The sequence below is a fragment of the Bradyrhizobium sp. 25ACV genome (genome assembly GCF_054863005.1).
In genome coordinates this window covers 1-111,657 of the sequence record NZ_JAVAYO010000018.1, presented here as the reverse complement: position 1 = coordinate 111,657, position 111,657 = coordinate 1, and the positions used below count along the sequence as shown (strand labels likewise).

General features: G+C 64.5%; 110 protein-coding genes, 5 tRNA genes and 3 pseudogenes (1 of these 118 only partly in view). 73 read left to right on the top strand and 45 right to left on the bottom strand.

All coding sequences use genetic code 11. The annotated features are described in order from the left end of the window. On the bottom strand, positions 1-511 hold the start of the coding sequence (locus tag RAD04_RS32235) for a M23 family peptidase (protein WP_461627010.1). Its footprint begins 1,112 nt before the window's first position; the window shows 511 of its 1,623 coding nt (coding positions 1-511); the start codon lies at positions 509-511; its stop codon lies off the left edge, out of view. A gap of 21 nt (positions 512-532) precedes the next feature. Then, positions 533-1,099 carry an elongation factor P gene (gene efp / locus RAD04_RS32230; protein WP_018323088.1) on the bottom strand — a complete coding sequence of 189 codons (567 nt, stop codon included), beginning with the start codon at positions 1,097-1,099 and terminating at the stop codon, positions 533-535. 162 nt (positions 1,100-1,261) lie between these two features. Between efp and epmA the strand changes: the two genes are divergently transcribed. From epmA to RAD04_RS32215, 3 genes are read left to right on the top strand one after another with little or no spacing between them, the layout of a single operon-like run. Beyond that, on the top strand, positions 1,262-2,326 hold the full coding sequence (gene epmA / locus RAD04_RS32225; RefSeq protein WP_461627009.1) for an EF-P lysine aminoacylase EpmA: 1,065 nt from the start codon (positions 1,262-1,264) through the stop codon (positions 2,324-2,326). Beyond that, positions 2,323-3,417 carry a lysine-2,3-aminomutase-like protein gene (locus RAD04_RS32220; protein WP_461627008.1) on the top strand — a complete coding sequence of 365 codons (1,095 nt, stop codon included), beginning with the start codon at positions 2,323-2,325 and terminating at the stop codon, positions 3,415-3,417. Before epmA ends, RAD04_RS32220 begins: the two co-directional genes overlap by 4 nt. A gap of 43 nt (positions 3,418-3,460) precedes the next feature. Next, on the top strand, positions 3,461-3,718 hold the full coding sequence (locus tag RAD04_RS32215; protein WP_461618633.1) for a hypothetical protein: 258 nt from the start codon (positions 3,461-3,463) through the stop codon (positions 3,716-3,718). Between the two features lie 59 nt (positions 3,719-3,777). On the opposite strand, the gene RAD04_RS32210 is transcribed toward RAD04_RS32215, so the two are convergent. The 9 genes from RAD04_RS32210 to RAD04_RS32170 form a co-directional block, all read right to left on the bottom strand. Next, positions 3,778-4,863 (bottom strand): 3-deoxy-7-phosphoheptulonate synthase, encoded by a 1,086-nt coding sequence (locus RAD04_RS32210; RefSeq protein WP_461627007.1) that lies wholly within the window; start codon positions 4,861-4,863, stop codon positions 3,778-3,780. Between the two features lie 233 nt (positions 4,864-5,096). Then, positions 5,097-5,675: an HdeD family acid-resistance protein gene (locus RAD04_RS32205; RefSeq protein ID WP_461618914.1), complete on the bottom strand. Its 579-nt coding sequence runs from the start codon at positions 5,673-5,675 to the stop codon at positions 5,097-5,099. Between the two features lie 69 nt (positions 5,676-5,744). Next, complete coding sequence (locus tag RAD04_RS32200) at positions 5,745-6,785, bottom strand: PrsW family glutamic-type intramembrane protease (protein WP_461627006.1); 1,041 nt, start codon at positions 6,783-6,785, stop codon at positions 5,745-5,747. A 284-nt stretch (positions 6,786-7,069) separates the two neighbouring features. Next, positions 7,070-7,225, bottom strand: a complete 156-nt coding sequence (locus tag RAD04_RS32195; protein WP_461627005.1) for a hypothetical protein — start codon at positions 7,223-7,225, stop codon at positions 7,070-7,072. A gap of 59 nt (positions 7,226-7,284) precedes the next feature. Beyond that, a complete protein-coding gene (locus RAD04_RS32190) occupies positions 7,285-7,527 on the bottom strand; it encodes a hypothetical protein (protein ID WP_461627004.1) in 243 nt (80 codons plus the stop codon). Between the two features lie 137 nt (positions 7,528-7,664). After that, a complete protein-coding gene (locus tag RAD04_RS32185) occupies positions 7,665-8,672 on the bottom strand; it encodes an acyl-CoA desaturase (RefSeq protein ID WP_461627003.1) in 1,008 nt (335 codons plus the stop codon). Positions 8,673-8,794: 122 nt separating this feature from the next. Then, a complete protein-coding gene (locus RAD04_RS32180; RefSeq protein ID WP_038946697.1) occupies positions 8,795-9,421 on the bottom strand; it encodes a PilZ domain-containing protein in 627 nt (208 codons plus the stop codon). Between the two features lie 215 nt (positions 9,422-9,636). After that, positions 9,637-10,452, bottom strand: a complete 816-nt coding sequence (locus tag RAD04_RS32175; RefSeq protein WP_461627002.1) for a hypothetical protein — start codon at positions 10,450-10,452, stop codon at positions 9,637-9,639. Next, positions 10,453-10,527: transfer RNA gene (locus RAD04_RS32170), tRNA-Glu, on the bottom strand. 226 nt (positions 10,528-10,753) lie between these two features. On the opposite strand from RAD04_RS32170, the gene RAD04_RS32165 reads away from it, so the two are divergent. From RAD04_RS32165 to RAD04_RS32155, 3 genes are read left to right on the top strand one after another with little or no spacing between them, the layout of a single operon-like run. After that, on the top strand, positions 10,754-11,008 hold the full coding sequence (locus RAD04_RS32165; RefSeq protein ID WP_018323099.1) for a PilZ domain-containing protein: 255 nt from the start codon (positions 10,754-10,756) through the stop codon (positions 11,006-11,008). 56 nt (positions 11,009-11,064) lie between these two features. Continuing rightward, positions 11,065-11,310 (top strand): hypothetical protein, encoded by a 246-nt coding sequence (locus RAD04_RS32160; protein WP_461627001.1) that lies wholly within the window; start codon positions 11,065-11,067, stop codon positions 11,308-11,310. 6 nt (positions 11,311-11,316) lie between these two features. After that, complete coding sequence (locus RAD04_RS32155; RefSeq protein WP_179730540.1) at positions 11,317-11,484, top strand: hypothetical protein; 168 nt, start codon at positions 11,317-11,319, stop codon at positions 11,482-11,484. Between the two features lie 126 nt (positions 11,485-11,610). Here RAD04_RS32155 and RAD04_RS32150 read toward each other — a convergent pair whose 3' ends face one another. Together RAD04_RS32150 and RAD04_RS32145 are read right to left on the bottom strand one after the other, a co-directional pair. Next, positions 11,611-12,249 (bottom strand): glutathione S-transferase family protein, encoded by a 639-nt coding sequence (locus RAD04_RS32150; RefSeq protein ID WP_461627000.1) that lies wholly within the window; start codon positions 12,247-12,249, stop codon positions 11,611-11,613. A gap of 302 nt (positions 12,250-12,551) precedes the next feature. Beyond that, entirely contained in the window at positions 12,552-13,004 is a 453-nt protein-coding gene (locus RAD04_RS32145) for a VOC family protein (protein WP_018323103.1), read from the bottom strand. Positions 13,005-13,457: 453 nt separating this feature from the next. On the opposite strand from RAD04_RS32145, the gene RAD04_RS32140 reads away from it, so the two are divergent. Next, a complete protein-coding gene (locus tag RAD04_RS32140) occupies positions 13,458-13,838 on the top strand; it encodes a hypothetical protein (RefSeq protein WP_461626999.1) in 381 nt (126 codons plus the stop codon). A gap of 115 nt (positions 13,839-13,953) precedes the next feature. On the opposite strand, the gene RAD04_RS32135 is transcribed toward RAD04_RS32140, so the two are convergent. From RAD04_RS32135 to RAD04_RS32125, 3 genes are all read right to left on the bottom strand, one after another. Then, complete coding sequence (locus tag RAD04_RS32135) at positions 13,954-14,220, bottom strand: hypothetical protein (protein WP_461626998.1); 267 nt, start codon at positions 14,218-14,220, stop codon at positions 13,954-13,956. 185 nt (positions 14,221-14,405) lie between these two features. Continuing rightward, a complete protein-coding gene (locus RAD04_RS32130; RefSeq protein ID WP_018323106.1) occupies positions 14,406-14,708 on the bottom strand; it encodes a hypothetical protein in 303 nt (100 codons plus the stop codon). A 113-nt stretch (positions 14,709-14,821) separates the two neighbouring features. Next, the gene (locus RAD04_RS32125) at positions 14,822-15,313 is read right to left on the bottom strand and encodes a hypothetical protein (RefSeq protein ID WP_461626997.1); all 492 of its coding nucleotides are present in this window, start codon (positions 15,311-15,313) and stop codon (positions 14,822-14,824) included. Between the two features lie 345 nt (positions 15,314-15,658). Here RAD04_RS32125 and RAD04_RS32120 point away from each other — a divergent pair, with 345 nt between their 5' ends. The 6 genes from RAD04_RS32120 to RAD04_RS32095 all read left to right on the top strand — a co-directional run bounded on the left by RAD04_RS32120 (position 15,659) and on the right by RAD04_RS32095 (position 17,994). Next, positions 15,659-15,955 (top strand): HU family DNA-binding protein, encoded by a 297-nt coding sequence (locus RAD04_RS32120; RefSeq protein WP_018323108.1) that lies wholly within the window; start codon positions 15,659-15,661, stop codon positions 15,953-15,955. 44 nt (positions 15,956-15,999) lie between these two features. Further along, positions 16,000-16,494 carry a hypothetical protein gene (locus RAD04_RS32115; protein ID WP_461626996.1) on the top strand — a complete coding sequence of 165 codons (495 nt, stop codon included), beginning with the start codon at positions 16,000-16,002 and terminating at the stop codon, positions 16,492-16,494. Between the two features lie 139 nt (positions 16,495-16,633). Next, complete coding sequence (locus tag RAD04_RS32110; protein ID WP_461626995.1) at positions 16,634-16,771, top strand: hypothetical protein; 138 nt, start codon at positions 16,634-16,636, stop codon at positions 16,769-16,771. 212 nt (positions 16,772-16,983) lie between these two features. Continuing rightward, the gene (locus RAD04_RS32105; protein ID WP_461626994.1) at positions 16,984-17,139 is read left to right on the top strand and encodes a hypothetical protein; all 156 of its coding nucleotides are present in this window, start codon (positions 16,984-16,986) and stop codon (positions 17,137-17,139) included. 183 nt (positions 17,140-17,322) lie between these two features. After that, complete coding sequence (locus RAD04_RS32100) at positions 17,323-17,469, top strand: hypothetical protein (RefSeq protein WP_461626993.1); 147 nt, start codon at positions 17,323-17,325, stop codon at positions 17,467-17,469. 327 nt (positions 17,470-17,796) lie between these two features. After that, positions 17,797-17,994, top strand: a complete 198-nt coding sequence (locus RAD04_RS32095; RefSeq protein WP_018323112.1) for a hypothetical protein — start codon at positions 17,797-17,799, stop codon at positions 17,992-17,994. A gap of 8 nt (positions 17,995-18,002) precedes the next feature. Here the strand turns inward: RAD04_RS32095 and RAD04_RS32090 are convergent, their stop codons facing one another. Further along, the gene (locus RAD04_RS32090; RefSeq protein ID WP_104461433.1) at positions 18,003-18,128 is read right to left on the bottom strand and encodes a hypothetical protein; all 126 of its coding nucleotides are present in this window, start codon (positions 18,126-18,128) and stop codon (positions 18,003-18,005) included. 86 nt (positions 18,129-18,214) lie between these two features. After that, positions 18,215-18,445, bottom strand: coding sequence for a hypothetical protein (locus tag RAD04_RS32085; RefSeq protein ID WP_461627049.1), 231 nt, complete (start codon positions 18,443-18,445; stop codon positions 18,215-18,217). 280 nt (positions 18,446-18,725) lie between these two features. Here RAD04_RS32085 and RAD04_RS32080 point away from each other — a divergent pair, with 280 nt between their 5' ends. Beyond that, complete coding sequence (locus RAD04_RS32080; protein ID WP_091956770.1) at positions 18,726-19,016, top strand: hypothetical protein; 291 nt, start codon at positions 18,726-18,728, stop codon at positions 19,014-19,016. 68 nt (positions 19,017-19,084) lie between these two features. Here the strand turns inward: RAD04_RS32080 and RAD04_RS32075 are convergent, their stop codons facing one another. Beyond that, on the bottom strand, positions 19,085-19,249 hold the full coding sequence (locus tag RAD04_RS32075; RefSeq protein ID WP_162832225.1) for a hypothetical protein: 165 nt from the start codon (positions 19,247-19,249) through the stop codon (positions 19,085-19,087). Between the two features lie 238 nt (positions 19,250-19,487). Here RAD04_RS32075 and RAD04_RS32070 point away from each other — a divergent pair, with 238 nt between their 5' ends. The 5 genes from RAD04_RS32070 to RAD04_RS32050 all read left to right on the top strand — a co-directional run bounded on the left by RAD04_RS32070 (position 19,488) and on the right by RAD04_RS32050 (position 22,908). Further along, positions 19,488-20,249, top strand: a complete 762-nt coding sequence (locus RAD04_RS32070) for an SIR2 family NAD-dependent protein deacylase (protein ID WP_461626992.1) — start codon at positions 19,488-19,490, stop codon at positions 20,247-20,249. A gap of 197 nt (positions 20,250-20,446) precedes the next feature. Continuing rightward, positions 20,447-21,109 (top strand): cold-shock protein, encoded by a 663-nt coding sequence (locus RAD04_RS32065; protein ID WP_026202878.1) that lies wholly within the window; start codon positions 20,447-20,449, stop codon positions 21,107-21,109. Between the two features lie 169 nt (positions 21,110-21,278). Next, positions 21,279-21,764, top strand: coding sequence for a DUF192 domain-containing protein (locus tag RAD04_RS32060; protein WP_461626991.1), 486 nt, complete (start codon positions 21,279-21,281; stop codon positions 21,762-21,764). A gap of 122 nt (positions 21,765-21,886) precedes the next feature. Then, a tRNA-Pro gene (locus tag RAD04_RS32055) sits at positions 21,887-21,963 on the top strand. 750 nt (positions 21,964-22,713) lie between these two features. After that, positions 22,714-22,908 carry a hypothetical protein gene (locus tag RAD04_RS32050; protein ID WP_461626990.1) on the top strand — a complete coding sequence of 65 codons (195 nt, stop codon included), beginning with the start codon at positions 22,714-22,716 and terminating at the stop codon, positions 22,906-22,908. A 101-nt stretch (positions 22,909-23,009) separates the two neighbouring features. Here RAD04_RS32050 and RAD04_RS32045 read toward each other — a convergent pair whose 3' ends face one another. After that, positions 23,010-24,185 (bottom strand): OpgC domain-containing protein, encoded by a 1,176-nt coding sequence (locus RAD04_RS32045; RefSeq protein ID WP_461626989.1) that lies wholly within the window; start codon positions 24,183-24,185, stop codon positions 23,010-23,012. 252 nt (positions 24,186-24,437) lie between these two features. Here RAD04_RS32045 and RAD04_RS32040 point away from each other — a divergent pair, with 252 nt between their 5' ends. Both RAD04_RS32040 and RAD04_RS32035 read left to right on the top strand, forming a co-directional pair. Beyond that, positions 24,438-24,743, top strand: coding sequence for an ETC complex I subunit (locus RAD04_RS32040; RefSeq protein WP_028144749.1), 306 nt, complete (start codon positions 24,438-24,440; stop codon positions 24,741-24,743). Positions 24,744-24,876: 133 nt separating this feature from the next. Further along, positions 24,877-25,722: pseudogene (locus tag RAD04_RS32035) on the top strand (caspase family protein); the annotation flags it as partial. Positions 25,723-26,002: 280 nt separating this feature from the next. Here RAD04_RS32035 and RAD04_RS32030 read toward each other — a convergent pair. Beyond that, positions 26,003-27,049 carry an IS110 family RNA-guided transposase gene (locus RAD04_RS32030; protein ID WP_461626988.1) on the bottom strand — a complete coding sequence of 349 codons (1,047 nt, stop codon included), beginning with the start codon at positions 27,047-27,049 and terminating at the stop codon, positions 26,003-26,005. Between the two features lie 76 nt (positions 27,050-27,125). On the opposite strand from RAD04_RS32030, the pseudogene RAD04_RS32025 reads away from it, so the two are divergent. The 3 genes and pseudogenes from RAD04_RS32025 to RAD04_RS32015 form a co-directional block, all read left to right on the top strand. Next, positions 27,126-28,169 (top strand): annotated as a pseudogene (locus RAD04_RS32025) (caspase family protein); the annotation flags it as partial. Between the two features lie 159 nt (positions 28,170-28,328). Next, a complete protein-coding gene (locus tag RAD04_RS32020) occupies positions 28,329-28,820 on the top strand; it encodes an Lrp/AsnC family transcriptional regulator (protein ID WP_461618672.1) in 492 nt (163 codons plus the stop codon). Positions 28,821-29,059: 239 nt separating this feature from the next. Then, positions 29,060-29,347 (top strand): DUF3551 domain-containing protein, encoded by a 288-nt coding sequence (locus RAD04_RS32015; RefSeq protein ID WP_461626987.1) that lies wholly within the window; start codon positions 29,060-29,062, stop codon positions 29,345-29,347. A gap of 89 nt (positions 29,348-29,436) precedes the next feature. On the opposite strand, the gene RAD04_RS32010 is transcribed toward RAD04_RS32015, so the two are convergent. Then, complete coding sequence (locus RAD04_RS32010) at positions 29,437-30,465, bottom strand: AraC family transcriptional regulator (protein WP_461626986.1); 1,029 nt, start codon at positions 30,463-30,465, stop codon at positions 29,437-29,439. A 167-nt stretch (positions 30,466-30,632) separates the two neighbouring features. Here RAD04_RS32010 and RAD04_RS32005 point away from each other — a divergent pair, with 167 nt between their 5' ends. The 4 genes from RAD04_RS32005 to RAD04_RS31990 are packed head-to-tail and all read left to right on the top strand — an operon-like array spanning position 30,633 to position 36,311. Beyond that, the gene (locus RAD04_RS32005; RefSeq protein ID WP_461618915.1) at positions 30,633-31,760 is read left to right on the top strand and encodes an isovaleryl-CoA dehydrogenase; all 1,128 of its coding nucleotides are present in this window, start codon (positions 30,633-30,635) and stop codon (positions 31,758-31,760) included. 25 nt (positions 31,761-31,785) lie between these two features. Further along, positions 31,786-33,390 carry a carboxyl transferase domain-containing protein gene (locus RAD04_RS32000; RefSeq protein WP_461626985.1) on the top strand — a complete coding sequence of 535 codons (1,605 nt, stop codon included), beginning with the start codon at positions 31,786-31,788 and terminating at the stop codon, positions 33,388-33,390. 4 nt (positions 33,391-33,394) lie between these two features. Beyond that, complete coding sequence (locus RAD04_RS31995; protein ID WP_461626984.1) at positions 33,395-35,398, top strand: acetyl/propionyl/methylcrotonyl-CoA carboxylase subunit alpha; 2,004 nt, start codon at positions 33,395-33,397, stop codon at positions 35,396-35,398. 1 nt (position 35,399) lies between these two features. Next, the gene (locus RAD04_RS31990; RefSeq protein WP_461626983.1) at positions 35,400-36,311 is read left to right on the top strand and encodes a hydroxymethylglutaryl-CoA lyase; all 912 of its coding nucleotides are present in this window, start codon (positions 35,400-35,402) and stop codon (positions 36,309-36,311) included. A 161-nt stretch (positions 36,312-36,472) separates the two neighbouring features. Here the strand turns inward: RAD04_RS31990 and RAD04_RS31985 are convergent, their stop codons facing one another. From RAD04_RS31985 to RAD04_RS31970, 4 genes are all read right to left on the bottom strand, one after another. Beyond that, positions 36,473-37,399, bottom strand: a complete 927-nt coding sequence (locus RAD04_RS31985; protein WP_461626982.1) for a dihydrodipicolinate synthase family protein — start codon at positions 37,397-37,399, stop codon at positions 36,473-36,475. Positions 37,400-37,473: 74 nt separating this feature from the next. Further along, entirely contained in the window at positions 37,474-38,457 is a 984-nt protein-coding gene (locus tag RAD04_RS31980) for a TRAP transporter substrate-binding protein (protein WP_461626981.1), read from the bottom strand. Positions 38,458-38,481: 24 nt separating this feature from the next. Next, a complete protein-coding gene (locus RAD04_RS31975) occupies positions 38,482-39,747 on the bottom strand; it encodes a TRAP transporter large permease (RefSeq protein ID WP_461626980.1) in 1,266 nt (421 codons plus the stop codon). Further along, a complete protein-coding gene (locus tag RAD04_RS31970; RefSeq protein ID WP_461626979.1) occupies positions 39,747-40,370 on the bottom strand; it encodes a TRAP transporter small permease in 624 nt (207 codons plus the stop codon). Before RAD04_RS31970 ends, RAD04_RS31975 begins: the two co-directional genes overlap by 1 nt. Before the next feature lie 216 nt (positions 40,371-40,586). Between RAD04_RS31970 and RAD04_RS31965 the strand changes: the two genes are divergently transcribed. Then, positions 40,587-41,279, top strand: a complete 693-nt coding sequence (locus tag RAD04_RS31965; protein ID WP_461626978.1) for a GntR family transcriptional regulator — start codon at positions 40,587-40,589, stop codon at positions 41,277-41,279. An 89-nt stretch (positions 41,280-41,368) separates the two neighbouring features. Here RAD04_RS31965 and RAD04_RS31960 read toward each other — a convergent pair whose 3' ends face one another. From RAD04_RS31960 to RAD04_RS31950, 3 genes are read right to left on the bottom strand one after another with little or no spacing between them, the layout of a single operon-like run. Next, complete coding sequence (locus tag RAD04_RS31960) at positions 41,369-42,727, bottom strand: TRAP transporter large permease (RefSeq protein WP_018323135.1); 1,359 nt, start codon at positions 42,725-42,727, stop codon at positions 41,369-41,371. After that, on the bottom strand, positions 42,724-43,278 hold the full coding sequence (locus tag RAD04_RS31955; RefSeq protein WP_461626977.1) for a TRAP transporter small permease: 555 nt from the start codon (positions 43,276-43,278) through the stop codon (positions 42,724-42,726). The genes RAD04_RS31960 and RAD04_RS31955 overlap by 4 nt, the downstream gene beginning before the upstream one ends. Next, complete coding sequence (locus RAD04_RS31950; protein WP_461626976.1) at positions 43,275-44,297, bottom strand: TRAP transporter substrate-binding protein; 1,023 nt, start codon at positions 44,295-44,297, stop codon at positions 43,275-43,277. Before RAD04_RS31950 ends, RAD04_RS31955 begins: the two co-directional genes overlap by 4 nt. 333 nt (positions 44,298-44,630) lie before the next feature. Here RAD04_RS31950 and RAD04_RS31945 point away from each other — a divergent pair, with 333 nt between their 5' ends. Beyond that, positions 44,631-44,876 (top strand): pentapeptide MXKDX repeat protein, encoded by a 246-nt coding sequence (locus RAD04_RS31945; protein WP_018323138.1) that lies wholly within the window; start codon positions 44,631-44,633, stop codon positions 44,874-44,876. A 108-nt stretch (positions 44,877-44,984) separates the two neighbouring features. Here RAD04_RS31945 and RAD04_RS31940 read toward each other — a convergent pair whose 3' ends face one another. Next, positions 44,985-45,332 carry a DUF6481 family protein gene (locus tag RAD04_RS31940; RefSeq protein ID WP_028144734.1) on the bottom strand — a complete coding sequence of 116 codons (348 nt, stop codon included), beginning with the start codon at positions 45,330-45,332 and terminating at the stop codon, positions 44,985-44,987. A 250-nt stretch (positions 45,333-45,582) separates the two neighbouring features. Here RAD04_RS31940 and RAD04_RS31935 point away from each other — a divergent pair, with 250 nt between their 5' ends. The 4 genes from RAD04_RS31935 (at position 45,583) to RAD04_RS31920 (ending at position 47,393) form a co-directional block, all read left to right on the top strand. Next, positions 45,583-45,819 carry a hypothetical protein gene (locus RAD04_RS31935; RefSeq protein WP_028144733.1) on the top strand — a complete coding sequence of 79 codons (237 nt, stop codon included), beginning with the start codon at positions 45,583-45,585 and terminating at the stop codon, positions 45,817-45,819. A gap of 77 nt (positions 45,820-45,896) precedes the next feature. Further along, positions 45,897-46,127: a hypothetical protein gene (locus tag RAD04_RS31930; protein ID WP_461626975.1), complete on the top strand. Its 231-nt coding sequence runs from the start codon at positions 45,897-45,899 to the stop codon at positions 46,125-46,127. A gap of 175 nt (positions 46,128-46,302) precedes the next feature. Continuing rightward, positions 46,303-47,091 carry a hypothetical protein gene (locus RAD04_RS31925; protein WP_461626974.1) on the top strand — a complete coding sequence of 263 codons (789 nt, stop codon included), beginning with the start codon at positions 46,303-46,305 and terminating at the stop codon, positions 47,089-47,091. Beyond that, positions 47,082-47,393, top strand: coding sequence for a hypothetical protein (locus RAD04_RS31920; RefSeq protein ID WP_461626973.1), 312 nt, complete (start codon positions 47,082-47,084; stop codon positions 47,391-47,393). Before RAD04_RS31925 ends, RAD04_RS31920 begins: the two co-directional genes overlap by 10 nt. 52 nt (positions 47,394-47,445) lie before the next feature. Here the strand turns inward: RAD04_RS31920 and RAD04_RS31915 are convergent, their stop codons facing one another. Then, positions 47,446-47,619 (bottom strand): hypothetical protein, encoded by a 174-nt coding sequence (locus RAD04_RS31915; protein WP_461626972.1) that lies wholly within the window; start codon positions 47,617-47,619, stop codon positions 47,446-47,448. A 245-nt stretch (positions 47,620-47,864) separates the two neighbouring features. Here RAD04_RS31915 and RAD04_RS31910 point away from each other — a divergent pair, with 245 nt between their 5' ends. Together RAD04_RS31910 and RAD04_RS31905 are read left to right on the top strand one after the other, a co-directional pair. Beyond that, positions 47,865-48,014: a hypothetical protein gene (locus tag RAD04_RS31910; protein WP_461626971.1), complete on the top strand. Its 150-nt coding sequence runs from the start codon at positions 47,865-47,867 to the stop codon at positions 48,012-48,014. Positions 48,015-48,309: 295 nt separating this feature from the next. Beyond that, positions 48,310-48,528 (top strand): hypothetical protein, encoded by a 219-nt coding sequence (locus tag RAD04_RS31905; RefSeq protein ID WP_018323145.1) that lies wholly within the window; start codon positions 48,310-48,312, stop codon positions 48,526-48,528. Positions 48,529-48,667: 139 nt separating this feature from the next. Here RAD04_RS31905 and RAD04_RS31900 read toward each other — a convergent pair whose 3' ends face one another. Then, complete coding sequence (locus RAD04_RS31900) at positions 48,668-48,895, bottom strand: DUF2171 domain-containing protein (protein ID WP_461626970.1); 228 nt, start codon at positions 48,893-48,895, stop codon at positions 48,668-48,670. Positions 48,896-49,011: 116 nt separating this feature from the next. Here RAD04_RS31900 and RAD04_RS31895 point away from each other — a divergent pair, with 116 nt between their 5' ends. Beyond that, positions 49,012-50,298 carry a hypothetical protein gene (locus RAD04_RS31895; protein ID WP_461626969.1) on the top strand — a complete coding sequence of 429 codons (1,287 nt, stop codon included), beginning with the start codon at positions 49,012-49,014 and terminating at the stop codon, positions 50,296-50,298. Positions 50,299-50,331: 33 nt separating this feature from the next. Here the strand turns inward: RAD04_RS31895 and RAD04_RS31890 are convergent, their stop codons facing one another. Next, a complete protein-coding gene (locus tag RAD04_RS31890; protein WP_461626968.1) occupies positions 50,332-50,559 on the bottom strand; it encodes a hypothetical protein in 228 nt (75 codons plus the stop codon). Positions 50,560-50,702: 143 nt separating this feature from the next. Beyond that, positions 50,703-50,779, bottom strand: a tRNA-Arg gene (locus tag RAD04_RS31885). A gap of 409 nt (positions 50,780-51,188) precedes the next feature. Between RAD04_RS31885 and RAD04_RS31880 the strand changes: the two genes are divergently transcribed. The 6 genes from RAD04_RS31880 (at position 51,189) to RAD04_RS31855 (ending at position 62,404) form a co-directional block, all read left to right on the top strand. After that, a complete protein-coding gene (locus RAD04_RS31880) occupies positions 51,189-56,393 on the top strand; it encodes an alpha-2-macroglobulin family protein (protein WP_461626967.1) in 5,205 nt (1,734 codons plus the stop codon). An 80-nt stretch (positions 56,394-56,473) separates the two neighbouring features. Then, positions 56,474-58,624: a penicillin-binding protein 1C gene (gene pbpC / locus RAD04_RS31875; protein WP_461626966.1), complete on the top strand. Its 2,151-nt coding sequence runs from the start codon at positions 56,474-56,476 to the stop codon at positions 58,622-58,624. Positions 58,625-58,674: 50 nt separating this feature from the next. Then, positions 58,675-60,417 carry an ArnT family glycosyltransferase gene (locus RAD04_RS31870; protein ID WP_461626965.1) on the top strand — a complete coding sequence of 581 codons (1,743 nt, stop codon included), beginning with the start codon at positions 58,675-58,677 and terminating at the stop codon, positions 60,415-60,417. A gap of 1 nt (position 60,418) precedes the next feature. Further along, a complete protein-coding gene (locus RAD04_RS31865) occupies positions 60,419-61,264 on the top strand; it encodes a phosphatase PAP2 family protein (RefSeq protein ID WP_461626964.1) in 846 nt (281 codons plus the stop codon). A gap of 67 nt (positions 61,265-61,331) precedes the next feature. Beyond that, positions 61,332-62,069: a glycosyltransferase family 2 protein gene (locus RAD04_RS31860; protein WP_461626963.1), complete on the top strand. Its 738-nt coding sequence runs from the start codon at positions 61,332-61,334 to the stop codon at positions 62,067-62,069. After that, positions 62,066-62,404, top strand: a complete 339-nt coding sequence (locus tag RAD04_RS31855) for a lipid-A-disaccharide synthase N-terminal domain-containing protein (protein ID WP_461626962.1) — start codon at positions 62,066-62,068, stop codon at positions 62,402-62,404. The genes RAD04_RS31860 and RAD04_RS31855 overlap by 4 nt, the downstream gene beginning before the upstream one ends. 9 nt (positions 62,405-62,413) lie before the next feature. Here the strand turns inward: RAD04_RS31855 and RAD04_RS31850 are convergent, their stop codons facing one another. Both RAD04_RS31850 and metC read right to left on the bottom strand, forming a co-directional pair. Further along, entirely contained in the window at positions 62,414-64,105 is a 1,692-nt protein-coding gene (locus RAD04_RS31850; protein ID WP_461626961.1) for a Na/Pi cotransporter family protein, read from the bottom strand. Positions 64,106-64,281: 176 nt separating this feature from the next. Beyond that, the gene (gene metC / locus RAD04_RS31845) at positions 64,282-65,466 is read right to left on the bottom strand and encodes a cystathionine beta-lyase (RefSeq protein ID WP_461626960.1); all 1,185 of its coding nucleotides are present in this window, start codon (positions 65,464-65,466) and stop codon (positions 64,282-64,284) included. A gap of 389 nt (positions 65,467-65,855) precedes the next feature. On the opposite strand from metC, the gene RAD04_RS31840 reads away from it, so the two are divergent. The 7 genes from RAD04_RS31840 to RAD04_RS31810 all read left to right on the top strand — a co-directional run bounded on the left by RAD04_RS31840 (position 65,856) and on the right by RAD04_RS31810 (position 77,420). Next, positions 65,856-66,872, top strand: a complete 1,017-nt coding sequence (locus RAD04_RS31840) for an amino acid ABC transporter substrate-binding protein (RefSeq protein ID WP_461626959.1) — start codon at positions 65,856-65,858, stop codon at positions 66,870-66,872. A gap of 24 nt (positions 66,873-66,896) precedes the next feature. Next, positions 66,897-68,102 carry an amino acid ABC transporter permease gene (locus RAD04_RS31835; RefSeq protein ID WP_461626958.1) on the top strand — a complete coding sequence of 402 codons (1,206 nt, stop codon included), beginning with the start codon at positions 66,897-66,899 and terminating at the stop codon, positions 68,100-68,102. After that, positions 68,099-69,619 (top strand): amino acid ABC transporter permease, encoded by a 1,521-nt coding sequence (locus tag RAD04_RS31830; protein WP_461626957.1) that lies wholly within the window; start codon positions 68,099-68,101, stop codon positions 69,617-69,619. Before RAD04_RS31835 ends, RAD04_RS31830 begins: the two co-directional genes overlap by 4 nt. An 11-nt stretch (positions 69,620-69,630) precedes the next feature. Continuing rightward, the gene (locus tag RAD04_RS31825; RefSeq protein ID WP_183234228.1) at positions 69,631-70,368 is read left to right on the top strand and encodes an amino acid ABC transporter ATP-binding protein; all 738 of its coding nucleotides are present in this window, start codon (positions 69,631-69,633) and stop codon (positions 70,366-70,368) included. Between the two features lie 101 nt (positions 70,369-70,469). Further along, positions 70,470-72,710, top strand: coding sequence for an O-linked N-acetylglucosamine transferase, SPINDLY family protein (locus tag RAD04_RS31820; RefSeq protein ID WP_461626956.1), 2,241 nt, complete (start codon positions 70,470-70,472; stop codon positions 72,708-72,710). A gap of 113 nt (positions 72,711-72,823) precedes the next feature. Then, positions 72,824-75,097 (top strand): O-linked N-acetylglucosamine transferase, SPINDLY family protein, encoded by a 2,274-nt coding sequence (locus tag RAD04_RS31815; RefSeq protein WP_461626955.1) that lies wholly within the window; start codon positions 72,824-72,826, stop codon positions 75,095-75,097. Positions 75,098-75,179: 82 nt separating this feature from the next. Further along, positions 75,180-77,420: an O-linked N-acetylglucosamine transferase, SPINDLY family protein gene (locus tag RAD04_RS31810; RefSeq protein ID WP_461626954.1), complete on the top strand. Its 2,241-nt coding sequence runs from the start codon at positions 75,180-75,182 to the stop codon at positions 77,418-77,420. A gap of 60 nt (positions 77,421-77,480) precedes the next feature. Here RAD04_RS31810 and RAD04_RS31805 read toward each other — a convergent pair whose 3' ends face one another. After that, entirely contained in the window at positions 77,481-78,515 is a 1,035-nt protein-coding gene (locus tag RAD04_RS31805; RefSeq protein WP_461626953.1) for a cysteine synthase A, read from the bottom strand. Between the two features lie 701 nt (positions 78,516-79,216). On the opposite strand from RAD04_RS31805, the gene RAD04_RS31800 reads away from it, so the two are divergent. The 9 genes and pseudogenes from RAD04_RS31800 to RAD04_RS31760 all read left to right on the top strand — a co-directional run bounded on the left by RAD04_RS31800 (position 79,217) and on the right by RAD04_RS31760 (position 91,363). Next, positions 79,217-80,701 carry an efflux transporter outer membrane subunit gene (locus RAD04_RS31800; RefSeq protein ID WP_461626952.1) on the top strand — a complete coding sequence of 495 codons (1,485 nt, stop codon included), beginning with the start codon at positions 79,217-79,219 and terminating at the stop codon, positions 80,699-80,701. Further along, a complete protein-coding gene (locus RAD04_RS31795; RefSeq protein ID WP_461626951.1) occupies positions 80,691-82,094 on the top strand; it encodes an efflux RND transporter periplasmic adaptor subunit in 1,404 nt (467 codons plus the stop codon). The genes RAD04_RS31800 and RAD04_RS31795 overlap by 11 nt, the downstream gene beginning before the upstream one ends. Before the next feature lie 37 nt (positions 82,095-82,131). Further along, the gene (locus RAD04_RS31790; protein WP_461626950.1) at positions 82,132-85,281 is read left to right on the top strand and encodes an efflux RND transporter permease subunit; all 3,150 of its coding nucleotides are present in this window, start codon (positions 82,132-82,134) and stop codon (positions 85,279-85,281) included. Next, positions 85,281-88,385, top strand: coding sequence for an efflux RND transporter permease subunit (locus RAD04_RS31785; RefSeq protein ID WP_461626949.1), 3,105 nt, complete (start codon positions 85,281-85,283; stop codon positions 88,383-88,385). The genes RAD04_RS31790 and RAD04_RS31785 overlap by 1 nt, the downstream gene beginning before the upstream one ends. A 37-nt stretch (positions 88,386-88,422) precedes the next feature. Further along, positions 88,423-89,160 (top strand): tRNA-uridine aminocarboxypropyltransferase, encoded by a 738-nt coding sequence (locus tag RAD04_RS31780; protein WP_461626948.1) that lies wholly within the window; start codon positions 88,423-88,425, stop codon positions 89,158-89,160. Positions 89,161-89,197: 37 nt separating this feature from the next. After that, positions 89,198-90,076, top strand: coding sequence for an ABC transporter permease (locus RAD04_RS31775; RefSeq protein ID WP_461626947.1), 879 nt, complete (start codon positions 89,198-89,200; stop codon positions 90,074-90,076). Between the two features lie 163 nt (positions 90,077-90,239). Beyond that, a pseudogene (locus RAD04_RS31770) lies at positions 90,240-90,845 on the top strand (ABC transporter ATP-binding protein); the annotation flags it as partial. Between the two features lie 97 nt (positions 90,846-90,942). Then, a tRNA-Cys gene (locus RAD04_RS31765) sits at positions 90,943-91,016 on the top strand. A gap of 200 nt (positions 91,017-91,216) precedes the next feature. Further along, positions 91,217-91,363, top strand: coding sequence for a hypothetical protein (locus RAD04_RS31760; protein WP_461626946.1), 147 nt, complete (start codon positions 91,217-91,219; stop codon positions 91,361-91,363). A gap of 72 nt (positions 91,364-91,435) precedes the next feature. Here the strand turns inward: RAD04_RS31760 and RAD04_RS31755 are convergent, their stop codons facing one another. Then, positions 91,436-91,633: a hypothetical protein gene (locus RAD04_RS31755; RefSeq protein WP_018320410.1), complete on the bottom strand. Its 198-nt coding sequence runs from the start codon at positions 91,631-91,633 to the stop codon at positions 91,436-91,438. A 264-nt stretch (positions 91,634-91,897) separates the two neighbouring features. On the opposite strand from RAD04_RS31755, the gene RAD04_RS31750 reads away from it, so the two are divergent. From RAD04_RS31750 to RAD04_RS31700, 11 genes are all read left to right on the top strand, one after another. Then, complete coding sequence (locus tag RAD04_RS31750) at positions 91,898-92,158, top strand: hypothetical protein (RefSeq protein ID WP_461626945.1); 261 nt, start codon at positions 91,898-91,900, stop codon at positions 92,156-92,158. Between the two features lie 556 nt (positions 92,159-92,714). Continuing rightward, entirely contained in the window at positions 92,715-93,878 is a 1,164-nt protein-coding gene (locus tag RAD04_RS31745) for a PspA/IM30 family protein (protein ID WP_461626944.1), read from the top strand. A 10-nt stretch (positions 93,879-93,888) separates the two neighbouring features. Next, complete coding sequence (locus RAD04_RS31740) at positions 93,889-94,548, top strand: OB-fold-containig protein (protein ID WP_461626943.1); 660 nt, start codon at positions 93,889-93,891, stop codon at positions 94,546-94,548. 22 nt (positions 94,549-94,570) lie between these two features. Then, positions 94,571-96,265, top strand: a complete 1,695-nt coding sequence (locus RAD04_RS31735) for a flotillin family protein (protein ID WP_461626942.1) — start codon at positions 94,571-94,573, stop codon at positions 96,263-96,265. Positions 96,266-96,656: 391 nt separating this feature from the next. Further along, on the top strand, positions 96,657-96,845 hold the full coding sequence (locus RAD04_RS31730; protein WP_461626941.1) for a hypothetical protein: 189 nt from the start codon (positions 96,657-96,659) through the stop codon (positions 96,843-96,845). Between the two features lie 136 nt (positions 96,846-96,981). Continuing rightward, a tRNA-Asn gene (locus RAD04_RS31725) sits at positions 96,982-97,056 on the top strand. Positions 97,057-97,272: 216 nt separating this feature from the next. Continuing rightward, entirely contained in the window at positions 97,273-97,446 is a 174-nt protein-coding gene (locus RAD04_RS31720; protein ID WP_018320416.1) for a hypothetical protein, read from the top strand. Between the two features lie 137 nt (positions 97,447-97,583). Beyond that, on the top strand, positions 97,584-98,237 hold the full coding sequence (locus RAD04_RS31715) for a protein-L-isoaspartate O-methyltransferase family protein (RefSeq protein WP_461626940.1): 654 nt from the start codon (positions 97,584-97,586) through the stop codon (positions 98,235-98,237). A gap of 204 nt (positions 98,238-98,441) precedes the next feature. Then, positions 98,442-99,827, top strand: coding sequence for a TolC family outer membrane protein (locus RAD04_RS31710; protein ID WP_104463725.1), 1,386 nt, complete (start codon positions 98,442-98,444; stop codon positions 99,825-99,827). A gap of 303 nt (positions 99,828-100,130) precedes the next feature. Then, positions 100,131-100,895, top strand: coding sequence for a PopZ family protein (locus tag RAD04_RS31705; RefSeq protein WP_165637336.1), 765 nt, complete (start codon positions 100,131-100,133; stop codon positions 100,893-100,895). 126 nt (positions 100,896-101,021) lie between these two features. Then, the gene (locus RAD04_RS31700) at positions 101,022-103,898 is read left to right on the top strand and encodes a valine--tRNA ligase (RefSeq protein ID WP_461626939.1); all 2,877 of its coding nucleotides are present in this window, start codon (positions 101,022-101,024) and stop codon (positions 103,896-103,898) included. Positions 103,899-103,900: 2 nt separating this feature from the next. On the opposite strand, the gene RAD04_RS31695 is transcribed toward RAD04_RS31700, so the two are convergent. Continuing rightward, positions 103,901-104,503 (bottom strand): DNA-3-methyladenine glycosylase, encoded by a 603-nt coding sequence (locus tag RAD04_RS31695; protein WP_461626938.1) that lies wholly within the window; start codon positions 104,501-104,503, stop codon positions 103,901-103,903. A 130-nt stretch (positions 104,504-104,633) separates the two neighbouring features. Between RAD04_RS31695 and lipA the strand changes: the two genes are divergently transcribed. Then, the gene (gene lipA / locus RAD04_RS31690) at positions 104,634-105,590 is read left to right on the top strand and encodes a lipoyl synthase (protein ID WP_461626937.1); all 957 of its coding nucleotides are present in this window, start codon (positions 104,634-104,636) and stop codon (positions 105,588-105,590) included. A 6-nt stretch (positions 105,591-105,596) separates the two neighbouring features. Next, on the top strand, positions 105,597-106,064 hold the full coding sequence (locus tag RAD04_RS31685; RefSeq protein ID WP_461626936.1) for a type II toxin-antitoxin system RatA family toxin: 468 nt from the start codon (positions 105,597-105,599) through the stop codon (positions 106,062-106,064). A 110-nt stretch (positions 106,065-106,174) separates the two neighbouring features. On the opposite strand, the gene RAD04_RS31680 is transcribed toward RAD04_RS31685, so the two are convergent. Genes RAD04_RS31680 through RAD04_RS31655 form a run of 6 tightly spaced genes read right to left on the bottom strand, consistent with a single transcriptional unit; the run spans position 106,175 to position 111,318 of the window. Beyond that, on the bottom strand, positions 106,175-106,990 hold the full coding sequence (locus RAD04_RS31680) for a c-type cytochrome (protein ID WP_461626935.1): 816 nt from the start codon (positions 106,988-106,990) through the stop codon (positions 106,175-106,177). Next, a complete protein-coding gene (locus tag RAD04_RS31675) occupies positions 106,990-108,612 on the bottom strand; it encodes a b(o/a)3-type cytochrome-c oxidase subunit 1 (protein ID WP_461626934.1) in 1,623 nt (540 codons plus the stop codon). The genes RAD04_RS31680 and RAD04_RS31675 overlap by 1 nt, the downstream gene beginning before the upstream one ends. Then, positions 108,599-109,165 carry a cytochrome C oxidase subunit II gene (locus tag RAD04_RS31670; protein ID WP_461618717.1) on the bottom strand — a complete coding sequence of 189 codons (567 nt, stop codon included), beginning with the start codon at positions 109,163-109,165 and terminating at the stop codon, positions 108,599-108,601. Before RAD04_RS31670 ends, RAD04_RS31675 begins: the two co-directional genes overlap by 14 nt. Then, the gene (locus RAD04_RS31665) at positions 109,162-109,338 is read right to left on the bottom strand and encodes a hypothetical protein (RefSeq protein ID WP_018320427.1); all 177 of its coding nucleotides are present in this window, start codon (positions 109,336-109,338) and stop codon (positions 109,162-109,164) included. Before RAD04_RS31665 ends, RAD04_RS31670 begins: the two co-directional genes overlap by 4 nt. 7 nt (positions 109,339-109,345) lie before the next feature. Further along, a complete protein-coding gene (locus RAD04_RS31660; protein WP_461626933.1) occupies positions 109,346-110,602 on the bottom strand; it encodes a c-type cytochrome in 1,257 nt (418 codons plus the stop codon). Between the two features lie 8 nt (positions 110,603-110,610). Beyond that, positions 110,611-111,318 (bottom strand): c-type cytochrome, encoded by a 708-nt coding sequence (locus RAD04_RS31655; protein WP_038970296.1) that lies wholly within the window; start codon positions 111,316-111,318, stop codon positions 110,611-110,613. Between the two features lie 100 nt (positions 111,319-111,418). Between RAD04_RS31655 and RAD04_RS31650 the strand changes: the two genes are divergently transcribed. Then, positions 111,419-111,657, top strand: a 239-nt coding sequence (locus tag RAD04_RS31650; protein ID WP_461626932.1) for a hypothetical protein, incomplete at its 3' end; no start/stop codon positions are given.

The following is a 111,657-nucleotide window of genomic DNA, read 5'->3' as shown; positions in this document are numbered from 1 at the left end:
ACACCCGGCCGGGCATTCCCTCACCGGCGCCGGGCTCGAGCGAGAAGGTCGCGCTGTAACCGGCGGGGCCGGCATCGAACATGTCGACGGGATTGAAGTCCGCCTGATAGCGCGACAGCGCGAGCGTCGCCGTCGCGCCGCTGCGCTGCGCCTCGAGGTAAGCGGCGGCGTCGAACGGCAGCAGCACCGGCACGGGACTGCGGGTGATGCCGGTGAAGAATCGCGAGGAAACCGCGTTGAGCTGCACCAGGGCGGGCATCGCGCGCGGATCGTAGCGCGGCACCGAACGGCGAGGTGCGAAGATGAAATCGTCCGCGACGCGGGGGCGGCTGTTGATCTCGGTGCGGAGCTGGTCGAGCGCTGCGCGCCAGTCGACGCGCAGGGCCGTGAGCGAGGGGCTGCGGAATTCATCCGCAGCGAGCGGAGCGGCAATGAGGAGCGAAAGCGACGCCAAAAGAAGCGAGACGAAGCGGAAACCCTTCCCAACCACTGTCTCGCCCCCCGGCGGCACCTGCGATCGCTCTGTTCCCCGTCAGTCCTTGGCGCGTTCGGAGTAGGAGCCGTCCTCGGTCATGACCACGATGCGGGTACCGACCGCGATGTGCGGCGGCACGGTGGTGCGCACGCCGTTGGAAAGCACCGCCGGCTTGTAGGAGGACGAGGCGGTCTGGCCCTTGGTCACCGGCTCGGTTTCGACCACTTCCAGCGTCACGCGCTGCGGCAGCGCGAGCGAGACCACGTTGACGTCGTGGGTCGACAGCTTGACGGTCATGTCCGGCTGAAGATAGGAGGCCGCGTCGCCGACGACGTCCTTGGAAACCTGGACCTGGTCGTAGGTCTCCGGGTTCATGAAGTGGAAGCCGTCGCCATCTTCATACAGGAACGTGTAGTTGCGCTCTTCAATGGTGGCCTTTTCGACCTGGTCGGTGGTCTTGTAGCGCTCGGAGATCTTTACCCCGTCCGAGATTCGGCGCATTTCGATCTGGCTGACCGGGGTACCCTTGCCGGGGTGGATGTTTTCGGCGCTGACGACGACATAGAGCTTGCCGTCTTGCTCGATCACGTTGCCTTTGCGAATAGAACTGGCGATGACTCTCAAAGCTATATTTCCTGCTTGCTTGGCCCGGCAACGGCCAGGACGTGATCAATTCGATGGGGGACTTGGGGCCTCAAATCGGACCTCGGCGCCCGTTTCGGGCCGCAACATACTGATTTTGCCGTTAGATGCCAGCGTTTTGCTCGGGTCTGGGGCGCTCGGGTAATGGCTGGGGACAAGCCCATCTCACCGTTCTGGTCGCCCGGGCGGCACCTGGACCGTCGGCCGTTCCTCCAGGCCAGGGGGGCCATTACCGGCTCTCTACGGGGCTTTTTCGCCGAGCAGGGGTTCGTGGAGGTCGAAACCTCCGTCCTCCAGGTCTCTCCGGGCAATGAGACCCATCTGCACGCCCCCCGGACCGAGATCATGCGGCCGGACGGCAGCCGAGCCCTCCGGTATCTTCGCACTTCGCCCGAATTCGCCTGCAAGAAGCTGCTGGCGGCGGGCGAGACGCGGATTTTCGAGCTCGCCCGGGTGTTCCGGGACCGTGAGCGCGGCGACCTGCATCTGCCCGAATTCACCATGCTGGAATGGTATCGGGCTGGCGCCTCCTATGATGCCATCATGGCCGATTGCGTCGTCGTCATCGCCCGTGCGGCGCAGGCGACCGGCATCGGGACCTTCTCGTTCCGGGGCCGGACCGCCGATCCCTTCGCCGAGCCCGAGCTCCTGACGGTCGCGGGCGGCTTCGAACGGTTCGCCGGCATCGACCTGCTGTCGACAATCACGGACGGCGAGGCTAACCGTGCCGCGTTGGCCGAGGCGGCCAGTGGCAAGGTCCGTGTGGCCGAGGACGACACCTGGTCCGACATCTTCAGCAAGGTGCTGGTCGAGCACGTCGAGCCGCATCTGGGGCAGGGGCGTTTGACCATTTTATTCGAATACCCATCTCCAGAGGCGGCGCTGGCACGGGTGAAGACGGACGATCCCAGGGTTGCCGAGCGGTTCGAGGTCTACGCCTGCGGCGTCGAGCTCGCCAACGGCTTTGGGGAACTGACCGATGCCGAGGAGCAGCGAAAGCGCTTCACGGAATCGATGACGGAGAAGCAGCGCCGCTACGGCGAAGCCTATCCGCTCGACGAGGACTTTTTGGCTGCGGTCGCCGCAATGCCGGAGGCGAGCGGCGTCGCGCTCGGCCTCGACCGGCTGGTGATGCTGGCAAGCGGCGCATCGCGGATCGATCAGGTGGTTTGGACGCCACCTGCAAATGAAGCGTCTAGTGAGACATGACCAAAACGAACCTTGCACGCACTCTGCGCGAGCCGGCTGAGCTCGTCGCCGAAGGTCTGGCGCCCGCAGCAGCGCTGCCGGCGCTCGAACGCGTTGCCGCACGCTATGCGGTGGCGATCACGCCAGCGCTGGTCGAACTGATCGATCCGTCCGACCCCGACGATCCCATCGCACGGCAATTCGTTCCGAGCGCCGCGGAGCTTGCGATGCAGCCGGGCGAGGACGCCGATCCGATCGGCGATCATCCGCACTCGCCGGTATCAGGGATCGTGCACCGTTATCCCGATCGCGTGCTGTTCAAGCTCGTTCACGTCTGCGCGGTCTATTGCCGCTTCTGCTTCCGCCGCGAGATGGTGGGCCCGGGCAAGGAGAATGCGCTGTCGGAGACCGCCTATCGCGCGGCGATCGATTACATCCGTTCGCATCACGAGATCTGGGAAGTGATCCTGACCGGCGGCGATCCGCTGATGCTGTCGCCGCGCCGGATGGGCGAGATCATGGCCGAGCTCGCGGCAATCGATCACGTCAAGATCATCCGCCTTCACACCCGCGTGCCCGTGGCCGATCCCGCGCGCATCAGCGACGAGTTGGTTGCGGCGCTCAAGGTCGAGGGCGCGACCACCTGGGTGGCGCTGCATGCCAACCATGCGCGCGAACTGACGGGACCGGTGCGCGCCGCCTGCGCGCGGCTCGTCGATTCCGGAATTCCCCTGGTCAGCCAGTCCGTGCTGTTGCGCGGGGTCAATGACAACATCGCCGCTCTGTCGGATTTGATGCGAGCTTTCGTCGAATGCCGGATCAAGCCCTACTATCTGCATCACGGCGACCTCGCGCCGGGCACCGCGCATCTTCGCGCGACCCTTGCCGAAGGACAGGATTTGATGCGGCAGTTGCGCGGGCGGGTGTCAGGGCTTTGTCAGCCGGACTATGTCATCGACATTCCCGGCGGCGCCGGCAAATCCCCGGTGGGGCCGAGCTACGTCCTGGCGCCGCAAAATACCGCACCCCATGCGGGTGATGCGAAAGCCGAAACGCGCTATCGTATCGTGGACTATTGCGGTGACGTTCATCTCTATCCGCCCGAGACGTGAGCGGGGTTGGAGAGCGCGCCGGTTCGAGAACGGAGAAGCAAGAATGAAGAAGATCATGGTGGCAGCATCGCTCGTGGTCTTGCTTGGCGGCGCAGCGGCAGCACAGACCGGCGGTTCCAAGGGATCGACATCCGGCGGCAGCGGCGGAACCTCTGGGGTGTTGCCGGCGCCGGTCGGTCACCGCCAGCCGCGCGCGGCTGACGTGCCGAGCGAGAAGAATTTGAGCAATCCGAACACCCCCGCGAACAAGGAAGATGCGGAGCTCGATCGGAAGATCAAGAGCATCTGCCGCGGCTGCTGATCCTTTCACCTCTCCCCGCCGGGGAGAGGTGAGGAGAGCGAACGCGAGTTCGCCATGAGCTAGGCCGAGCGCTCCTGCAGTCCGGCGCGCCGGGCGTTGCGGCGGATTTCCACCGCGTCGGCGAGCCGCTCGAGCGCGGTCGCCGTAGTCGGCCAATCGATGCAGCCGTCGGTGATGCTCTGGCCGTAGGTGAGCGGCTTGCCCGGCACGACGTCCTGACGGCCGGCAACGAGATTGCTCTCGATCATCACGCCCATGATGCGGCCTTCGCCGCCTGAGATCTGGCCGGCGATGTCGGCCGCCACCTGCGGCTGGTTCTCGGGCTTCTTGCTCGAATTGGCGTGGCTGGCATCCACCATCACCAGCGGCGCGACACCGGATTTGGTCAGCTCGTTGCAGGCGGCCGCGACGCTTGCCGCATCATAGTTCGGCTTGCTGCCGCCACGCAGGATGATGTGGCAGTCCTCGTTGCCCGCGGTCGAGGCGATCGCCGAGCGGCCGAGCTTCGTCACCGCCATGAAGTGATGCGGATGCGAGGCCGACTTCACGGCGTCCGCCGCGATCCGCACATTGCCATCGGTGCCGTTCTTGAAGCCGACCGGGCAGGACAGCCCCGAGGCCAGCTCGCGATGGATCTGGCTCTCGGTCGTGCGCGCACCGATCGCGGCCCAGGACACCAAATCGGCGATGTATTGCGGCGTCGTCATGTCGAGGAATTCCGTGCCGGCGGGCAGGCCGAGATTGTTCACTGCCGACAGCACGTTGCGCGCCAGCCGCAGGCCCTTGTTGATGTCGAAGCTGCCGTCCAGATCGGGATCGTTGATCAGGCCCTTCCAGCCGACCGTGGTGCGCGGTTTCTCGAAATAGACCCGCATCACGATTTCGAGCTGGTCGGCGAGCTCTTCGCGCAAGCTCGCGAGGCGCTCGGCATATTCGAGCGCGGCCTTGGGGTCATGCACCGAGCAGGGGCCGACCACGACCAGCAGGCGGTCGTCCTGGCCATTGAGGATGGCGTGGATGGCGTTGCGCGCCGCCATCACCACACGCGTCGCGGTGAGCGTGCGCGGGACTTCCCGCATCACCTCATCGGGCGTGCTCAGCTCTTTCAATTCGCGGATACGAAGATCGTCGGTCGTGCTCAGCACGGCGGGCTCCTGTTTGTTTCGAACCTGCCGGCCAATAAAAAAGCCGCCAGGTCTGGCGGCTTGTTCGGACGTTTGCTTCAATATTCAGATTGAGCGCGATCCTCCTGCCGCCAGCGAGCTGTCGTAGCTAAAGTACCAAAAATAGCTGGTGGCGACGGTGATCATGGAGGGGCATATAGCGCGCCATCGGCGGATTGTCACCCCCCAATCGGCGCGGCAGGTGACGAGGCAGGTCAGGTGTTGCTGTTGCGCGCCGCCAGCGCCAGGCCGATCAGGCTGGCGCCGCCGAACAGGAGATTGATACCGACGAGGACGCCGATGGCCCATTCCGCCGAGCTCGGCAGTCCCGTGATCACCATGAAGGAGATCGCGATGTCGACGAGGCCCGAGATCAGCAGCCACGACCAGCGGCCGCTGAGTTCGCGGCGGTGCTCCAGTGCGTACATGATGGTGGCGACGCCCTCGGCCAGGAAGTAGGCGCCGACCACGATGGTCAGCGTCAGCACGGCCTGCATCGGCCGGGCCAGCAGCAGCATGCCGGCGAGCACGGCGAGCGCAGCCGAGATCAGCGACCACCAGAATCCCGGCGTGCTGCGCGCCCAATAGGTCACGATCAGCCCGCCAATGCCGCTGATCAGGAACATCCAGCCGAGGAAGATCGCGATAGCAAGGCTTGCGAGCGGCGGCAGGATCAGCGCCGCGACGCCGAGAATTGCGAGCAGGATGCCCTCGAACAGGAAGGCCTTCCAATGGGCCTTGACCGTCTGGCTCATCATGGATTGAAGCCGCGAAAAATCCTCGGGCGACGTCATCGGCAGGCTCCAGATCGAAAGGTCAGCGCTCAATCTAGTATGCGCGCAGCGCGCTCGCCATCCCGCGGCTCACCCGCCGCCAGGCGCCGAGGAAAAACCCTCCGCGCTGGTGCGGATGCGGTTGCGGCCGAGAACATAGATCGCCGTTGTGACAATCAGAAGCGCCAGGCCGAGCAGGATCGAGACGAAACCGATCGGGATCAGGGCCAGCGTCAGATTGCGCTCGGGGTTGATGAGCCAGTGATGGATCGAGGTCAGCACGAAGGCGAGCCCGAGAAAGCCGACGCCGCCGCCGGCGAGCAGCAGCGCCCACATCCGGCGGAGCTGGCTGAGCCGCTCCCGCGCGACATCGGTCCGGGGGGCGTGATGGCGGGCGACGCGCCGGACCAGGCGGATGGCGAAGGCGATCGAGCTGAAGCCGATCAAGAGGCTGGAGGCGCCGAGCCACATCCGCAGCGTCGGATCGAGCTCGGGCATTCTTTGCAGGGTCAGCAGCGGAAAGTCGAAGGCGGAATGCAGCGCAAGCGGGCCGGCCAGCATCAGGAGCCGGCTGGAGAGGCGGGCCCAGTCGCGATGGTGCCGGTTCGCACCCAGCGCCGTGCCGGCGCGCGCGATCGTCAGATAAGCGCCCGCGATGATGCCGAGCGCGCCGTGGAACGGCACGGTCAACACGCTGCGCAAGGCGGCCAGCGAGCGCCACATCTCGGCGTGCTGGACCAGATAAGCCAGGTTCTCGTAAGCGGCGAAGCCGAGGCCGACCGCGGCGCCATAGACCACGGTGTCCATCGGATTGGCAAAGGTCCGCCGCTTGGTCGAGGAGATCGCCACGATGGCGATCACCTTGACGGCTTCCTCAGGCAGCGCGACGCCGAAGATCGAATGCATCGCCAGCGCCGCCCAGGGGTCGTCGGGCGCCGCGACCATCTTGGCGAAGGGGGCGCGGGCGAGGCCCAGCAGCGAGATACTGGCCGCGCCTAACAGGAACGCGGTCCAGACCTGGGCCGGCGGTCCCGGACGCTCCTCGGCGGCGATGACAAGCCACAGCATCAGCAGCGCCGGGGCGATGGCGGCCGTTCCGATGACGGTGGGCAATGCTTCAATCAGGTACATCGGCGCCGAAAATAGGTTCCCTTGATCCGCTTATCTACATTCACCGATGCGACCATGTGTCATGCGCTTGCTGTCGGCTCGCTTAACGAGTGCATTAGCTTCCGTTCATCTGCCGCGGCTCGTGGCGGTGTAAAATACACGCGCAATCAATTGCATGACAGCACCTGTTCGTCATCCACAGCAACGATTGCCTCGACCAAGGTCGGGGCGCGATTGGCAAGTCAGATCAAGGAAGTGCGCAGGTTTCTTCGATTCACGGCGTAGCCGTGCGCAGGGCAGGCCAGCTAGCTGCGCTTCGTTGGGCCCTTGCGGGGCGGCGAGCCGATCCGGCGCGTCCGCGCCTGCTCCAGCTCCCAGAAGGCGCGGACGAGGCAGGTGCCGAGGCAGAACACGATAAGCACCAGCAGGAAGGCCTGGTCGACGGCGGGGATGTGTATCATGGCGATGATAAAGCAACGCCCATGCCATGCGTTCCCGCACCGGCCGGCCTTTCTGCCCTTCAGTGCGTGGTGAACGGCGGCGGCGCCCCGGGAGCGACGTCGAAGGCGCCGAGATGGAATTCCTCGCCGAGGGATGTGTCGGCTTCGCCCGGTTGCGCCAGCAGCGTGAACGCGGCCTGGGGGTAGAGCTTCCAGATCTCCAGATCGCCGGCGGTGATGGTGAGCCAGCCGAACGTGTACATGTAGCGTCCGGGCTCAGTGACCCGGCCCACCCTGTCCCAGGTGATTTTGTTGACTGCCATACGGTCCCCCGATCGCAAGTCCGCAAATGACGCCCGGCCTGGAGGCACGGACGATCAAAAGCTGATCCCGCAATGGGGCCGCGATAGGGCGGCGATGCGGAGGCAAGACGGCCCGGCGATGGCCGCTGCCTGCCGATTCAGCGCGCCGTCGAGGCCGCCTCTGCTTCGGCCGCCCGCTCCAGCTGACGGTGCGAGGCGTGGAAGACGTCGTGGACGAGACCGATCTTTTCCAGGCCCAGGATGATCAGGCCGTTGAGATCGATCTCCCACCAGGCGTGCGAGATGTAGGCGTCCCGCGGGAAGCGGTGATGGTTGTTGTGCAGGCCCTCGCCGAAGGTGAGGATCGTGGTCACGAACTCGTTGGTCGAGGCGTCGTCGACCTCGAAGCGGCGATAGCCGTAGGCGTGGCAGACCGAGCCGGTGAGCTGGCTGGTGAGGATCAGCAGATAGGCGCGGAGCAGGCCGGAGAACAGCACGCAGCCGATCATGGCGTGCACGCCGCCGAAGGTGTAGCCGATCACGCCGGGGATGAAGACTGCCGACATCCCGTACCAGACCCAGCGCGTGCGCACGAAGAACATCGCGATCGGATCGGCGAGGATGTCCTTGGCATAGTATTCGTTGTCGGTGGTCGCCTGGTCGAACACCCAGCTGCCCTGGGCGTGCAGGAAGCCCTTGAGCGCGCTGACATAGCGATTGCCGAAGCCGTCGAATTGCGGGCTGTGGGGATCGCCGACGTCATCGGCGTAGAGATGGTGGCGGCGGTGGTTGGCGACCCATTTGGCGATCGAGCCCTGCACAGCCATCTGGGCGATGGCGCAGAAGAAGACACGCATGATCGGGCCGGTACGGAAGCTGCGATGGACGAACAGGCGGTGCATGCCGGCACCGATGCCGAACGTCGTCAGCGCGAACATCCAGGCGAACGTGAACAGCTCGACCTTGCCGACGCCTTGCGTCACGGCCCAGATGATGCCGGCGACCGCGCCGACATAGAGGATGCCGAGCAGGAGATAGCTCTCGCGCAGCTTGGCCTGGACCAGCGGCCCTTCGGTGACGACGCCGGGTGGAAGCTGCGGCTTGGGCGCGACGGGCGTGTTCGGCGCGATCTCTGCCGGGGCGAACTCGGCGTCGGCGATGGACATTCCGGGGCTTCCAATACTCGAGGCCCGCAGTGATTGCGGACGCACCGGGGCACACCCTACCGCGCAGGGGTCGCCATCTCCAGTATTTAGTTAAGAGAGAGTTAAGATTGATCGGGCCGGCTTCAGGCCGACTGCAGCAAGGGCGTGCGGACGATCAGGCGGACGAGATCGTCCCGCGACTGCTTTTCGGCGAATTTGACCGCAAACCCATGCTCGAACTTGCGGATCACGCGCCCGACGCAAGCACCGACCGCAAGCGGGGTTCCGAGCGGCGGATCGTATTCGCAGGAGATCGCGACGCCAGCCGTGGAAACGTCGATGATGAAGCACGGATGGCTGCTGCCGTTGGCGAGCGTCAGGAAGGTGTGCGAGACCTGCGGTACGAAACGCGCGTCATTCCGCAGCTCCTGGACGCTGGCGTCCTTCTGTTTCTTCTCGAGCCAGGTCAGCTTTTCCGACATCCAGGCGCGCCGCGCCCGCGTCATGTCGAGCTCCATCAGGAAACCCGACTTCAGCGTCGCGCTGATCGTGCACTGGAATTCGCCGAAATCCTGGAAGTAGGAGGTGAGGCGCTCGCCGACCTTGCCGACGACGGGCACGTCCACGATCATGCGGAAGGGCGAGACGCGCTTGGTGCGGCAGGCAAAGCTGCGCAGCTTGCCCTCGCAATCGTACCAGCGGGGCAGCGAGTAGCTGCCGCTGACCGTGACGTCCACTGCACGCTGCCTGAGGAACTCTGCGACGGACATGAGGTGCCAATGATGTTCGGGATTGCTTCCGTAATTCCACGGTAGCTGTCAAATTCTAAGCAAATGATACCAGCGCACATGAGCAGGGGTAAATTTCCGGTAAATGGGCGCCTCGCTCGCCCGGCTGAAAGCGCGGCATAAGGACCCGTTATGCTGCAGGCCGCCTCACAACATCGTCATCGAGGGCGCGGTGAAGCAACGACGCGCTGTGGCGCCTAGAGTGATCCGAACAGCACCAGCAAAGCCAGCGAGCCCATGGCCATCGCGAACTGGATCGTCGTCCATATCAGGCCGTTCGGGCTGATCTGCAATCCCAACGGCGGCAACGCGCGCCGCATCGCCAGCGCCGTGAAGGCTTCGGCAATGGCGAGCAGGAGGGCGATGCCGGCGATGAAAGACCATGACTCGGTCGGAGGCATCCATGGTGCGAGCCAGGCAGGGACGGAGCCCTTCAAGGCGGCGAGCAACGCGAACCAGCCGAACCAGAATGCCGAGCGCTTGACGATGTCGGGGCCGATCGTTTCGGGCTCGAGGCGGATACCGATGGTTGCCAGCGCGCTTTCGATGCGCTCGCCGTCGGTCAGGACAACGAACGCGCCGAGATAGAGCGGAATGCGCGACTGGAAGAGCAGGGCGAGGACACCGAACAGGATAACGTGGCCGATGACGTCGCCGAGAATATCGCTGATTGCGTTCTTGGCGCTGCTGCCTGACGGCACGAGCGCGGCCGGCGCGGAATCTGCCTGACGCTGCGGAAGTGATCTGGTGCGCGCCATGTGCTCCAGCATTTTGGCGCGTCGGTCCGATGGATGCTGGAGGGGATGGCCCAGCCATGGCGGAAGGCCCGGCCTCGCTGTGGGTGCGCCTGACGAACCTTCAATCTCGGGGTTACATTGCGCCATGGGCCTGGACCGGTTCCAACTGACATTGGTCGGTAGTGGGCAGCGGGGAGGTTCACGCGAAGCGGCGGAATTTGCAGCCGGGCTGTCGTAGGGGCTCAGTGCGGCGCCATCTATCGCCGCCGCGTGCACTGGCGCTCCCTAGCGGAATCGAACCGCTCTCTCCACCGTGAAAGGGTGGCGTCCTAACCGATAGACGAAGGGAGCAAACGCAGGGCCCTGCCGTTGTTCCCGGCACGGCCGCTGGCCGGCCGAGTCGGGCCCGGCGGCTTGCAGCGGGCGAACGTATAGTGGCCTTTCCGGCTCCGGGCAAGCCGTCCGGGACCGGTCTTTTGGCCCCGGTGGACAGCGCAGGCCCCGGGGTGATCCGGAGGCGATTTCAACGGATTCTTAGGGTTCCCTGAGTAGCGCTGGAACGGGAGATCTTTCGCCAATGCCACCGCCGAAAAAGCGCGCAGCCCGCAAGCTGCTGTCGCAGCATGCCTGGATCACGCTCGACGGTGGCTTCGCCGCGCGGCATTGCCTGGTCCAGGACATCTCGGATTCCGGCGCCAAAATCACGCTGGACGAGGATGCGAGCCAGCTCCCGGGTGTGATCCGGCTCGCCTTCGCACGCGATGCGCGCACCGGGCGGAGCTGCCAGGTGGTCTGGCGCCGCGGCAAATCAGCCGGCATCAAGTTCATCTGATCGCGGCCGCGGCCGCCCCGATGGCGCATGGCGCCCGTCCGGGCTAGAACGCCGCCATGCGCGCGCCGCTCCTCATCCTGATCTCGTTGCTCGCCACATCCGCCGCCGCAGCGGAGGCCTTGCGTCTGCCGCCAGCGGAGCGGCCGCAGGCCGGCAAGGCCCTGCCGCTGAAAGGCGCGGCCGGGAAGGCACGGGCGGGCTCCTGCGCCACTTACGGCCCGCGCTTCGTCATGGTCGAGGGCACCGGGACTTGCGTGAAGATCGGCGGCTCGATCAGCATCGACACCACCGTGAGGCGCTAGAGGCCCATGCCGGTGGATCTGCTTCGCCTCGACCTCATCGTGCCCGTCTTGATGTACTGCGCGCTGCTGTGGTGGGTCGGCCGCGGCCTGAGCTGGACGGCGCGGCTGGCGACCGCGGCGGTGACCCTGGTGCTGATCGTCTGCGTGCTGATGGTCGAGCGCGGCTGGCGGTAAAGCCAAAACTAAAAACGCGAAAACAACCCCATGCACAGTAGCGTCAAGTGCTGAGTTGACGCCGCTGGATTGCGCCGAAACGCGGATTCATCGCGCTCTCGCCGCAGCTTGCGCCGCGCTGCCGGCTCACGACATCGGCGGTGCGACATGCTGTGCAAAACCGGGCCGTTTGCCGAGCTCGGCGAGCCAGCGCGTCAGATGCGGCTGCGCCGGCCGGGCGATGCCCTCGACGCCGAGCCATCGGCGGGCATAGGAGCCGAGCGCGATGTCCGCGAGCGTGAACGCATCGCCCTCGATGAAGCGGCGCGACGAGAGCAGGCGGTCGGCGATGGCCCAGACCTCGGCGGCGGCATCGGCATCGCGCTGCACCTGGATCATGTCGCGCTCGGCGGGCGCCGTGCGCACGATGCCCCAGAACACCGGGCGGTCGACCGGCTGCACCGTCGACAGCGTCCAGTCGAGCCAGCGGTCGACCGATGCGCGGCTCTTCGGCGCCTCCGGGTAGATTGGCGTGCCGCTTCCATGCGCGAGGCAGAGATAGCGCATGATCGAGTTGGACTCCCACAGCACGAAGTCGTCCTCGACTAGTGTGGGGATCCGCGCATTGGGGTTCATCGCGAGATAGTCGGCCTCGCGGGTCCGGCCGTAACTCATGCCGGCGTCGATACGTTCATAGGGCAAAGCGAGCTCAGTGAGGCACCACAGCACCTTCTGCACGTTGACCGAATTGGCGCGGCCCCAGATCGTCAGCTTGGTGTCAGGCATGAGGCGTCTCCCGCGGCGTTGTCGCTTGCCGCGGGTGATAGCGGAATTCGCCGTTCGGAGCGATGCGCGATTGCGGCGCGCCTCTCATGCAAAAAGCTCCGCCCGAGGCGAAGCTTTCGTTGCAAAACAACTCGCAAACTTGAACCCGTCGATCAGCGGCCGAAGAACAGCCACAACAGAATGATCACCGGGATCGGCACGCCAAGCATCCACAGCAACAGCCCTCTCGCCATCACATCCTCCTCCAATCGGCTTCGTTGAAGAGAGAACGTCGGGCGCGAAAGCTTGTTCCTGCCGGCGCGTTACCAATGGCCGGTATTGGGCATCGATGCCCAGGGCTCCTGCGGCGGCTTCGGCTCGCCCTTCTGCAGCAGCTCGATCGAGTGCAGGTCCGGCGAGCGGACGAAGGCCATGTTGCCGTCGCGCGGGGGACGGTTGATGGTGACGCCGGCCTTCATCAACTGCGCGCAGGTGGCGTAGATGTCGTCGACCTCATAGGCGAGATGGCCGAAGAAGCGATCCTCGCCATATTTTTCCTCGTCCCAATTCCAGGTGAGCTCGACCAGCGGCGCGCCGCGCGTCTGCGGCTGCTTCTTCAGCGCCTCGAGATCGTCCGCCGAGCACAAGAACACCAGCGTGAACCGCCCCTTGTCGTTCTCGATCCGCCGCACCTCCTTCAACCCGAAAGCATCAACATAGAATTTCAGCGCGACGTCGAGATTGCGCACGCGCAGCATGGTGTGGAGGTATCGCATGGTTGTTGCTCCCTTTGGACAGACGGAGTTTTGCTTTGGGCCGGGGGCGGCGGGGTAGGAGATAGCAGGAAAGTGGGAGGAGGGGCAGGGGGCGGGGCAAATGAGTGTGAAGGGAAAGGGTTGGTGAAGCGAGCCAGCCGAGCATGGACTGGAGCCGCGGAGTAGGCAGGCTAGCGATGGCAAATGACCTGAGCAGCCCTGTCGCCGCCAAGGTCCCTCTGAACTGCTCTTGCGACGGTTGCGGTGAACCCCAACTCCGCCGGCGCGACCCATCCATATGCTCCAAGCTGTGCTCAGCGCGATGGTGGATATTCTCCTGTTGGCCGCATGGAGCCGTGGTCAGGTTCTTCGGCCTGAAAAACGCCGTCGAGATCGCCACGGCCGTCTTCGGCCTCGGCTGTATCGTGATCGGCTCTGTGGTGTTGGCGATGGGGCACTGACAAGGGAAGCATCGTGAAGACGATTACACTACTTGCCGTGGCGGCGATGTTGCTGCTGGAGGTCTTCGGCCCGACGTCGAGCGTCGGTGGCTCGATGGGCTTCATGCTGGTCTTTGTCGCCGTGATGCTGGCGGTCGCGATCTACGAGGCCTGGTCGAACAGGCGCGGAGCGATCGGATGGACCGTGAATGTTTTCGCGTCGGTCGTTGGCGGTCTAACGGCAATTGCCCTCATCGGAATGGCCATGGATACGATCCTCCCGTATCTCCACCTCGAAGGCTCGCTCGCATCGTCGCAGCATCCTCTGAAGTATGTCGTGGTCACAGTGATTGCGATCTTGATGGTGCTGGGATCATGGATCCCGCTCCGGATCGTCAACCGGCTGCGCGATTAGCTGAAGGATGGAGGCTGTCGCCTGAGGGGGCGAGGCGGCCTGAACACGAGATGGCCGCGCCGCTTCGTGGGGAAGCGACGCGGGCCGCAAAATGAGCCCTGCAGAAAAGCCTGGCTTACTTCATGTTGCTGCGGGTCTTCGTGCCGCCCTGGTCGCTACCGGGGCCGGAGCCGCCCTGGCCGGAGGCGTCGGGCTTCACCATTCCACCCTTGCTCATGCCGTCCTTGCTCATCCCGGTCGTGTCCTTGGTCATCGAGCCCTTGTTCGGGTTTTTCATGCCGGGCTTCTGCATGTTGTCGGACTGCGGGGCGGGGCCGGTCTGGGCAAAGGCGGAGCCGCACATGAGACCGAGTGCGGCGGTCGCGATCATGAACTTTTTCATCGCAAGCTCCTCGTTGGTTGCATGGGCCAACGGGAACGCGGAAGCCATGTTCCTCGGCTTGACGTTCAGGAGGAAAGAATTCTCCGACGCCGGAAGTCGCCGCCCGCGATTTATGTCAGCAGGCGTGCGTTCTCGCGCGGGGGCGAGCTGCCTGGGGTCGACGCCGACGTCGTCGCCGCCTGCAACTAGGCCGCAATCCGTTGTTCGACCGGGGCCGTCAGCAGCTTGAGCGCTTGTGCATGTTGCAGGTCGGGGACCGCGATCGCCGTGTGGCTGTAGATCGCATGGCTCCGTGATTTTGCAATCTTGTCCAGGATCTGGCTGCCCTTGATGACATGAAGGCCCATGCCCTCGTCGGTGGGGAAGATCGCCAGCACCACGTCATAGGCCGCGATGACGGCCCTGAGTGCTTCAGCCTTGTCCTCGGCGACGTCGACAAAAACACGAACATCAGCCGCGAGTTCACGCAGCTCGTCAAAATCCAGCACTGTGGGGTTACTCCAAACGCAACGAGACTGAATGGAGCTTGGCGGCGTTGGGTTACTGAAGTGTCAACAAGGCGTGCCGAGCCACAAGTTTCACGGCGAGGTGACTTCACGCTCTAGCGCTTTGCTTCCTCCTTGCGAAGCCGGGCCTCAGCGGCCTCGTCCACGAGGTCTAGGGCGTGGCCGTCATAACTCAGCTTGAGCCCACGGCCGACGATCCATGTCCATCCCTCTCGCTCCTTGATGGGTTGCGCGTTGAACTGGTCGGAGATCGATTTGACGGCAGCGTCCTGCGCCCCCGGATTGTTCAACTCCGCCTTGACGCGCCAGATCGGGTGCCTGGCGTCGGCCTCCTCGCTGTCGACCGTGACCTTGGCGCCGTTGATGTCGCATTCGAAGGTGTAGGAGTCGCGGCTCCGGCGGCAGAGATAGCGGCGTTGACTGACGAGCTTGCTAGTCTCGTCGAATGTCATCCCCGGCGAGAAGCCGAAGATGTCGGACTTCTTCACGAGGGCGAGGGACGCAGGCTTCAGGAAGCTCGGCTGGATCGCGACGAGGGTTGCGACGGCGACAACGATCAAGCCTGCGATGACGATAGCGACCTTCATGAGCACCCCACGAGCAACCTTCAGACCATTATAGGCAGCCGGGCCGTTGTACCATGCCTCAAAAGCGAAAACCCCGCCTGGGGGAAGCGGGGCTCTCTGTGGGGTGAAGCTTAGGGACTTCAATGATATGACGCGCCAACCGCAAAATGGTTCAAACGGAAATCGGAAGGTCCTGCGGCATCTTCACAGGAAGTAGGGAACCCCGCAGAACCCCTGCTTGCGTTTTCGGCCTCGATGGGTTCTAAGCCCCGTCACTTCATGACCTCTGGCATGAAATCAGCGCGCCCCCGCGCTTCAGGCCGCGTCCCCAGCAGAGTTGCTCGCGCGCACAAAAGGAATTCAGACATGGCGAAGATGACGAAGACTCAATTGATTGATGCAATTGCCGAGGGCACGCAGCTTTCGAAGAACGACGTGAAGTCGGTGATCGAGTACATGGCGACGGTCGGCTACAAGGAGCTCAACGAGTCCGGCGAGTTCGTCATTCCCGGCTTCGTGAAGATGTCGGTCGTGAACAAGCCGGCGACCGAAGCCCGCATGGGCGTCAATCCCTTCACCAAGGAGCCGATGCAGTTCGCGGCCAAGCCGGCGAGCAAGTCGGTCAAGGCCTCGCCGCTGAAGGTGGCCAAGGACGCCGTCTAAGGCGCTGGTGATGTCGTTGCGGCGGGGCGATGCCGCAACGATCAATGGCTGAAGACAAGGTGGTGCTCGGCGACGGCGATGCCGAACATCACCACGACAATCAGGACGAACCACAGAGCGCGCCGGTCGGTTTGTCCCGGCGCGCTCTGCGGTTTCTGGCAAGCCGGGCAGACCGAAAGTCCGATCGGGATCTCGGTCTCACAGAACTCGCAGTTCATCGGCGCCTCGATCATGAAGGGCGCGGGGCATCGGCTCCGGGACCGGACGCGGAAACGCGGGAGGCCGCCTCATTCGGCCGGTCAATGCGAATGTTGGAAGATTCGTTCCCGTTACGACCTGCTGCACCTTGGCAGGCAGCCGTTGCCTTAAAGAAAAACCCCGCGCTTTCGCACGGGGCTCTTCTGGCTGACGGCGTTGGGATTTCAGCGCCTGGCCGCCAGCCGTATTTCGAACTTAAAGTTGAAAATCCAAAAAGCAACAGCGCCGCGATGACGGAATATGTTCGTTCACCGCAGCGCTGCCATATGACTGGGCGCTGAAATCCCCAGCTTCCATGGGTCCACGCGGCGTTGAAAAGGTTCAACGCGACATGCCGGGAAATCGGGCGCGAGGGACTGGACTTTCTGTTCTCATTTTGTTCTAGTGAGCCGCCTTAAGGACCGCTTTGGAGGTGGACTCATGACCGTCGAGAAACAGCGCGAAGTGATCAGGCTCTGGAACGAGCTCAGGAAGCTCGAGGGCCCGGCCGCGGAAGAGCTTCGCATCCAGATCCTGGAATGCTTCTCGGAGCAGGAGAAAGTGAAGCGGGCGGCTTGATCCGCTCCGGCGGACGCCGAGCATTCGGGATCCGGCAAGCGCAGTCTGGTCTGACGGCTCGCGCTTATCGGGTGGCTTTCGCAAGGGCGACGAGGCGACCAACTTGAAGTTCGTTGTGATTGCCGCCGCGAGCATTCGTCGCTGATGCTTCAGGAACGAACATGTGCCGTCAGCGTTCGGCCTGCATGACATGCCCGCGATGCGCCAAGCCGATGATGGCGACTTCCGCCACCAGCTTTCGATGCGAACCTTGCCGCGAGATCGTCATCGTGTTCGCGGTCGTCTCGAAATTCCTGCCGCCGGAGATTGTGCCGACGGCGAGCTACGTCGCTGAAGAGGTTGCGTCGGGCGCTTTCATCGATCGTTAGGAATCGCTTCGCACTGATTTTTCCGACTCCGATTCGTTCTTCGAGAACGAAATGGAGTCGGATGCAGAACATGTTGCGCATGCCGGCGGCGATGCGGCCAGACGCCTCAAAACGAGACAGCGTGATGCTTCGCACAGTCCCGTCCGCGCCTTCTCCGTAAGGAGTGAGGCGAGGGAGAGCGACATGGATGCGTGCTGGTTTCTCGCCGAGATCGCGAAAGTGTTCTGGTACGATCGGCACCCGCGCTTGCGCAAAGGCAAACCGTCAGTGCCGCAAGTGCCGCCGCCGGGATCGAAATCTCCCGAGGCCTCGTCTCCCGATGCGACGTGAGCCGATCGTCGTGCCTGCGCGCACGTTTTGTTAAGAGTTGCTCCGCGCCGATTTCTTCGATTCCGATTCGTTCTTCGAGAACGAAATGGTGTCGAAGCTGGAACAAAGCCGGTCGGCAGGCTGCGGTCGCTTCGGCTTCCTGCGATATGGCAAGCGGCTCGCTGGAAATCGCAGGCACTCCGCAAACTCCTAACGATCATTTGCGCGGAAGCCGATAACCCTATTCGGTTAGGTTAAAAGCCTAATCGCGTTGCGATTGGCGCTCGTTGCGGTAGGTGTCTGGCAAGGACAAGCAAGAAACGACCTTTGCCAAGAAGCATTTTTATCATGACACCTTTTTCAGAGCCGTCCTTTTACCAGGGCGACCGACAGACCTACCGGCGCGTCGCCATCGTCGGCGCGCTGTTCTGTCTCGCTTTCGTGGTGATCAGCTTCTCGCTGCGGCCGCAGCTCGAGGACACGCGCGTCGCGGTCAAGGCCGACCGGCTGGTGCGCACGGCGGGCCAGGCGGCGCACGCCAATTAAAGGCGGCGCTAGCGATCGTCGCTGTAGACGCGATCGTCGGCCGGCACCTGCGGGCCCGCGGTGCCGCGCGAGGCGAGCGCCACGAAACCGGCATAGCCGGACAGATTGAGCAAAACTTCGAGCCACGCGGGCATGTCGGGCCTCTTCCGCTCTCCGAAGAGGGATTCAACGTCCGCGCGCATTCCTGGTTCCCTGCTCCCGGGAAGGAACTCGAAGGAACTCAGAGCGGAGAAGAGGGGTCGAGCCGGCGGCCGAGGGTCGCGACGGATTCGCTCGACGGCTGCTCTTTCAGGAACTCGGCGATCGCCCGCGCCAGCTCGCCGTCGCTCATCGGCGTCGGCGGCGGGTGCAGCGCGCCGACACCGAAGCTGCGAACGATCTCGTCGTAGTGCTGATCGTCGGATCGGGGAACCAGCCTGCGGATACGGGCCAGCAAAGCAGATAACGGCAAACTCTCCTCCTCGATCGTTCGCCCCGCTGGCAGCAATCCTCGTCTGCTGCCATCTGCTCCCGTGAAACTGAAAACCCCGCCAGCATCGCGGAGATGCTGACGGGGCTTCGTGCTGTTGCCTCTACCCGGATGGCGGAGGCTCCCGCACTTGAGGAGGCAATCCCCGGCCGGCGATTTCGTTCCGCCCGCATCGGCTTTTTTTGCCCGCCCGGTTCCGCGCCCTGCGCGCAACCATCGCTGGCGCTCGTCGTTATCTCCGCGAGACGCGAAGGAGGAGAGCATGAAGAAAACACTGGCAGTTCTGGCCACCGTCGCAGCCGTTGGCGTGACCGCGGTTGCGGCCCCTGCGCCTGCCGAGGCGCGCGGGCGCGGCATCGGCCCGGGCCTCGCATTCGGCCTCGCCGCCGGCGCGATCACCGCGGGTGCGGTCGCAGCGTCCCATCCCTACGGCTATTACGGCCCGCGCTACGGCTATTATGACGGCCCCGACTATTATTACGGGCCGGGCTCCTACGCCTATTACGGCGGCGGACCGTACTACCGGCGCCATCACCACTGGCGCCATTGGTAGCCACTCTCAAGCGAAAAGCCCGGAGCGATGCTCCGGGCTTTTTTCACGTGCATTGATCGGGACGTGAACTACGGCCAAAGCGAGGGCCGTTCGACCTTGCGGGCGTTCTCCAGGGTCGACACGAAATATTCTTCGCGCTCGCGCTTGAATTTTTCCTGCGTGGCACGGAAGGCGGCGACACGGGCTGCGATTTCATCGCGCTCACGAGCTTTGCGTTCTTCGTCTTCGGTCATGACCATCCCCTCGGGTTTACTTAACTCAAGCACTGCCGCCGCATCATCTTGAGTCGCATTGACACATCCATTGGGGCTCCTGAATGGGGCGTCAATGGGGAGGAGGCATTGCAGGATTGTGATATGCGAAGGTCGGAAGAAATTGCCGAGCGCTTCGCGTTAGCGCTTGATAAGAGCGTCAACAATCTTGCCGCTTGCGCATGATGCTGTCAGGCAAAGACGAATCGGGAGGCCGCGATTGATTGCATCGGATCTTCAGAGCGGCGTTGAGCGGCTCGGCGACATGATCGCCGAGGCAAGGGTCATCGTGCCGTTCACCGGCGCCGGCATCTCGACCGAATGCGGCATTCCCGACTTCCGCTCGCCGGGCGGAATTTGGACGCGCAACCGTCCGATCCCGTTTGACGAATTCGTCGCGAGCCAGTCAGCGCGGGACGAATCCTGGCGCCGCCGTTTTGCGATGGAGGAGGTCTTCGCGGCGGCAAAGCCCGGCCGCGGCCATCTGGCGCTGGCCTCGCTCTATCGCGCCGGCAAGGTTCCCGCCGTCATCACCCAGAACATCGACAATCTGCACCAGGCCTCCGGTTTCGCCGGCGAGCACGTGATTGAACTTCACGGCAATACCACTTATGCGCGCTGCATCGGATGCGGGCAGGCCTATCCGCTCGATTGGGTGAGGCGTCGCTTCGACGACGACGGCCTCGCGCCCAACTGCACCGCGTGCGACGAGCCGGTGAAAACCGCCACGATCTCCTTCGGCCAGATGATGCCCGATGATGAAATGCAGCGCGCGACCGCATTGTCGCAGGCCTGCGACCTCTTCATCGCGATCGGTTCCTCGCTCGTTGTGTGGCCCGCGGCGGGCTTTCCGATGATGGCGAAGAACGCCGGTGCACGTCTGGTGATCATCAACCGCGAGCCGACCGAACAGGACGACATTGCCGATCTCGTCATCCACCACGACATCGGCGAAGCGCTCGGGCCCTTTGTCGCCAATTGAGGCATCAATTTGATTCGCGGCTGTGCAAGCTGTTCATAGGTTCCGCCGAATCTCTTTTTTATCTATGCCTCGCAACCGGGAGTGTTATCTTTTGAGTCGAAAGATTCGCGTCGCGTCCAGTTGAGAAGGTTCTCGAAAGACGCGTGATTCGATGCCGCTGCTGAGGCGGGTCGCATGACAGTGTGGGGTCCGGGGTTATGGGGTCGTCGGACGGATTTGAGTCCAAGAAGCTCGGGGTTCCCGGGCAGGGGGCATCGCCCGGGCGGATCACGCCGGGCGAGCATGGCAGTGCCGGTCGCGAGAGCGGGCTCAGTCCGTTCAGCGGGCTCGGCGAGACCAGCGCCAATCTCGTCGAAGTCCATGGCGTCATCAAATGGTTCGACGCATCCAAGGGCTACGGCTTCATCGTTCCCGACAACGGCTGGCCGGACGTGCTGCTGCACGTAACCGTGCTTAGGCGCGACGGCTTCCAGACCGCCTATGAAGGCGCCCGCATCGTCGTCGAGTGCATCCAGCGCGCCAAGGGTTACCAGGCGTTCCGCGTGGTCTCGATGGACGAGTCGACCGCGATCCATCCGGCGCAGATGCTGCCGCCGCGCACCCATGTCACGGTCACCGCGACCAGCGGGCTGGAACGGGCCCAGGTCAAATGGTTCAACCGGCTGCGCGGCTTCGGCTTCCTGACCTGCGGCGAGGGCACGCCCGACATCTTCGTGCACATGGAGACGCTGCGCCGCTTCGGCATGACCGAGCTGAGGCCCGGCCAGTATGTCCTGGTCCGCTTCGGGCCCGGCTCCAAGGGCATGATGGCGGCCGAGATCCATCCCGAGACCGGATCGCCGGGATTGCAGTCGCACTAAGCGCGAGGAGACTCGCGCTCTAGCTTCCAAGTCCCTGCAAGCTTTCAAATCCCCCAAGCTTCATTTCCCGCAATCGTGAGCAGAGCCGCGTCGGCAGACCGGTGCGCCTCTGGCTTTTCCGGCGACCGCCGCGTAAGGACTGGTCCAGTCCCACGCCTCGAGTGCCCCCATGAATCCTGATCGAAAGGCTGTCTGGTCCGTTCTGAAGGGCTGGCTTGCCGCCGTCCTCGTCATCGCCGGCTGTGCCGTTGCCACCGCGCCCGCCGGCGCCGCCAGCTTCCAGCCGCTCGAGATCGTCACCAAGAACGGCGTGCAGGTGTTCTCGGTGGAAGTGGCGACGACCGAGGAGGAGAAGCAGACCGGCCTGATGTACCGCAAGGAGCTGGCGGACGGCAAAGGCATGCTGTTCGACTTCAATCCCGAGCAGGAGGTGTCGATGTGGATGAAGAACACCTATGTCTCGCTCGACATGATCTTCATCCGCGCCGACGGCCGCATCCTGCGCATCGCCGAGAATACCGAGCCGATGTCGACCAAGATCATCTCGTCCCGGGGGCCCGCCCGGGCCGTGCTGGAGGTGGTGGCGGGAACGGCGCAGAAATACGGCATCCGTCCCGGCGACCGCGTCGGCCATCCGCTGTTCGGCAGCAAATAGCGCGGGCAGGCGGGCGCCTGCCGGACCCTGGAAGCTTGCTGGCGCTTTGGAAGCCTTGCTGGCGCCTTGGAAGCCTTGCTGGCGCCTTGGGAAGCGTGTATCGACGGGGCTCGCTGGACATTCGGGGTATAGCGCAGCCTGGTAGCGCGGCAGTTTTGGGTACTGCAGGTCGTTGGTTCGAATCCAGCTGCCCCGACCAGTCCCGAGGTTGAATCTCCGGGACTTTTTCCCTGTCACCTCCGACGTGATCTGACTGCCGTCGTTCCGCGACTTCTGCGCGATGTTTCAAGCGGTTGCGGAGCGCTGACCGGGACAGAATTGGCGGCCCCGCATCGAACCTTTTGGCTGTCGTCATAGACATATGTGTGTTGAGGATTTCAGCGCCCAATGTCTAAACGGACGCCGCCAAGCGATGATATTCCGCTTGCGCGGCGTTGCGCTTTTCAGGTGTCGCTTTTCAGATCCGGCCGATCAGCTCGAGGCGTACCAGCCGAACGGAAACGGCAGCAGCGGCCATATGCCGTGATTGTCGTTGGCGGCTTTCGGCAGTTCTTGCGCCGGCGTCCTTGCGATTGGCGTAGGAGACGACGATCGGAGCGCCAGGCGCAGACGTTCACATTGCAAAATCATTGTGGTCGCCCTGACGAGATTTTCGAAATTCAATCTACAAAATTGGACGTCAGCTCAATCAAATCGCCACGCACCCAAGATGGCGCGGTCATTCTCAAATCGTGCGCGTATTGTAGATAAATCGGCGCCGGCTTTCAACCGATCTCGGCCCCTGGCCGGGAGAAGTAAGGTTGACCGGTTAGGTTAAGGATGAGCGGTTGTTGCGGCCGCTTCGGCGATCGTTATCAGATCGATTCCGGCTCGCGATGGGCTGCCTGCAATTCGTGCTCACACAAGGTCACGGTTCGTCGCAGCGCGCGTATCCTGTGAGTTCTGCGTCATGTCTTTCGATCGCAACTTCAAAACCGCCGCTCCGCAATCGAGCTGGAGCGAGATCTGGCACCTCTGGACCGTGATCGTGCCCCGCCGCTCGATCAACGGGCAGCTCGTGGTCGGCAAGGTCTGGCGCCGCCATGACGGCCGCGACTGGATCTACAAGAAATTCACCGAGTTCGACGGCGAAGAAGCCGCCTGAAGCGCGACGAACCATCGTCGCGCCTTGGGCCATTGCTGAGGCCATCGAGCTTGGCCCATGGCGGTTGAAGGCCGCGCTTCAACCGCCAGGCGTTTCCCGGATCAGGCCGCCTTCGCCGCGCTTGCCGCCGGCTTGGGTGGCGGTGGCTTCAGCGGCTTGTCCTGCTTCTTCGACCACGAAATGTAATAGGCCACCGTCGTCATGATCGCGATGCCGGCGACGCTGACGAAGATCTGTGCGAGCAGCGAGCCCGAGCTCATCGACAGCTCGAAATGGCCGACGAACGACAGGAACACGCCGACGCAGAACACGGCGAGCGACTGCTGGCCGCAGACGATCAGGGGATCGAACACCTTCCATTCCAGCCCCGGCCATTCCTTCGGCACGAAGCGGATCACCAGGATCACGATCACGACGAAGTGGATGAAGCGGTAGGGCGCGAGGTTGGTCTTGTCGTTCGGATTGAAGGCCGAGAACAGCCACTCCGGGAACATGCCGCCGAACGTGGGGAAGCGGCCGGCCATGGTCATGACCAGCGCGAACAAGAGATAGCCGAGACAGAGATAGAGCGTGATCGGCGCGTTGATCAGCGTCATCGAGCGCCGTGCGCCACCCATCGCGCACCAGGCGCCGAACACGAACAGCACCTGCCAGCAATACGGGTTGAAGTACCACTGGCCGGCCGGATAGGCATTCAGATTCCAGCCGAAGTGGCGCGCCGCCAGCCACAGCACGATCGCCAGCACCATCGTCAAATCGGGCTTGCGCAGCATGAACCACAGCACCGGCGGGAACAGGCCCATCAGCACGATGTAGAGCGGCAGCACGTCGAGATTGAGCGGCTTGAAGCGCAGGAACAGACCCTGGCGCAGCGTCTCGGTGGCGTTGTCGACGAGGCCGGCGACGTTGAACTCGTTGATCATCTCGCTATCGCCGAAGCGCAACGCCAGATAGCTGATCGAGGCGATATAGATCACGAACAGGATGATGTGGGCGACATAGAGCTGCCAGACCCGCTTGGTCAGCCGGGTGGCGCCGACCAGGAAGCCGCGCTCCAGCATCATCCGTGCATAGACGAACGAGGCGGTATAGCCGGAGATGAACACGAACAGGTCGGCGGCGTCGGAAAAGCCGTAATTGCGCGTTGTGATCCAGTTCACGACGTTGTCGGGGATGTGGTCGAGGAAGATCGCCCAGTTCGCGACCCCGCGAAACAGGTCGAGCCTGAGGTCGCGGCCTTTTTCAGGGAGCGTGGCGTTGATGTTCAGGAAGGCCATGCGACGGGAGCTTTCGGGAGGGGCGGTTACGCTGATGTCGTCGAAGCAGTGCCGCCGGGCGGGCCCCCAGCGCGAAAGGCGGTACGCAATTGTCACGGTGCAGCATAATGACTATACCGGTGGTGAGGGTGCCCGGGGCCGGAATCACCGATCAGTTCCCGATCGGTGTCTGTATACTATCCCTGAGGTTTCCACCAACTGCTACCGTGACGCATCGAAATCGAACGAAAAGACGAAGAGGCCGGACCGCCAATGACCGCACGCATTTTCAAGCCCGCCAAGAACGCGATGCAATCCGGCCGGTCCAAGACGAAGGAATGGCAGCTCGACTACGAGCCCGAGCAACCGCGTTCGGTCGAGCCGCTGATGGGCTGGACCTCGTCCGGCGACATGAAGCAGCAGATCACGCTGCGCTTCCATAGCAAGGAAGAGGCGATCGCCTATTGCGAGCGCAAGGGCATCGCCTACCAGGTGATCGAGCCACAGGATTCGATCCGCCGCCCGGCCGCCTATGCTGATAATTTCTCGTTCCGCCGCGGCGAGCCCTGGACGCATTGAGGGGCGGGCCCCACCGGCCGTCATCTTTGCCTCCGGGAAAGCGTGAAGCGCACAGTGCATTGTGATTGACGTCACGGAGCCGATATTTGCGTATTTGTAGGCTCATCGTAAGCTGCGCACAGGTGGGGCACGGATGGGCGCGTTTCGCTGGTTTTCATTGTTCTTCTTAATCAGCCTCGCCTGCGGCTCGGCTCATGCCGAGCGCCGGGTCGCGCTGGTGCTTGGCAACTCCGCTTACAAAAGCGTACCCAGGCTGGCCAACCCGGCGAATGATGCCGCCCTGGTTGGCGGCATGTTCAGGAAAGCCGGGTTCGACTCGGTCGATATCAAGACCGACCTCAACGCCGCCGAGATGCGCAAGGCTTTACGCGAGTTTGGCGGGCGAGCACGAGATGCCGAGGTGGCCGTTATCTATTATGCAGGTCACGGCATCGAGCTTGACGGGGCAAATTACCTGATCCCGACAGATGCAGCCCTCGAAACCGATAGCGATGTTCTCGACGAGACCGTGGCGCTTGACCGTGCGCTGTTCGCTGTTGAGCCCGCGAAGCAGCTTCGGCTTGTTATTCTGGACGCCTGCCGCGACAATCCCTTTGCCAAAAATATGAAGCGCACCGTCGCCTCCCGCGCTATTGGGCGCGGTCTTGCCAAGGTCGAGCCGACAAGCGTGAATACGATGATCGCTTTCGCCGCGAAGGCGGGATCGACGGCTTCGGATGGCGATTCCAAAAACAGCCCCTTCGCGACCGCACTCGTCGAGCGCCTGCCGACGCCCGGTCTCGACCTGCGTAAGGCGTTTGGCTTCGTCCGGGACGACGTCTTGAAGAACACGAGCTACAGGCAAGAGCCCTACGTCTACGGCTCCCTTGGCGGCGAGGATGTCGCGCTGGTCCCGGCAAAACCAGCCATGACGGGACCGCAGGCCAATCGGCAGGATGCCGTCCGCCGGGACTACGAACTGGCGCTCCAGCTCGGCTCATATGTGGACGGCCCCCGACTTGCAAGGATTGGCTTGGGCAGCATGCTCGGATCGCTTGCGCTCATATGTCCGGCCTACGATTGGGTCTGCGACCACTGGCCAAGATGGGCTTCGCGAACAGTGAGATCCAAACACGAGAACGGCATTTGCTGCCGGTGAACCGAGCGGAAACTCTCCCTGTTCGGCTTGCGCCGATCACACCACCTCTTCCTATCCTGCAAGTTCCGGCCTCAGCGTCAGTCCTGCGGGGCTGACGCCAAACTCTGCATTTCGTTTATGCCTATATCGGTGTCGCCATTGGAACTGCGTTGCCAATGGGTCGATAGCGTTCCCCGCTGATCATCAATTTCCAAGCGATCCGCGCCATCTTATTGGCCAATGCTATCGCAACGAGCTTTGGTGGCTTCCGCGCGATTAAAGCTTTTAGCCATGGCCACACCCGACTGTCGCCCCGGCGTAGGTCGCCGATGACCGCGGTAGCGCCTGCGACTAAGACGCTTCGCAACATCTCATCACCGGCGCGCGTGATAACGCCGAGCCGGTTCTTGCCTGCCGTCGAGTGGTTTTTCGGCGTCAGGCCAAGCCAGGCCGCAAAGTTTCTCGCCGACTTGAAGCCGCGCGCATCCACGACCTTGATTGACAGCAGCGTCGCGCCGATCGGACCAACCCCTGGAATGGTCGCCAGTCGCCGGCTCATCTCGTTACCCCGATGGAGTTGCATAAGCTTCTTGTCGAGCTTGGCGATCTGATCATCAACGCGCGCCATTTCTGTCGCCAACGCTTCCACCAACTCCATTGCCAAGTCGGGAACTGTCGCGTCGGCCCGCATATCGATCAGCAATTGCTGAAGCCGCGAAAGCCCCTTGGGCGCGGTAAAGCCGAACTCCGCGGCGTAGCCGCGGATCGAATTGGCGAGCTGGGTGCGCCTGCCGATGAACTGGGTGCGCACACGCGTCAGCATCTGCGCGCCCTGCTGCTCAGGACTTTTGATCGGCACAAAGTTCTTGCGCAGTTTCGGCCGACTCGCCGCCTCGCAAATCGCTTCGGCGTCCGCAGCGTCGGATTTCCCGCGTTGCACGTAGGGTTTGACATATTGCGGCGGGATCATCGCCACTTCATGCCCCAGCGATCGCAGCTCCCGCGCCCAATAGTGCGATGCTCCGCAAGCTTCCATCGCGACAAACGCAGGCGGCAAACGACCGAAGAAGGCCAGAACCTGGCCGCGTCTCAACTTACGTTGCAAGACCGGCTGCTCCATCCCGTCAACGCCATGCAACTGAAATACGCTCTTTGACGTGTCCAAACCGATGCGAACGATCGTTTCCACGGGCGGCTCCTTCGTTTGAGGTCATCGACGACCCCATCCTGCCACGCAGACCGGCGGAAGGGGGCCGTCCACCCCAACACGTGAGGTCTGGACCGCATTCCTCGCGCAATATCCTGAGGGCTTTTACGCCAGTCTCGCCAAGGTGCAATTGAGCCGGGTCGCAGCCGAAGAGGCGCGTGCTGCCGCCGCGGAGAAGGCCCGGGAGGCCGAGGACGAAAAGGCCCGCCTCGCGGCCGACCGAGCCAAGAAGGCCGAGCGGGACAAGGCCGCTGCCGCGGCCAAGGCCGCCGAGGACGCCCGTCTTGCCGCCGAAAAGGCAAAGCAGATCGAAGAGGCGCGCGCAGTCGCTGCAGAGCAGCGGCGAAAGGAGGCAGAGGCTGCCGCAGCGAAGGCAATTGCTGAAAAGCAGGCGGCAGAAAAGATTGTCTCCGAACGGATTGCCAATGAGAAAGCGGCTGCGGAGTTGGCGGCGAAGCAGGCTGCGGAGAGGAAAGCTGCCGAGATCAAGGCGAAGGAGGAGGGCGAGCAGAAAATCGCTGCTATCGCTCCGACGTCACCGCAACCGAGCCTCTCGCCACAGGAGACAGCGAAGCTGGTCCAATTGGAGCTGCGCCGTGTCGGGTGTCTGAAAGGCACCAGCGACGGCGAGTGGAACGCGCAGTCGCAGCGCTCGCTGACGCTGTTCAACAAACATGCCGGCACGACGTTCGAGCCGAAGCTCGCGAGCCTCGACGCGCTCGATGCGATCAAGTCGAAGCAAGGTCGCGTCTGCCCCCTGATTTGCGACCGCGGCTACAAGGCCAGCGGAGACGCTTGTGAAAAGATCACCTGTCGCTCCGGCTACCGCGTCAACGACGACAATGAATGCGAGAAGCTGCAGGAGAAAAAGCCCGTGGCTGCGCGCGACGACCAAAGGTCGCGCGATGCCGAGCGAAAGCAGATTGAGCAATCTCCGTCAAAGCCTCAAGCATCCGGCCAGATCATCTGCGGTCAAACCGGCTGTCGCCCGGTCCAGAAGGGATGCAGGCTGGAACGCGCTAGCGCAGCCTCCGGATCGGGAAGCGTCGGCTCTGCATACGCGGGAAACGGTATGGGTGGTCTAGTTGAGATCTGCAGGTAGCGAAGCATCGCATGAATGCTGATGCGGAGTCGGAGCCCGCCCACGATAAGAGATGCGGCGTCCGCTTGATGTTGTTGAAATACAATTGATAGAGCCCTTGGCAGTGATTGTGCTCCGTGCTTCGCTGGCCTACCTGACGGGATATGACGGGGTAGGGCTATGGCGGGGCGTGACCAGCTCGACGGCGTCGATCTGAAAATATTGTCCGAGCTGCAGCAGGACGGGCGTATCCGCAACAACGAGCTGGCGCTGCGCGTCGGCGTGTCCGCGCCGAACTGCCTGCGGCGGCTGAAATCGCTGTTCAGCCGTGGCGTGATCCGGGCGGTGCGGGCCGTCATCGACGAGCGGCGGCTCGGCTATGAGGTGGTCTCGTTCGTCTCGATCCAGCTCGGCAGCCAGGCCCAGCCGGTATTGGAGGCGTTCGAGAGCTCGATCGCCGCGATCCCGCGCATCCAGCAGTGCTGGCGGATCTCGGGCGACACCGACTATCTCCTGAGATGCGTGGCGCCGAGCGTGGAGAGCATGCGCCAGCAACTTCTGCATTTCGCAGCAATGCCTGACGTGAAGAACGTCCGCAGCTTCCCGGTGCTGGGGGTCGCCAAGGATGTGCCGCTGCCGTTGCAGGAGGTCGTTGCGGTATCGGCGGGATAGGGGAAGTTCCCAGGCGCTGTTATTCCAAGATCATGAAAATCCGAAGGGCAACGCTCGTCGATTTCAGCACTGTAATACTGATTAACTCACATAACTGTGACATGTGATTTCGGAAGTCCTGCGATGCGCTGAGACGTGATTGCCGGTCCCGGTGCGCCGCCTAGATGCAAGGGGTGAACCTCAGCCTGCGCCGCATCCTGAGGACTCTTTTGTGGGACCCTGAAGCTGGAAAAGACACCATGACCTCGAAGACGATTGTCGCATCCGCTGTGACGCTGTTTGCATCGGCGTTTCTCATGATGACCGCCCCCGCCGCGCAGGCGGAAGAGTACTGCATCACCAACGGCGCCCAGGCCGCTCATGGCTGCGGCTATCCGACGATGGAAGCCTGCCGGGCTGCGGCGGGTGGGATCGGCGGCACCTGCTCGCAGAGCGGCGGTGCGAAGACCTCGAACGACGCGCTGGCCTATCAGCCGAAGCAGTCGCGCACCAAGCTTCGCCCGGGCGCGCAGACCAACTCGAATTAACGCCTGAATACGGGTTTCGAGAGTGCGGCCTCCGAGAGTTCATCTCGGGGGCCGTAAATTCATGACAGTAAGGCGACAGCGGGCGTGTCTCAGCGATACCGGCCGCGAAACTCGCGCGGCGAGGCACCGGTCCAGGTGCGGAACGCGCGGGAAAAGCTCTTCTCGTTGCGGAAGCCCGCGATCTCCGCGATGCGTTTGATCGGCGTGCGGCCTCGCATCAGCTCCTGTTTTGCCAGTTCGAACTTTGCCTCTTCCTTGAGGTCGCGCAACGAGGTGGCCTCCTCGCGCAGGCGCCGATGCATGGTGCGGGTGGAGAGCGCAAGTTCGCTCGCGACATCCTCGGCACCGAGACTGCGTCCGCGCGCATTGCGGAGCACGCGGCGGACACGCTCGACCAGAAGCCGGTCGCGCCGATAGGGCAGCACGGTCAACCGCAGCGCGCCCTTGAGCATGTTGTCGAGATCGGCCGGACTGCGCGTCAGCGGCAGCGAGAGATAATGCTTGTCGAAGACGATCCGAGCGCAGTCCGCGTCGAAGCGGACGCTCTTGCAGAAGATGGTCGGATAGACCGAAACGTGTCCCGGCTCAGGATAAGGGAATTCCGCCGCGCGTAGCGCAATCGCGGAATCGACCGCCCAGCAGGAGAAGCCGAGGGCGTAGCGGAGCAGGGTGACGAGGCAGAATTCGCGCAAGGGCCCGAGGTCGCGCAGTTCCCGGATCGAGACGACCGCGGTCTCCTCACTGAGCTCGAGATCGAGCAGCACGTCCTCGGTGAGCAGACGATGATGCCGGCACCAGCGCTTGAGCGCGACCTCCAGCGTCGGCGCCGTGATCGAGGCGCGGCACAGCATGCCGTAGGTGCCAAAGGGCAGCCGCCGCGAGAACCAGCCGAGCGCCTCGTCGTCGAGCTCCCGCATGGCATGGCCCGCCAACGCCTCGAACTGGGCGGCGGTGATCCGGCCATCCGGAGAATTGACAAGGTCCGGCGCTACCTGACCGCGGCTCAGCGCCTCCGCCGGGTCGCGGCCATATCGTTCATAGGCGGCGACCACGCCGCGGACGAAGGCGGTGGGGGTCACGGCGCGGCGCGAGGTCGCGGTGGCGGCTTGAAAAGGCATTGCGAACCTTTGGGAATTCCTCTCGAAAATCCTCGCCAAGTTTGGCGGAAAATGCAACCTTTTCGACCGCAAGAGGGCTTCGATCCCGCTAGGTTCGAAGGTCAAAATACGGAGGAATCGCCTTGAACATCCCGAGCATCGACTTCGATCTGGGCGAAGACGTCGGCATGCTGCGCGACACGCTTCGCGCCTTCGTGGAGGCGGAGATCACCCCGCGCGCGGCCGACATCGAGAAGGCCAATCTGTTCCCCGCAGACCTCTGGAAGCGCTTCGGCGACCTTGGCCTGCTCGGCATGACCGCACCGGAGCAATATGGCGGCTCGAACATGGGCTACCTCGCCCATATCGTCGCCATGGAGGAGATTTCGCGCGGTTCCGCGGCCGTGGGTCTGTCCTACGGCGCCCATTCCAACCTCTGCGTCAACCAGATCCGCCGCAACGGCAATGACGCGCAGCGCCAGCGCTATTTGCCGAAGCTGATCTCCGGCGACTATGTCGGCGCGCTCGCGATGTCCGAGCCAGGCGCCGGCTCCGACGTCGTTTCGATGAAGCTGCGCGCCGACAAGCGCGGCGACCGCTACGTGCTCAACGGCTCGAAGATGTGGATCACCAATGGCGGCGACGCCGACGTGCTGGTGGTCTACGCCAAGACCGATCCGGCGGCCGGCCCGCGTGGCATGACCGCCTTCTTGATCGAGAAGGGCTTCAAGGGGTTCACCCATGGGCAGCATCTCGACAAGCTCGGCATGCGCGGCTCCAACACCTATCCCTTGTTCTTCGACGAGTGCGAGGTGCCGGAGGAGAACGTGATGGGCAAGGTGGGCGAGGGCGTCAAGGTGCTGATGTCCGGCCTCGACTATGAGCGCACGGTGCTGTCGGGCGGCCCGCTCGGGATCATGGCGGCCTGCATGGACGCGGTCGTGCCCTACATGCACGAGCGCAAGCAGTTCGGCCAGCCGATCGGCGATTTCCAGCTGATGCAGGGCAAGCTCGCCGACATGTACGCGACCTGGCAGGCCACGCGCGCCTATGTCTATGCGGTGGGACGCGCTTGCGACCGCGCCGACCACGCCCGCAGCTTGCGCAAGGATGCGGCGGCGGCGATCCTCTATTCCGCGGAGAAGGCAACGTGGATGGCCGGCGAGGCGATCCAGGCGCTCGGCGGGGTCGGCTATACCAGTGAATTCCCTGTGGGTCGTCTGTGGCGTGACGCCAAGCTCTACGAGATCGGCGCGGGGACGTCCGAAGTTCGCCGCATGCTGATCGGCCGCGAACTGATGTCCGAGACGGCTTAAAAACCTTCACCTCATTGGAATCAACATGCCGCTCCATTCCAGCATCGATCCGTCTTCATCCGACTTTGCGCGCAATTCCGAGGCCATGCGCACCCTGGTCGCGGACTTGCGTGAAAAACTGAGCCAGGTCGCCGGCGGTGGCGGCGAGGCCTCGCGCAACCGCCACACCTCGCGCGGCAAGATGCTGGCACGCGAGCGCGTCGACCTCCTGGTCGATCCCGGCACCTCGTTCCTGGAACTGTCACCGCTCGCGGCCTATGGCCTCTATGGGGGCGACGTGCATTCGGCGAGCGTCGTGACGGGAGTGGGGCGCATTTCGGGGCGCGAATGCATGATCGTCGCCAACGACGCCACCATCAAGGGCGGCACTTACTACCCCATGACGGTGAAGAAGCATCTGCGCGCGCAGGACGTGGCGCGGCAGAACAATCTGCCCTGCGTCTACATGGTCGATTCCGGCGGCGCCTTCCTGCCGCTGCAGGACGAGATCTTTCCGGACGAGCGGCATTTCGGCCGCATCTTCTATAACCAGGCGCAGATGTCCTCGCAGGGCATTCCGCAGATCGCGATCGTGATGGGCTCCTGCACCGCCGGCGGAGCCTATGTCCCCGCGATGTCGGACGAGAGCATCATCGTGCGCAATCAAGGCACCATCTTCCTCGGCGGCCCGCCGCTGGTGAAGGCTGCGACCGGCGAGGTCGTCAGCGCGGAGGAGCTCGGCGGCGCCGATGTGCATTCGCGCCAGTCGGGAGTCACGGATCACTACGCACAGAACGATGCCCATGCGATCGGCATCGCGCGGCGTATCGTCGGCACGCTGAAGCCGTCGGTGCGGCCGAACCTCAACATGCACACGCCGCGCGATCCGTTGTTCGCGGCGGAGGAGATCTACGGCGTGGTGCCGGTCGACGGCCGCAAGCCGTTCGACGTGCGCGACATCATCGCCCGCGTCGTCGATGGCTCCGAATTCGACGAGTTCAAGAAACTCTACGGCACGACGCTGGTCTGCGGCTTCGCCCATGTCTGGGGCTATCCGGTCGGCATCATCGCGAACAACGGCATTCTCTTCAGTGAGAGCTCACTGAAGGGCGCCCATTTCATCGAGCTGTGCTGCCAGCGCGGCATTCCGCTGGTGTTCCTGCAGAACATCACCGGCTTCATGGTCGGCAAGAAATACGAGGCCGGCGGCATTGCGCGCGATGGTGCGAAGCTGGTGACGGCGGTTGCGACCGCCTCGGTGCCGAAATTCACCGTGGTGATCGGCGGCTCCTACGGCGCCGGCAATTACGGCATGTGCGGCCGCGCCTACTCGCCGCGCTTCCTGTGGATGTGGCCGAACGCGCGCATCTCGGTGATGGGCGGCGAACAGGCCTCGATGGTGCTGAGCCAGGTCCGCCGCGACAATATCGAGGCCAAGGGCGATAGCTGGTCGAAGGAGGAGGAAGACAAATTCCGCGAGCCTATCCGCGCCCAGTATGAGAGCCAGGGACATCCATATTACGCGACCGCGCGCCTGTGGGACGACGGCGTGATCGACCCCGCTGACACGCGTCTCGTGCTCGGCCTAGGCCTTTCGGCGGCGTCGAATGCGCCGATCGAACCGACGAAATTCGGCCTGTTCAGGATGTGATGCGATGGACCACTCAAAGCTCTACCGCCGTTTTCGCACGCTCCTGATCGCCAACCGCGGTGAGATCGCCTGCCGCGTCATCCGCACCGCGCGCGCCATGGGGCTGCGCACGGTCGCGGTCTATTCCGAGGCCGACCGCGATGCGATGCATGTCGCGCTCGCGGATGAAGCCGTGCTGCTCGGGCCCGCACGTGCCCGCGACAGCTATCTCAATGTCGAGCGGCTGATCGAGGCCGCGCGCAAGACCGGCGCCGAGGCCGTGCATCCCGGCTACGGCTTCCTGTCGGAGAATGCCGAATTCGCACGGGCCTGTTTCGATGCCGGGCTGGTCTTCGTCGGCCCGACCGCCGGGATGATGACGGCGATGGGCTCGAAGTCCGGCTCGAAAGAGCTGATGGAGAAGGCCGGCGTGCCGCTGGTGCCGGGCTATCACGGCGAAGCCCAGGACGAGGCGACACTTTCGAAGGCGGCTGACAAGATCGGCTTTCCCATCCTGGTGAAGGCGTCCGCCGGTGGCGGCGGCCGCGGGATGCGGATCGTGCGTTCGGCCGACGAGCTCGCGCCCGCGATCGTCAGCGCCAAGCGCGAGGCCAAGGCCGCGTTCGGCGACGACCGCATGCTGATCGAGAAATATGTCGACAATCCCCGGCATATCGAGGTGCAGATCATCGGCGACAGCCATGGCAATCTATTGTCGCTGTTCGAGCGCGAATGTACGCTGCAGCGCCGGCACCAGAAGGTGATCGAGGAAGCGCCGTCGCCGACGCTCAATCCAGCCCAGCGCCAGGCGGTCTGCGCCGCCGCGCGAAAAGCGGCCGGAGCGGTGAACTATGTCGGTGCCGGCACCATCGAGTTCGTCTCCGACGGCAAGGACGTGTTCTTCATCGAGATGAACACGCGCCTCCAGGTTGAGCATCCGGTGACTGAGCTGATCACCGGGATCGACCTCGTCGAATGGCAGCTGCGCGTCGCCTTCGGCGAGGCGCTGCCGCTGAAGCAGGACGAGATCAAGCTCCACGGCCACGCCGTCGAGGCGCGCGTCTACGCGGAAAATCCGACCAAGAACTTCATGCCGTCGGTCGGCAGGATCTCGACCTGGCGGCTGCCCGCCGAGACCGGTGGCCTGCGCATCGACGCCGGCTACCGCGAGGATGATACGGTCTCGCCTTACTATGACGCCATGCTCGCAAAGATGATCGCATGGGCGCCAACGCGGGACGTTGCGATCGAGCGGCTGAACCGCGGGCTGGAAGAGTCCGATGTCCGCGGCATCATCACCAACATCCCGTTCCTGTCGGCGCTGATGACGCATCCAAAGGTGCGGACCAATGCGATCGACACCGGCTTCATCGAGCGCGAGCTGGCAGTGCTGACACAGGCCGCGCCGGCGCCGGGTGAGCTCGAACTGTGCGCCGCGGTTGCCGCGATCGTCACTGACGAGCGGCAAGCCGCGCATGAGGGCGCGAACTCGCCCTGGCAAACCTTTGGCTGGCAGCCGGTCGGCCGCCGGCAGCGCAGCTTTGCCTTTCGCGTCGGTCACGGCCCCGAGCAGAAGATCGTGCTGAACTACGGCAGCGGCCCGTCCACGCTTGACATCGGCGAACGCGAATTGGCGTTCGCAATCGCGCCACGCGACGGCGGCTTCGATCTGACGCTTGACGGCGTCAAATCGTCGGTCGCGGCCGTCATCGACGGCCATGAGCTCTACTTGCGCACGCGCAACGGCCGCTTCGACCTGCACTGGGTCGATCCGTTCGGCGGCGAGAGCGAGGAGCATATCGGCGAGGACAAGATCGCAGCGCCGTTGCCGGGCACCGTTGTCGCCGTGCTCGCCGAGGAGGGGGCCAAGCTCGAGAAGGGCGCGCCGATCCTGACGCTGGAAGTGATGAAGATGGAGCAGACGCTGCGCGCGCCCTATGCCGGCGTCTTGAAGTCCATCAAGTGCAAGGTCGGCGACATCGTGCAGGAGGGCGTCGAGCTCGCGGTGGTCGATCCTGCGGGAGAGTGACATGAGCGACCCCGTCCGCATCATCGAAATGGGGCCGCGCGACGGCCTCCAGAACGAGAAGACGCCCGTCAGCGTCGAAGCCCGTATCGCCTTCGTCGAGGCGCTGGTCGCGGCCGGCCTCGACACGGTCGAGGTCGGGGCGTTCGTCTCACCCAAGGCGATCCCGCAAATGGCGAGCTCGGATGCCGTGCTGCGCGGCGTGAACCACATCAAGGGCGCCGAATTCCACGTGCTGGTGCCCAACGAGAAGGGCTATGACGCAGCGCGCGCCGCGGGCGCGAAAGTGGTCTCCGTATTCGCCGCGGCCTCCGAGGGCTTTTCCCGCGCCAACATCAATTGCACGGTTGCCGAGTCCATCGAGCGGTTCAAGCCGGTGCTGGCGCGCGCGAGGGACGACGGTGTCAAGGTGCGCGGCTATATCTCCTGCGTGCTCGGCTGTCCGTTCGACGGTGAGATAAAGCCGAAGGCCGTCGCCGACCTTGCGAGCACGTTGTGGGAGCTCGGCTGTTACGAGATCTCGCTCGGCGACACTATCGGTGTCGGCACGCCTGATAAGGCTAAGGCGATGTTGCGCGCGGTTGCCGCCAACATTCCCGCCGCCAAGCTTGCAATGCATTTCCACGACACCTACGGCCAGGCGCTCGCCAATCTCTATGCCGGGCTGGAGGAGGGCGTCCGCGTCATCGACGCCGCCGCCGGCGGCCTCGGTGGCTGCCCCTATGCGCCGGGAGCGACCGGCAACGTCGCGACCGAGGATGTCGTCTACATGCTCGAGGGCATGGGGATAAGGACCGGCGTCGATATGGACAAGCTGCTGGCGGCCACGAACGAGATGAGTGGTGTGCTGGGCAAGGCGCCCGTGAGCCGGGTGGCGTCCGCGCTGAATGCGAAGAAGAAGCGGGCGGCTTCGTAGGTCTTCGGGATTGTAAGCGCAGGTGCCGTAGGGTGGGCAAAGGCGCGTAGCGCCGTGCCCACCATCTTTTTTATGATCGAGACAGGTGGTGGGCACGCTTCCGCCTTCGCTCTTCGAGCTACGGCGGACAAGTCGCTTTGCCCATCCTACGAGACCTGCGCTCAGGCGGCCTTCAGGCCCACATCTGGCAAACGCGGCCGGCTCTTCAGCGCCTTGGCCATCATCGCCTCGACCTCGGCCTTCTCCTGCGGCAGCAGGGCGAGGCGCGGCGGGCGGGTCAGCGCGGTGCCGCGGCCCATGATGTGTTCGCACAGCTTGATGCACTGGACGAGGTCGGGGCGCGCATCGAGATGCAAGAGCGGCATGAACCATTCGTAGATCGGCATCGCCTCGGCGAGGCGGCCGGCCTTGGCCAAACGAAACAGCGTCTCGCCCTCGCGCGGGAAGGCGTTCGACATGCCGGAGACCCAGCCCACGGCGCCCATGGCGATGCTCTCGACGATGACGTCGTCGAGGCCTGCGAACAGCACGAAGCGGTCGCCCACCATGTTCCTGGTGTCGATGAAGCGCCGCGTGTCTCCGGACGAATCCTTGAAGCAGACCACGGTCTCAACGTCGGCGAGCGTGGCGAGAATGTCCGGGGTGACGTCGTTCTTGTAGATCGGCGGATTGTTGTAGAGCATCACGGGCAGGTCGGTCGCGGAGGCTACGGCACGGAAATGCGCGGCGGTCTCGTGCGGCTTGGACGAATAGACCAGCGCGGGCATCACCATCACGCCGTCGCTGCCGACGCGCGCGGCTTCCTTTGCCGTCTCGACCGCAAACGCCGTGGTGAATTCGGCAATGCCGCACAATACGGGCACGCGGCCGGCGGCGACCGACTTCGCCGTCTCCATGATCGCGACCTTCTCCTTGCGCTCCAGCGAGGTGTTCTCGCCGACCGAGCCGCAGACGATCAGGCCCGAGACGCCGTCGCGGATCAGACCGTCCATGACCTTCGCGGTTGCATCGATGTCGAGCGAGAGATCGTCGTGGAATTGGGTGGTGACGGCCGGGAAGACGCCTTCCCAGGAAACGCGGCGGCTCATTGATTTGACTCCAAGTAAGATTGCCGGCGGGGGGCTGGATCCGCCGGGCGTGGTGAAGAGGATGGCGGGTGGGATCAGAGCGTCGCGCCGACCTTGCGCAGCTCGGCAAGAACCGGTGCCTTGGGCAGCCAGATCTTGTCGAACTCGGCAATGACGGCTTCGGTGTCGCCGGCCGGAACCTGGCGGATCGGAATCGGCGCGTTCTTGAAGTTCTCGATCAGCGCGGGCTCGTTGCCGGCGAGTTCGTCGATCTGCGCATCCAGCGTCGCCTTCACCGTCTTGGCGATCAGCTCGCGGTCCGCGGCGGGGAGCGACTGCCAGACCCGTCCGGAGACGACGGCCGCCATCGGCATGAAGACGGCGTTCATCTGCAGGATCACCTTCGACACCTTGTCGAAGCGTTGGTTCCAGGAGAATTCGAGATCGGCCTCGAGGCCGTCGACCTGTCCGTTGGCCATGGCATCGAATACCTGCGGCGTCGGGATCGGCGTCGGCGCTGCGCCGAGGGACGAGTAGAAGTCGCGATAGACCGGCGTCGGGTTGATGCGCAGCTTCATGCCCTTGATGTCGGCGAGCGTCGTCAAGTCCTTCGACGAGAACACCGCGCGCATGCCGGTGATGCCCCAGCCAAGCCCGATCGTTCCGGTTTCCTGCGGCAGCACGTCGAACAGTTTGACGGCCGCCGGATGCCTCACGAATTTCGCCACCGCCGGCGTCGAGCGCACGATGTAAGGCGCGTTGATCGCGGCGATGTGCGGCACGCGCGAGCCGAGCTCGGCGGCCTGGATGAAGCCCATGTCGAGCGCGCCGGACTGCAATTGCTGCATCATCGCGGGCTCGTTGCCGAGCTGGCCGGAGTGGAACACGGTCAGGGTCAGGCGGCCGTTCGTTGCAGCTTTGAGTTCGTCTCCGAATTTCAACGCGGCCTTGTTCCAGGAATGGCCGTTCGGCGTGATCAGGCCGAGGCGGAATTCCTTGGCCTGGGCGAGCGCCAGCGAGGGCGCAAACACCGATGTGGCGGCACTGGCGGCGAGAAAGCGGCGGCGTGTAAGCGGCATGGTCGGGCTTCCTTTTGAACGGGCCTATTTGATGAGGATCAGCGAGAGCGACGGGTAGAGCGAGAGCAGCACGAGGAGGACGCAGGAGATGACGAAGAAGGGCAGCGTCACCATGAACATCTTGCCGGGCTTGGCGCCGGTGACGGCGGCCGCGACGAAGAAGCAGAGCCCGACCGGCGGCGACAGCAGGCCGAGCACGAGATTGATCACCACCACGACGCCGAAATGCCGGGGATCGATGTGATAGACCTCGGTTGCAACAGGCAGCAGGATCGGCACCGTCATGATCAGGCCGGGAATGCCGTCGATGACCGTGCCGATCACCAGCAGGATCACGTTGCAGATCTGCATGAAGCTGACCGGGTCCTTGGCCGCCGTCTGGATCCAGGCCGCCGTCTCTTGCGGCACCTTGCCGAAGATCAGGACCCATGAGAACACGGCGGCGGCCGCGACCAGGAACAGCACGATCGCCGAATAGATCGCGCTGCGCAGCATCATCTGCGGCAGCTGCGCGAACTCGAACTCCCTGGTCCAGTATTTTCCGACGAGTGCGGCAGCCACCGCGCCGACCGCGGCGGACTCCGTCGCATTGGCGAGGCCGCTCAGAATCGTGCCGACGATCACGACCGGGATCAGCAGCGTCGGCGACGTCCGCAGGATCGTCATGACGCGCTGGCGCGGCGTCTGATAATCCGCGCGCGGATAATTGTAGACATAGCCCATCAGGGCAATGACGAGGCAGAACATCACGGTGAGGATGACGCCCGGCACGATGCCGGCGATCAGCATGTCGCTGACCGAGACCTGCGCGAGCACGCTGTAGACCACGAACATCACCGAGGGCGGGATGATCGGTCCGAGCATGCCGCCATAGGCGGTCAGGCCCGCCGCAAACGTCTTGTCGTAACCCTTCTTCTCCATCTCCGGCACCATGATCTGGGCCATGATCGCGACCTGCGCGGTCGCCGATCCCAGGATCGAGGAGATGAACATGTTGGCGAGGATGTTGACGTAGGCGAGCCCGCCTTTGAGCGAGCCGACGAAGGCCATCGCCATGTCGACGATGCGCCTCGTGATGCCGCCGCCGTTCATGATCTCGCCGATCAGAATGAAGAGGGGAATCGCGATCAGGCCGTAGCTGTCGACGCCGCCGAACAGCTGAAGCGGATAGGACTGGAACAGCACGGGATTGCCGGATGCCGCGATGTAGACGAGGCCGGCGAGGCACAGGCAGAGGCCGATCGGCACGCCGACCAGCATGAAAACCATAAAAGCGGCTGACGTGATCATCAGTTGACCCCGTCGAGCTCGGAGAGCTGGAAGCCCTTTGGCGGCACGCGCGGCACCAGCCCCAGATCTTCCAGCAAATTGGCGAGGCCGTGAACGGTCATCGAGACCGCGAAGATCGGCAGCGTCAGGTAGAGCACCCAGGTCGGCCAGTTCAGCGTCTGGGTGTGCTCGGTGTAGAGGAAGTTGAAGGTTTCGGCCGCGAGCTTGCGCCCGTCGAAGCCGGCGCGGGCGAGGCCAACCGGATCCATCCAGAGCACACAGGTGACGATCAGGGCGGCGCCGAACACGACCACGAGGCCGGTCGAGATCACCTTCGCGATCTTCTGGTGCTGCGGCGAAAGACGTTCCGTCAGCATGGTCACCGCGAAGTCGAGCCGCAGCCGCGTCATCGCGGAGGCGCCCATGAAGGTCAGCCAGACCACGCAATAGACAGCGGATTCGTCGATCCAGTAGATCGGAAAGCGCGCGTAGCGGGTGACGACGTTCACCAGGATCAGGCCGGTCAGCACGTACATCAGGCCCATCAGCGCAAGGCGCTCCACGGCGAGCAGGGCGCTGGAGGCGCGAATGACCATCCGTCGAACGCTGAACGCGCGGTTGGCCGGGATCGTCTGCTCGATCATGAAAGAGGCCCCACACCCCGAAAATTGTCGTGCTATCGACAAATGTATAATTTATACAATTTGGGTGTCAAACGGAGATTGGGGTCATTTCTGCGGCAGGCCGCGCTTTTGCTGGGCACGCTGCTTTGCGGGGCACCCGGCTTTTGCTGGAGCGCCCGACATGCAAGAGAGAGACCGCTTCGGCCGGACGAGTCGGGAAGGACAACAGAAGGTCAGATGAAACAGCCTCTGAAGCATCGCACCCTGTCGGCCGCGATCGTCGACCAGCTCAGGCAGGCGATTCTCGACGGTACTTATCCGGCCGGATCACAGTTGCGGCAGGATGCGCTTGGCGAGGCCTATGGCGTCAGCCGCATTCCGGTCCGCGAGGCGCTATTTCAGCTCGAGGCCGAAGGCCTCGTGCGGATCGTGCCGCAGAAGGGTGCCATCGTCTCGGAGCTGTCGCTGGACGAGATCAACGACGTGTTCGATCTGCGCTGCATCCTGGAGCCGCGGCTGCTGGCGCAGTCGGCGCCGCGTTTCAGCGCTGACGATTTCGACGGGCTCGACGACATCCACAAGCGCTTCGAGAAGGCGATCAAGGCGAAGAACGTCAGCGAATGGGGACAGCTCAACGCCGACTTCCACATGGCGCTTTACGTTCACGCCCCGCAGCCGCGCACGCGGGCGATCGTGCTGTCGCTGCTCCAGACCAGCGACCGCTACACTCGGCTGCAGCTCTCCAACACCAAAGCGATGGGGACGGCCGAAAAGGAGCACGCCCATATGATCGCGCTCTGCCGCGCACAGAAGGTCGAGGAAGCCTGCCGCTTCCTGGAGCGGCACATCGAAGCCGTGCGCAAAGATCTATTGCAGGTGGTGGCCGGCAGCGTGGTCGCGCCGAAGGTGCGACGGAAAGAGCAGTCGTAGGGTAGGCAAAGGCGCATAGCGCCGTGCCCACCATCTCTCCGTGACCGCAATCGCGAATGGTGGGCACGCTTCGCTTTGCCCACTTGCCGTTACCTGCTCCCGTCCGGCCCCATCACCAGATCCGGCAGCCCGGTCGAAATCGCCGGGAAGAAGCACAGCAGCAGCACTGCCAGCATCATCAGCAGCACGAACGGCAGCGTGCCCCAGATCACCTCGCGCAAGGGGATGTCCGGCGCGACGTTGCGGATGACGAAGATGTTGAGGCCGACGGGCGGATGGATCAGCCCCATCTCCATCACGATGGTCATGACCACGCCGAACCAGATGATGTCGAAGTTCGCGGCACGCAGTGGCGGCAGGATAATCGGCGCCGTCATCAGGATGATCGAGACCGGCGGCAGGAAGAAGCCGAGCACGACCACCATGACGAGGATCGCGAACAGCAGCTCCCAGCGCGGCAGGTGCATCGCGACGATGGATTCGGCGACCGATTGCGAGATGTGCAGATAGCTCATCACGTAGGAATAGAGCAGCGACATGCCGATGATCATCATCAGCATGGTCGATTCCCGGATCGTCGACTTCATGATCGGCGCGAGGTCGCTCGGCCGCCACACGCTGTAGATCGCCGCGATCAGCGCCAGTGCCAGCAGGCCGCCGAGGCCGGCGGTCTCTGACGGCGTGGCGTACCCGCCATAGAGCGCAATCATGACGCCGGTGAGCAGCAGCACGAACGGGATCACGCGCGGCAGCACGCTGAAGCGTTCGGCGAGCGTGTATTCGTCGCGGGCGAGGATCGCTGCTTCCGGGCCGCCGTTCTTGTAGATCGCTTCTGCGGCGGCATATTCCTGGCGGAAGCGGATCACGGCGTAGGCGCCGAACAGCGAGACCAGCAGCAGGCCGGGGCCGATGCCGGCGAGGAACAGCCGTCCGAGCGATTTTTCGGCTGCGACCGCGAACAGGATCATGGTGATCGAGGGCGGCAGCAGGATGCCGAGCGTGCCGCCGGCGGCGATGATGCCCGCGGCAAAGCCGCCGGAATAGCCGCGCTTGCGCATCTCGGGAATGCCGGCCGAGCCGATCGCCGAGCAGGTCGCAGGCGAGGAGCCCGCCATCGCCGCGAACAGCGCGCAGGCGAACACGTTGGCAACGCCGAGCCCGCCGGGAACGCGATGCAGCCAGGCATGCAGGGCCGAATAGAGATCTTGGCCGGCGCGCGACTTGCCGATCGCGGCGCCCTTCAGGATGAAGAGCGGGATCGACAACAGCGTGATCGAGGCCATTTCCTCGTAGACGTTTTGCGTCACCGTATCGAGGGACGCCGCCGGCATGTAGATGCCCATGAACACGACCGCGACCGCGCCGAGCGCGAACGCAATGGGCATGCCCGAGAACATCACGAGCAGCGTCGCAACACCGTAGGCAACGCCGATACCGAACACGCTCATGGACGCTTGGCTCCGGTAAACGGCAGCGCAAGCTGCACGAGGATCTGGATGCAGAGCAGGCTCATGCCGAATGCCATCAGCGAATAGGGAATGGCGAGCGGCGGCGACCACATCGAGTTCGAGACCTGGCCGTCGACATAGGCCTCGTGGGCCAGTGTCCAGGACTTCCAGGTGAAGAAGGCGCAGAACAGAAACGTGGCGGCATCGACCAGCCAGAGCCTGATCCGGTTCGCGAGCGGCGAGAGCAGGCCGACAAAAGCCTCGATGCCGATATGGCCGCGGTTCTGCTGCACATAGGCGGCCGTCATGAAGGTCGCGCCGACCAGCAGGAACACGGCGGCCTCGTCCTGCCAGTAATTGGCGGCCTTGAACAGCGCGCGGCTGAGCACGCTGTAGCTCAGGATGGCGCAGGCCGCGACCAGGGCGATCGCGGCGAACACGACGATGATGCTGTTGAGGATGGCGAGACCACGATCGATCGCTGCCGCAAGGCCTGTCCTTGCGTCAGCGCTGGTTTGATCGTCACGATCCGGAAGCGGACCGTGGCTCATGCGGCGACGTCGGTGGCGAGCTTGAGCAGGTTCGCCGAGGTCGCGGTCTTGGCGCTGTAGTCCTTCCAGGCGGTGTCGCGGGCGATGTCACGCCACTTGCCGACGGTCGCGGCGTCGAGCACCGAGACCTTGGCGCCGGCCTTCTCGTAGACCTTGGCGACCTCGACGTCGTCGTCCTGCGCGCCCTTGCGGCCAAAGGCCTCGAGCTCGGTGCCGACCGCGAGCAGGATGTCCTGCTGGTTCTTCGGCAGCTTGTCGAAGATCGCCTTCGACATCATCAGCGGCTCGAGCATGAACCAGTAGGAGGCGCCTGCGCCCGAGGTCAGGGACTTGGCGACCTCTTCCAGACGGAACGAGATCAGGCTGGTCGAGGAGGTGATGCCGGCATCGCAGGCGCCGGTCTGCATCGCCGCGTAGATTTCGTTCGAGGGGACCGACAGCACCGAGGCGCCGGCGGTCTGGAGCACCATGTCCATCTCGCGCGAGCCGCCGCGCACCTTCAGGCCCTTGGCGTCTTCCGGCGCGACGATCGGCTTGGAGCGGCTGGCGACGCCGCCGGCCTGCCAGACCCAGGAGAGCAGGATGATGCCCTTGTCGGCGAGGAAGTCGGTCAGCGCCTTGCCGACCGGCTCCTTCTTCCAGCGCAGGCCCTGGTCGTAGGTGGTCACGAGGCCGGGCATCAGGCCGATATTGGTCTCCGGCAGCTCACCTCCGGCGTACGGCATCGGATAGAGGCTGATGTCGAGCGCGCCCTTGCGCATCGCGGAGAACTGCGCGTTGGTCTTGATCAGCGAGGAATTCGGATAGATCTCCGCGGCAATGTCACCGTTGCTGCGCTTACTGACTTCGGCGGCGAACATGCGGCAGAGGCGGTCGCGGAAATCGCCCTTGTCGATGGTGCCACCCGGGAATTGGTGCGAGATCTTCAGCGTGGTCGCGGCATGCGCGGTGCCAATGCCGAAGCGGAGAATGGCGGGTGCGGCGGCGGCTGTCGCGATCAGATGGCGGCGCGTGAGCATGGTGTAATCCCCTTGAACGTTTCTTTGAACGGTTCTTGTTGGTGTGATTTGGGCGGGTCATGTGACCGGCACGTAGGCCCATCCTAGCCGGTCTTTCACCCGATATTCTCTCATCTGATAGTTCGAGACCGAATGCCGCGGCAAGGGGGTGACCGTGCTGCGCTGCACACATCCTCTTCCCGCCGCAGGCCCTGGCCTCCTTCGAACGGCGGATCGCAGCAGGCTCGTCAAAAATTTATCTCGCGGCGGGGTAACAATGTGGGGCGTCCATCCGTCGAGATTGAATAGCGGCGTCCGTCGCTGACAAACACCATCTCGAAGGGAAGATGATCCATGACCATTCGCACCCGTATCGTGCTCGGCGTCTCTGCTGCCGCTCTCTCGCTCGGCCTCGCGCTCGCGCCGGCCGCCTTCGCTCAGGACAAGATGGGCAAGGATGACGGCATGATGAAAAAGGACACGATGTCCAAGGACGGCATGATGAAGAAGGACACCATGTCCAAGGACGACGGCATGAAGAAGGATCACATGTCGAAGGACGGGATGAAGAAGGACGACGGGATGATGAAGAAGAACTGATCTTCGACTGTCGTCCGCCGCAGACGGACGTGCGTCGAAAATCCAGGGGCGGTCACGTGGACCGCCCCGGATAGTCAGTTCAAATTCAGTTGAACGCGACCGGGATTGCTACTTGCGCTTGGCCTTGCGGGCGGCGTAGCGGGCGTCGCGCTTGGCCTTCTGCTCGGCCTCGACTTCAGCCTGCTTGGCGACCGCCTCCTCCGCCTCGCGGGCGATCCGGGCTGCCTCCGCGGCTGCGGCTTCTTCCGCGATACGCTTCTGCTCGGCCTTTTCGGCCTCGCGCGCTGCCTTTGTCTCGGCGCGCTTGGCCGCGAGGGCCTCGCGCTCGGCGCGTCTTGCCGCGACCGCCGGATCGTCGTGACCGGGCTGCGACTTGAATTTGTTCAAAAGATTTTTGCGTGCTTCCTGCGCCGCCTTTTGTCGGTCGGAGAAGCCTGGTTCCCTGAATCCACTCATCGAACGAACCTTGTCTTCCTCACTTTCAGCCCTACATCACTGCGTGTTGGTACGTCGGCTGGGCATAGCGGGCGCCACGCGACGCAGAAGCGTGTACATCGGCGCGCGTCGCGAAGCCACCCATAATCGCAGCCGATCAGGTAGACGAAAAATCGCCGCCCCGACGATCTCGTAGCCCGGAAAAACTGCCGAATTGTGATGTCCCAGGGCGACGCCTAGCGTCCGCCCCGATACGAGACGGAGCACGGGCATGACGATCTTCCGCTTCCGCCAGAAGGCGCTGGCAATCGCCTTGGCCCTTATTGCCGTGGCCGGCGCCGCGCTGCTGCTCGCTCGTCCCCAGCCCATCGAGAGCGCCGTCCTGGGTGCCGACTGGGAATGCACCCAGACCGCGTTCGTGCTGACGACCTGTGCACCGCGGCTCCAGCAGGCGATCCCGGCGGTCGAAACCTCGCGCAAGGATGCGATCCGGGCGACCCGAGGCTGAACCTGACGAGCTGGACCGATCGGAATGTGACGGGACGTCGCAGAGGTGGTAAGCCGGCGCCCGCACGGTAGGTAGCCATGTCCACGTCCAAGCTCGAGTCCAAGCCCCAACCGGGCGAGAAGCCGAAATCCCAGCCGAAGCCTCAATCCGGCGATAACCGCCGCGGCGCGATCGCCGGCTTGATCATCGCGATCCTGATCCTCGGTATCGGCTGGTGGCTCGCGCGGGACCTTACCGCGGCCAGCAAGATGCAGGACTGCCTGATGTCCGGGCGGAGCAATTGCAACGTGATCGAGCCGGCCCGCTAGAAGCATTCCAGCGCGGCCCGTCGAGCCGAAAAATTGCCGTGATCTTAATCATTTGTAACGCGACTTAGCCGAACAAAGCAGGTCAGCTATGTCAGCCGGCATCAAGCCGAGCGCGATCCGAATCGTCTATCGCGCCAGGCACCACGGCATTCGAGAGAGTAGGGGTCAAGCACGCATGAGTGCGTCCAGCCGCATGAAGATCATCATTCCCTTGGTTTCGGCCATGTCGTTGCTCGCGCTTTCGGCGCAGGCCCAGGACGCCGGGCCGTCGAGGGACGCCAGGCCACCAAGGGACGCCGGTCAACCTCCGGCCCGTCCGGGCGCAGGGGCACCGCCTGCGGACAGTCAGAACATACGCAGGGGCCCCCCGCCGCAGCAGGCGGCCAGGCCCGCGCCGCAGCCCGGTGGCCAGCCCCATGCGGGTCCCGGTCCGCACGGCGCCGGCGGCCCGCCGCCAGGACGTTATGTCGCCCGTGGTCCCGCTCCGACGCGCGACTGGGGCGGACATGCCTATCGTGGCAATCGCTCCTGGGACGGCGGGCGCTGGCGCCACGAAGTCCACAACGGCCGCTCCGGCTGGTGGTGGGATGTTGGCGGCGTCTGGTATTATTATCCGCAGCGGATGGCCGGCCCGCCGGCCTACATCTCCGAGGAGTATTACGACGACGTCCCGGTGGCCTATGCCCCGCCGCCGCCTCCGGTCGCCTATGCACCGCCACCTCCGCCGCCGGCTGATCCCGGCGCGAGCGCGCTTGGCGGCGCCATCGTCGGCGGCGTGCTGGGCGGACTGATCTCGGGTAACGCCACAGGGGCCGCCGCGGGCGCGGTTCTCGGCGGCGCGACCGGAGCCATCGCCGGTGCCACCGCCGCATCCCAGCCCGGCTACTACTGGGCGCAGGGCAATTGCTACTATCGCTATCCGGACGGGCAGTACGTGCCGACCGACCCGCGAGCGTGCCGCTAAGGCACTGGTCGCATCCTCATCTGAAAGAGGCGGGCGAAAGCCCGCCTCTTTTTGTTCTGGTGCCGTCAACCGAATGTCTCGATGCGTATCTCGGCGCGACGTTCGGCGGCGCACAACAATTGCCTCAAAATAGCACTGGCTCCCGGTGCCGCTTCACGCGATTCTCAAAAGAAAAAACGTTGAGAAAACGATTCGCGGGGACGTGGGACATGCTCGATGCAATCCAGATCAGCTTGGCGCTTTGGGCCATGATCGTTTGCGGCGGGATCAAGCTGGGGCAGGTGGTGCACTGCCTGTTCTAGCGCACGATCGCGGCCGCGAGCCTTGCTCGCCAGCGCGACGGATCGTCCTGCGTCACACCAGCCAGTTGAAGAACGCAATTGCGCCCCAGACCAGACCGGCGATCCAGGCCAGCATCACGATGCCGATGGTCCCGAGATAGGCGATGCCGAGCAGGTCGGTCCTTTGTCGTTGCGTCGGGACGTTGGCCGGAGCTGCTGCTTCTTGTGTCGTGACGGGAAATACCATCGATGCCTCCGCATGCTGCTGGAGCGTCGAAACATGGTTTAACCGAGATGCAGGTCGCGGACTGTGACACAATTCACAGATCGCCTGGATGAAGCCCAGCCAAATGGCTTCGCAATCAGCGCATGCATGCAGAGAGGCAATCGTGCCGGGGCGTTTGTTCTCAGTCCAGAGACGCGGACTTACCCCGCAATCATACGGACGAAATTGCCATGGGCTTGTCCAGATAGCCCGCTAGAGTCGGTCTCATGTGTACCAAGTACGACCCACAGCACGAAGCGGAGGCCGCGATGAAGCAGGCCGCGGCATCGGAAGGCGCCGACCGGCAACGGCTGATCCAGTTGGCGCTGGCCTGGCACGAGCTGGCCCGCGACCAGCGCGACGAGCGGACGGACTGAGGGCATTCGCAGCGGAATTTCGCGTCAGACGATGACAGGCCGAACTCGGTCAACCGGTTGATCTGCATGAGAAAGCCCCGTGCTCGGGGGACAAGCACGGGGCCCTTCAAAGCCGACCGGGGCTGGCAGGTCGGCACCACTTGATTTCAAGCCATCTAACGTGCCGGTCGTGATCTCGTTCCACGCCGCTGCTCATTTTGTTGTGCCGAGTTCGATACGCCTGGCGTTGCGCAAGGCGACCCGCCTCGCTCGCGCTCAAACAGGAACCTGCGTTCCCCGCCGACGTTGGCCGTCCATGACCGACCCCGAGTTACGCGCCCAGTCCTTCGACATTGCCTGGAAATATCTCGACCGATCCGGGCTGCTCACAGGCGAGCACGAGGATTCCGCCCGCTTCATCCTGAACAGGATCGATAGGTTGATGCTGCGAGGAGAGCGCCGCAGGCTGCTGTTGTCGAACGCTGCGATCGACGCCTACCTGCTGCGGCCGACGCTCGTGCCCATGGCTACGTGATCGATGGCTAGGTGATCGATCCGACGAAACGCGATGTTAAGAAAAGCGCAGCGCCGATTTTGCGATTACGATTCGTACTTTTGGAACGAAGCAGAGTTGGATCGTGAACAAACAAAAAGCCCCCGAAGGGGCTCAATGTTCAGGCGGCTTCCGTCTTCGGTACGGCGTCGGCATTCATTGAAAGCTTGACGACATCGCCTTCGACGGCACCGACATATTTCATGTCGATGTAGTGATGATGGTCCTTGTGACCTTCCGGGCTGTCCTTCCGCGTCAGCTTGATGCGATTGCCCTCGACGCGGTCGACGGTGCCGACATGTGCGCCGTCCTTGCCGACGATTTTCATGTGCTCTCTGATCTCAGACATGTTGTCCTCCTTGCGCCGTCTCAACGGCCAGGATCGATGTTCGTTGCAGCAGGCGTGCGTTGGACCCAAGGCGATTTCCGCACGTTGAGGTCCGATCGGATCTGCCCAAGACGCGCATGGAGACCATTCAGGCCTATCTGGAACGGAAGCACAGGGAACTCGGGCTGTTGAATGATTGCCTGAGCCATCCGCTCGATTTGACGCGTCCGCGATCGGTCGACGAGGTCGTCAGGTCGAAATTCCAGATCACTGCGGCGCTCAGGGCAGAGCACGAGCTGCACGGGTGGAAGGCAACGGAAACAGCCTGGTCGCACAGCGCCGATCCCGTCAGCGGGCCCTTCAAGTTCAGTTACGATTACCAGCGGGCCGATCTTACGGTGCGCGGTCCTTCCTTCTATGAGTTCGAATGCGGCGGCATGAGCGCGGCGATCTATACTGCCTCGGGCATGGCCGCGATCTCCGCCGTCCTGCTGGCCTCCGCGCAAATCGTCGAGAGGGCTGATTTGCTGGTGCTTCCCGGTTCCTATGGCGAGACGCTGGAACTGATCCGGAGCCTTGTTCCTCATTTGCGGCTCGTGGCTTTGAGGCCGCCGTTGGACGATGCGTTTGCTTCGGCGAATTCGCCGAAAATTCTGCTTTTGGATTCCTGCTCCCGCGCCGGCGCTTTTGAGGCGGCGATCCGAAGCGACGGCTCGGGTCTCGATCTCGCGATTTTCGATACGACATGCTTCGCGGGCAGCTCGGGCCGGATCCGGCGCGTCCTGGGCTGGGCCCGGCGATACGGAATTCCACTGGTGCTGGTGCGAAGCCACAACAAACTCGATTCGCTCGGGGCGGAATATGGCCGCCTCGGCTCGGCGGTTTTCGTGCAGGGGAATGATGACCAGCGGCGGGCAGGGCGCCCTGAATGGACACGTCTTGCGGCTGAAACGCGCAACGCGGTGCGATTGCTCGGCGGCGCGGCGTTGCCGGCGCACTTCCCGCCCTTTGTCGGCAGCGCGGCCTACTGGGCCCTCACGAAGCGGCGTGTCGCGGCGATCCTGCGCAACGGCCGAAGCATGGCCCGCCATTTTGCCGCAACACTCCCGGCGCTCTCTGCTGAACTCCATTTCGCCCACGGTCTCTACGTCACCTTGCGGGGCAGGCGCCCTCTCGACGAGGCGAGCGCGCGGCAGGCCGCCGAGGACATGAGCAACGAACTGCGCGCCGAGGGCCTCCCGATTCGCCATGCCGGCAGCTTCGGTTTCGACTTTGCCGCGACCGAGTGGTTTCACGACGCGACCACGGACCGATATAGTGTGCGGGTGGCGGTCTCGGATTTGCCGACGGAGGTCTGGGGCGATCTCACCGCGGCGATTGCGCGATGGTGGCAGGTTCGTCAGTCGACAGGTGGCGGAGGATGAATGTCGTCGCTTGCGCGGAAGAGGGCGCCTCGATCAGTCGACCGCCAGGCAGTGCTCCAAGGCCGGTTTTTCGTTGTTGTCGCGGCTGGGACGCGCCCACTCCTGAACGGCGAAGGAAAGGTGATGCTGGCCCATGGCAGCGCCAATGATCGATGCTTGAGCCACCTTGATGGGCCTGGTGACCACACTGGTGTTCACCACGCCTGCGTCGATTGCCAAAAACGACATCGCGACGATTGCCACCGCAGATGCGATAGCCATTCTCGTCCATTCGGCAGGAAGCATCGGAGTCCTTAACGCGGGCGCAATTCGCCCGCCGCTTACATAGGGCTGATCGGCACGGTTCAAAGGCCCGCGTATGGTTACCCACGCGTTCGTGAAGGGCGGTGGATTTAGAATGAGACTGGCGATCCCAGCAGGACTCGAACCTGCAACCCGCGGAGTAGAAATCCGCTACTCTATCCAGTTGAGCTATGGGACCGTCGCTACGCCAGCCTCCGTTGGGAGGCCGGCTGGTTCATCTACCATGCCAAATATGAAAAATATCGTCTTTCGCCAAGTCTGAACCGAACCCTTTTCCTCAGAGCCGCGACAAAGCGAGACGGTGGCATGTCAGGGTGCCGGGTTGAGCGGCAGCGGACTGGACGATGGATCACATCGCCGGGAATGCTGGGTCCGCTTCCGGGATGTGGCCGCCGGTCGACGGGTCGGGTATTGCTGCGCCATCAGGACGGCGTGTGCGGCGGTATCTTGATCGGTCTCCTCTGGGCTTGCCTTTCCATGGCGAATGCGACGATTTGCACCTTTGGTTCCATCGCCTTGAGTCCGTCACCTTTCCGCGCATTTCATGCTGCCTGCGGGCGGCTGTCCGCGATTTCCGGGAGTCCATCATGATCGGTCTTGTTCGCGCCGTCACAATCTGCGCCACGCTGGCGCTCGGCTTCAGCGCGGCACACGCTGCCGACAAGGCATTCAAGCGCGACGACCTCGCCGATTCCGCCATTAAGCTGGAGGCCCAGATCAAGAGCGAGGCGGGGCCGGTCGGCAAGACCAATGCGACGCTGAAAACGGACGCCGACGCCGCGTTCCGGCGCAATGATTATCGCACCGGCCTGTCCGTGCTCGGCCAGATCGCGGCGACCACGCCGGAAGACGCCGGCAACTGGTTGCGGCTCGCCAAGGTCATCTTCCAGATCTCGCCGAAGAGCTCGAGCGAGCAGACCTTCCTGCTGGAACGTGCCTCGACAGCGGCCTACATCGCCTACCTGCGCGCCGGCAATCCGGGCGAGGAGGCCGACGCGCTTGCGGTGCTCGGCAAGTCGCTGTCGGAGCGCAAGCTATGGCGGCCGGCGCTGGATTCGCTGCGGCTGTCGCTGGACATGCGCGAGGTCGCCGACGTCCGCGGCCAATATGAGAAGATGCGCGACGAGCACGGCTTCCGGCTGCTCGACTACACCGTGGACTCGGATTCGGCGAGCCCGCGCGCCTGCTTCCAGTTCTCCGAGGAATTGGCAAAGCGCACCGACTTCGCGCCGTACCTGGCGCTGGCGGGCCAGGACAAGCCGGCGCTCTCGGCCGAAGGCAAGCAGCTCTGTGTCGACGGGCTGAAGCACGGCGAGCGCTACAACATCAACTTACGCGCCGGCCTGCCGTCCACGGTGAAGGAGGGGCTGCCGAAATCGGCCGAGTTCAACGTGTATGTGCGCGACCGCAAGCCGTTCGTGCGCTTCACCAGCCGGGCCTATGTGCTGCCCCGGACGGGCCAGCGCGGCATTCCCGTGGTCAGCGTCAATACGCCCGCGGTCAACATCAACGTCTTCAGGATAGGCGACCGCAATCTGATCAACACGGTGGTCGACAGCGATTTCCAGAAGACGCTGTCGAAATACCAGCTCTCCGATCTCGGCGACGAGCGGGGCGTGAAGGTCTGGACCGGCGAGCTCGCAACCGCGATGACGCTGAACCAGGACGTCACCACGGCCTTTCCGGTTGACCAGGCACTCGGCGAGCTTCAGCCGGGCGTCTACGTGATGACGGCCGCCGCCAAGGGTCCGGGCTCGGACGACGATTACCAGCTCGCCACGCAATGGTTCATCGTCTCCGATCTCGGGGTAACAGCCTATTCGGGCAATGACGGTATCCATGTCTTCGTGAACTCGTTGGCCTCGACCGATCCGGTCGGCAAGGCCGAGGTGCGGCTGGTTGCCCGCAACAACGAGATCCTGGCGACCCGCAAGACCGACGACAGCGGCCATGTGCTGTTCGAGGCGGGCCTTGCGCGCGGCGAGGGCGGCTTGTCGCCGGCGATGCTGACGGTCACGGGTGAGAAGGCCGATTATGCCTTCCTCAGCCTGAAGTCCTCCGCCTTCGACCTGTCCGATCGCGGCGTCTCCGGCCGCGTGGTGCCCGCAGGCGCCGATGCCTTCGTCTATGCCGAGCGCGGCGTCTATCGCTCCAGCGAGACCGTCTATCTCACCGCGCTGTTGCGCGACGGGCAGGGCAATGCCGTCAGCGGCGGACCGCTGACGCTGGTGATCGAGCGCCCTGATGGCGTCGAATACCGACGTGCCGCGCTCGCCGACCAGGGCGCCGGCGGCCGTACGCTGTCCGTGCCGCTCAACTCGGCCGTTCCGACCGGGACGTGGCGGGTGCGCGCCTTCACCGACCCGAAAGGCTCCTCGGTCGGCGAGACCACTTTCATGGTCGAGGACTACGTTCCTGATCGGATCGAATTCGACTTGTCCGCCAAGGATAAGCTGATCAAAGCTAACGCTCCAGTGGAGCTTAAGGCGGACGGCCATTTTCTCTATGGCGCGCCCGCGTCCGGCCTGCAGCTCGAAGGCGACATGCTGGTCGCGCCTGCAAGCGAACGCCCAGGCTTTGCCGGTTACCAGTTCGGCGTTGCCGACGAGGAGACCAATTCGAACGAACGTACGCCGCTGGAGAACCTGCCCGAAGCCGACGCCAATGGCGTTGCGACCTTCCCGGTGACGCTGGACAAGCAGCCGACCTCGACCCGTCCGCAGGAGGCGCAGATCTTCGTCCGCATGGTCGAGACCGGCGGCCGCGCCGTCGAGCGCAAGATCGTGCTGCCGGTGGCGCCCGCGACCGCCCTGATCGGCGTCAAGCCGCTATTCGGTGATAAGAACGTCGCCGAGGGCGACAAGGCCGAGTTCGACGTCCTGTTCGTCTCGCCCGACGGCGAGAGGCTCCGCCGCGATGGCCTGCGCTACGAGCTCCTGAAGATGGAGTCGCGCTACCAATGGTACCGCCAGAACAATTACTGGGAGTACGAGCCGGTCAAGTCGACCTCGCGCGTTGCCGACGGTGACCTGTCCGTTTCGGCTGACAAGCCGGCGCGGATTTCGCTCAGCCCCCAACCCGGCCGCTACCGGCTCGATGTGAAGTCGAACGACGCCGATGGCCCGGTGACCTCGGTGCAGTTCGACGTCGGCTGGTATTCCGACGGCAGCGCCGACACGCCCGACCTCCTGGAGACCTCGATCGACAAGCCGCAATATTCCTCCGGCGACACCATGACGGTGTCGGTCAATGTCCGCAGTGCTGGCAAGCTCACCATCAACGTGCTCGGCGACCGCCTGCTGACGACGCAGACCATCGACGTCAAGGAAGGCACTGCCCAGGTGAAGCTCCCGGTCGGCAAGGACTGGGGCACCGGCGCTTACGTGGTGGCGACGCTGCGCCGTCCGCTCGATGCTGCTGCCCAGCGCATGCCGGGCCGGGCGATCGGCCTGAAATGGTTCGGCATCGACAAGCAGACCCGCACCCTGCAGGTGAAGCTGTCGCCGCCGGCACTGATCCGGCCCAACGCAACGTTGAAGATCCCGGTCAAGCTCGACGGGCTCAATCCGGGCGAGGACGCCAAGATCGTCATCGCCGCGGTCGATGTCGGCATCCTCAACCTCACCAATTACAAGCCGCCGGCGCCGGACGATTACTATCTCGGCCAGCGCCGCCTGAGCGCCGAGATCCGCGACCTCTACGGGCAGCTGATCGACGGCATGTCGGGCACGCGCGGCCAGATCAAGTCCGGTGGTGACGCCGGCGCTGGCGAACTGCAGGGCTCGCCGCCCGCGCAAAAGCCGCTGGCGCTCTATTCGGGCATCGTCACGGTTGGCTCCGATGGCAGTGCGGAAGTCAGCTTCGACATTCCGGAGTTCGCCGGCACCGCACGCGTGATGGCGGTGGCGTGGACCGCGACCAAGCTTGGCCGCGCCAACACCGACGTCGTGATCCGCGACCCCGTGGTGCTGACCACGACCCTGCCGCGCTTCCTGCTCAATGGCGACCACGGCACGGTCAACCTCGAGATCGACAATGTCGAGGGCCAGGCCGGCGACTACGTGATCAACGTGAAGACCGGCGGCCCGGTGAAGATGACGGGCAATCCCGCCACCTCGGTCAAGCTCGCCGCCAAGCAGCGCAACTCGTTCACGCTCGCGATCGACGCGACCGCGGCCGGGCAGGCGACGCTCGACGTTGACATCAAGGGACCGAACGGGCTGACGCTGGCGCGCCATTACGCGTTCGACGTCAAGGCGGCGACGCAGGTGCTGGCGCGGCGGTCAATCCGGACGCTGGCGAAGGGCGAGAGCCTGACGCTGACCTCGGACATGTTCTCCGACCTGGTGCCGGGTACCGGCAGCGTCTCGGTTTCGGCGAGCCTGTCGACCGCGCTCGATGCCGCCACGATCCTGAAAGCGCTCGACCGCTATCCCTATGGCTGCTCGGAACAGATCACGAGCCGCGCCATGCCGCTGCTCTACGTCAACGACCTCGCTGCCGGCGCGCATCTGGCCATGGACACCGAGGTCGACCAGCGCATCCGCGATGCGATCGAGCGGCTGTTGGCGCGCCAGGGTTCGAACGGCTCGTTCGGCCTGTGGTCGGCCGGCGGCGACGATGCCTGGTTAGATGCCTACGTGACGGACTTCCTGACCCGCGCCCGTGAGAAGGGTTTTGCGGTGCCGGACGTGCTGTTCAAGAACGCGCTCGACCGCATCCGCAACTCCGTCGTTAACGGCAACGAGCCGGAGAAGGATGGCGGGCGCGATCTCGCTTACGGCCTCTATGTGCTCGCCCGCAACGGCGCAGCGCCGATCGGCGATCTCCGCTATCTCGCCGACACCAAGCTCAGCAACCTCGCAACCCCGATCGCGAAGTCGCAGCTCGCAGCGGCGCTCGCTCTCGTCGGCGACCGCAACCGCGCCGAACGCGTGTACGGCGCCGCGCTCGACAGCCTCGCGCCGAAACCGGTGCTCGAGTTCGGCCGCACCGACTACGGCTCGCAGCTTCGCGATGCCGCAGCTTTGGTGTCGCTTGCCAGCGAAGGCAACGCACCGAAGGCGACGCTGACGCAGGCGGTGTCGCGGGTCGAGACCGCGCGCGGGCTGACGCCCTACACCTCCACGCAGGAGAATGCGTGGCTGGTGCTGGCGGCGCGCGCGCTGGCCAAGGAGAACCTGTCCATGGAAGTGGACGGCCAGCCGGTCAAGACCGCGCTCTATCGCAGCTACAAGGCTGCGACGCTGGAGGGCAAGCCACTGAAGATCACCAACACCGGCGATGCGCCGGTGCAGGCGGTGGTCTCGGTGTCGGGCTCGCCGGTGACGCCGGAGCCGGCAGCATCGAACGGCTTCAAGATCGAGCGCAACTACTTCACGCTCGACGGCAAGCCGGCCGATATCAGTAAGTTCAAGCAGAACCAGCGCTTCGCGGTGGTACTGAAGATCACCGAGGCCAAGCCTGAGTACGGCCACATCATGGTGTCCGACTATCTTCCGGCAGGCCTTGAGATCGACAACCCGAAGCTGGTCTCGTCGGGCGACAGCGGCACGCTGGACTGGATCGAAGACGGCGAGGAGCCTGAGGACACCGAGTTCCGCGACGACCGCTTCACGGCGGCGGTCGATCGCGCCTCGGATTCGAAGTCGGTCTTCACCGTCGCCTATATCGTGCGCGTGGTCTCGCCCGGCAAATACGTGCTGCCGCAAGCCTATGTCGAGGACATGTACAATCCCTCGCGCTACGGCCGGACGGGCACGGGAACGGTCGAGGTGCGGGCGGCGAAGTGAGTGCTGATTGAATGAGCGCAGCGGAGCCACATACTCAGTCGTCATGCCCGGGCAAAAGCGCGAAGCGCGTCTTCGCGCAAATGTCCCGGGCATCCATGAACTGTGGCGCGGCGGGCAAGAACGTGGATGGCCTGGACAAGCCCGGCCATGACGCAGCAAGGGGCCGCGGCCTTCGTATCCTCACCGTCCTCGCACTCTCTTTCATCCTCGCCATCGTCGGCTTCGTGACCTGGGTCTACTCGCTCGGCCCGCTTCCGCTCGACGAGGCCCGGCACGTCTCCACCACCATCGTCGACCGCAACGGCAAGCTGCTGCGGGCCTACGCCATGGCCGACGGCCGCTGGCGGTTGCCGGTCGATGCCAAATCCAGCGTCGACCCGACCTATCTGAAGCTGCTGTTCGCCTATGAGGACCAGCGCTTCTACGCCCACAACGGGCTCGACCCGCTCGCACTCGGGCGCGCCGCGCTGCAACTTGCGACGCGCGGCCACATCGTCTCTGGCGGCTCGACCATCAGCATGCAGCTGGCGCGGCTGATGGAGCCGCGGCGGCAGCGCTCGCTCTATGCCAAGCTGCGGCAGATGGTGCGCGCGATCGAGATCGAGCGCAGCATGAGCAAGGAGCAGATCCTCGACCTCTATCTCGCGCTGGCGCCTTATGGCGGCAATCTCGAGGGCATCCGCGCCGCCTCGATCGGCTATCTCGGCAAGGAGCCGAAGCGGTTGTCGCTGGCCGAAGCCGCGCTGCTGGTCGCGCTGCCGCAGTCGCCGGAGACGCGCCGCCTCGATCGCCATCCGGAGGCCGCGCGCAAGGCGCGCGATCGCGTGCTCGACCGCATGGTCGAGGAGCATGTGGTCAGCGTGGACGACGCAAGGCAGGCCAAGGCCGTGCCCGTGCCAAAGCTGCGCAAGCCGATGCCGATCCTGGCGCCGCATGCCTCCGATACCGCGCTGTCGACGGTCAAGGATACGCCGGTCATCAAGCTGACGCTGGATGCGAATTTGCAGAAGGTGCTGGAGCCGCTGGCGCGCGACCGCGCCGTTGCGCTCGGGCCGAATATCTCGGTCGGCATCATCGTGGTCGACAACGAGAGCGGCGACGTGCTGGCCCGCGTCGGTTCAGCCGATTACTTCGACGAGAGCCGGGCAGGGCAGGTCGACATGACCCGCGCGATCCGCTCGCCGGGATCGACGCTAAAACCCTTCATCTACGGGCTCGCCTTCGAGGACGGTTTCGTCCATCCGGAGAGCCTGATCGACGACCGGCCGGTTCGCTTCGGCTCCTACGCGCCGGAAAATTTCGACATGACCTTCCAGGGCACGGTGCCCGTGAGGAAGGCGCTGCAACTCTCGCTGAACGTGCCGGCGATCGTGCTGCTTGACCGCGTCGGATCGAGCCGGCTGGCGTCGCGGCTGCGGCAGGCCGGCGGCAATCTGGTTCTGCCCAAGGACGAAGCGCCGGGGCTCGCCATGGGGCTCGGCGGCGTCGGCGTGACGCTGCAGGATCTTGCCCAGCTCTACACGGGCTTTGCCCGCCTCGGCACCACCAAGCCGCTGCGCGAGGTGATGGCTGACAAGGACGACCGCGAGTCACTCAGGCTGCTGGATCCCGTCGCGGCCTGGCAGGTCGGCAACGTGCTGCTGGGAACGCCGCCGCCGGAGAACGCCGCTCACAACCGCATCGCCTTCAAGACCGGCACCTCCTACGGCTATCGCGACGCCTGGTCGGTCGGGTTCGACGGCCGGATGACCATCGGCGTCTGGGTCGGCCGGCCCGATGGTGCGCCGGTTCCCGGCCTGATCGGGCGCGTCGCCGCCGCGCCCATCCTGTTCGACGCCTTCGCCCGTACCGGCAAAACTCTGGCCGCGCTGCCGAAGCCGCCAAGGGGAACCCTGGTTGCCAGCAACGCCAAGCTGCCGTTGCCGCTGAAGCGGTTCCGGCCGGTGGGGGAACTGGTGCGGACCGGCCGTGAGCAGGCACTGCACATCCAGTTTCCGCTGAACGGCTCACGGATCGATGTCGATCGCTCCGGGGGGCAGGAGAGCGCCGCGATGCCGGTCAAGGTCGCTGGCGGCGTGCTGCCCATGACCGTCATGGTTAACGGTACGGCGCTCGGTGAGATCGACGGCCGCCGCCAGCGCCTGATCGATCCGCCCGGTCCGGGCTTTGCGCGGCTCACCGTGATCGACGCCACGGGCGCCGCGGACACAGTCGTCATTCGAATTCAATGACCCTGCCTCAAGCGGTTGTGGCGATGGCGGTTTCAGCGTAAGCGGAACCAATGGCCGAGACCTATCCTACACCCCGTTTTGGAGCTCCCCGCGAGCCGAAATCGCCCGCGAATCCGGGCAGCGGGCTCGTGCGCATGCTCGATGTCGTCACGGCCAGCCATGCCCGCGCCGTCGCCTTCCTGCTCGTGTGCGCGCTGCTGTTGTTCCTGCCGGGCTTCTTCACGATCCCGCCGATCGATCGCGACGAGGCACGGTTCGCCCAGGCCACCAAGCAAATGGTCGAGAGCGGCGACTATGTCGACATCCGCTTTCAGGAGGACGTCCGCTACAAGAAGCCGGTCGGCATCTACTGGTTGCAATCGGCGACGGTCGAAGCCGCCTCGATGCTCAAGCTGCCGAAGGCCGAATTGCGGATCTGGGTCTACCGGCTGCCGTCGCTGTTCGGGGCGATCGGTGCGGTGCTCATGACCTATTGGGCGGCGCTCGGCTTCGTCACGCGGCGTGCCGCAGTGCTGGCGGCGCTGATGATGTGCGCTTCGGTGCTGCTCGGCGTCGAGGCGCGGCTGGCCAAGACCGACGCGATGCTGCTGTTCTGCGTGACCGCCGCGATGGGGGCGATGGCGCGCGCCTATCTGTCCTGGCAGCGCGCCGAGGACGAGACGCATCCGCCCTGGAGCTGGCCCGCGATCTTCTGGACCGCGCTTGCGGTGGGCATCCTGATCAAGGGTCCGCTGATCCTGATGTTCGCGGCGCTGACCATCGTCGCGCTCGCGATCCAGGACCGCGATGCCTCCTGGCTGTGGAAGCTGCGCCCGGTCTGGGGCCTGATGTGGATGCTGGTGCTGGTGCTGCCCTGGTTCGTCGCGATCTTCTGGCGCGCGGGCGATGCCTTCTTTGCCGATTCCGTCGGCGGCGACATGCTGAGCAAGATCGGCGCCCAGGAATCCCATGGGGCGCCGCCCGGACTTTACCTGGCGCTGTTCTGGATCACGTTCTGGCCGGGCGCACCGCTCGCGGCGATGGCGGCGCCTGCGGTGTGGCGTGCGCGGCGCGAACCCGGCGCGCAGTTTCTGCTGGCCTGGCTGATCCCGTCCTGGATCGTGTTCGAGGCGGTGCTGACCAAGCTGCCGCATTACGTGCTGCCGCTGTATCCGGCGATCGCCATTCTCACCGCCGGCGCGGTGGAACGGCGCGTGCTGTCGCGCTCCTGGCTGATGCGCGGTTCGGCCTGGTGGTTCGCGATCCCCGCGGCCGCCTCGATCATCGCGGTGGTCGGCGCGGTGATGCTGACGCGGCAGCCGGCTTTTGTGGCCTGGCCGTTCATCGCGGCATCGTTGATCTTCGGCCTGTTCGCCTGGTGGCTGTACGACAACAACCGCGCCGAGCGCTCGCTGCTCAACGCGCTGGTCGCGGCCCTGATGCTGGCGGTGGTGGTGTATGGCATCGTGCTGCCGTCGCTGACGCCACTGTTTCCGAGCATCGAGATCGCGCGCGCGCTCCGCAACGTCACCTGCGTCGGGCCGAAGGCGGCGGCTGCCGGCTATCACGAGCCGAGCCTCGTCTTCCTGACGGGCACCCAGACCCTGCTCACGGACGGGTCGGGCGCGGCCGACTTCCTGAGGCAGGGGAGCTGCCGCTTTGCGCTGATCGAGCAGCGTTCGGAGCGGAGCTTCGTGCAGCGCGCCGAGGCGATCGGGCTGCGCTACAAGGTGGGTACCCGCATCGACGGCTATAATTTCTCGCAAGGCCGCGCGATCTCGATCTCGATCTTCCGCTCGGAAGGCACCGAATAGGATGCCTGTTACGACCAGCCCCGCGCCCCGTCCGGGCTATCCCGCGCAATTGCTCGCCGTGTCCCGGCGCGCGCTGGCGCAGCTCGTCCGCACGCCCTCGCATTCGCGCCGCGCAGAGGCCGCGCGAAAACTGGCGCGGCATTCGCTGTGGCTCAGCGCGGCGGGCGCGGCCCTGATCATTGCGCTGATGCTCGCGTTCGACCAGACCGAGATCCAGCTGATGCCGGCGCGCGGCACGCCAAGCCTGTGGCCGATCCGCATCCTCACCGATTTCGGCAAGGACGAGTATCTGCTCTCGGTGCTCGGGGGCTTGCTGGTGGTGTTGGCGTTCGTTGCGGCCGGGCTTCACGGCACAAGCCGCGCGCTGCTCCTCGGTCTCGGCACACGGCTGCAGTTTGTGTTTCTGTCGATTGCCGTGTCGGCATTCGTTGCCGAGGTCCTGAAATATATCATCGGCCGCGGACGTCCGTTTGTCGGCGGCAAGGCCAATCCGTTCAACTTCGTGCCGTTCGAGGGGACGGGGGCTTATGCCAGTCTGCCGTCGGGCCATGCCGTGGCCGCGTTCGCCCTGGCGTTTGCGGTATCGGCATTGTGGCCACGCCTGCGCGTGTTCATGTTCACATACGCAATCGTGATCCTGTTGACGCGGCTGGTGCTGGTCGCCCATCACCCGAGCGACGTCGTGGCCGGCGCCCTGGTCGGCACGGTCGGCGCCATGGCGGTCCGCTATTGGTTCGCGGCCCGGCGTCTGGGCTTTGCTATCCGCGCCGACGGCACCATCGTGCCTCTCCCGGGGGCAGTTTCGGGCCATCTCAAAAGGGTTGCCCGCGGGGCATCCGCCCCATAAAAGCGGCTGCCTGCCGGGACCGCCGGTTCCCAGGGGTCCCAGGCCCACTTCCAACCACGAGCCGCCTTTGTCGACGTCCCAGCCCTCGGTTTCCATCGTCGTTCCCGTGCGCAACGAAGCCGACAACATCGCGCCGCTGATCGCGGAGATCGGCGCGGCGCTCGATGGCCGCTGGGCCTATGAGATCATCTACGTCAACGACGGCTCGACCGACGCGACCGGCGAACGGCTCGCGGCGATCATGGCGCAGCGGAGCAATCTGCGCCAACTGCGCCATGCCAGATCAGGCGGCCAGTCCGCGGCCGTGCGCAGCGGCGTGCGCGCGGCGCGCGGCGCGATCGTGGCGACGCTCGATGGCGACGGCCAAAACAATCCGGCCTTCCTGCCCGACCTGATCGCGGCGGTCCAGAAGGGAGCAGGGCGCGTCGGCCTCGCCGCGGGGCAGCGCGTCGGACGCAAGGATACCGGCTTCAAGAAATTCCAGTCGCGCGTGGCCAACGGCGTCCGCAACTCCATCCTGAAGGACGGCACGCGGGATACCGGCTGCGGGCTGAAGGCATTCCGGCGCGAGGTCTTCCTGATGATGCCCTATTTCGACGGGCTGCATCGCTTCCTGCCGGCGCTGGTCCGGCGCGAAGGCTACGACATCGCCTATGTCGACGTGATCGACCGGCCGCGCCATTCCGGCGTGTCCAACTACGGCTTCTTCGACCGGCTGTGGATCGGCATCATGGATCTCGCCGGCGTGTGGTGGCTAATCCGCCGCAAGAAGCCGACACCAGATGTGACTGAGGTGAACGCATGATCATTCAATACGGTCAGGCGCTGAGCAACTATCTCTACGACGTCTTCGTCGCCAAGTTCGATTTCTGGCTGGCGTTCGGCCTTGTCGCGCAGCTGTTCTTCACCGCGCGCTTCCTGGTGCAGTGGATCGCCAGCGAGCGCGCCGGCAACAGCGTGGTGCCGATGGCGTTCTGGTTCTGCTCGATGGGCGGCGGGCTGATGACGCTGGTCTATGGCTTCGTGAAGCGCGAGCCGGTCATCATCCTCGGACAATCGCTCGCGACCATCATCTATATCCGCAACATCATGCTGATCATCAAGAACCGCGGCCGCGCCTCGAAGACGCTCGATCGCTGAGCCCAGGTTTTATCGCGGCAACGCCGACGCCGCGCCTGAGGCTGGCAGCGCCGCTGTCTCCGCCTCGGTCCTGCGATAGGGCACGCCGGCCGCGTCGAGCACCGGGTAGGCGACCGAGCAGATGTGCGAGTGGATGCGCCTGAGATCGCGCAGCACGTCCAGATGCAGCGAGGTCGTTTCTATGGTTTCGGGGCGGCCCTCGCGCAGGCGGTCGAGGTGGCGCTCGACTGCGGCAAGCTCGGTGTTGCGCAGTGCAGTTTTCTCCACCAGCAGCTTGCGCGCCTCGTTGGCGTCGCCGGACATGAAGACGCCGAAGGCAATCCGCAGCGAGTCCATGGTGCGCTTGTGGAAGGCGGCGAGCTCGTCGGCGCCTTCCGCCGAGAACTGGAAGCGCCGCTTGATCTTCTTGGTGGCGAGCTCGCTCAGGCTCTTGTCGATGATGTCGCCGATATGTTCGAGGTTGATGGCGAAGGAGATGATCTCCATCGCACGCCGTCCTTCGCTCTCGTCGAGGCTGCCCCGCATCAGCTTGGTCACGTAGAGCTTGATGGCCTCGTCGAGACCGTCGACGAAATTGTCCATCTTGGAGACCTGGTCGACCAGCGCACGGTCGCCGGTCATCATCGCAGCCATCACCTTGCGCAGCATGACCTCGACGAGGTCGCCCATCCGCAACGTCTCGCGGGCGGCGTCGGCGAGCGCCAGCGACGGCGTCTCCAGCGCGGTCTCGTCGAGATAGCGCGGCCGGGCTGGGTCGGCCTCCTGCACGCGATCCGGCAGGAGGCGGGTGAGTAGGCGCGACATGGTGTCGAGCAGGCCGATGAAGACGACGGCCGTGCCGACATTGAAGGCGATGTGGAAAGCCGCCGTCATCTTGGCCAGATCGGGCTGCCAGGCGTGGATGTGCTCGGCGATCGTGCCGAGGAAGGGCAGGACGAGCGCAATCCCGACGACGCGGTTGACGAGATTGCCGACCGGCAGACGGTAGCTCGCGGGATCGTCACGCCTGGCGCCCTCGAACACGGGATTGATGGCACTGCCGAGATTAGCCCCGAGCACCAGCGCCAGCGCCGCGTAGGGCGTGATGAACTGCGAATAGGCCAGCGACATGATCAGCAGCACGCTGGCGACGCTCGAATGCACGGCCCAGGTGACGAGGGCGGCGATGACGATGCACAATATGGGGTCGCCCGTGATGGCCGACATCACGATGCGGACGCCCGGTGCGTTCTCCGCCGGCGCCAGCGTGTCAAGCAGGATGTGCAGCGAGAGCAGCATCAGGCCGAGGCCGATGCAGACGCGGCCGATATCCTTGATCCGCGATCGCGGGCCGGAGCGGAAGGCGACGAGGCCGAGCACGAACAGGACCGGCGCGACGGCTGCGATGTTGAACGACAGCACCTGCACGATCAGCGTCGTGCCGACATTGGCCCCGAGCATGATGGCGAGCGCAGCGGCGAGGCTGACGAGCCCCTCGGCTGCGAACGAGCTCGTGATCAGGGCGGTCGCGGTGCTGCTCTGGAGTAGCGCGGTTAGGCCGAGGCCGGCGGCGAAGGCGCTGGCACGGTTGCTCAGCGCCTTGCCGAGCAAGCGCCTCAGGTCCGGGCCGAAGGCGCGCAGGATCCCGCTGTGGACCATATGCAGGCCCCACAGCAACAGCGCAACGCCGCCCATCAGATCGAGCAGAACCAACGTTCCCATGCTCCGTGTCCGGATTGGAGTCGATTGGTGAGGCTAGCGCCAAATGCTTGAGGTTCAAACCTTTTGTTGGCGCGTCGGCGTTAACGTTTACGCCAGCCGCACGTTCCCGCGGCGCATTGAGCGTCCGCCGCGGCGCGCGTTGGCGCATCCGCAGTCGAGATGCCTTGTGAGTAGGCTCATATTGCCGCCTTGAGGGCAGCGAAGCCGCGGTCGAGATCGGCCTTGAGGTCGTCGACGCTCTCCAGTCCAATATGCAGGCGCAGCGTCGGGCCGCCCGGCGACCACTTGGTCGCGGTGCGATAGGCATCGCAATCGAAGGGGATCGCAAGGCTCTCGAAGCCTCCCCATGAAAAGCCCATGCCGAACAGTTTGAGCGTGTTGAGCATGGTGTCGACGGCCTTCTGCGGGGCCGGCTTCAGCACGATGCTGAACAGGCCGGAGGCGCCGGTGAAGTCCCGCTTCCAGATCGCGTGACCGGGATCGGTCTCCAAGCCGGGATGCAGCACGCGCGCGACCTCGGGCCGGCTAGCCAGCCAGCGCGCCATGTCGAGCCCGGAACGATGATGCTGCGCCAGCCGCACCGACAGCGTGCGCAGGCCGCGCAGCGCCAGGAAGACGTCGTCGGGTCCGGCGCAGACGCCGAGCAGGCGGATGCCTTCCGCGATCTGCGGCCAGGCCTTGGCGTTGGCCGAGATCGTGCCGAACATGATGTCGGAATGGCCGCCGATATATTTGGTCGCGGCCTGCATGCTGATGTCGACGCCCTGTTCGAGCGAGCGGTGATAGAGCGGCGTCGCCCAGGTGTTGTCGTCGATGACGAGCGCGCCGCGCCCATGCGCGACCTCGGCGATGGCGCGAATGTCCGGCATCTCGAACGACTGCGAGCCCGGCGCCTCCACCAGCACGGCCCGGGTGTTGGGCTTGAACAGCTTATCGATGCCGGCGCCGATCATCGGATCGAAATAGGTGGTCTCGACGCCAAAGCGGGTGAGCAGGCCGTTGCAGAAATTGCGCGAGGGTCGATAGACGTTGTCGCAGACCAGGAGATTGTCGCCGGCCTTGAGCACCGAGAGCAGGGTGGTCGAGATCGCCGACAGCCCCGACGGGACGATGCCGACGCCGGCGCATTGCGGTCCCTCCAGCGCCATCAGCGTTTCCTGGAACGCCTTGGTGGTGGGGGAACCGTGGCGGCCATAGGTGAACTCGCCGCGATGCGCGTGCAGGTCCTCGGCGGTCGGGTAGAGCACGGTCGAGCCGTGAAAGACGGGCGGATTGACGAACCCCTTCTGCGCCTTGGTGTCGCGGCCGGAGGTGACCAGCCGGGTCTCGGCATGCTGCTCTTGGGGGTGCGAGGAATCCATGCGTCTGCTTTCAAAACCGCGTTTCCGCTCGGGCTTGGCGCCTGACGGGCTGGCCGAAAGGCCGCTGTCGTTAATAACAGAACACAGAAGAGTCCCGTCAACCCCTTGACCCGGCACGCCAGTCGTTCTGTGATGCGCAGGTGCTATTCAGTCGCCGCATGTTGAGGGGCCTGCCGCGACCTTCGATCCATCGTCTGACCGGACCTTGCGCCACAGCCATATCGGCGGGCGCCTGCGGCGGGGATTAAGGTATGGCCTCCCGGGATCGGCGGGTGTTCGGCAAGGTTTTCCAGCATGACTCTTGCAGGGCTGGCCTTGATACGCCTGGCCCTGGCAGCGATGATCCTGAGACAACGTTCCTTGAGACGACTTTGAAAGGCCCAAAGCCCATGAAACGCGTAACCCTGGCTCTCACTCTTGCTCTCGCCGCCTGCCTCTCCGCCCAGGCCGCCGATGCGCAAACGCTCAAGACGGTCAAGGACCGGGGCATGCTGTCCTGCGGCGTCAGCCAGGGCCTGCCGGGATTCTCCTCGCCCGACGACAAGGGCAACTGGACCGGCCTCGACGTCGACGTCTGCAAGGCGATCGCCGGGGCGATCTTCAACGATGCGACCAAGGTCAAGTACGTGCCGCTGTCCGCCAAGGACCGTTTCACCGCGCTGCAATCCGGCGAAATCGACGTGCTTTCGCGCAACACCACCTGGACCATCTCGCGTGATACCTCGCTCGGCGCCAATTTTACCGGCGTGACCTATTATGACGGGCAGGGCTTCATGGTGAAGAAGTCGCTCAAGGTGAATTCGGCACTCGAGCTCAACAGCGCCTCGGTCTGCGTGCAGACCGGCACCACCACCGAGCAGAATCTGGCCGACTACTTCAAGGCCAACAACATGAAGTACGAGGTGATCGCATTCGGCACCAACGACGAAACGGTCAAGGCCTATGAGGCCGGACGCTGCGACGTCTTCACCACCGATCAGTCGGGCTTGTACGCCAATCGCCTGAAGCTTGCCAATCCCAACGACCACATGGTGCTTCCCGAGATCATCTCGAAGGAGCCGCTCGGCCCCATGGTGCGCCACGGCGACGATCAGTGGTTCGACATCGTGAAGTGGACCCTGTTCGCGATGGTCACCGCCGAAGAGCTTGGCGTGAGCTCGAAGAACGTCGACGAGAAAGCGAAGCTGGAAAATCCCGAGTTGAAGCGCGTCCTCGGCACCGACGGCAATTTTGGCGAACAGCTCGGCCTGACCAAGGACTGGGTGGTGCGGATCGTGAAGGCGGTCGGCAATTACGGCGAGGTGTTCGATCGCAATGTCGGCGCAGGCTCGCCGCTCGGTATCAATCGTGGCCTTAACAATCTCTGGAACAAGGGCGGTCTTCAGTACGCGCCGCCGATCCGCTGATCATCCTGATCCGCTGGCAGCGGCATGAGCACCGAGGCCCGAAAACCGCCACCCCAGATCGCGCTGAAGATCAGGCGCGTTCTGGGTGGCAAGGCAGGCTGGAACGGCGTTGCCGTCCAGTTTGCCTTCGCGGCGATCCTGGGCTGGATCGGCTATGAGATCGTCTCCAATGCCCGCGCCAACCTCGAAAACCAGCACATCGCCGCCGGCTTCGGCTTCCTCAGGAATAATGCCGGCTTCGACGTCAACCAGACCCTGATCTCCTATACCGGTTCGGACACCTTCCTGCGCGTGTTCGTGGTCGGGCTCCTGAACACGCTTGTGGTCTCGGTGGTGGGCATCGTCTTCGCCACCTTGATCGGCTTCATCGTCGCGCTGTGCCGGCTGTCGCCCAATTGGCTGTTGTCGCGCGTCGGCGAGATCTATGTCGAGATCATCCGCAACCTGCCGCTGCTGTTCCAGATCCTGTTCTGGTACCTCGCGGTGCTCGCTGCCTTGCCCAATCCGCGGCAGAGCATCTCGCTGCTCGGCGTTGCCTTCATCAGCAATCGCGGCCTCGTCATTCCAAGCCCGGTCGGCGGGAGCGGCCTGGAGCCGTTCCTGGCGATGCTGGCGCTCGGTATCGTCGCGTCACTGGTCTTGCGCTTCTATGCGCGGCGCGCACTGTTTCAGGAAGGGCGGATGATCCGGATCTGGCCCGCTGTGCTGGGCCTGCTGTTTGGGCTGCCGCTCGCCACGATGCTGGTATCAGGTTTGCCCTTCACCTTCGAGCTGCCGCAGCTGAAGGGCTTCAACTTCGCCGGCGGCTCGCGGATCATCCCGGAATTCGTGGCGCTGACGCTGGCGCTGTCGACCTATACCGCCGCCTTCATCGCCGAGATCGTGCGCGCCGGAATCCTGTCCGTCCACAAGGGGCAGATGGAGGCGGGGGCCTCGCTCGGCCTCAGCCGCGGCACCACGCTCCGGCTGATCGTCGTGCCGCAGGCCATGCGCGTGATCGTGCCGCCGCTGACCAACCAGTACCTCAATCTCACCAAGAACTCGTCGCTGGCGGTCGCGATCGGCTACCCCGACCTCGTCTCGGTGTTCGCCGGCACGTCGCTGAGCCAGACCGGGCAGGCGATCGAGATCATCGCGATGACCATGGGCATCTATCTCCTGATCTCGCTGCTCACCAGCGCGGTCATGAGCGTCTACGGGTGGCGCGTCAGCCGGAGTCTGGGCGCATGAGCGATATTGCCTCGAGCAGCTTCGTCCGCCGGGACCTGCTCACCGAGCGTCCCGCACCGATGAAGACCACGGGCTTTGTCGGGCTGATGCGTACGCGCCTGTTCAACTCGCCGACCAACATCCTGCTCACGATCGTGGGCGCCTTGCTGTTGTGGTTCACCATCATTCCCTCGGTCAGGTTCCTGATGGTGGATGCGGTCTGGAGCGGCAAGGACCGCACAGCATGCCTCGCGGAGAACGCTGGCTTTGCGGTCGGCGCCTGCTGGCCCTACATCCAGGCCAAGCTGCCGCAATTGATCTACGGTTTTTATCCCGAGGCCGAGCGCTGGCGGGTCAACCTCACCTTCATCCTTGCGGTGGCCCTGCTGGTGCCGCTGCTCGTGCCACGTCTGCCGGCGAAGGGGCTCAACGCCAGTCTGTTCTTCTTCGCATTTCCGGTGGTCGCGTTCTTTCTGCTGCAGGGCGGCGGCATCAAGGGCTTCGGCCTCAGCTGGACCGCCGGCCTGCTGGAATTGTTCGACGACAGCATCATCGGCGCCGGGCAGGCCGTGCTCGGTCTCAGTAAGACATCCGCCGCCGCGCCGTTGTTGTGGTTGGTCGGGAATTTCATCGTGCTGGTCGGCACGGCGATCTCCTGGTTGATCCTCCCGCTGACCTGGCTGCGCGATCAGATCCAGGGAGCGGGCCAGTCGGTCTGGGCCGATTTCGCCGTGACGACCGCAGTCGTGTCGTTGATCGCCTTCGGTCTCGGCGGCGGCTTGCGCACGGGTTGGCGCGCTCTGGCCTCGAGCATCGCTGCCTTCGCCGCCATCGCTGTCGTCATCAAGCTGATGGGGCTCGATCGCGGTGGACTCCCGGTCGTGACGACGAATTTGTGGGGCGGCCTCCTGGTGACGCTGGTGGTCTCCGTCACCGGCATCGTCACCTCGCTGCCGATCGGCATCGCGCTGGCGCTCGGCCGCCGCTCCTCCATTCCGCTGATCCGGATCTTCTCGATCGCCTTCATCGAGTTCTGGCGCGGCGTGCCGCTGATCACCGTGCTGTTCTTCGCCACCTACATGCTGCCGCTGTTCCTGCCCGGCAATTTCACCGTCGACGGTCTCGTCCGCGCGCTGATCGGGATCGCGCTGTTCACGGGCGCCTATCAGGCCGAGAACGTCCGCGGCGGGCTCGCTGCGATCCCACGCGGGCAGGGTGAGGCCGCCGCCGCCCTGGGTCTGTCCTGGTGGAAGACGACCTCGCTGATCGTGCTCCCGCAGGGGCTGCGTCACGTCATTCCGAACCTCGTCAACAGCTTCATCTCGCTGTTCAAGGACACCTCGCTGGTCTCGATCGTGGCGCTGTTCGACCTGTTGGGCTCGCTCAGGGCCTCGTTCTCGGACCCGAAATGGTCGACGCCCTCGACCGCGTTCACCGGCTTCGCCTTCGCCGGGATCATCTACTTCATCTTCTGCTTTGGAATGTCGCGCTACTCGCTGTTCGTCGAGCACCGCCTCAACGCCCACCGTCGCAACTGATCGAGGTCACCATGTCCGACCCCATCGTCAAGATTTCCGGCCTCAACAAATGGTACGGCGACTTTCACGTGCTGCGCGACATCGACCTCGCGGTCGCGAAGGGAGAGCGCATCGTGATCTGCGGGCCCTCGGGCTCCGGCAAGTCGACCCTGATCCGCTGCATCAACGCGCTTGAGGAATTCCAGGAAGGCGAGATCGTCGTCGACGGCATCGCGCTCGGGCCCAACCTCAAGCACATCGACGCGGTGCGCCGCGAGGTCGGCATGGTGTTCCAGAGCTTCAACCTGTTTCCGCATCTGACCGTGCTGGAGAACTGCACGCTGGCGCCGATCTGGGTGCGCAACATCCCGAAGAAGGACGCCGAGATCAACGCGATGAAGTTCCTGGAGCGGGTCAAGATCCCGCATCAGGCCAACAAGTTTCCGGGGCAGATGTCCGGCGGCCAGCAGCAGCGCGTCGCGATCGCGCGGGCCCTGACCATGAACCCGAAGGTCATGCTGTTCGACGAGCCGACCTCGGCGCTCGACCCGGAGATGGTCAAGGAGGTGCTCGACACCATGGTGGACCTTGCCGAGGAAGGCATGACCATGCTGGTCGTCACTCACGAAATGGGCTTTGCCCGCGAGGTCGCCAACCGCGTGGTGTTCATGGATGCCGGCCAGATCATCGAGGCCAACACGCCGAACGAGTTCTTTGCGGCGCCCCAGCACGCCCGCACAAAACTGTTCCTGAGCCAGATTCTGCGCTGAGCACCTGCCATCCGGAGACCTCGCCGGTCTGACCGGGCCGCCAGCCTGGCACCATCCGAATCAGCTGTGCCTCTTTCCGGGCCATCTTCCGGAGAGAGACCTTGCAGAGCAGTGTCGGCGCGCGCGCATTCCAGAATGCGCGATTGCACAAGAAGTTGAGGAAGCAGGCGGACGCCGTCATGTCGCTCGCGGTCGAGGCTCTCCGGCAGGGCCGATTTGCTGAGGCCGAGACGCTCTGCCGCGGGATTGTGGAGGAGGTTCCGGATCATTTCCACGCCACGCACCTGCTCGGCCTGCGCGCCTATGAGGGCGGGCGGCTGGAGGAGGCGCAACGGCTGTTCGAACGCGCGATTGCGCTCGATCCGCGCTCCCCCGATGCCCATGGCAATCTCGGCGCCGTGTATTTCGATCTCCAGAGATTCCAGGACGCGCGCGCATGCCAGGAGAAGGCCCTTGCGCTGAAGCCGAATTGTCCGATCACCCTGACCAATCTCGGCAATACGCTCCTCAACGTCGGCCTCGGAGAACAGGCGATCGGGCTGCACGAACGCGCGATCAGGCTGCGGCCCGACTACGCCGATGCATTTTGCAACCGCGGCATGGCGGAGCTGATGATCGGCCGGTCCGAGCGCGCCAAGGAGAGTTTCGATCGCGCCCTGTCGTTTCAGCCGCGTCATGGGGAAGCGATCGCCGGCAAGGGCATGGTGTGCATCGAGCTCCGGCATTTTGAGGAGGCGGAAGCCGCCCTCGCGGCAGGGCTCGCGATCAAGCCGGGTTCACCGCGGATTCTGGCGCAGCGCGGACGGCTCAACTTCGACCTGCACCGGCTGGAGCAGGCGGCAGCGGACTTCGATGCGGCGCTGGCGCAATCGCCGCGGCTCGAGCTCGCACTGCGTGGCAAGGCGCAAGTCAACCTGCTGCTGGGGAATACGACGCAGGCGATTGCGGCCGTCAAGACCCTGCTTGAGGACAATCCGCGGTCCGATTATGCAATCGTCCTTCTCGGGGCCTGCTACGCGAACCAGGGAGACGTCGCGACCGCGCTCGAGCACCTCGACGCGGCGCTCGAGATCACGCCGGATTATGCGGATGCGATCGCCCGCAAGATCTTCATCCTGGATTATCTGCCCGAGGCGGATTTCGCGGTCCAGCAGGCGGCGCGAAAATCCTGGTGGGATGCGATCGGCACCAGATTGCCGCAACGGACGCTGCCGCCCCGGGAGCTCGATCCGGACAGGCGGATCGTCGTCGGCTATGTCGCCTCGGAATTCAGAAACCACTCGGCGGCGTTCGCGCTGTTGCCGGTGCTGCGCCATCATGATCACACGAGGTTCGAGATCGTCTGCTATTCCTGCTGGCCGCTGCAGGATGAGATCACCGAGAGATTCAAGCCTCTCGCGGACGTCTGGGTCGATGCCGCGCAGCTTTCGGACGACGAGCTCGCCGATCGCATCCAGTCGGACAAGATCGACATCCTGATCGACGTATCCGGGCATACGGCCGGCAACAGGCTCCCCGTATTTGCCCGCAAGCCGGCCCCGATCCAGGTCACGGGTTTCGGACACGCCACGGGCACGGGCCTTCAGACCATGGATTACGTGCTCGCCGATCCAATCTTCATTCCGCAATCGGCGCGCCATTTGCTGACTGAGAAGGTCCATGATCTGCCCTGCCTGATCACGATCGATCCCATCCTGGACGTGCCGCCCTCGGAGCTTCCCATGCTCCGGAACGGCCATGTGACCTTCGGCGTGTTCAACCGCATCTACAAGATCTCGGACGAGGCGATCCGGGTGTGGTCGGAAGTGATGCGTGAGGTGAGGGGGTCGAAGATCATCATCAAGCACGGGCTGCTCGACGATCCCTTGCTGCGCGACGGCTTGGTCGCGCGGTTCGTGGCCCAGGGCATTGCCGAAGAGAATATCACCTGCCTCGGCTCGACCACGCGCCACGAGCATCTGCTGGCCTTTGCACAAGTCGACATCTCCCTCGACACCTTCCCGCAAAATGGCGGCATCAGCACCTGGGAATCCCTCTATGCGGGCGTTCCGGTGGTCGCCAAGCTCGGCAACGGCTCTTCGTCGCGCGCCGGGGGCTCCATCGTGGCGGCCGTCGGCCTCGACGACTGGGTCGCCGAGGATGACGACGGCTACGCCGCGATCGCATGCAAATACGCGGCGCAGCCCGCTCATCTGGCGAAGCTGCGGGCGGAGCTGCCGGCTCGGATCGCAGCCTCGCCTGCCGGCAACGTCGAACTTTACACGCGTGAGGTCGAAGCGGCCTATCGCCGGTTCTGGCACGATCATTGTGCCGCGGCCTCGGAACGCGGCGAGGCGGCGTAGCCCGACCTTGCGTTGCCCCCGGGAAACCCCGGAGTCGCTATTGGTCTGGTCACCGGCGGGCCAGGGCAGCGAATCAGTTAGACTCCCCTGAGGGCATCCTCCGGAGAGACACCTTGCAGAACAGCGGCGGCGGCGCGCGCGCATTCCAGAATGCGCGATTGCAGAAGAAGTTGATGAAGCAGGCCGACGCCGTCATCGCCGCTGCGGCGAACGCCTATGGCCAGGGCCGCTATGCCGAGACCGAGGCGCTGTGCCGCGAGATCCTGAAAGCCCTTCCGGATCATGTCGACGCCATCCACCTGCTCGGCATGTGCGCCCACGACGGCCGGCGCTTCGAGGAGGCGCAACAGCTGCTGGAGCGCGTGATTGCGCTCGATCCACGCCTGCACGATGCCCATAACAACCTCGCTACCGTGCATTTCGACCTCGGCAATTACGAGGACGCGCGGCGGTGCCAGGAGAGGGCGATCGCGCTGAAGCCGAATTTCGCGGTGGCGCTGACCAATCTCGGCAACACGCTGATGCATATGGGGCTCTACGAGCAGGCGCTCGAAATGCACGAGCGCGCCATCAAGGTCAAACCGGATTATGCCGACGCGCTCTGCAATCGCGGCATGGTCGAGATCGTGCTTGGGCAGATCATGCGCGCCAAGGAGAGTTTCGATCGCGCCCTGCTATTTCAGCCGCGCCACGCGGAGGCCATCGTCGGCAGCGGCATGGTCAGCATGGAACTGCGGCACCACGAGGAGGCGGCAGCCAAGTTAGCCACGGCGCTCGCGATCAAGCCGGGCGCGCCGAGGATCCTGGCCCAGCGCGGGCGGCTCAGTTACGAGCTGCAGCGCCTCCACGAGGCGCTGGCGGATTTCGATGCGGCGCTTGCGATTTCGCCCAAGCTCGAACTGGCCCTTCGGGGTAAGGCGCAGGTCTGCCTCGTCATGGGAAAGACCGCGCAGGCGATGGCGGCCGCGATGACCTTGATCGAGCGCAACCCGCGCTCCGAGATGGGGTTGGCGCTGATGGGCTTCGCTTATTCGAACCAGGGAGAGATGGACGCTGCGATCGAATATCTCGATCGTGCGCTGGCGCTCCGACCGGACTATGGAGACGCGATCAGAGGCAAGATCTTCCTGCTGGACTACCTCGCGGATGCCGATTTCGCGGTCCAGCAGGCTGTGCGAAAGTCATGGTGGGATGCGATCGGCTCGAAGATTCCGCAAAGGACGCTGCCGAAGCGGCCGCTGGATCCGGACAAGCAGATCGTGGTCGGATATGTCGCGGCCGAATTCCGGCAACACTCGGCGGGGCTCACCCTGCTGCCGGTGTTGCGCCATCATGATCACGCCAAGTTCAAGATCATCTGCTACTACTCCTGGCCGGGAGCGGACGAGTACACCGCCATGTTCAAGCAAATGGCGGACGTTTGGGTCGACGCTTGGCAGATGTCGGACGACGAACTCGCCGATCGCATTCAGGCCGACAATGTCGACATCCTGATCGACGTTTCGGGCCACACGACCGGCAACCGGCTGCAATGCTTCGCGCGGAAGCCGGCTCCGATCCAGGCTACCGGCTTCGGACACGCGACGGGCACGGGCATGCAGACCATGGACTACGTGCTCGCGGATCCCATTTTTATTCCGCCATCGGCGCGGCATTTGTTTCCGGAAAAGATCTACGATCTGCCGTGCCTGATCACGATGGAGCCGGTCACCAATCTGCGGCCTTCCGAGCTGCCAATGCTCCGCAACGGCTACGTCACCTTCGGCGTGTTCAACCGCATCTACAAGATCTCGGATGATGCGATCCGTGTGTGGTCGCGCATCATGCGGGAGGTGCCGGGATCGAAGATCATCCTCAAGCATGGTTTGCTCGACGATGCCTTGCTGCGCGATAGCCTGATCGCACGCTTCATCGCGCAGGGCATTGCCGAGGAGGATATCACGTGCCTCGGCACCACCTCGCGCGACGATCACCTGATGGCTTTTGACAAGATCGATATTTCGCTCGACACGTTCCCGCAGAATGGCGGCATCAGCACCTGGGAATCCCTCTACAAGGGCGTTCCCGTCGTCGCCAAGCTTGGCATTGGGGCTTCTTCGCGTGCCGGCGCCTCCATCGTGGCCGCCGTCGGTCTCGGTGACTGGGTCGCCGGGGATGACGACGGCTATGTCGAGATCGCCCGCAAATTCGCCTCGCAGCCCGAGCATTTGGCGAAGTTGCGCGCGGGATTGCCGGCTCAGATCGCAGCCTCGCCCGCCGGTAATGTCGAGATGTACACGCGTGAGCTCGAAGCGGGTTATCGTCACTTCTGGCGCGACTATTGTGCCGCCGCCGCGGAGAGCGACGACGCTGCGATAATCGGGGCAGACGCACCGGGCGGTTCCTGAGCCGGATCCTGCAGCGAGCCCCGGAATAGCACGGAACGCGAATCAGTTAGACTCGCGGCAGGCCATCTTCCGGAGAGACACCTTGCAGAGCAGCGCCGGCGCGCGCGCATTCCAGAATGCGCGGTTGCAGAAGAAACTGAAGAAGCAGGCCGACGCGATCATCTCTGCCGCGGCGAGCGCCTATGGCCAGGGCAGATATGCGGAGACCGAGGCACTCTGCCGTCAGATCCTGCAGGTCGTTCCAGATCATTTCGACGCTGTGCATCTGCTCGGCCTGAGCGCGCAACACGGCGGGCGCCTGGAGGAGGCGCAACAGCTGCTCGAGCGCGCGATCGCGATCGATCCTCGCTCGCACGAGGCCCACAACAATCTCGCGGCTGTTCACCTGGCCCTTCAAAATTTTGAGGCCGCCCGTGCATCCCAGGAGAAGGCGATCGCGCTGAAGCCGAATTTTCTGCCGGCCCTGGTAGGCCTCGGCAATACCTCGCTCCAGATGAACCTGCCCGAACAGGCGATCGAACTGTACGATCGCGCCCTCAAGCTGAAGCCCGATTATGCCGATGCACTCTGCAATCGTGGTTTGGCCGAGCTGGCGCTGGGCCGGTTTGCCCCTGCCATGCAAAGCTTCGAGCGCGCGCTGCTGTTTCAGCCGCGCCATGTCGAGGCGCTCGTCGGCAAAGCCGTAGTCGGCCTCGAGCTCAAGCATTACGATGATGCGGAAGCTGCTCTCGCAGCGGCGCTCGTGATCAGGCCCGGTTCGGCGAAGATATTGGCGCAACGCGGGCGGCTCAATTACGAGCTGCAGCGTCTGGAACCGGCGGTTGCCGATTTCGATGCGGCGCTTGCGATTTCGCCCAAGCTCGAACTGGCTCTCCGGGGCAAGGCACAGGCCTGCCTCGTGATGGGAAAGACGGCGCAGGCGATGGCGGCCGCTGCGGCCTTGATCGAGCGAAATCCGCGCTCGGAGACGGGGCTGGCGCTGATGGGCTTTGCTCATTCGAACCAGGGAGACATGGACGCCGCTATCGCATATCTCAATCGCGCGCTGGCGATCCGGCCGGACTATGAGGATGCGATCCGGGGCAAGATCTTCTTGCAGGACTTCCGTGCTGAGGCCGATTTCGCGCTCCAGCAGGCGGTGCGACGGGATTGGTGGGACTTAATCGGCTCCAGGATACTGCGGCGGACTCTGCCGAAGCGACCGCTTGATCCGGACAAGCGGATTGTGGTCGGCTATGTCGCTACCGAATTCCGACAGCACTCGGCGGGGCTGACTTTGCTGCCGGTGCTGCGCCATCATGATCACACCAACTTCAAGATCATCTGCTATTCGTGCTCGCCGTCACGAGATGAGATGACCGCCAAATTCAAGTCGCTGGCGGACGTCTGGGTCGATGCATGGCAGCTTTCGGACGACGAGCTCGCCGATCGCATTCAGGCCGACAATGTCGATATTCTGATCGACGTTTCGGGCCACACGACCGGCAACAGGCTGCAGGTCTTCGCGCGGAAGCCGGCTCCAATACAGGCCACCGGATTCGGACACGCGACGGGCACGGGCATGCAGACCATGGACTATGTGCTCGCGGACCCCGTCTTCATTCCGCAATCGGCACGGCATATGCTGGCCGAAAAGGTCTTTGACCTGCCGTGTCTCAACACCATCGATCCGATCCTGGACGTGCCGCCTTCGGAGCTTCCCATGCTTCGCAACGGCCATGTCACTTTCGGCGTGTTCAACCGCGTCAACAAGATCTCGGACGAGGCGATCCGGGTGTGGTCGAAGGTGATGCGCGAGGTGATCGGATCGAAGATCATCGTCAAACATACGCTGCTTGACGATCCCATGGTGCGCGACGGCCTGCTTGCGCGGCTCGTGAACCAGGGCATCCCCGAACAGAACATCACCTGCCTGGGCTCGTCAGGGCGGGCGGATCATCTGCGGACCTTCGCGCAAGTCGATATTTCGCTCGATCCATTCCCGCAGAATGGCGGCATCAGCACCTGGGAATCCCTCTATGCGGGCGTTCCTGTCGTGGCCAAGCTCGGTCACGGCGCCTCGTCGCGCGCCGGCGGCGCCATCGTGGCGGCGGTCGGGCTTAACGACTGGGTCGCCGAGGATGACGAGGGCTATGTCGAGATCGCCCGCAGATTTGCGTCGCAGCCCGAGTATCTGGCGAAGTTGCGTGCGGGCCTGCCGGCTCGGATCGCGGCCTCGCCAGCTGGCAATGTCGAGATCTACACGCACAGGGTCGAGGAGGGCTATCGCCGGTTCTGGCGCGACTATTGCGCCGCTGCTGCGGAGCGCGGCGAGGTCGCGTAAACCGGCCGAACGGTGCTGACGTTGTGGACCCGCGTCCCCGACTCGAGGGGCGCGTGACGATCACACGAAGGGCGGCTTGATATTGCTGCGCTTCTCCAACCATTCCGGCACCGGCAGGTTCTTGGCGCGCATGAAGTCCGCGTTGAACAGCTTCGACTGATAGCGGCTGCCGGAATCGCACAGCACGGTGACGATGGTCTTGCCGGGCCCGAGCTGTTTGGCGAGGCGCATTGCGCCCACGATGTTGACACCGGTCGAGCCGCCGAGGCACAGGCCCTCGTGCTGCAGCAGCTCGTAGATCACGCCGACAGCTTCGGCATCGGGAATGAGATAGGCATCATCGACCTTCGCGGTCTCCACGATGGCGGTCGCCCGGTTGAGGCCGATGCCCTCGGTGATCGAGCCACCCGGCGTCGCCTTGGGATCGCCGGTCCTGAAGTATTCATACATGCCGGCGCCGTGCGGATCGGCGCATGCGATCCGCACGTTCTTGTTCTTCTCTTTCAAGTAACGGCTGATGCCGGCCAGCGTGCCCCCGCTGCCGACCGAGCAGACGAAGCCGTCGACCTTACCGCCGGTCTGCTCCCAGATTTCGGGGCCCGTGGACTCGTAATGCGCCTTGGCATTGTCGAGGTTGTTCCACTGATCGGCGAACAACACGCCGTTCGGTTCGGTCTTGCGCAGCTCGTCAGCAAGACGGCGACCGACATGCTGGTAGTTGTTGGGATTGGCGTAGGGCAGGGCCGGCACCTCGATCAGCTCGGCCCCGCACAGCTTCAGGAAGTCCTTCTTCTCCTGGCTCTGCGTTTCCGGGATCACGATCAGGGTACGGTAGCCGCGCGCGCTCGCGACGACCGCAAGCCCGATGCCGGTATTGCCGGCGGTCGCTTCCACCACGAGACCGCCCGGCTTGAGCTCACCGCGCGTCTCGGCCTCCAGGATCATCCATTTGCCGGCGCGGTCCTTGACCGACTGGCCGGGATTCATGAACTCGGCCTTGCCAAGAATGGTGCAGCCGGTCAGTTCCGAGGCGCGCTTCAGCTTGATCAGCGGGGTGTTGCCGATGGCTTCGACAACGTCATTTCGAATGGTCATGTCAGGGAAATCGCTACCAAGGGGGTTGATCTGGTTGGCGAGAACGTAGTGCTTGGGAGGCCAAAGGGGAAGGCTTTTGCGCTGCGGCGAAACCGAGCGAAACCTCTGCTCAAACAGCAATATTCCCAAGAGGCGCGCCCGGCGACGATGCGCTCGGCCATAAGCCGGGATGTCGGTAGGAGGAAATCCCCGCGCTCCGTCCGGCCAGGGAAGATGACAGTCGTGACCAGCCAACTCGCGGCAAACTTTTTCCAAGGCCGAGGCTTCTCCGCCCGGATGGCCGAATCATATCGGCCCGAGGAACGGCTTTCTCTCCCGCGATTGACGGGCTTGTGAGATTACTCAGCCAGGGCGCGACTGAGGCGGGGCGTGGTCCGGTCGGATGGAAAGGCCCTGGTGCCGCTGTGGCAGCAATATCACATGAAATCTTGGTAAGCTTGATCGTGTATCCCAATGTTTCAGAATGAGAAAAATCCCTGCGAGACAGCCGTCTTTTGAATTTCGAGCGGTTCGCTTCCACTTCGTTGGCGTGGCCATCTCGCAACTGCGGGACTGTCCCGCAGTTCGGCGCCCGGCTAGTATGGTTTTCGAGGTTCCGCAGAAAGCATCGCCGCTGTGAACGAGTTGTCCAAAGCCCCCCGACTGTCCCGCCGCGAATCGGTTAATCCGGCTGCGCGGCGGTTCGATCTGCCCGGTGGGGGATGGATGTGACACAGGATGTTCCTGCGATCGCCGTGCGGCGGTCTGAAGGTTCTGCATCCCGGACGCTGCGCGCGACGCGCTGGATTGCGGTGTTGTGCCTCGCCGCCGGTTCGGGTGCTTGCGTGCTGACCCAGGATCTTCCCGATCCCGCCCTCGACGTTCCCACGCAGTACAAATATGCGGGCAAGGGTGATGCGCCGCCGTCACTGGATTGGTGGCGCGGCTTCCGCTCCGCGGAGCTGACGCAGCTGATGGAGGAGGCGCAGACCGTCAACCTCGACATCGCCGCCGCCGTTGCGCGCATCGTCCAGGCCGACGCCCAGGCGCGGCAGGCGGGTGCGGCGCTGCTGCCGAGCGTCTCGACAGGCGGATCGGAAACCTATTCGCGCACCTCGGGCTCGAGCGCGTCCGGCCTCTCCATCGGCGGCCGCGAGGTCGTCAATTATTCGGCTTCGCTGAGCGCGAGCTATCAGCTCGACTTCTGGGGCCAGAATCGCGATGCGCTGCAATCGGCGGAAGAGACCGCGAACGCCAATCGCTTTGACCGCGACACCGTCGCGCTGACGACGCTGGCGGCCGTTGCCAACGCCTATTTCCAGGTGCTGGCCTCGCAGGATCGTATCAGAACCTCACAGCGCAACATTGCGAGCGCGCAGCGCATCCTCGATGCGGTCAGGGAGCGGCGCAAGGCCGGCACCGGCACCGATCTCGACGTCGCCCAGCAGGAGAGCGTGCTTGCCAACCAGAAGGCCCTGGTGCCGCCGCTGCGCCAGACGCTGGACCAGAACGTCAACGCGCTCGCCGTGCTGGTTTCGCGCCCGCCGGAAAGCGTGCGCGTGCTTGGCGGCTCGCTGGACCGGATCGCGATCCCGCGCGTCACGCCCGGCCTGCCTTCGGAGCTGCTGACGCAGCGGCCCGACATCCGCCGGCAGGAGGCGCAGCTCGCCTCGGCGACGGCGAATATCGGCAATGCCCGTGCTCAGTTCTTTCCGACCATTCAGCTCACCGGCAATGGCGGCTATCAGAGCTCGGCCCTGGTCTCGCTGTTCCAGCCCCATGCGGCCTTTTTCCAGCTCGTCGGCAGCGCCACGCAGCCGATCTTCGACGGCGGCAAGATCCTCGGCAATTTCGAGTTCGCCAAGGCGCGGCAGGACGAAATGCTCCAGACCTACCGCAAGACCATCATCCAGTCTTTCGCGGACGTCGACAACGCACTGTTCTCGATCAAGCAGACCACGATCAAGCTGCAATTGCAGCGCGACGTCGTCGTCGCCTCGCGCCGCGCCTTCGATCTCTCCGAGCAGCAATTGCGCGCCGGCACCGCCGACATCGTGACCGTGCTCAACACTCAACTGACCCTGTTCCAGGCGGAAGACGCGCTGTCACAGGCGCAACTGGCCCGCTTGCTCGCCATCGTCAGCCTGTATCAGGCGCTCGGCGGCGGCTGGGAGCCGCGAATGGAGAAACCGGTCAATGCTCTTTAAGCCGGATACCAAGCAGGACGCGAAGGAGGGGACGGCGAAGAAGTCGCGCGGCCGCGGTTTCGTCATGACCCTGATCACGCTCGCGATCCTTGGCGGCCTCGGCTATCTCGGCTGGAACGCGATGCACCAGAAGCCGGCTGCCGACCGCAACGCGCGGCCGGACCTGCCGGTGCCCGTGCTGGCGGCGACGCCCCGCGTTCAGGACGTTCCGGTCTATCTCGACGGCGTCGGCGCGATCCGCGCGCTCAACACCGTGACCGTGCGCTCGCAGGTCGACGGCAAGCTGATTGCCGTGAATTTTACGGAAGGGCAGGACGTCAAGAAGGGCGACGTGCTCGGCGAGATCGATCCTGCGCTCTATCAGGCCACCTACGACCAGGCGGTCGCCAAGAAGGCGCAGGACCAGGCCCAGCTCGCCAACCAGCGCATCGACCTGACACGGTACGAGCAGCTCGCTGCCTCCAACGCCGGCTCCAAGCAGCAGGCCGACACCCAGCGCGCGCTGGTCGCGCAGACCGAGGCGCTGGTCAAGGCCGATCAGGCCGCGATCGACAACGCGGCGGCGACGCTGAGCTACACCAAGATCGTGGCGCCGCTCTCGGGGCGAGCCGGCCTGCGCCAGGTCGATCAGGGCAACATCATCCATGCCGCCGACACCACCGGCCTCGTGGTGATCACGCAATTGCAGCCGATCGCGGTGTGGTTCAGCCTGCCGCAGCAACAGATCATGCGCGTCAACGCCGCGGCGTCGAAGGGTTCGCTGGCGGTCGACGTGTTCGGCAATGACGGCGTCACCGTGATCGATACCGGCAAGCTCACCGGCATCGACAACCAGGTCGACCAGACCACCGGCACGCTCAAGCTCAAGGCGGAGTTTCCCAACGCCAATTACCAGCTCTGGCCGGGCCAGTTCGTCAATGTCCGTCTCAAGGTCGAGACGCTGACGCAGGCACTGGTGGTGCCGACCTCGGCCGTGCAGCGCGGCCCGATCGGGACGTTCAGCTATGTCATCGGCGAGGACAATATCGTCTCGGCCAAGCCCGTGACGGTGACCCAGCAGAACGAGCATGACGCCGTGATCGCCAGCGGCCTGTCAGCCACCGACCGGGTCGTCACCACGGGCTTTGCCAATCTGTCCGACGGCTCCAAGGTGACCATCGGCCGCGACGACCAGACCCCGTCGGCCGATCTCGCCCCGCGCAAGCGCTCGCGGGGGCCCGACGCCCAGAAGAAGGATGGTGCCAAGGAAGGGCAGAAGGAGCACCAGAAGGACGGACAGGGTAAGGACGGCGAGTTCCGCGCCAAGCGCAAGAGCAGCGAAGGCGACCAGAAGGGGCAGACCGGGCCGGCTCCGGGGCCGGGGGCATCGGGAAGTGGAGCCAAGCAGCCATGATCCCGACAACAGCCGCTTGAAGCGGCAGGCAGATCCCATGGGTGTCTCCGAACCCTTCATCCGCCGTCCCATCGCGACCTCGCTGCTCGGCATCGCGCTGCTGATCGGCGGGCTGCTGGGCTATTTCGCGCTGCCGGTCTCGGCGCTGCCGCAGGTCGATTTCCCGACCGTGCAGGTGACCACGCAGCTTCCGGGCGCGAGCCCCGACGTGATCGCCTCGCTGATCACGGCGCCCTTGGAGCGGCAACTCGGCCAGATCCCGTCGCTGTCCGCGATGAACTCGACGAGCTCGTTCGGCGTCAGCCAGATCTCGTTGCAGTTCGATCTCAACCGCGACATCGACGGCGCGACCCAGGACGTGCAGGCTGCGATCAACGCCGCGGCGGGCGTGCTGCCCAAGACGCTGCCGTATCCGCCGACCTACGCCAAGGTGAACCCGGCGGACGCGCCGGTGATGACGCTGGCGCTGCGTTCCGACACGATCTCGCTGCGGGCGATGAGCGACATTGCCGACACGCTTCTGGCGCAACGGCTGAGCCAGATTTCCGGCGTCGGGCGCGTTTCGGTGCTCGGCGGGCTGAAGCCCGCCGTGCGCATCCAGGCCGATCTGGCGCGGCTTGCCGCCTATGGCATCGCCATGGAAGATCTGCGCACCGCAATCGCCAATGCCAACGTCTCCGGGCCGAAAGGCTCGCTCGACGGTGCGCAGCAATCTTACATCATCGCGGCCAACGACCAGATCGCCGCCGCTGACGCCTACAAACCCGTCATCATCGCCTACCGCAACGGCTCGCCGGTCACCATCGCCGACGTCGCGCAGATCGTCGATGGCCTCGAGAACGATCGCACCGGCGGCTGGTACCAGGGCACGCCCGCCGTCATCATCGACATCCAGCGCCAGCCCGGTGCCAACGTCATCGACGTCGTCAGCCAGATCCGCGCCGAAATCCCCAAGGTGCAGCGCGCGATCCCGGCAGGCGTGAACCTCACCATCGTCTCCGACCGCACCGTGACCATCCGCGCCTCGGTCCACGACGTACAGTTCACGCTGGTCCTCAGCGTCGTGCTGGTGACGCTGGTGGTGCTGCTGTTCCTGCGCTCGCTGCGGGCCACCCTGATCGCAGGCGTGGCGCTGCCGCTGTCGCTGATCACCAGCTTCGGCATCATGTATTTCGCCGGCTTCAGCCTCGACAATCTGTCGCTGATGGCGCTGACGATCGGCACCGGCTTCGTCGTCGACGACGCCATCGTCATGATCGAGAACATCGTCCGCCACATGGAGAACGGCGACGGGCCGATGGAGGCCTCGCTGAAGGGCGCCAGCGAGATCGGCTTCACCGTGATCTCGCTGACGGTGTCGCTGATCGCGGTGTTCATCCCGCTGCTGTTCATGTCCGGCCTCGTCGGGCGCATGTTCCGCGAATTCGCGCTGACCTTGACGATCGCGGTGGTGACCTCGGCCGTGGTCTCGCTGACGCTGACGCCGATGATGTGCTCACGCCTGCTCAAGCACGCCCATGAGGAGCTGGCGGTGCCGGGGCTGGCCGCCATCAGCCGCTTCATCGACCGCACCGTCGAGGCCTATCATCGGACGCTGCTGTGGGTGCTGGAGCGCCAGCGCGCCACGCTGGTCGTGACCTTCGCCACGCTGATTGCGACCCTCGTCCTCTACGTCGTTGCGCCAAAAGGCTTCCTGCCGCTGCAGGACACCGCCTCGATCACGGCCGTGACGGAGGCCGGGCCCGACGTGTCGTTCGCGGAGATGCAGAAGCGGCAGGGCGAGGTCGCCGACACCATCAAGGCGGACCCTGACGTGATCGGCGTGGTCTCGGTGATCGGCGCAGGCTCGGTCAATCCGACCACCAATGTCGGCCGGCTCGTCATGACCTTGAAGCCGCGCGGCGAGCGGCGGGATGATGTCAGCGTGGTCGTGACCCGGCTGAAGCAGCGGGTGGCGGGCATTCCCGGCATGACCGTCTATTTCCAGCCGGTGCAGGACGTGCAGATCTCGACCCAGTCGAGCCGCTCGCAATACCAGTACACGCTGACTGGTACCGATGCGGCGCTGGTATCGGAATGGGCGCGCAAGCTGGTTACGGAGATGCGTCGCGATCCCTTGTTCCGCGACGTCTCCTCGGAGGCGCAGGAAGGCGGCCTGCGGGCGCAACTCGACGTCGATCGCACCCGCGCGGGCCAGCTCGGCGTCAGCCTGCAAGGCATCACCGATACGCTGAACGACGCCTTCGCGCAGCGCCAGATCTCGACCATCTACGGCCAGGCCAACCAGTACCGCGTGGTGCTGGAGGCGCTGCCGATGTACCAGCGCGATCCCTCGATCTTGTCAAAACTCTATCTGCCGGGCGCTGCGAGTTCCACCGTCGGCGCGCCCAACGCCCAGGTGCCGCTGTCGGCCGTGGCGACGCTGAAGCGCACCACGGCGCCGCTCGCGATCTCGCACCAAGCGCAATTCCCGTCTGTGTCGCTCAGCTTCAATCTCGCGCCGGGCGCCGCACTCGGCGATGCCGTCGACGCCGTGAAAGCGATCGAGACCCGGATCGAAATGCCCAACAGCATCGTCGGCGTCTATGCCGGCGATGCCGCCGAATTCGCCAAGGCGCTGGCGGGACAACCCTGGCTGCTGCTCGCGGCCGTGATCACGATCTACATCGTGCTCGGCGTGCTCTATGAGAGCTACATCCACCCGATCACGATCCTGTCGACGCTGCCCTCGGCCGGCGTCGGGGCGATCCTGGCGCTGGTGTTGTGCGGGCAGGACCTCTCGGTGATCGGCCTGATCGGCATCATCCTGTTGATGGGCATCGTCAAGAAGAACGCGATCATGATGATCGACTTCGCGCTCGAGGCCGAGCGCGGGCAGGGCATGTCGCCGAACGAGGCGATCGTGCAGGCCTGCCTGTTGCGCTTCCGTCCCATCATGATGACGACGCTCGCGGCGCTGTTCGGCGCCTTGCCGCTGGCGATCGAGAGCGGCACCGGCGCCGAGCTGCGCTTCCCGCTCGGCATCTCCATCATCGGCGGCTTGCTGCTCAGCCAATTGCTGACGCTCTACACCACGCCCGTGATCTATCTCGCGCTCGACCGCATCAACCGCCGCCTCGAGCAGGCGCTGCCGCCGGCCGAATCCGGCGGCCCGCCGGTGGCCGGCGCAACCGAGGGGATGCAGTGATGGCATCGATCTCGGAGCCCTTCATCCGCCGCCCGGTTGCCACCACGCTGCTGTCGATCGGGTTGTTCCTGCTGGGTGTGGTCGCCTACGATTTCCTTCCCGTCGCCTCGGTCCCGAACGTCGACTTCCCCGCCATCTTCGTCTCGGCCAGCCGACCCGGCGCCGACCCGTCGGTGATGGCGGCCACGGTGGCTTCACCACTGGAGCGGCGGCTCGGCGAGATATCGGGCATCAACCAGATCACCTCGACCTCGACGCTCGGCAATACCAGCATCCAGCTCCAGTTCGACATCGGCCGCAACATCGACAAGGCCGCGCGCGACGTGCAGGCGGCGATCAACGCCGCGATGGTCGATCTGCCGAGCGACCTGCCGACGCTGCCGCGCTTCCGCAAGGCCAACACCGCTGGCGCGCCCGTCTTCGTGCTGGCGCTGACCTCGAAGACGCTATCCGCCAGCGCGATTTACGACGTCGCCGACACGGTGCTGGCGCAGCGCATCTCGCAGGTGCCTGGAGTCGGCGACGTCACGGTGTCAGGCGCCGACCAGCCGGCCGTGCGGGTCCAGCTCAACCCCGTCGCGCTGTCGAACGCCGGCATCGCCACCGACGACGTCAGGACCGCGATCGTCAATGCCAACCCGCTCGGCCCCGTCGGCATCTTCAACGGCGAGCGCCAGAGCGAGACGCTGGCACTCAACAAGCAGATGCGCACGGCGAAAGAGTTCCGCGACATCGTCATCAAGAGCGCCAACGGCAATTTCGTGCGGCTGTCCGACGTCGCCGACATCGAGGATTCCGTCCGCAACGCCCGCTCGATCGCCTGGTTCAACAAGCAGCCCGCGGTGCTGATCCAGATCACCAAGCAAGGCGATGCCAACGTCATCGATACCGTCGATAGGGTGAAGGCGCTGGTCCCCCAGCTGAAGCAGTGGATTCCGGCCGGTGTCGAGATCTCCACCCTGGTCGACCGCACCGGCACCATCCGCGCCAGCGTGCTCGACATGCAGTGGACATTGCTGGCGACCGCGGTCCTGGTGATGGTCGTGGTGTTCGTGTTCCTGCGCAGGCTGACGCCGACGATCGCGGCCGGCATCTCGGTGCCGCTGGCGCTGGCCGGAACCTGCGCCGGCATGTGGGTCGCGGGCTTCTCGATCGATAATCTGTCGCTGATGGCGCTCGCGATCTCCGTCGGCTTCGTGGTCGACGACGCCATCGTCATGATTGAGAACATGTACCGCAATCTCGAGCACGGCATGCGGCCGTTCCGGGCGGCGCAGGAGGGCGCGAAGCAGATCGGCTTCACCGTGGTCTCGATCAGCCTGTCGCTGATCGCGGCGTTCACGCCGCTGATCTTCATGGACGGAATCGTCGGCCGCCTGCTGCGCGAGTTCTCGCTGACGCTGACCTTCGCCATCCTGGTCTCGACGCTGGTGTCGCTCACGGTCACGCCGATGATCTGCGCCCATTACATCCGGCAGACCCCGTCCGGCACGGCGACGCTGTTCGATCGGGTGATCGAGGGCTCGCTGTCGCGCATCGTCGCCTTCTACGCCCGAACCTTGCGCACCGTGCTGGACTATCCGCTGGCGACGCTGCTGGTGTTCTTCGCCACCATCGGCCTCACCGTGACGCTCTACATCAAGGTCCCCAAGGGCTATTTTCCGACCGACGATTCCGGCTTCGTGATCGGCGCGACGCGCGCCTCGGCCGACATCTCGTTCCAGTCGATGCTCGGTCTCCAGCAGCGGCTCGCCGACATCGTGATGCAGGATCCGGCCGTGGCCGGCATCGGCTCGACCGTCGGCGCCGGCGGCGGGCCTGGGGGAGCGACCTCTAACCGCGGCGTCATGTATATCAGCCTGAAGCCGCCGGAGGAGCGCGACCACGTCTCGACGCAGGTCGTGATCGACCGTCTGAGGCGAGCGCTGTACCCCGTGCCGGGAATCCGCCTCTTCATGTTCGCCGCCCAGGACGTCCGTGCCGGCGGGCGGCAGAGCGATTCCGACTTCCAGTACACGCTGACCAGCACCGACCTCGGCCTGTTGCAGAAATGGGCGCCGATCGTGGCGAAGCGCATGGAGAGCGTCGAGGGCATCACCGACATCTCCAGCGACCGCGATCCCGGCGGACTTCAGTTGACCCTGAATATCGATCGCCAAAAGGCCTCGGCACTCGGCGTCAAGGTTCAGGACATCGACAACGGGCTGAACAACGCTTTTTCGCAGCGGCAGATCTCGATCATCTACACCCAGCGCAACCAGTACATGACCGTGCTGGAGATCGATCCGAAATTCCAGGTCGATCCCTCCAACCTCGAGCGCATCTACGTTGCCGGAGCGGGCGACGCGCAGGTGCCGCTGTCGGCCGTGGTGCATGCGACGCGTGGGTTGGCCGCGCTCGCGGTCTATCACTCGCAGTCGTTTCCCTCGACGACGGTCTCGTTCAACCTGCTGCCGGACGTGCAGCTTCAGGCAGCGACCCAGAACATCCAGCGGGCGGTGGAGGAGCTGCACATGCCCGAGGGCATCCGCGGCAGCTTCGACGGCAATGCCGGCGACTTCGCCAAGACCAGCGGCCGCCAGCCGCTCCTGATCCTCGGCGCGCTGGTGGCGATGTATATCGTGCTCGGGGTGCTCTATGAGAGCCTCGCCCACCCGCTCACCATCATCTCGACGCTGCCCTCGGCCGGGTTAGGGGCGCTGCTCGCCTTGCAGCTCACCAACACGCCGCTGACGGTGATTGCCTTCGTCGGCATCATCCTCTTGATCGGCATCGTCAAGAAGAATGGCATCATGATGGTGGATTTCGCACTCGACGCCGAACGCCAGCGCGGCCTGTCCTCGGCGGAGGCGATCTTCGAGGCCTGCCAGGCGCGCTTCCGCCCGATCCTGATGACGACCATGGCGGCACTGTTCGCCGGCATTCCGCTCGTGGTGGCGACCGGCCCCGGCACGGAGCTGCGCCGTCCGCTCGGCATCACCATCATCGGCGGCCTGTTCGTCTCGCAGATCCTGACGCTCTACACCACGCCCGTGATCTACCTCTTGATCGACCGCCTGCGGCGGCGGTCGGAGCCGCGTTCGGTGCCTGCGCCGGCGGAATAGGTTGTTGAAGCGCCGCATCAAGCGTATAGCGGCGCCCATGTCGAACCCGCCAGATACGGCCGCCGCGCCGGCCGATCCGATCCCCGAGTGCCCGCATTGCCAGAAGCCGATGCCGCTGTGCATCTGCGACAGCGTCACGCCGATTGAAAATCGACTGTCCCTCCTGATCCTGCAGCATCCGCAGGAGCAGGACAGGGCGCTCGGCACCGCGCGCCTGCTTGCCGGGCATTTTGCCGATGCCACGGTGCGGGTCGGCCTGTCCTGGCCGAGCCTGTCCAAGGCGCTGGGACAGCCGGTGGAGAATGCCGCGCGTTGGGCCGTGCTCTATCTCGGCTCGGCCCGCGCCGCCGATCTCGAGGCGGAAGCCGAGATCGTCGCGCTCAACCGCAAGGGCGAGGTCGCGGAGAACCAGCGCGGGATCCTCGGCAAGCTCGAAGGCGTCGTGCTGCTCGACGGCACCTGGAGCCAGGCCAAGGCGCTGTGGTGGCGCAATCCCTGGATGCTGAAATGCCAGCGCGTCATTCTCAACCCGGCGCACCCCTCGCGCTATGGCCGTCTGCGCAAGGAGCCGCGCAAGGATGGGCTCTCCACCATCGAGGCCGCGGCGACGATTCTCGCCGGGCTCGAGCGGCGTCCTGACATCGCCGAGACGCTGAATGCGAGCTTTGAACGCCTGTTAATACGCTACCGCGAGGTCCAGGCCGAGATGCCGGAATTGGCGCCCAAGCCTGCCCCGAAGGGCCGGCGCGACTTTCGGCGGCGCAAACGAGCCTGACTTCGGCCCACATCATCTGTACGGTCGATTGCACCGCGTGGGCTGGGCGTCTAGAGACGATCAGCCGAAACCGGTCGCGATCTGCTCTCCTGTTGCGGCATTGGAGATCGAGAACCTGAGGGGCAGTCGTATTCAGCTCGCAGCGAAGGAAATCCTGGCACAGGCGGCGCGGCCCGATCGTTGGGGCACGCTCGCGCTGATGGACATTTCGCTGCGCTACCGCCGGACCGTGATCGGCCCGCTCTGGATCACGCTGACGCTGGCCGCGACGATCGCAAGTGTCGGCACGGTCTATGCGGCCCTGTTCAAGCAGGACATCGCCACCTTCCTGCCGTCCTTCGCGGTCGGCCTGATCGTCTGGACCCTGATCGCCGCGACGCTCCAGGAGGGCTCCAACATCTTCGTGGCGTCCGGCCATCTCATCAAGGCGGTGCCGGCGCCGCTGATCGTTCATGTCCTCCAGATGATCGCGCGCAACGTCCTCATCTTCGCGCATCATTTGGTGATCGTCGTGCTGCTCTACCTCGTGATGCCCTGGCCGCTGCACTGGACCATGCTGCTCGCGGTGCCCGGCTTTGCGATCCTGTTCCTCGCGCTGCTCGGCGGCTCGGTCGCACTCGGCATGCTCTGCGCGCGGTTTCGCGACATCGGTTCGGCGATCGTCAGCGGCCTGCAATTCGTCTTCTTTCTCACGCCGATCATCTGGACCGAGGACAGCGCGCGCGGCACCGCGTTTCACTGGCTGACGCGGGTCAATCCGTTCGCGACGCTGCTCGATCTGGTGCGCCGGCCGCTGTTGTCGCAGCCGACCGATGCGGAGCAATGGCTGCTAGGGGCCCTCTATGCGATCATCGTGGCCGTCATCGGCCTCGGTTGCTACGCAAAATACCGCCATCGCGTGGCGTATTGGCTGTGATGCGCGCATGACCAGGACGGCCCACATCGTGCTACGCGACGTCTCGGTCACATTTCCGGTGCTGTCGTTTCGCGATCGCTCGCTGCGCAGCCGGTTCGTCGGCGCCGTGACGCTGCGCCGGAAGGCGGCGGTCTCGCACCTCATCACGGCGTTGAACGAGGTCAGCCTCGATATCCGCGCCGGCGACCGCCTCGCCATCATCGGTGCCAATGGTGCCGGCAAGACCACGCTGCTGCGGGTTCTCGCCGGCATCTATCATCCGACGGCGGGCAGCATCGACGTACGCGGCCGCTGCCTGTCGCTGTTCGATCTGCAGGCCGGCTTCGACGAGGAAGCGACCGGTTACGAGAACATCATGCGGCGGGGGCTCGTGATCGGCGCGCGGCGGGCCGAGATCGACGCGCGGCGGGCGGAGATTGCCGAGTTCACCGAGCTCGGCGACCGGCTCGACCTGCCGCTACGCACCTATTCCAGCGGCATGATGCTGCGCCTGATCTTTGCGGTCGCAACCGCGGTCGAGGGCGAGATCGTGCTGCTCGACGAATGGATCGGCGTCGGCGACCAGCAATTCCGCAAGAAGGCGCGGCAGCGATTGGATGAGATCGTCGCCCGCGCCGGCATCCTGGTGCTCGCCTCGCATGACATCGAGCTGATCCAGAGCACCTGCAACCGGGCGATCCTGCTGGAGCAGGGGAAGATCATCGCGGCCGGCGCAACCGATACGATTCTCGCGCAATATCTGGCGGGGTCCGGCGGGAAGAAGGCGTAGCGGTTCGAAGGTCCCGCTGACGGGGCGGCCTCCAGCCAAAATCGGACGAAGGCGGTTGCCTAAACCCTTCATCCCCTATATTGCTCCGGCCTTACGGGGCCACGTGGCGGAGTGGTTACGCAACGGTCTGCAAAACCGTGTACACCAGTTCAATTCTGGTCGTGGCCTCCATCATATCCCTCTGATCTCCCAGCACAATTCGATCTCGCCGCCGGCTTCGCTGATGCTGCGCGCAACGTTCTGCCGACGTGAGAGGCCGATCGATCACCGGGTTTGTCCGGAGCTCGCTGGAACCCCCGATTCACGCCCGTTGGCATAGACTTCGCATCGGCGAAGCGATGCGACCGACATCCACGAGCGCTGGAGCACCCGTGGGCGACATCGTCCGATTTGTCCCGAAATCCGAGCTGGAGCGGGCCCGCCTCATTCGCAAGGCTCGCGCGATCTATGACAGCATCTTTCCATCGGCCGCACCCGACCGGGTGCCGCAGGATGGCGAGGAACGCATCAAGACCTGATCGGCGCAGCAGGGCTTCACCTACGGCGAAGCGCCCGCGAGGCGGGCGCTACGGCTCACGATGAAAGCAGCTTCAGCAGGCCGCGTACCAGCCGTCGGGGAACGGCAGGAGGGGCCAGGCGCCCTCATTGTCATTGGCGGCTTTGGGCGTCGCGTGAAAACTCCACGAGCGGGGCACGAATTCCTCCTCCGGCGCGGGAGCAAAGTCTTCAATGACCATGGCGTCCCGGACGGCATCCAGCAACAAGTTGAATTCGGCTTCGCTTCTCATCGCACCCTCGCAGAACGCGGACGGCGCAATGTCGCAAAGCCGGTTTGTTACCCGGTTGAGCGGATCGTTCGCATTTTAACGATCCGGCGATCGGGTCCCGATTGGTTAGCGGTTTGTAAAAAATCCCCTGGGAAACCCTAGGTTCCTCCGCTGCGCCGGCAGTGTGAAAGAGATCACATCCTCGGCGGTTTATTTCCCTTAACCCCCTTCGCCTAGTGGCCCAATGCAGGCCGGAGAGCGGGCAGGGCGAACGGGAGACTGGTCATGAAGGCGAGGTTCTTGCGGTTTGCGGGTGTAAAGAGCCGGGCGCGCCGCGCCTCCACGGTCGGGTTGTTCCTGACGCTGTTTGCATCCGCCGCCCACGCGCAGGGGACAGCCGAACAGCGCCGGGCCTGCACGCCCGATGTCTACCGGCTCTGCGCCGGCGAAATCCCCAACGTCCGCGCCATCACGGCGTGCCTGCGGCGCAACCGCTCGAGCCTGAGCGAAGCCTGCCGCAGCGTGTTCGATCAGGCCGGCAGCTAAGGACCTGTGGATGTGTGCGCAGCAAGTGGCTCGCGTCGGCTGACGAATTCGCGATACCGGCCCTGTGGATATGCTGCGGACAGGCTGTGGACCAACGGGTGCTCCGTAGCCCGGGTGAGCGCAGCGACTCGTCCGCCGCTTGCTTCGTCGCAAGGGCTCCTCGTAATGACGACGTGGAGAGAGACCGGCGCCTCAACCCCAGCCTCGTGCCCCGGACGCCGCGCAGCACGAAGTGATGCGCTGCAGAGCCGGGGCCCATGCGACGGCAAGTCGCGCGGCTAGCTGGGTCCTCGGCTCTGCGCAGCAGCGTGAGAACGCTGCTGCGCGTCCGGGACACCAAGGCTGAGCAAGTGGGTGACTGGGCTTGCCGAACGCTCCCAGCATTTCGTCTCAAATTGCAACCCGCGCGTGCAAGAAGTCTTGATCGGGTGTGATCTAGGGGTGAACGCCCGGTTTGAACGCGCGTCCCGGGCACAACGACCAATAGATAGCGTGCATGAGGGTCAGGGAAACGTGATTACGCCTCCTCTTCCTAAAGCACCAAAATGGTGCTTTAGTGCTTTCCATGAGCCAGTCGCCCCGAAACGCGCCGTCAGCGCTGCGTTACAGGCTTGCCCCTGATCCGGCCGCCAAGGCCGCGCTGGAGGCGACGTTTAGGGCTTATGACCGCATGATGGAGATCCTCGATGAGGTCGCGCGGAGCCACAATGTCGGCTCCAATGTCGTCCTGCTGCATGCCCACGCCTATGACCCGATCCGCAAACAGACCGCGCTGCCCTCGCGCCTGGTGACGCTGGGCCTGCGTGACCGCACCGAGTATCGCGCGGCGCAGGGCCGCCGTCTGCCGCTCGACGACAAGCTCGCCAAGATCAAGGGGCCGGCCACCATTTCAATCGCGACCGTCGAGGGACGCTTCAGCGTGCCCTTCGATTATGCCGGCTATGCCGAGGGCTGGGGGCAAAGTGTGCCCGCGCGCCTCATCCGCACCGACGACGGCTTTGAAGTTCACTACGGCGTCACGCCGAACAATCTGCCAGAGGAGGAGAACGCCATGGATACCATCGCTGCCGCTCCCGAAAATTTCCTGTCCCGGGTCGGACGCCTGATCGCCGGGATCGCCTATGACGCGATCGAGCAGGCGGAGGGCAAGAATAAGCTGAAAGTGGTCAGCCAGGCCATCCGCGAGATCGAGCGCGCCGAGAGCGAAGCGCGCGACGCGCTCGCCGCCGCGCGTGCCGAGGAATATCGCCTCAACGCGCGCCGTACCGAGATCGAACGCGAGATGTCCGATCTCGCGCCCAAGATCGAGGGCGCAATCGCTGACAGCCGCGACGATCTCGCCCGCGCCGGCATCGCGCGGCAGATGGATCTGGAGGCGCAGTTCGATGTGCTCTCCCGGGCCATCGACGAGAATAACGAGAAGATCGAGCAATGCATCACCTCGTTGCGCGCGGTGCTGTCTGCGCTCCAGGACGCCGAGCAGCGCCGTGCCGATCTCGAAAAGAGCGAGGCGGCGGCAAACCATCAGGCCTCGACGTCATCCCGAAAACAGGGCGGCGGCTCTGCGGCAGCGAAGGCGCTGCGGGCGGGCAGGGCGGTGGCACGCGCCACCGGCGTGCCGCCGGGCATTCCCTATTCGAGCGATATCGACGAGCTCAGCACGCTGCATCGCGACAAGGAAATTGCGGCGAGGCTCGCGCGGTTGAAGTCGCGTTCCTGAGTACCGTGTCATGAGCGCTCTGCTCGAACACGTCATGTCGCCGGAGGTCAGGCCGTTCGCGATCGCGGCGGCCATGATCCTCATCGTCGGCTCGATCGAAGTGGTCTCGATGCTGGTCGGGGCTTCCTTGAGCGAAATGCTCGGCACCAACATCGATTTCGGTCACCCCAGCGACAATGGCGTGATCAACGCCATTTCCTGGATCAATGTCGGCGGCGTGCCGCTTCTGATCTTCCTGCTGCTGCTGCTCGGCGCCTTCTCAATCACGGGCTTCCTGATCCAGGACATCGCGCGAATGGTTGCGGGGCCCTTGCCGGCAACAGTCGCCTCGGTGGGGGCCGTCGTGATCTCGGTTCCGGTGGTCCGCGCTGCCAGCAGGGCGATCGCGCGGGTCATTCCCAAGGATGAAAGCTATGCCGTGGGCTTAGGGGATCTCGTCGGCCGCATCGGTGAGGTCGTCATCGGCCCGCTCGACCAGGGACCGCCCGGCCGCGTCAGCGTCGCCGACGTCCACGGCAACCGCCATTTCGTCTGGGCGGTTGCGGCGCCGGCGTCATCGCCCCTGCCACAGGGAACCATGGTCCTGCTGGTCGATCGCGACGGCACCCGCTTCGTGGCGGTCAAGGCCGACGATGAACTCAAACCTTCCAAGCCTACTCTAAACAGCTAGCAAGTCATTATCGGAGAGCATCATGTTCGACATCGCAGTCCCGGCCATGATCGGCGTCGCGCTGATCGTCGTCCTCGGGATCGTCTTCACCATTCTCTACAAGCGCGCCACCCGCGACGAGGCCTTCGTGCGCACCGGCCTCGGCGGCAAGAAGGTCGTGCTCGACGGCGGCGCCATGATCCTGCCGATCTTCCACTCCTATGCCAGCGTCAATCTGAAGACGCTGCGGCTCACCGTGGAACGCAAGGAGCGGGAATCCCTCATCACCAAGGACCGGCTGCGCGTCGACATCGTCGCCGAATTCTACGTGCGCGTCCGCCCCGACGACGAGAGTATCGCGCTTGCGAGCCAGACGCTGGGCGCACTGACCAATGACGCCGAAGCGCTGCGAAACCAGGTCGAGGCCAAATTCGTCGACGGCCTGCGCTCGGTGGCGGCGACCATGAGCATCCTGGAGCTCCAGGAGAAACGCTCGGACTTCGTCAAACATGTGCAGGCGACAGTCGAATCCGACGTCAAATCCAACGGCCTCGAACTTGAATCCGTGTCGCTCACGAAGCTCGACCAGACCGACGTCAAGTTCTTCAACCCGGAAAACTTCTTCGACGCAGAAGGTCTCACCCAGCTCAAGACCGTCACCGAGACACGCCGGCGCGACCGCAACGCCATCGTGCGCGACAACGAGGTGGCGATCGCCCAGAAGGACCTCGAGGCGCGGCAGCAGACCCTCGGCATCGAGCGAACCAAAAAGGAAGCCGAGCTGTCGCAGGAGCGCGACATCGCCAACAAGACCGCGAGCACCCGCGCCGAGGTCGCAACCGCCACGCAGACCGCGCGCCTCACCGAGGAGAATGCCCGCATCGATACCGACAGGGCGGTCGCCGAGAAGGAGGCGGGGGCCAAGCAGGTCAAGGAAACCGCGGTGATCGAGTCCGATCTGGCGATCAACAAGCGCAAGACCGACGCCCAGCGCGAGATCCAGATCGCGACCCAGGAGAACGAGATCCAGATCGCCTCCAAGAGCAAGCAGACCTCGGAGGCCGTTGCCGAGGCCAAGACCGCCGAAGCGATCGCGGTCTCCGCGGAGGAAAAGGTCGTGACCGCACGCGCGGTCGAGGTCGCCGATCGTGCCCGTCTCACCCAGGTGCTGGCCGCGCGGACCGAGGCCGAGCGCAAATCGACCGAGCTGATCGTCGCGGCCGAAGCCGAGAAGAAGGCCTCGCTTGATCGCGCCGAGGCCGTGAAGACGCTGGCCACGGCCGAAGCCGAGTCCAACAAGATCAAGGCCGTGGGCGTGCGCAACATCGGTGAGGCCGAGGCAGCCGTCATCACCATGAAGAACGAGGCGCAGAACAAGCTCGGCGCTAACGTCATCGACTTCGAGATCGCCAAGAAGCGGATCGAGACGATGCCGTCGGCGCTGGCCGAGATGGTCAAGCCGATCGCCAACCTCAAGGACGTCCGTATCCTGCACACCGGCGGCGCGTTCGGCGGCAACGGCGCCGGCGGAGGCAATGTCGGCTTCGGCGAGGGACTCGCCGGCGAGCTTCTCAAGGTGCACGCGCTGCGTCCGATGATCGACGAGATCCTGCGCCAGAGCGGCTTTGCGCCCGGCGACGATCCCGTGAAGGCGCTGGTCGGAGCCGTGACCGGCAAGAGCAACGGCGCCGCCGTGCCGGCGCCGTTGCCGGAGAAGACCAACACCGCCGATCTATGAATGCCCGTTCATTGCTGCGGAGAATTCGAATCGATAAACAGGTTGAGCGCGTCTCGCGTCGCGCAACGTGCCGGAGTGCCGATCGATCGTCTTGAACCTTTCGATCGCACTCCGGACGAACCTTCCAAGGCAACACCATTGGTTGCCGCGGCGCCTGCGCCGATCGACGCCAGGGGCTGAAGCCTGTTTCGATCGGGGAATTTCATATGAAATATTTTCTGTCTGGACTGATCGCGATCGGCCTTTCGATTGCCGCCATGCCCTCGTTCGCAGCCGATGCCCGCAACGTCACCGTCGTCAACGAGACCGGCTATGCCATCAAATTAAATTCCTGGGCTTCAACGCGCCGGACGATGGCCTGGACGAATGGGACAATGAACTCGAGAAGGTTTTGCAGAACCAGGCCAGCACCTATGTCGAGTTCGACGAGGACGACGAGGGCTGCGTCTGGAACATCCGCGTCGACTGGCAGAGCTACGACGAAGCCGTGCTCTGGAAAAACGTCAACCTCTGCAAGATGACCGCGCTTCGGCTGCGCTACGATCCCGGCACCAAGACCACCTCGTTCCTCGCCGAATAGCCTTTGGCCGACACGGCCCGGAGGAGGGGGCGTCCCGGCCTTCCTCCGGCGCTTTGCGGATGATGACGAATTCGTCCTTTGCAAGCGCAAGCGGCTTTGTTATACGCAGCCGCGCGCGAACGACTGGTTCGCCTTTTCCTCGGTAGCTCAGCGGTAGAGCATCCGACTGTTAATCGGATGGTCGCTGGTTCGAATCCAGCCCGGGGAGCCAAATCCTTCCGCAAATTCAACGGGTTACGGGCGCATTCTTGCGTAATGCACGATCTCGTTGCCGTGCCCTCTGAACCGCGCCTTCGCGATTCCAGCTGGGAATCGCATTCAAGCAGATGTGTTGTGGGTTGGCCTCCTCACGCCATGCGGACGGCGCCAAATCGACTCAATTGAAATCGAGCTTCGCGACAGCCGGATCTTAACGGAGCTGATTCCCATGCCAGACATCCAGGTCGACCATATGGCCCCCTCGATTCTGCCGGCCGACATTCCCGAACTCAGCGACGACGAATGCCTCGCCTGTCTGGCGCGTGCGGTCGAGACGCCCGATTCGGCGCGGCTGGACGAAGTCGCCGCGCTCATCGGCCGCCTCGCGGTGGCCATCGAATAATCCGTCCCGACCCTGATGCGGTAACATGCGGATGCCTTAACCGCGCAGGCTAACGGCCGTGTTGCGTTTTGGCCGTGCATGCTCCAAAGATGCCGCGAATTTCGTCCGCGGCATCGTCCGCCTCGCAGGGTCCGCAAATGTCCGGTTTTTCGACCGCGCGCCTCAAAATGGTCGATGGCCAGGTGCGCACCAATGACGTCACCGACCGTCGTGTTCTCGATGCCATGCTCACGGTTCCGCGCGAGGCCTTCGTGCCGGCCGACCGGCAGGCGCTGGCTTATCTCGATCTCGATCTCGACGTCAGCGAAGGCGCTGCCAAGCGGTTCCTGATCAAGCCGCAGCTGACCGGCAAGCTGCTCCAGGCCGCCGAGATCGGCGAGGGCGACAACGTGCTGGTGGTGGGTTGCGCCACGGGTTATCTCGCCGCGCTGACGGCCAAGCTTGCACGGCACGTCACCGCCACCGAATGCGATTCGGCTTTGGCCGCAAAAGCCAAGGCCACCCTGAACCTTGCCAACGTCACCTGTAAGGCCGCGGCCTGCGCCGAAGGCGATCCGTCCGCCGCTCCTTACGACGTGATCATCCTCAATGGCGCGACTGAGGTCGTGCCGGAAGCGCTGCTCGGGCAGCTGAAGGAGGGCGGGCGTCTGGTGGGGGTGTCGGCCGAATCCAGGCCGCCGCGTGCCATAATCGTGACCCATACCCATGGTGAATTCGGTCATCGAGCGCTGTTCGACGCTGCCGCTCCGGTCCTTCCCGGGCTGGAACGGGCGGCCGCCTTTGTCTTCTGACGTCCAAAACGCGATAAAATCCCGTTCTGAATCAGAAGTGTGGCCGGGATGCTGCACGTGAAGAGTTTCCACCGAGAACTACCCTCAGGTAGTTCCGTCGCGCTTGACCGCGTCTTATGTTGCGGCGGGGCAACGACTCCACTCGTAGACGGTAACCCAGCTCGCGGGCACGAGCCGGGCGTTAGAATGAACGGAATTTTTGGGATGCATGGGGTGAAGCTCTTCACCGGAGCTGCGGTTTCGGTCCTGCTGCTCGCGCTTGCCGGGCCGACGCCTGCCTTGGCGGACACGATCGAGTCCGCGCTGGTGCGCGCCTATCAGAACAATCCACAGCTCAACGCACAGCGCGCCCAGGTGCGCTCGACTGACGAAAACGTGCCGCAGGCGCTGTCGGGATATCGCCCGAAGGTCGCGCTGACGGCGAGCGGGGGCATTCAGTACTCGGACTTCAAAAGCGCCTCCAACAGCGATCCAATTAACGGTAAAGGCTATCCCCGAAGCGTGGGACTGACTGCCACCCAGACGCTCTACAACGGCAACCAGACCGCCAACAGAACGCGCGCCGCGGAGAGTCAGGTTTCCGGCTCCCGCGAGGCGCTGCGCAGCCTCGATCAGAGCATATTGCTCCTGGCCGCCACGACCTACATGGATTATCTGCGCGACTCGGCGACGCTCGAAGTCCAGCGCAGCAACGTGCGGGTGCTCGAGCAGACGCTCAAGCAGACTCGTGACCGCTTCAACGTCGGCGAAGTGACGCGCACCGACGTTGCGCAATCGGAAGCACAGCTGGCGGCTGGCAGGACGCAGGCCCTGACCGCGGAAGCAAATCTCACCACGACGCGCGCGAACTTCCGCCGCATCATCGGCAACGAGCCGACGAATCTGGCACCCGGCTCGCCGGTGGACCGTTTCCTGCCTGCGACGCTGGCTGCCGCGGTCGAACTCGGCCTCGTCGAGCATCCGAACGTCACGGCCGCGATGTTCGGCATTGACGTCAACTTCTTGCAGGTCAAGGTTGCCGAGGGTGCTCTGCTGCCCACGGTCACCCTGCAGGCGGGCGTGACCCAGGCCTACGAGCAATCTTTGATTCAGTACCGCTCGCTCAGCGCTTCCGCGCTCGCGCAGATCTCGGTGCCGATCTATCAGGGCGGTAGCGAATATTCGCTGATCCGCCAGTCCAAGGAAAACCTGGCGCAGCAACGTCTCAACCTCGAAAACACGCGGGATCAGACCCGCGCCACTGTCGTGCAGTGGTGGGGTTCGCTGCAGGCCGGCAAGGCGCAGGTGCAATCGGCGCAAGCGCAGGTGACGGCGTCCGAGATCGCGCTGAACGGCGTGCGTGAAGAGGCCAAGGCCGGTCAGCGCACCACGCTCGACGTGCTCAACGCGCAGCAGGCGCTGGTCAATGCGCGCGTCGCGCTGGTGACCGCGCAGCACGACCGGGTTGTTGCATCCTATAACGTCCTCTCGGCCGTCGGCCGTCTCGCGCCGCAGGTCCTCGGCCTTGCGACCACGGTTTACGATCCCAGCGTTCACTACCATCAGGTCCGCGACAGCTGGGCCGGCGTGCGTACGCCTGACGGGCGCTGATTCCCGTTCTTGTCCGGTCGGCCTCGTGAATTGCCGAGGCCGACCGGCGCTTTGCTTGCAATCATCAAAATCCCTGACATAGCCTTGCCAAGACGATGCGGGTCGATTCGCCTCGCAGTGATGCCGTGTGCGTAAAGCTTGAGTGCCGGGGGCAGGGGCGCACCGCTGCACGTTGAGCCGTGATCTGGGGACAAGTCGGGCTGCCGCGACGAAAATGTCGGGCCACCCATCCGGAACCGGCCAATCCTGTCGTGCTTGGTGTAAAACAACGCATGCGAGGGCGTTGATGATGTGGAGTCGGAGATGACGCAGCCTGCAAAGGTCACAGAACCCTCGATGGAGGAGATTCTGGCCTCGATCCGGCGCATCATTGCCGACGATGAGGCCAAGCCGCCGCCGGCGGAGGCTGCAAAGCCCGCGCCGGCTCCTGCTGCGCCCGCACCCAAGCCGCAGGCGATGAACGACATTCCGCCCTCCAAGGTTGCCCCTGCCAAGCCTGCCGCTGAAAAACCTGCGCCACCTCCGGCCGCAAAGCCGGCACCGGCCCCACCGCCTGCGGCGGAGGCATCGCCGAACAGCCAGGACGACATCGACGCGCTGTTGGCGGGGCTCGATACGGCCACAACCGCGCCGGAGGTCCGCGAGCCTGAGCCGGAGCCCGAGCCTGAGCCCGACGTGCTCGAATTGACCGACGAGATGGCGATGGACCCGACGCCGCCTCCGCCGCCGCCGAGCTTCCGCAAGGTCGAGCCGCGCGACGATCTTGAATTCGCCGAATCGCCGCCGCCGCGTCCGACGCCGCCACCGTCTTACGCGCCGGTGGATTTCGATGCCCCGCCGCTGCCGCCGCAGCAGCCCATGCTCGCGCAGTCGACCGTCTCGGCGGTTGAATCCGCCTTCAACTCCCTGGCCCATACGGTGCTGAGCAGCAATGCACGGACGCTGGAGGATCTGGTCAAGGAGATGCTGCGTCCGATGCTAAAATCCTGGCTCGACGACAATTTGCCGGGGCTCGTTGAACGCATCGTGAAGGCCGAAATCGAGCGGGTCTCGCGCGGCGGCCGCTGAGACGGTCGTGCGGCCCCGATAAAGCCCTGCTCCTGTGGCATATTCGGTCTGCGGACCGGGCTGGAAAGCCTTTGCCGCTGAGCTTCCCGTTGACTTGACCCGCACTCGCGGCTTTCTAACAGCCCCATGATCGAGAAAAATTACCAGCCCGCCGATATCGAAGCCCGCATGTCCGTGGTGTGGGAGGACAGCCTTGCCTTCAAGGCCGGCCGCCCGGACCGCCGCGACGCCGTGCCCTTTACCATCGTGATCCCGCCGCCGAACGTGACGGGCTCGCTGCATATGGGCCACGCCCTCAACAACACGCTGCAGGACATCCTGTGCCGGTTCGAGCGCATGCGCGGCCGCGACGTGCTGTGGCAGCCCGGCACAGACCATGCCGGCATCGCCACCCAGATGGTGGTCGAGCGGCAACTGATGGAGCGCCAGCAGCCCGGCCGCCGGGAGATGGGCCGCGAGAAATTCCTGGAGCGGGTTTGGCAGTGGAAAGCCGAGAGCGGCGACACCATCATCAACCAGCTCAAGCGGCTCGGCGCCTCCTGCGATTGGTCGCGCGAACGCTTCACCATGGACGAGGGCCTGTCGAAGGCCGTCATCAAGGTGTTCGTCGAGCTGCACCGCGACGGCCTGATCTACAAGGACAAGCGGCTGGTGAACTGGGACACCAAGCTGCTCACCGCGATCTCTGATCTCGAGGTGCAGCAGACCGAGGTGAAGGGCCACCTCTGGTATCTGCGCTATCCGATCGAGGGCAAGACGTTCAATCCTGAGGATCCCTCGAGCTTCATCGTCGTCGCCACCACGCGCCCCGAGACCATGCTGGCCGATACCGGCGTTGCCGTGCATCCCGAGGACGAGCGCTACCTGAAGCTGGTCGGCAAGAACGTGATCCTGCCGCTGGTCGGCCGCAAGATCCAGATCGTCGCCGACGACTATTCCGATCCGGAGAAGGGCTCTGGCGCGGTCAAGGTGACGCCGGCGCACGACTTCAACGATTTCGAGGTCGGCAATCGCCACGGTCTGCGCCGCATCAGCGTGCTGGATAGGGAAGGTTGCCTCGATCTCGTCGACAACGAGGACTATCTGCGCGACCTGCCGGAAGGCGCCGGACAATTCGCCGAGGAATTCCACAAGGTCGATCGCTTCGCTGCGCGCAAGCGCATCGTCGAGCGGCTGGAATCGTTCGGCTTCGTCGAGCGGATCGAGCCGCATACCCACATGGTGCCGCACGGCGATCGCTCCAACAGCGTGATCGAGCCCTACCTGACCGACCAGTGGTATGTCGACGCCAAGACGCTGGCCAAACCGGCGATCGCGGCGGTGCGGTCGGGCGAGACGTCGTTCGTGCCGAAAAACTGGGAAAAGACCTATTTCGAGTGGATGGAGAACATCCAGCCCTGGTGCATCTCGCGCCAGCTCTGGTGGGGTCACCAGATTCCGGCCTGGTACGGCCCTGATGGCAAGGTGTTCGTCGCCGAGACCGAGGAGGAGGCCGTCAGCCACGCGCTCGGCTACTACGTCGAGCAGGAAGTCATCACGGCCGAGCAGGGCCGCGAGATGGCGCTCGACCGCAACAAGCGCGAGGGCTTCATCACCCGCGACGAGGACGTGCTCGATACCTGGTTCTCCTCGGCGCTGTGGCCGTTCTCGACGCTCGGCTGGCCCGAGGATGCTCCCGAGGTGCAGCGCTACTACCCGACCAATGCGCTGGTGACCGGCTTCGACATCATCTTCTTCTGGGTCGCCCGCATGATGATGATGGGCCTGCACTTCATGAAGGAGGTGCCGTTCTCGACCATCTACATTCACGCCCTCGTCCGCGATGAGAAGGGCGCCAAGATGTCGAAGTCGAGGGGCAACGTCATCGATCCGCTCAACCTGATCGATGAATACGGCGCGGACGCGCTGCGCTTCACGCTGGCCGCGATGGCGGCGCAGGGCCGCGACATCAAGCTCGCCACCAGCCGCGTCGAGGGCTACCGCAATTTCGCGACCAAGCTCTGGAATGCGTCCCGCTTCGCCGAGATGAACCATTGCGCCGTGCCCGAAGGTTTCGAGCCGGCGAAGGCCAAGGAGACGTTGAACCGCTGGATCGCGCATGAGAGCGCGCACACCACGCGTGAGGTGACCGAGGCGATCGAGGCCTATCGCTTCAACGATGCCGCCGGCGCGATCTACCGCTTCGTCTGGAACGTCTATTGCGACTGGTATGTCGAGCTCGCCAAGCCCGTGCTGCTGGGTCCCGACAGCCCGGCCAAGGACGAAACGCGTGCCATGGTCGCCTGGGCGCGCGATGAGATCCTCAAGCTGCTGCATCCCTTCATGCCCTTCATCACCGAGGAGCTGTGGGAAGTGACGGCCAAGCGCGACGGCCTGCTCGCATTGGCGCAATGGCCGCTGAAGCCGGCCGAGCCGACGCCGGAGCAACTCGCAATCCTCGCTGCAGCGGCCGGACCGACCGAACCGCTGATGTCGCCGATGCTGGTCATGCCGATCTTCGACCATGCCGACTTCACCGATCCCAAGGCGGAAGCCGAGATCGGCTGGGTCATCGACCTGATCACGCAGATCCGTTCGGTGCGTGCCGAGATGAACATTTCGCCGGCAACGCTGACGGCGCTGGTGCTGGTCGGCGCTTCCGCCGAAACCAGGGAGCGCGTGCCGCGCTGGACCGACGTCATCAAGCGCATGGCGCGGCTGTCGGACATCTCCTTCGCCGACCGCGCGCCCGACGGTGCGGTGCAGCTCCTCGTCCGTGGCGAAGTGGCCGCGCTGCCGCTGAAGGGCGTGATCGACGTCGCTGCCGAGCGCACGCGTCTCGACAAGGAGATCGGCAAGGCCGACGCCGACATCAAGCGCGCCGAGTCCAAGCTGGCGAATGAAAAGTTCGTCGCCAACGCGGCCGAGGAGGTCGTCGAGGAGGAGCGCGAAAAGCGCGAGGCCGCGCTCGCGCGCAAAGCCAAGCTGCTCGAAGCGCTGGAGCGGCTGAAGCAGGCGTCGTAGGCCTATTTCGGAAACGGCTTGCTCAAAAACTTCGAGCCCCTGACGCCATAGCGCCAGGGCAGCTCGACGGCCTTGGTGATGCCGATCCGGATGCCGGCGACCACCTCCAACTCCTCGGTCCGCGCATGCAGCGCGATCGGAGGCCGGTCCAGCGGCAGCGTGTTGTGCGCGATGGTGATGCCGAGCGCCTCGGTCAGCTTGCCCGGACCCGAGCACAGCGCGTGCGCATCCTGGAGATGACGGCGGCGGCGCATGGCGGCGATCCCGTGCGTCGGCTCCAGCGCGCGGATCAGCACGGCGCTGGCTGAGCCTTCCTCCTCGCAGACGAAGTTCACGCACCAGTGGATGCCGTAGGAGCGATAGACATAGGCAAAGCCCGGCGGGCCGAACATCACCTGGTTCCGCGGCGTCGGCCCGTTGTAGGAGTGCGCCGCCGGCTCGGTATGATGATAGGCCTCGACCTCGACAATGACGCCGCCGACGCCGTCGACCAGCATGGTGGCACCGATCAGGTCCCGGGCGACCTCGCGGACATCGCGGTCGAAAAAGCCGCGCTTGAGCAGCTTGCCGAGGCGCTGGGGTGAGGACTTCGAGCTTGGAGCCATTCGAGGTGAGAATCGCCTGAGAACAGAGCAGGATATTGCCCATATCTGCCATGTTCCCTGAAGCGGCGCGAGCCGGGTTGCGGCAGGCAGGCAGACAGACTAGGTAGGACCTGAACAGACCGGACAGACCATGGTCGTTATTGTCGATACCATCACGAACCCGCTGCGCCCGCGCCACCCTGAAAAGGTGAATCGCCCTGACTCCGCTTCGCCGCCGAAGCCGGACTGGATCCGCGTGCGCGCGCCAAATACCCGTGGCTATGCCGACACCCGCAACATCGTGCGGTCCAACGGCCTGCACACCGTGTGCGAGGAAGCGGGCTGCCCGAACATCGGCGAGTGCTGGGACAAAAAGCACGCCACCTTCATGATCATGGGTGACACCTGCACCCGTGCCTGCGCGTTCTGCAACGTCAAGACCGGCCTGCCCAATGCGCTGGATGCAGCCGAGCCTGAGAACGTCGCCGAGGCGACCGCCAAGCTGGGCCTCGCCCACGTCGTCATCACCTCCGTGGACCGCGACGACCTCGCTGACGGCGGCGCCGAGCATTTTGCCCAGACCATCCGGGCCATCCGCGCCGCGTGCCCCACGACCACGATCGAGATCCTGACGCCCGACTTCCTGCGCAAGGAGGGGGCGCTCGAGGTGGTCGCTGCCGCCAAGCCCGACGTCTTCAACCACAATCTCGAGACCGTGCCGTCGCGCTATCTCACGGTGCGGCCGGGCGCGCGCTATTTCCATTCGATCCGGCTGTTGCAGCGGGTCAAGGAGCTCGATCCCACCATCTTCACCAAGTCCGGCATCATGGTCGGCCTCGGCGAGGAGCGCCACGAGGTGCAGCAGGTAATGGACGATCTGCGCTCCGCCGAGGTCGATTTCCTGACCATCGGCCAGTATTTACAGCCGACCCGCAAGCACCACGCGGTGATGCGCTATGTGCCGCCGGACGAGTTCGCCTCTTACGAGAAGGTCGCCTACACCAAGGGCTTCCTGATGGTGTCGGCGAGCCCGCTCACCCGCTCGTCGCATCATGCCGGCGAGGACTTTGCGAGACTGAAGGCCGCGCGGGCCGCGACCGCCCGCTGAACCGCCATGCCCAAATTTTCGAGCAAGCGCCGTGTCAATCACAGCGCCACCGAGATGTTCGATCTGGTCGCCGATGTCGAGCGCTACCCGGAATTCGTGCCGCTGTGCAGCGCGCTGAAGGTGCGCCAGCGTATAGCCAAGCCGGATGGCACCGAGGTGTTGGTCGCCGACATGACGGTGTCGTTCAAGCTGGTCAAGGAATCCTTCACCAGTCGCGTGAGCCTCGACCGAGCCAATCTGAAGATCCTGGTCGAATATCTGCAAGGTCCTTTCAGCAACCTGGAAAACCGTTGGACGTTCGAGCCCAAAGGCGAGGGCGTCTGCGACGTCGGGTTCTTCCTGTCCTACGAATTCAAGAGCCGCATGCTGGCGCTGCTGATGGGCTCGATGTTCGATGCCGCGTTCGCACGCTTCTCGACCGCGTTCGAGAAGCGGGCAGATGCGATTTACGGGCGGAAGCTGGCGTCGTCGTAGGTGTCGATCGCCTGTAGCCCGGATGGAGCGAAGCCTAGTCCGGGGCAGTTCGCGCGTCGAAGCACCGTCCCGGATTGCGCTTCGCTCCATCCGGGCTACGAGAATCGACCTCAATCCACCGCCTTCACCACATCCGGCGGCTGCGAGGCGTAATACGCCGCGGCCTGCTCGATCTCCTGCGGCGTCATTGCGCGGGCGATGTTGCGCATCTGCTGACTGATGTCGTTGCGCCGTTCACCGGAGGCGAAGGCGTGGAGCTGCGCCTTCATGTAGGCCTCGGACTGACCCTCCAGCCACGGGCTGCCGGTCTTGTTGTCGAGGCTGCCATGGCAGGAGCCGCAGGGCGCGATCCCGCGCATCGGCGCGCCGTAGATGACGATGTTGGGTTTCGGCAGTTGCGGCGTCGGGTGATAGGCCGGAAGCCGCGGCAGATAGGCGTAATAGTTCGAGAGATCGGCGATCTCCTGGTCGGTCAGGTTGACCGCAAACGGCGACATCACGGCATTGGTGCGCGCACCCGAGCGGAAATCGTGCAGCTCTTTGTAGATCACGGCCGCATACTGGCCGGCGAGATTGGGCGAGTCGGCGCGGCTGACGCCGGTGGGGCCGTGGCAGATCGCGCAGCGCTGCGCCAGCGTCGCGCCGCGGCCGATCGCCTCCTGGCTCGGGCGCGACAGCGTGTTTGAGGTCAGAACGACTTCGGACAGGCGTTTTGCCTGTTCGGGCGCCGTGACGCTGGCCGCACGCTGCGGTACGCCGGCGGCACTGCAGATCGCATCCCAGACGCCGGCGAACTGAACCCAGGGCTGTGCGAACGGCAGCACGATGAAGCCGGCAATCGCGGTGACGAGGAGGATCGCAGCGGTGATGCCGACGCCAGTCCTGAAATGGCTGTTGCGGAGAGTAAAGAGGTCGCGCGTGCTCATCACTGCGCCCCCACATAGACGGCCGGCACCGAGGTACCCGAACTCAGCGCCAGATTCAGGATCGGATAGCCGTAATTGGTCAGCGTGAGGCCGATCATCAGCGCAACCCACAGCGCGTGGGTGTTGAGCGCGACCGGGACGGTTATCGGCTGATGCACGGCCAGCGCGAAGCGATAGGGCCCAGCGTCGATTTGAGGCGCGCGCATGCCACGCGCCAGGATGACGATGAACATGATGCCCGAGGCCAGCAGGATGAAGCCGCCGATCGCCGAGAGGGTGACGGAGAGCGCCTGCGGCGCGATCGCGGGATCGCCGAAGTCGAAATAGGCCATGCGGCGCGGCATGCCCAGAATGCCGACCCAGTGCCACGGGAAGGTCGTCACGATCATGCCGATGAACCACAGCCAGAGCTGGGTGCGGATCAGGCGGATATCGATCAGCTCGCGCCCGGTCAGATGCGGCCAAAGATCATAGGCGATCGCGAAATACATGATGACGATGGCGCCGCCGAAGATCAGGTGGAAATGCCCGGTGATCCACTGCGTGTTGTGAATCGAGGCATCGAGCTGATAGCTCATGTTGATGAGGCCGCCGGCCCCGCCGAAGCCGAGCATGACGAAGGAGAACGCCAGCGCCAGCATCATCGGGTTGTCCCAGGGCAGGGCCCCGATCCAGCCGAACATGCCGCGGCCGCCGCGCAGACGAGCCGCGATCTCGACCGACGCGCAGATCGTGAACACGGTCAGCAGCGTCGGCAGCGCGACCAGCGCCGTGAAGGCGGAATGGATGAACTTGAAGCCGGCGCCTACTTGCGGATCGGCAAAGGTGTGGTGCATGCCGATCGGCATCGACACCACCAGGAACAGGATGAAGGAGATCCGCGCCATCGAGTCGGAATAGACGCGGCCGCCGATCGCGCGCGGCACGATGGTGTAATAGGCGATGTAGGTCGGCATCAGCCAGAAATAGACGATGGCGTGCAGCGTCCATGAGAAGAAGATGCGCGCCAGGCCGGCATCGATGGTCGCCTTGAGGCCTGCCGCAACCGGAATAATCTGGAGCAGCAGTTCGAGCGCGGCGCCGACCGCGGTCCAGGCCCAGAGGTAGGAGCCTGCGACATTGGCGAACATTGCGAGCGGCACCGGCGCGCCGGGATTGGCCTTCCGCCAGACGCGCAGATTGACCGACATCAGCGCGACCCAGATCCAGGAGCCGACCACGACCAGGACGACGCCGAGATAATAGAAGACGTTGCCGATCAGCGGCGGATAGAAGGTGTAGAGCACCGAGGCGCGGCCGAGCGCGATCGGGATCACCGCCATGATGCTGCCGGCGACGATCAACCAGAATCCTGCCCAGGCCCAGCGCACGCCGACCAGGCGCTGCTGTAGCGCGGACTCGCTGATGGCGTAGCCGAATGCCATCGCCACCAGGGTCGGGAAGACGTAGCCCATCACCGTGCCGTGGGCGGTCAGCGAGCGGTAATAGAGCTCGGGGTTGGAGAGCCATGTGCCGATCGGGCTGCGGATGAATATCTGCCAGGCGCCAAGCGTGAGCGCGATGCCGAACACGGCGAAGGCCAGCCAGAAATGGGCGAGGATGAGCTTCCTATTGACCAACACAGCTCAGCCTCCCGCCACCCTTCGCGCGATCGGCGAATTCGGTCTTGTCGATCACCTTGACCTTGCCCCACATGCCCTCGTGGCCAAAGCTGCAAAACTCCTGGCAGGGCATCAGATAGTCGCCGGTCTTCGTGAAGCGCATCAGCTGCTCGGAGATATAGCCTGGCACCAGCATGGCGTTGACGTTGGTACCCTGAATGAGGATGCCGTGGACGACATCGGCGCTGGTGGCCCGAAGCGTGATCGGCGTATCCGCGGGCACCACGATGCAGGCCGGCGTGAAGGAATATTGCTGGCCGATCGCGCGCACGGTGACATTGCCGTTGGCCTCCAGCACGCTGCCGAGATTGCTCTCGACGAATTCGCCGGACAGATGCAGGCGGGAGGGATCGGTGATCTCGACGCGCGGCTGCGGCATGGTCGCGCGATGGATGCCGGCGAATGCCGCCAGCAGCGCCATCATCACGATGATGATCACGGCGATGGTGGCCCAGCGCCGCTCGACGCGGGCGGCGACCTCGGCGCTGTCGTGATGAGTTTCCTCTGCGCTCATTGCAGCGATCCGCGGGGCAGGAAGACAAACAGATAGAAGGCGAGCCACATCGCGACCACACAGGCGGTGGCGATGCCGGCGAGCACGATCGCGCCGGACGGACCTTGCGCGACGACCTCCTCGACGGCCTGGTCGGCGCTAGCGGGGCTGGTCGGCGGATCGGAGTTGATCATGTGGGTCTCAATTCAGCGGTGCGGAACGCAGCTCGTTGGCCTCGCGCGCCGAGACCGGCGTGCCGCGATTGCCCCAGGCGGTGCGGATGTAGGAGACGACGGCGGCGATCCCGTTGTCGGACAACAGGCCAGCGAACGGCGGCATGCCGTAGGGCATCGGGTTGCCCTTGGTGCCGGGCGGATAGCCGCCATTGAGCACCATGCGGATCGGATTGACCGCCGACTGCATCTCGATCGACTGGTTGTTGGCGAGCGGCGGCCAGTGTGGCGGTTTGCCTTCGCCCTGGGTGCCATGACAGCTCGCGCACTGCTTGTCGTAGACGGTCTTGCCGAGGCTGATCAGCAGGCTGCTCTCGGTGGTCGGCAGTGTCGAGCTTGCCGGCGGCGGAGGCGAGGGCTCCGCAATGCCCTTGAGGTATACCGCCATCGCCTTGGTGTCCTCGTCGTTGAGATATTGCAGGCTGTTGTGCACGACCTCGGCCATCGGGCCGTAGACCACGCCGCGCATGGAGACGCCGGTCTGCAGCAGGTCGGTGATGTCCTTGATGCTCCAGTCGCCGAGGCCGGCCTCGCGGTTTGACGTCAGCGAGGGCGCGTACCAGTTCTGCATCGGGATCAGGCCGCCTTTGAAGGCGTCCGATTGCGAGGTGCCGCCGAGCGCGTTGATCGGCGAATGGCACATGCCGCAATGGCCGAGACCCTCGACCAGATAGGCGCCGCGATTCCATTCCGCTGATTTCTTCGGGTCGGGCTTGAACTCGCCTTCGCTGAAGAACAGCGTGCGCCATCCCAGGATGAGCTGCCGGTTGTCGTAGGGAAAGCGCAATTCGTGCGGCTTGTTCTTCTGGCTCACCGGCGCGATCGAGCGCAGATAGGCGAAGATCGCGTCGCTGTCGGCGCGGGTCACCTTGGTGTAGGACGCGAACGGCATGGCCGGATAGATCAACCCGCCGTCCGGGAAGCGGCCGCTGTGCATGGTCTTGTAGAAGTCGTCGGCGCTCCATTTGCCGATTCCGGTATCCGGGTCCGGCGTGATGTTGGAGGTGTAGAGCGTGCCGAACGGCGTCGGCATGGCGCGGCCGCCGGCGAACAGGCGGCCCTCCGGCGCGGTATGGCAGGCCGTGCAGTCGCCGGCGCGGGCGAGATATTCGCCGCGCGCGATGATGTCGCTGCTCTTGTCCTGCGCCTGCGCGGCCGCGGTGAGCGCGGCGAGGGCCAGGAGCTTGATCGATATGAGTGTGATCGACAGTTTCGAGCCCATCATCCGCCTCGTTAGTTGGGCTGGCTGCCGCAGCCGAAAGGCAGCGCGTAGCTGCCTTTCGGCACGGGGGCCGGGTTCGTGGGCGCCGGCCGTGTCGCGAGCCAGGCTGCGACGGCGGTAACATCTGCCTCCGTCAGATGGCCTGCGACTTGCTGCATGCAGTCTGGCGACTTCGCCGTGCGGGTGCCGTAACGCCAGGCGCCGAGCTGGGCGCTGATGTAATTGGCGCGCAGGCCGAGCAGGCCGGGGATGCCGGGTTGCATGCCTGCGAGTCCCGGGCCATGGCAGCTCACGCAGGCCGGAATGTTGCGGCTGGCATCGCCGCTGGTGGCGAGCAGCTCGCCCTGCGCCAGCACGTCCTTGCTGACCTCGCTCGGCGCCGGCTGCGGCAGCGGCGGATGTTCGCCGGCAAAATATTCCGCCATCGCCTCCAGATACGGATCAGGCAGAAACTCCAGCAGATAGTTCATGGGCGGATATTTGCGGCGGCCGCTGCGGAAGGCGAGCAGCTGATTGTAGAGATAGCCGGCGGGCTTGCCGGCAAGCCGCGGGAAATAGACGTCGCTGGTGCCTTCGCCCTTGTTGCCGTGACAGGGCGTGCAGGCCTCGACCCGCGCCGCCATCGTATCCGGCGGCTGGTTGGCCGTCTGTGCGGCCGCACCATCAATGGTGGCCAAGGTGATGGTTACGGCGACTGAAGCCGCGGCGCGAGCGAACAATTTCGTCGCCCTCCAAAATGCTGGTCCGGTTGATTCCAGATCACAACGTAGGGCGGCATTATTGCGCCAATATTTTCTCGCGCAAGATCGGAGACGCGTGATGACGTTTGGTCGCGCCGTCCGCATTCGCGATTGCGATCGAATTGGACAGACTTACGTGCTTTTTTCGAAAACTGAACATCACGCTGCGGTCTCGCGGCAGTTCCTGCCCGAGTCCTGCATTGGTCATGTCGCCCTCAGATGTCAGAGGGCGCAGGGAAGGCCGGGTGCCGGCTGGCACCCGCGGTCCACTGTGCTAAACCTGCGTGACAAGAAGCTGCACAGCGGCATACAGGTGTA

Excerpts from the sequence above, each read along its gene's own strand:
- pbpC (WP_461626966.1), top strand. The coding sequence starts at position 56,474 with ATGTCCCGGGCATCCATGAACTGTGGCGCGGCGGGCAAGAACGTGGAT.
- RAD04_RS31785 (WP_461626949.1), top strand. The coding sequence starts at position 85,281 with ATGGCATCGATCTCGGAGCCCTTCATCCGCCGCCCGGTTGCCACCACG.
- RAD04_RS31965 (WP_461626978.1), top strand. The coding sequence starts at position 40,587 with ATGAAACAGCCTCTGAAGCATCGCACCCTGTCGGCCGCGATCGTCGAC.
- RAD04_RS31755 (WP_018320410.1), bottom strand. The coding sequence starts at position 91,633 with ATGAGAAGCGAAGCCGAATTCAACTTGTTGCTGGATGCCGTCCGGGAC.
- RAD04_RS32040 (WP_028144749.1), top strand. The coding sequence starts at position 24,438 with ATGACCGCACGCATTTTCAAGCCCGCCAAGAACGCGATGCAATCCGGC.
- RAD04_RS32115 (WP_461626996.1), top strand. The coding sequence starts at position 16,000 with ATGGCTGAAGACAAGGTGGTGCTCGGCGACGGCGATGCCGAACATCAC.
- RAD04_RS31680 (WP_461626935.1), bottom strand. The coding sequence starts at position 106,990 with ATGAGCACGCGCGACCTCTTTACTCTCCGCAACAGCCATTTCAGGACT.
- RAD04_RS32010 (WP_461626986.1), bottom strand. The coding sequence starts at position 30,465 with ATGCCTTTTCAAGCCGCCACCGCGACCTCGCGCCGCGCCGTGACCCCC.
- RAD04_RS31790 (WP_461626950.1), top strand. The coding sequence starts at position 82,132 with ATGGGTGTCTCCGAACCCTTCATCCGCCGTCCCATCGCGACCTCGCTG.
- RAD04_RS32190 (WP_461627004.1), bottom strand. The coding sequence starts at position 7,527 with ATGGCAGTCAACAAAATCACCTGGGACAGGGTGGGCCGGGTCACTGAG.
- RAD04_RS32220 (WP_461627008.1), top strand. The coding sequence starts at position 2,323 with ATGACCAAAACGAACCTTGCACGCACTCTGCGCGAGCCGGCTGAGCTC.
- RAD04_RS31850 (WP_461626961.1), bottom strand. The coding sequence starts at position 64,105 with ATGGGAACGTTGGTTCTGCTCGATCTGATGGGCGGCGTTGCGCTGTTG.
- RAD04_RS31805 (WP_461626953.1), bottom strand. The coding sequence starts at position 78,515 with ATGACCATTCGAAATGACGTTGTCGAAGCCATCGGCAACACCCCGCTG.
- RAD04_RS32180 (WP_038946697.1), bottom strand. The coding sequence starts at position 9,421 with ATGTCCGTCGCAGAGTTCCTCAGGCAGCGTGCAGTGGACGTCACGGTC.
- RAD04_RS31795 (WP_461626951.1), top strand. The coding sequence starts at position 80,691 with ATGCTCTTTAAGCCGGATACCAAGCAGGACGCGAAGGAGGGGACGGCG.
- RAD04_RS31750 (WP_461626945.1), top strand. The coding sequence starts at position 91,898 with ATGAAGGCGAGGTTCTTGCGGTTTGCGGGTGTAAAGAGCCGGGCGCGC.
- RAD04_RS32050 (WP_461626990.1), top strand. The coding sequence starts at position 22,714 with ATGTCTTTCGATCGCAACTTCAAAACCGCCGCTCCGCAATCGAGCTGG.
- RAD04_RS32165 (WP_018323099.1), top strand. The coding sequence starts at position 10,754 with ATGCCACCGCCGAAAAAGCGCGCAGCCCGCAAGCTGCTGTCGCAGCAT.
- RAD04_RS31855 (WP_461626962.1), top strand. The coding sequence starts at position 62,066 with ATGATCATTCAATACGGTCAGGCGCTGAGCAACTATCTCTACGACGTC.
- RAD04_RS32005 (WP_461618915.1), top strand. The coding sequence starts at position 30,633 with ATGCTGCGCGACACGCTTCGCGCCTTCGTGGAGGCGGAGATCACCCCG.
- RAD04_RS31895 (WP_461626969.1), top strand. The coding sequence starts at position 49,012 with ATGGAGACCATTCAGGCCTATCTGGAACGGAAGCACAGGGAACTCGGG.
- RAD04_RS31715 (WP_461626940.1), top strand. The coding sequence starts at position 97,584 with ATGTCCGGTTTTTCGACCGCGCGCCTCAAAATGGTCGATGGCCAGGTG.
- RAD04_RS32045 (WP_461626989.1), bottom strand. The coding sequence starts at position 24,185 with ATGGCCTTCCTGAACATCAACGCCACGCTCCCTGAAAAAGGCCGCGAC.
- RAD04_RS31695 (WP_461626938.1), bottom strand. The coding sequence starts at position 104,503 with ATGGCTCCAAGCTCGAAGTCCTCACCCCAGCGCCTCGGCAAGCTGCTC.
- RAD04_RS32205 (WP_461618914.1), bottom strand. The coding sequence starts at position 5,675 with ATGACGTCGCCCGAGGATTTTTCGCGGCTTCAATCCATGATGAGCCAG.
- RAD04_RS31685 (WP_461626936.1), top strand. The coding sequence starts at position 105,597 with ATGCCCAAATTTTCGAGCAAGCGCCGTGTCAATCACAGCGCCACCGAG.
- RAD04_RS32200 (WP_461627006.1), bottom strand. The coding sequence starts at position 6,785 with ATGTACCTGATTGAAGCATTGCCCACCGTCATCGGAACGGCCGCCATC.
- RAD04_RS31835 (WP_461626958.1), top strand. The coding sequence starts at position 66,897 with ATGAGCACCGAGGCCCGAAAACCGCCACCCCAGATCGCGCTGAAGATC.
- RAD04_RS31825 (WP_183234228.1), top strand. The coding sequence starts at position 69,631 with ATGTCCGACCCCATCGTCAAGATTTCCGGCCTCAACAAATGGTACGGC.
- RAD04_RS31740 (WP_461626943.1), top strand. The coding sequence starts at position 93,889 with ATGAGCGCTCTGCTCGAACACGTCATGTCGCCGGAGGTCAGGCCGTTC.
- RAD04_RS32075 (WP_162832225.1), bottom strand. The coding sequence starts at position 19,249 with ATGACCGAAGACGAAGAACGCAAAGCTCGTGAGCGCGATGAAATCGCA.
- RAD04_RS32215 (WP_461618633.1), top strand. The coding sequence starts at position 3,461 with ATGAAGAAGATCATGGTGGCAGCATCGCTCGTGGTCTTGCTTGGCGGC.
- RAD04_RS31705 (WP_165637336.1), top strand. The coding sequence starts at position 100,131 with ATGACGCAGCCTGCAAAGGTCACAGAACCCTCGATGGAGGAGATTCTG.
- RAD04_RS31945 (WP_018323138.1), top strand. The coding sequence starts at position 44,631 with ATGACCATTCGCACCCGTATCGTGCTCGGCGTCTCTGCTGCCGCTCTC.
- RAD04_RS31990 (WP_461626983.1), top strand. The coding sequence starts at position 35,400 with ATGAGCGACCCCGTCCGCATCATCGAAATGGGGCCGCGCGACGGCCTC.
- RAD04_RS32125 (WP_461626997.1), bottom strand. The coding sequence starts at position 15,313 with ATGAAGGTCGCTATCGTCATCGCAGGCTTGATCGTTGTCGCCGTCGCA.
- RAD04_RS31735 (WP_461626942.1), top strand. The coding sequence starts at position 94,571 with ATGTTCGACATCGCAGTCCCGGCCATGATCGGCGTCGCGCTGATCGTC.
- RAD04_RS32095 (WP_018323112.1), top strand. The coding sequence starts at position 17,797 with ATGACACCTTTTTCAGAGCCGTCCTTTTACCAGGGCGACCGACAGACC.
- RAD04_RS31830 (WP_461626957.1), top strand. The coding sequence starts at position 68,099 with ATGAGCGATATTGCCTCGAGCAGCTTCGTCCGCCGGGACCTGCTCACC.
- RAD04_RS32160 (WP_461627001.1), top strand. The coding sequence starts at position 11,065 with ATGCGCGCGCCGCTCCTCATCCTGATCTCGTTGCTCGCCACATCCGCC.
- RAD04_RS31950 (WP_461626976.1), bottom strand. The coding sequence starts at position 44,297 with ATGCTCACGCGCCGCCATCTGATCGCGACAGCCGCCGCCGCACCCGCC.
- RAD04_RS31890 (WP_461626968.1), bottom strand. The coding sequence starts at position 50,559 with ATGGCTATCGCATCTGCGGTGGCAATCGTCGCGATGTCGTTTTTGGCA.
- RAD04_RS31975 (WP_461626980.1), bottom strand. The coding sequence starts at position 39,747 with ATGATCACGTCAGCCGCTTTTATGGTTTTCATGCTGGTCGGCGTGCCG.
- RAD04_RS32135 (WP_461626998.1), bottom strand. The coding sequence starts at position 14,220 with ATGAAAAAGTTCATGATCGCGACCGCCGCACTCGGTCTCATGTGCGGC.
- RAD04_RS31955 (WP_461626977.1), bottom strand. The coding sequence starts at position 43,278 with ATGAGCCACGGTCCGCTTCCGGATCGTGACGATCAAACCAGCGCTGAC.
- RAD04_RS31665 (WP_018320427.1), bottom strand. The coding sequence starts at position 109,338 with ATGATCAACTCCGATCCGCCGACCAGCCCCGCTAGCGCCGACCAGGCC.
- RAD04_RS31880 (WP_461626967.1), top strand. The coding sequence starts at position 51,189 with ATGATCGGTCTTGTTCGCGCCGTCACAATCTGCGCCACGCTGGCGCTC.
- RAD04_RS31800 (WP_461626952.1), top strand. The coding sequence starts at position 79,217 with ATGGATGTGACACAGGATGTTCCTGCGATCGCCGTGCGGCGGTCTGAA.
- RAD04_RS32020 (WP_461618672.1), top strand. The coding sequence starts at position 28,329 with ATGGCGGGGCGTGACCAGCTCGACGGCGTCGATCTGAAAATATTGTCC.
- RAD04_RS32000 (WP_461626985.1), top strand. The coding sequence starts at position 31,786 with ATGCCGCTCCATTCCAGCATCGATCCGTCTTCATCCGACTTTGCGCGC.
- RAD04_RS32155 (WP_179730540.1), top strand. The coding sequence starts at position 11,317 with ATGCCGGTGGATCTGCTTCGCCTCGACCTCATCGTGCCCGTCTTGATG.
- RAD04_RS31970 (WP_461626979.1), bottom strand. The coding sequence starts at position 40,370 with ATGATCGAGCAGACGATCCCGGCCAACCGCGCGTTCAGCGTTCGACGG.
- RAD04_RS31915 (WP_461626972.1), bottom strand. The coding sequence starts at position 47,619 with ATGGTATTTCCCGTCACGACACAAGAAGCAGCAGCTCCGGCCAACGTC.
- RAD04_RS32015 (WP_461626987.1), top strand. The coding sequence starts at position 29,060 with ATGACCTCGAAGACGATTGTCGCATCCGCTGTGACGCTGTTTGCATCG.
- RAD04_RS31870 (WP_461626965.1), top strand. The coding sequence starts at position 58,675 with ATGGCCGAGACCTATCCTACACCCCGTTTTGGAGCTCCCCGCGAGCCG.
- RAD04_RS31925 (WP_461626974.1), top strand. The coding sequence starts at position 46,303 with ATGAGTGCGTCCAGCCGCATGAAGATCATCATTCCCTTGGTTTCGGCC.
- RAD04_RS32080 (WP_091956770.1), top strand. The coding sequence starts at position 18,726 with ATGAAGAAAACACTGGCAGTTCTGGCCACCGTCGCAGCCGTTGGCGTG.
- RAD04_RS32090 (WP_104461433.1), bottom strand. The coding sequence starts at position 18,128 with ATGCCCGCGTGGCTCGAAGTTTTGCTCAATCTGTCCGGCTATGCCGGT.
- RAD04_RS32120 (WP_018323108.1), top strand. The coding sequence starts at position 15,659 with ATGGCGAAGATGACGAAGACTCAATTGATTGATGCAATTGCCGAGGGC.
- RAD04_RS32150 (WP_461627000.1), bottom strand. The coding sequence starts at position 12,249 with ATGCCTGACACCAAGCTGACGATCTGGGGCCGCGCCAATTCGGTCAAC.
- RAD04_RS32110 (WP_461626995.1), top strand. The coding sequence starts at position 16,634 with ATGACCGTCGAGAAACAGCGCGAAGTGATCAGGCTCTGGAACGAGCTC.
- RAD04_RS31935 (WP_028144733.1), top strand. The coding sequence starts at position 45,583 with ATGACGATCTTCCGCTTCCGCCAGAAGGCGCTGGCAATCGCCTTGGCC.
- RAD04_RS31865 (WP_461626964.1), top strand. The coding sequence starts at position 60,419 with ATGCCTGTTACGACCAGCCCCGCGCCCCGTCCGGGCTATCCCGCGCAA.
- RAD04_RS31940 (WP_028144734.1), bottom strand. The coding sequence starts at position 45,332 with ATGAGTGGATTCAGGGAACCAGGCTTCTCCGACCGACAAAAGGCGGCG.
- RAD04_RS32105 (WP_461626994.1), top strand. The coding sequence starts at position 16,984 with ATGATGGCGACTTCCGCCACCAGCTTTCGATGCGAACCTTGCCGCGAG.
- RAD04_RS31660 (WP_461626933.1), bottom strand. The coding sequence starts at position 110,602 with ATGATGGGCTCGAAACTGTCGATCACACTCATATCGATCAAGCTCCTG.
- RAD04_RS31995 (WP_461626984.1), top strand. The coding sequence starts at position 33,395 with ATGGACCACTCAAAGCTCTACCGCCGTTTTCGCACGCTCCTGATCGCC.
- RAD04_RS32195 (WP_461627005.1), bottom strand. The coding sequence starts at position 7,225 with ATGATACACATCCCCGCCGTCGACCAGGCCTTCCTGCTGGTGCTTATC.
- RAD04_RS32060 (WP_461626991.1), top strand. The coding sequence starts at position 21,279 with ATGAATCCTGATCGAAAGGCTGTCTGGTCCGTTCTGAAGGGCTGGCTT.
- RAD04_RS31720 (WP_018320416.1), top strand. The coding sequence starts at position 97,273 with ATGCCAGACATCCAGGTCGACCATATGGCCCCCTCGATTCTGCCGGCC.
- RAD04_RS31700 (WP_461626939.1), top strand. The coding sequence starts at position 101,022 with ATGATCGAGAAAAATTACCAGCCCGCCGATATCGAAGCCCGCATGTCC.
- RAD04_RS31930 (WP_461626975.1), top strand. The coding sequence starts at position 45,897 with ATGTCCACGTCCAAGCTCGAGTCCAAGCCCCAACCGGGCGAGAAGCCG.
- epmA (WP_461627009.1), top strand. The coding sequence starts at position 1,262 with ATGGCTGGGGACAAGCCCATCTCACCGTTCTGGTCGCCCGGGCGGCAC.
- RAD04_RS31910 (WP_461626971.1), top strand. The coding sequence starts at position 47,865 with ATGTGTACCAAGTACGACCCACAGCACGAAGCGGAGGCCGCGATGAAG.
- RAD04_RS31840 (WP_461626959.1), top strand. The coding sequence starts at position 65,856 with ATGAAACGCGTAACCCTGGCTCTCACTCTTGCTCTCGCCGCCTGCCTC.
- RAD04_RS32185 (WP_461627003.1), bottom strand. The coding sequence starts at position 8,672 with ATGTCCATCGCCGACGCCGAGTTCGCCCCGGCAGAGATCGCGCCGAAC.
- RAD04_RS32065 (WP_026202878.1), top strand. The coding sequence starts at position 20,447 with ATGGGGTCGTCGGACGGATTTGAGTCCAAGAAGCTCGGGGTTCCCGGG.
- RAD04_RS32145 (WP_018323103.1), bottom strand. The coding sequence starts at position 13,004 with ATGCGATACCTCCACACCATGCTGCGCGTGCGCAATCTCGACGTCGCG.
- RAD04_RS31710 (WP_104463725.1), top strand. The coding sequence starts at position 98,442 with ATGCATGGGGTGAAGCTCTTCACCGGAGCTGCGGTTTCGGTCCTGCTG.
- RAD04_RS31960 (WP_018323135.1), bottom strand. The coding sequence starts at position 42,727 with ATGAGCGTGTTCGGTATCGGCGTTGCCTACGGTGTTGCGACGCTGCTC.
- metC (WP_461626960.1), bottom strand. The coding sequence starts at position 65,466 with ATGGATTCCTCGCACCCCCAAGAGCAGCATGCCGAGACCCGGCTGGTC.
- lipA (WP_461626937.1), top strand. The coding sequence starts at position 104,634 with ATGGTCGTTATTGTCGATACCATCACGAACCCGCTGCGCCCGCGCCAC.
- RAD04_RS31980 (WP_461626981.1), bottom strand. The coding sequence starts at position 38,457 with ATGCCGCTTACACGCCGCCGCTTTCTCGCCGCCAGTGCCGCCACATCG.
- RAD04_RS31900 (WP_461626970.1), bottom strand. The coding sequence starts at position 48,895 with ATGTCTGAGATCAGAGAGCACATGAAAATCGTCGGCAAGGACGGCGCA.
- RAD04_RS32100 (WP_461626993.1), top strand. The coding sequence starts at position 17,323 with ATGGATGCGTGCTGGTTTCTCGCCGAGATCGCGAAAGTGTTCTGGTAC.
- RAD04_RS31905 (WP_018323145.1), top strand. The coding sequence starts at position 48,310 with ATGACCGACCCCGAGTTACGCGCCCAGTCCTTCGACATTGCCTGGAAA.
- RAD04_RS31780 (WP_461626948.1), top strand. The coding sequence starts at position 88,423 with ATGTCGAACCCGCCAGATACGGCCGCCGCGCCGGCCGATCCGATCCCC.
- RAD04_RS31670 (WP_461618717.1), bottom strand. The coding sequence starts at position 109,165 with ATGAGCGCAGAGGAAACTCATCACGACAGCGCCGAGGTCGCCGCCCGC.
- RAD04_RS31985 (WP_461626982.1), bottom strand. The coding sequence starts at position 37,399 with ATGAGCCGCCGCGTTTCCTGGGAAGGCGTCTTCCCGGCCGTCACCACC.